Raw genomic sequence first — 110,880 nt, forward strand, 5'->3', positions numbered from 1 at the left:
CGTGACTCGTCGGAGAGGTCGGCCGTGAGGCCCGCGCCCCACACGAACACGATCTCGTTGGCGAACGCCTTGCGCCGGAAGATCGGCCCCAACTGCCGGGCGTGGCGCAGGGAGTCCTGCAAGGGCTTGGTCCTGCTGGCGCCGAGCACGTCGCCGAGCAGCGGGAGCCGGCGCGGGGGATGCGGAATGCGGTGCAGCTGAGGCCAGCCCTGCTCGGCGCTGCGGAACCCCTTCGGCACCGCGGCCCTGGTCGTCTCCGCCATGACGCGATCTCCCTTGGTCCAGCGGTGAGTTGAGCGTGTTGTACGCGGGTTCAACAACGCGCTCCAGTCTGGTCCCGTTATTGAATCGACGTCAAGTAAAGTTCGGGCATGACCGCGAACCAGGGCGGGCCGATACGCCGCCGGCTCAGTACCGAGGAGCGCCGCGAGCAACTCCTCGGCGTCGGGGCGCGGTTGTTCTCGGAGAGTCCGTACGACGACGTGTGGATCGAGCAGGTCGCCGAGATCGCCGGAGTCTCGCGCGGACTGCTTTATCACTACTTCCCGACGAAGCGTGACTTCTTCGCGGCGGTCGTGGCGCGGGAGAGCGAGCGGATGCTGCGGATGACCGCGGCGGCGCCGGGAGTCCCGGTGCGCGAGCAACTGGCGGCCAACCTCGACACGTACCTGGCCTATGTCGAGGCCCACGCGCACGGCTTCCGCGCCTTCCACCGGGCCGACGCGGCGGGGGACCAGGTCGTGCGCCGCATTTATCAGCGTGCCCTGGGGGCCCATGAGCAGCAGATCCTGGCAGTGCTGGCCGAGGACCCCGAGTTCGGCCCTGTCGCGCGGGAGCGCCCTGATGTCCAGCTCGCCGTGCGCGGTTGGCTGGCGTTCACGACGGCCGTCTGTCTGGAGTGGCTGCGGGGCTCGGACCTTTCGCGGGAGCAGGTACGCGACCTCTGTGCACGGGCCCTGCTGGGCGTGCTCGGGCCCTGAATTCTGACAACCGCCGCACAGGTTCGCGTGACCTGGTTGGCGTGCGCCCCGATCTTGGGTAAGTTAGGCAAGGCTTACCTAAGGAGGTTTTGGGATGGGTGACAGCCAACCCTGGACGGCCGCGCCTGCCGCGGCGGAGCGGGCCCGTTCGCTGCTCGCCACCGCGTGGTCCTGCGCGGTGACCGCGGACGGCGGCAGGGAGGAGTTCGTCGGCGCGCACTCCGTGGACGACGACGGACGGGTGCTCCTGAGCGTGCCCGAGGACAGCGCGCTGCTCGCGGCGGCGATCTGCGCGCCCCGCGGCGAGCCGTCCGCCGTCCTGGAGTTCGCCGACGTCGCGCCCGTCCCCGTACGCAGCCGGATCCGCGCCCGGCTCTGGCTCGCCGGCTGGTTCGCCCCCGAGGGCGACCTGCTCGCGTTCCACGCCACGCGCGTGGTGCTGCGGCAGCCCACCGGCGCCGTGGTCGTCGACCTCGACGAGTTCGCCGCCGCCGAACCGGACCCGCTGGCCACGGCGGAGTCCCGGCTGCTGACGCACCTCGCCGACTGCCACGCCGACGCCGTCGAGCGGCTCACCCGGCTCGTCGAGCCCGAGAGCCTGCACGGCGCGGTGAAGGTCCAGCCCCTCGCCGTCGACCGGCACGGACTGACGCTGCGCATCGAACGCACCCGCGCCCACGGCGACGTACGACTGGCCTTCCACCGGCCCGCCGACGACGTCGCGCAGCTCACTGAGCGCATGCACATCCTGATCTCGCAGGCCAGCGCCGCCTCCTGCCCCCGCGCCCTACAGCGGCAGCGCACAGACGGCGACGGGTGAGGCGAACGGGTCGCCCGCGAGCCGCAGTTCACCGCTTGCGGCGTCCACGTGGAACACGCTCACCGTGCTCGACCTCTGGTTCGCCGCGAACAGCAGGGTCCCGTCCGGCGCGAGGGCGATCTGCCGGGGGAAGTCACCGGACACCGGCACCGTGCCCAGCAGCCTGAGCCGGGCGCCGTCGGCCTCCACCGCGTAGCGGGCGAGGCTGTTGTGGCCCCGGTTGGCGAGATAGGCGTACGCGCCGTTCGGTGTCACCACGATCTGCGCCGGGTAGCTGGTGCCCTCGCCGGTGCCCGTGGACTGCGGCTCGCCGATCGTCAGGCGACCGGAGGCGCGGTCGTATCCGCACACCGAGACCGTGTCGTCCACCTCGTTGGCCAGGTAGGCGTACCGGCCGCCCGGGTGGAAGGTGAGGTGCCGGGGGCCCGCGCCGGCGCGCGTGTGGGCCTGGGAAACCTCGGTGAGGGTGCCCGCGCGGGTGTCGAGGCGGTAGGTGTAGACGGTGTCCGTGCCGAGGTCGACGGCGAGGACATGGCCGCCGTCGGGACTGGTGACGAACTGGTGGGCGTGCGGGCCCTCTTGACCCGGGCCCGGTGCCGGGCTGTTGTGCGTGACCAGGTCGGTGCGCTCGCCGAGTGCGCCGGAGGCGTCGATGGGGTGCACGGCCACACTGCCGGAAGCGTAGTTGGCGCTGAGCAGCCAGCGCCCGCTCGGATGCACCGACAGATGGCAGGGTGCGCCACCGCCGGTGCTCCGGCTGCCGAGAATGGCGCGGTCGGACAGCCGGACGGCGGTCACGGCACCGTCCTCGCGCTCGTTGACGGCGTACAGCGTGCGGCCGTTCGGATGGAGTGCCAGATACGACGGGTCGCCGACGTCCTCGATGGTTTCCTCGCCGGTGATCCGGCCGCTGGCGGTGTCATACGTCGCCAGGCCGATGCCCTTGCCGCCGCCGTCGACGGAGGTGTAGGTGCCGAGGTACAGGGGGCGGGGGCCGGAGGGCTTGGCGGCCTCGCGGGGTGCGCTCGCGGTCGTCTCGGGAGGTGTCGTGTCCGCGGCGGGCGCCGGGGCCTTGTCACACGCCGGGAGGGTCACCGCGGCGCCCGTTCCCGCGAGCGCGCCGACGAATCCGCGCCTGCTCAAGCCACCACTGCTCATGTCCACACCTCAGGTCGTCGGTCGCCCCGACAGCCACACTGGCGTGGATCACCCTGCGCATGCAAGAACGGCACCATGCGTTGCAGGGACCGCAACGGTCACCAGTCGCCGTCCTCCACCGGCTTGCCCGGCGCGTCCTTGAGAGGCTTCACCTGGCCCGGCGACGGCTCCTGCCAGGGTTCGTGGTCGTCACCGATCCAGTCGCCGACCGGCTTCACCCCTTCCAGGGTGTCGGTGGGAGCGAGGTCCTCCGCGTCCTGGTCGAAGTAGTCGAACCACGGCAGCCCCGCGCTCGTGTAGGCCGCCCGGTCCACGGGGGACGGCGGCGGGGCCTCGCCGGTGATACGGCGCCACTCCGGGGGCGTCACCAGATGGACGTAGACCCGCCCGGCGGGCTCCTCGGACCAGTCCGTCGCCGGCCGGTCGTCCTGGTAGACCTCCTGGCGCATGGAGCCTCCGACGCCCAGCCCCATCGCCGCGGCGGGTCGCGGCCGGCCGGCCGGAGCGGCGCCGGGTGCCGCGGGTGCCGACATCGGCAGCGCGGCGCCGAAGCCCCCGGCCGCCTTCAGGGACCGCACCTCGCGCTCGGCCCTCAGGCGCTGCTCCTCGCGCCACACGGCCAGCGCCCCCTCGTTCAGCGGGAACGACTGCAGCTGTACGCCGCCCCAGACCTCCTCGCCGGTGACCTGGCCCTCGACGGTCGCCCCCATCCCCAGCGGCACGGCCACGAACTGGCGGACCGTGCCCTTCCCGGAGTTGACGCCGTCCAGCCAGGGCTGGCGGGGGAGCACCACGTAGTTCTGGGGCCTCCGGGAGAGCCGGTCGCTCCACGGGCGGCCCGAGACGGCGCACACCTTTCCGACGCCGACCTGCAGGGCGGCCGGTTCGGTGGTGCCCGCGAAGCTCAGCCACATCGCCTCACGCAGATACACCGGCAGCATCACGCCGCCGCGCGAGCGCCACTGCTCGGGCACGGTGTCCGGATAGTCCGCCACACGCCGGACCGGGAACTCGCCGAGCCCCGGCGGCAACGCGTGCGTGCCCGTCTCGGGCAGCCGCAGCGTGCGGATGAACCGCACCGCCACCCCGCGCGGCGGCCGCAGCGTGTTCCCGTCGATCCGCACGGTCGTGTCGCCCATAAGCCCGCTCCTAGGTCCGGTCGTCAAATTACCGCCTGCCCCGCGACGCCTGGCACGCACTCCCCCACTGCCTCAAGGGCGTGGGGGGACCCCCAGCCGCGTTGCCGAACCGCATCCGCCCGGAGGGCGGGCCCCGCGGCGTCCCCTACCGAAAACGCTCGCCCATGCCGGTACGGTTCCGCCACAGCTGCTCCTGGACGCCCAGACGTTCACGCAGCCGGGTCAGACGCGGCATCCGCGCACGCTGCTCCTGGGACACGCGGTCCAGTTCCTCCAGCAGACGACGTGTGCGGTGCTCGGTGTCGAGTTCGTCGAGGATGCGGTTCACCTCGGTCAGAACGGCGCCGAACAGCTGCCAGTGCCGGGTCTCTCGCTCGGCCTCCTCGCGCAGCAGCTGGGCGAGCTTGTCGCGGGTGGCCGCCGCGGTGTGCAGCTCGGCGGCGAGCCGGGCCTCCGCCGACTCGGCGTTGGCGCTGACGCTGGTGGTGACCAGGACGGCGAAGCTGACCACGGCGTCGGCGATCTCGGCCAGCAGCTGTTCCACGGCGGCGCCCGTCGGCGGCGCGAACAGCGGCTCGGGGTCGCGTTCCTTGGCCAGGTCGGTGAAGCTGCGGGCGAGGACGCGCAGGACGACGGTGCAGATCTCCAGCGTGTCCAGGCCGGTGCGCAGCACGACCCGGTGCAACAGGCCCTCACGCACACGCGGATTGAGCCGCAGACTGTCCTCGGCCTGCCGCAGCGCCGCGTCCACTTCGACGATGTCGTGATCGAGCCGGCGCGCCTCGTGCAGCCGCGCGGTGGCCTGCTCGACCGGGGTACGACCGGCCGCCTCCTCACCCATGCTCAGCATCAGCTGCCGCAGCCGGCGGGCCAGCCCCTCGATGGACTCACCCGCCTGGCCGACCCACACCGGCGGCGCCAGCAGCAGATTGAAGCCGAGTCCGACGACCGCGCCGATGAGCGTCTCCACCACCCGCGCCCATGCCGTGTCCCCGACGGTGGTCACGCCGAGGACCAGCATCGCGCTGATCGCGACCTCGGGGACGTACTCGTCGACCCGCACCAGGTGCCCCACGGCCAGCGCGGCGAGGATCAGCAGGGCGAGGCTCCACCAGGTCAGCCCCACCAGCAGGCTGAAGGCGATGGCCACGAGGACACCGGCCACCACGGAGTTCACCCGGCGGATGCCGTTGGTGAGCGTGGCGTAGAGGGTGACCTGGACGACCAGCAGCGCGGTCAGGGGCGCGGTGAGCGGCAGCTGCTCGGGGCTCAGGCGCAGCGCGATGACGTAGGCGATCGTCGCGGCGGCGGCCGACCGCAGCGTCTGGACGACGACGGGGTCCCGGCGCCGCTTCTTCACCAGGCGCTCGAGGGACTCCGTCCGCTCACGCACATCTCGCATCGCTTGGGATCTTCCCTTCCTCAGGCGCATCGAACGTACTGAGGAAAACCCCCGCTGTCGCGCTCCGGATGTCCGCGCCCGAGGACGGTGGACCGCCGGATGGTGCCGGCCGGGCCGGGCGCGAAAGCATTGGATCATGACATGGCATCGGACCGGAACAGTCCTGACCCTGCTCATCACTCTCGGTACGGCGACGGCCGCCGTCCCGGCCACGGCCGCACCGACCAGCACCGTCGTCCAGGCCCTCGACCACGCCGCCCACCCTCCCCCACTCTCGGCTGCGCTCGAGCGGGGGGACCCCCATCGCACCGTCGAACCCGGCGGCAGCACCGGCGATCTGCGCCCCCTCGACCGCATGATCGGCGACGCGCAGGTGGTCGGCGTGGGGGAAGCCACCCATGGCTCGCACGACTTCTTCGCCCTCAAGGACCGCGTCCTCCGCCACCTCGTCGAGGAGAAGGGCTTCCGCACCTTCGCCCTGGAGGCCCCCTGGAGCACCGGCCTGCGTCTCGACGCCTACGTGCTGCACGGCAAGGGCGAACCGCGGCGCATCATGCGCGAGGAGTTCCAGCGCGACTACCTGTGGTGGAACAACACCGACCATCTGCGGCTCGTCGAGTGGATGCGGGCGTACAACGTCCGGCATCCCGGCGATCCCGTCCGCTTCATCGGCGACGACATCGCGTGGACCGGACCCGAGCTGTACGACGCGGTGACGGACCATGTGGCCGCCACCCGTCCGGAGCTCAGCCCCCGCTTCGCCGAGCTCTACCGCGGGCTACGGCCCACCGCGGCGACCAAGGCCTATATCGAGCAGTACATGAGCAAGCCGTACGCGGAACGCCGGGAGATGGCCGAGCGCACCGGCGAGGCGCTGGACCTGCTGCGCGGCCAGGGCCCCGGTGAGGGCCGGGCGGCGTACGACCGGGCCGTCCAGAACGCGACGGTGATCGACCAGACCGCCCGGCAGTACGCCTTCGACTTCGAGGACCCCGCCCAGATCGCCGAGGCCATGCGCTACCGGGACGGGGCGATGGCCGCCAACGTCGTGTGGTGGCAGCGGCACACCGGTACGAAGGTGCTGTTGTCGGCGCATGACGAGCACGTCGGCTATGTGGCGGTCGATCCCGCGTCCAGCCCGAAGATGCAGGGCGCGTTTCTGCGGGAGAGCCTCGGCGCCGGGTATGTGAGCGTCGGCGTGACCTTCGACCGGGGCTCGTTCAACGCCACCGGCCTGGACGAAGAGGCCGTCCGCCGCTGGACGCTGGGGCCGGCGGGCCCCGGCAGCAACGAACGGACCCTTGACCGGGTGCGGCACCGCGACTACGTCGTGGACCTGCGGTCGGTCGGATCGCCGGCCCGCGCGTGGCTGGCGAAGGCCCGGCCGACGCGCACCATCGGCACCGCGTATCCGGACGGCCCGCACGACATCGCGCTGAGCCGCTCGCACGACGTCCTGATCCACCTCCATGAGGTGGAGGCTTCGACGCTGCGGGACGCCTAGACGTGCAGCTTGTCGAGGAACGCGGACAGATTGCCCCTGGTGCGGGCGATCTGTTCGTCCACGGTCAGACTCTCCTCGATACGGATCCCGGACTGCGGGATCTTCTTGCCGCGTACGTAGAGGGAACAGGCGAGGTCGGTGCACATGTACACGCCGACCGAGTTGCCCTCGCGGCCCGCCGTGCCCGCTTTGCGGGCCGTCATCAGGGAGACGCCACCTCCCGGGTGGGTCGTCAGACACAGCGAGCACATGCTGCGGTGCAGGAAGCCGCGCCGCGAGGACGGGAACCGCAGCGTCACACCGACGAGCCGCTCCGCCCGCTCGGTGAGCAGATAGCTGCGATCGGGTGCTCCGGGATCACGCCAGCCGAGGAAGTCGAGGTCGCCCCACGGGCGTTCGTCGAGATCCCGGGGTATGGCCAGCCGCTTGGCCTCGCCCTTCGAGCAGTTGATAAATGAGTTGCGGATGTCCTGCTCGGTGAGTGATCTCATGGGGAGGTCTCCTGGGGCTGAGGATCGGATGTGATTCCTAGGGGCATTAGGTTTGAGCCTAGGGTAGGTAGCCCGGGGGAGGGGGAGCCAGTGGATTTCCGGGACGTCGGGTCACCGCGGGCGCGGGCGGCGCTGGGGCATGTGGCGGGCCGTTCTGCCGGTCCGGCCGTCGACCGGGACCTGCGCATCACGCTCAACTTCCACCCGGACCGGCTGGTCGGCGGGGTCCCCATCCTCGATGCGCTGGCCCGGGACGGCATGTACCACTCGCAGTTCGTCACGGGCGTGAGCAACGGCGGCCTCACCGCACATCCCGGCGGCGACCGCTGGCGCTGGGAGCGCCGGATCTTCGGCGGGGCGTACGACGACGCCGACCCGCGGGACCGGCCCGTGTACGGCGCTCTGAACTTCCGGCGCCAAGTGGTCGGCGCGGCCCCACGGTTCGGGTCCTCGCACTTCCGGCTGACCGGCGCGACGCTCGCCCGCGCCACCTTCTGCTACCCCGACAGCGCGGCCGAGCCCGCCGACTTCGGTGTGGCCGCCGGTATGTCCCTGATCGCCCTGGCGGAGGCGGACCGGCAAGACGCGCTCAACGACTACATCGAGGCGCAGGTCCACGGCGGCGTCGTCCTCGCCCGGGACGTGGAGGCGCTCGTCCTGGACGCGAGCTACCGGGGCACCGCGGTCGAGGCGGCGGCCCGCGCGCTGCCCTTCCCGCTCGAATGGCACCGCGGCTACCGGCTCACCGCGGCCGAGTTGCGCAGCCACGCGGACTACCGCGGCCCCGCCTACGCCGACCTGGGCGCCCGGATCGCCGAGGAGGGCCGCCTCGACCCGCGGATCATCGGAAACGCGGCCCGCACGGGACACCACGAACTCCAGCACCTGAAAATGGTGTGGCACACCCTCGCCCGCTTCGGCGCCCCGGAGGGAGCCGGTACAGCCTGTTCCGGCACGGCCGGCGCCGGCGGCCACACCCCGGGGGTGAGGACGCCCAGCGCATAGGCGCGGGCGACCAGTTCCGCGCGGTTCGCCGCGTTCATGTTCTCCCCGGCGCCGCTCACCGGGTCCGCCGCCGGCTCTTCGTACGAACCTCCTGCATCTTCACCCGGCAACAGGATGCGCCGACTGCGCGACATCGTGGACGGCTCGCAGGTGGGCGACCAGTCGGGGCGGGGCGTCCAGCCGCGCCAGCAGCTCGGCGGCCTCGTGGGGGAGCCCCATGAAGATGCGTACTCAAGCCCTCTTGCCCGTTCTTGACCGCGGCGACAGTTCGCGGACGGCGCCGGGCGTGCGGGGTGCGTTCCGTACTCTGTACCGGGAACGCGCACCGGACGCCGACGTGGTGGTTGCCGAGCGGTGGCTCAACGGGCCGATGGACGAGGGGCGTTACGTCGGGGACGCGTATGCCGCAGGGTGGTCGAAGGGGAGGGGTGGGCGCACGGTGGTGGACTCATGGGAGCGGGCGCGAAACGTCCTGGAGGCGGCGGAGATCCCGCCCGACCGCCTCGCTCGCCTCCGCCCGCTGCACGGCGGCACGTACAACACGGTCGAGGAACTCCGGCTCACCGACGGCACCCGTTACGTGCTGAAGATCCCACCCGCGGAGACCACGCCCGGCCTGCGGCACGAGCGTGAACTCCTCGTCTCCGAGGCGGAGTTCTACGACGGGGCCGCCAAGGCGGACGTATCGGCGCCGCGCGTCGTGGCGGTCGGCGGGGACGCGGGCGTACGTCATCTGCTGATGACCGCCTGCCCGGGCGACCCGTGGGACGATGCGCTCACCGACGCCGAACGGGTCGCCCTGCGCGCGGAGTTGGGCCGTCAGGTGGCCCGGCTCCACCGGGTGACGGGCTCCGGCTTCGGCTACCCGTCCGGCGCCCTGGGCCCCCTCGTCGGCGACTGGCGGACGGCCTTCACCGGCATGCTCGACGCCGTACTCGACGACGCCCGCGACTACCGCGCCCGGCTGCCCCGTCCCGCCGACGAGGTGGCCCGCACCCTCCGGGCCGCCTACCCCGCCCTCGACGAGGTCGCCGTCCCGTACCTCGTCCACTTCGACCTCTGGCAGGGCAACATCCTGGTGGACCGCTCGACGGGGGCGGCCCGTATCGGCGGCCTCATCGACGGGGAGCGGATGTTCTGGGGCGACCCGCTGGCCGACTTCGTCTCCCTGGCGCTGCTGGGTGACATCGAGAAGGACGAGGACTTCCTGGCGGGCTACCGGGAGGCCGGAGGCCGCGCCGTCTTCGACACTCCGGCCCGCCTACGTCTGGCCCTCTACCGCAGCTACCTCTACCTGATCATGATCACCGAGACGGTCCCACGGGCGACGGGCGAGGAGCGCGACGGCTGGGTCCAGACCGTGGTCGCGCCCGAACTCCTCCTCGCCCTCGACGAGATCCAGGAGCTGGCTCCTCGCTGACCCGGCGAGAATCCTCCTTAATTCAGTCCATGAACTAAGGGGTCGAAGAAGGGTGCGCCGAACCGGTCCGCGAAGGTATGTTGCAGGTCGGGCAGGGTTCGAAGGGAGCCACATGACGGCGCGGAACGGGCGCACGGTACGCGACCTCAGACGGGGCAACCGTACGGCCGTACTGCAACGGCTGTACTTCGACGGACCCCTCAGCCGCTTCGAACTCGGCCCGGCGACCGGGCTCAGCTCCGGCTCCGTCAGCAACGTCGTCGCCGACCTGGTCGCCGACGGCCTGCTGGAGGAGGCCGGCAGCGTCGACTCCGACGGTGGCCGCCCGCGCACCCTGCTGCGCGTGGCGCCCGGCAGCGGTCACATGATCGGTGTGGACGTCGGCGAAACCCGGGTCCGCATCGAGCTGTTCGACCTCACCCTCACCGAACTCGCCCGCACCGAACGCCCGTTGACCCATCAGGGCTACGACGTCGAGGTCATCGTCGGTCACATTCGCGACGGCATCACCGAGGTGCTCGCCACCGCCGAGATCGTGCCGGAACAGCTGCTGGGCGTCGGCATCGGCGTCCCCGGCATCGTCGAACACACCCCGGACCGCGGCGCCGTGGTCCACGGGCAGACCATCGGCTGGGACGCGGTCCCCCTCGAAGCGCTGCTCCGTGACGGCTCCCCCCTGCCCGACACCGTCCCGTACTTCATCGACAACGGCGCCAAGACCCTGGGCCAGGCCGAGATGTGGTTCGGCGCCGGACGCGGCGCCCGCAACGCGGTCGTCGTGCTCTTCGGCTCGGGCGTGGGCGCCTGCCTGGTCACGCCCGAGGCGGAGTACGGGCGGGCGGTGGAGTGGGGCCATCTGACGGTACGGGTCAGGGGGCGCCGCTGCCGGTGCGGTGCGCTCGGCTGCCTGGAGGCGTACGCCGGCGCGGAGTCGCTGCTCGAGCGGTGGGGTGAGCAGGGCGGGCGCCCGCCGGAGGACACCGATGAGGAGACAGCGCTGACGGCGATGCTGGCCGCCGCCTATCCCGCCGAGGGCGGTGCGGCCGACCCGGTGGCGCTCGCCGTCCTGGAGGAGACCGCCGAGTACCTGGGCGCCGGCCTGTCCGACCTGATCAACCTCTTCCAGCCCGAGCGCATCCTCATCGGCGGCTGGGCCGGGCTCCAGCTCGGCGCGCGGTTCCTGCCCGCCGTACGGCGCCATGCCGTGTCGTACGCGCTGCGCCACCCGGCCGAGCGGGTCACGATCGACCTCGGCAGGCTGGGCCCCGACGCGGTCACCGTCGGCGCCGCGATCCTGCCGCTCGCCGACTTCTTCGCCCGCGGCGGACGGCGCGCCGAGCCCGCACCCGAGGGCCCGGTGCCCGCCTGGCGTGCGGCGCTTCGGGAGCGGGCTCCCGACTTGAGGTTTCGCCGGTGACCGGCGGAGGTACTCGGGGGCGCTCGCACCACGCGAAGGGAGGACGCCATGGCCGACGACCGACGCGAAGGTCCCGTGCCGCGGGATCTGCAGGACCAGCAGGCCGACACGGGCGACGACCCGTGGGAGGTGCCGCCCGAGAACGCGACCGACGACTCCGACGAGGCCGAGGTCCCCGACACCGACGAGGCGGGCACCGGCCGCCAGGGCTCCCCGCAGTCGGCCGGCGTCCACCCCGAACAGCCGGTACCGGACGAGCCCTCCGGGTGACCGCAGCGCGCCGTGCGCACGTTCCGCGCGGGCACTGCGGGCGCCTGCCCTCGCGCCATACGCACTCGGCAATGCGACCGCTGATCCACAGGCGGACCCGCTGTCGCATTCGGCATGAGCCAGGCACAGGTGAGCGGTCGGCAGTCCGGCGGCGCGGCCTGGAGCCTGTCCGACTGGGGGCCCTACGCTGCGAGCGGGTTCACGCCGGTCAGCTTCACCGACAGTTCCCACAGCCGCGCCGCCTCCTCGGGGTCCCGTGCCCAGTCCTTGACGCCCGCGAACTCGCCGTCGGCCGGAGCGGGCTCGGCGATGTCGCAGTCCTCCAGATACACGCCGCCCATTCCGGCCAGCTGGGGCGAGGTCGCCGCCCACACCTGAGTGGCTGCGCCCTGCTCGGGCGTCTTGAAGCCCTCGGGGTTCAGCGGGTTGCCGTCCTCGTCGATCCAGCCGCGCTCGACCATCTCCTGCTTCGGCAGGTGGCGCTTGGGCGGTGTGAGGATGCCGCCCGGGTGCAGCGAGAAGGCCCGTACGCCGCGCTCCCGGCCGAGCCGGTCGAGGTGCGCCGGGAACAGGACGTTCGCCGTCTTGGCCTGCCCGTATGCCGGCCACTTGTCGTAGCCGTCGTGCCAGTGGGGGTCGTCCCAGCGGATCCCGGAGTAGTGGTGGCCGCGCGACGAGACCGAGACGACGCGGGCGCTCCCAGCACCGCTCGGCGAAGCCGCGCACGCTGTCCAGGTCGCCGAGGTCCATCTCGTCCACCTCGACGCCGTCGACACCGGTGAGGGCCTCCCGTGCGATGGCCGGACGGCGGGCGGGTACGACGACCCGGGCGCCGGCCTCGGTGAGCGCGCGGGTCGTCTCCAGGCCGAGGCCCGAGTAGCCGCCGGTGACGATCGCGAGCTTCCCGGTCAGGTCGATGCCCTGGAGAACGTCGTCCGCGGTGCTCGTGGCACCGAAACCCGAGCGCAATGCGGAACGAACCGGGCAAAAGGAAAGCCCCGACCGGACGGGGGAATCACGGTCGGGGCGGCCAAAGGGTGGGCACGGATGGCGGTCGCCTCTCGGCGAAAAGCTCCACAGGGCTTCAGCCGAACGATCGTCCCTGTGGGCAAAAGGTGAGGCCCGGGGACACTGTCCCATCCGCACCCACGGTCTGTTCAACGGGGAACCACCTTAGGGTGTTCCGGTGTCCGCGGTGATCTGGGTCACCGGGGAAGTCGGCGCTCCCCGGCCCAGGTCAGCAGGTCGTCCACCGGCCAGGTGGTGACCACCCGTTCCGCGGGCACCCCGCACTGCTCCGCCCGGGCGCAGCCGAGGATCTGCCAGTCCAGCTGGCCCGGTGCGTGCGCGTCGGTGTCGATCGAGAACAGCACGTCCGCCTCCACGGCCCGGCGCAGCAGCCGCCGCGGCGGGTCGAGCCGCTCCGGACGACTGTTGATCTCCAGCGCCGTACCCGTCTCGGCGCACGCGGCGAACACCTCGTCCGCATCGAACCGCGACTCCGGCCGCGGGTCGCTGTCACCCCGCCCGATGATCAGCCGTCCCGTGCAGTGCCCGAGAATGTCCGACAGCGGATTGCGTACGGCGGCCACCATGCGGCGCGTCATGGCGCGGGCGTCCATCCGGAGCTTGGAGTGCGCCGACACCACCACGACGTCGAGCCGGTCCAGCAGCTCCGGCTCCTGGTCCAGCGAGCCGTCCTCGAGGATGTCGCATTCGATGCCGGTGAGCAGCCGGAACGGCGCCCACTGCTCGTTCAGCTCCGCCACCACGTCCAACTGCGCACGCAACCGATCGGCGGACAGGCCACGAGCCACGGTCAGCCGGGGCGAGTGATCGGTCAGGACCGCCCACTCATGGCCGAGCCGTGCCGCGGTCCGGCCCATCTCCCTGATCGAACTGCCGCCGTCCGACCAGTCGGATTCTTAGATCGACTCCCAGCCTACTCCGAGGCCTGCAGCAGTAGGACCAGTACTTATCCCGTGTCCTGGGCTATCTGCGGCGATGCCGCAAGAGCCCGGCTGACCTGGGCAGATGAGTCACCGTTGGTTCAGGTCGATTCCGGTCGTTTCTGGGTGTCATGAGTCCCGGGCGTGTCCTTAGAGGGGCGGAGCGTCTTGCCCAGCAGGCAAACTCGCCAGCGGATTGCCCCCGATGCAAAACCACTCCCAAATTGCCTCAAGTCAAGGGTTGCGCGGGCCAGTTGGGACACTGGTCGAGGTGTAGATTGGGACATACAACCGCAAAGGAGGTGTGATCGCTATGCACACGCCCGCGAAAGGCCCGCAGCTGTACGACATCCGGCACGCCTTCGACACGCTGAAGGAGTACGGCGGGCTAGAACGCCTGCGCAATCACCTGGATGGAATGGCCGGTGCGGACGACTCCCCGGTCCTGCCGGACTACCTCGCCGACCAGTTCTATGAGTGGAGCGGAGCACGCCCGACCACTATCGCCGACGCTGCGAAGATCCTCCGCGACAGCTAAAAGGGGGCGCTCCTTCTCGACAGGGCTGTGATCACCATGGGGAGTGACAGACATGGGAATGAATTTCGACCACCTGGACGTCCATGTGACTCCGGAAGACATCGAGGCCGCCAAGGTCATGGGCGCTACCCCCAATGAGGTCATGGAGGCGGCGATCCATACCGCCTTGGACCGTGAAGGAATCCCGCGCGAAGGGCGCAGGGTCAAAGTGACAGGAAAGAACATCGAAATCTCCTACCAGGCAAGGTGAGCCGCACGGGGACGAAAGGCTGGTCCCAGAAACGACAACGTCTGCCCCCGCCACGACGGGCCTCTTTTTCGCGGTCAGCTCCACACGACGAAGCCGCACCGGCCGCACGTCCAGCGCACGAGCCTCCCGGCCCCGGTGCCGACCATGGTGCCGCCGCACCATCGACGGCAGGGAAGCGCGACCGGGCTACTCAACGGGCTCGGGCTCGGCCGGAGCCTGCATAGCCTCGGCCATCCGCTCGGCCACGTCTGCGCGGACCATGCCCAGGTGCACGTAGGCCGTGCCACTGTGGGTCACCATCGGGCGCACGCTGCCCCAGACGCTCTCAGGGAGCCCGAGACCGGCGAGGGCCTCCCGGATGGCCTCCGACGCGGCGGAGGCCGCCTTACGACCGTCTCGGTAGGTCTGCATGTCCATCGGCATCAGTGCACTCCCGAGGCGTGATCGCGGACCTCGGTGGCATGCCTGGCGGCCTGGGTGATGTCGCCCTTGCGCTTCGCGGCGTTGAGCTGTCTCCAGTTGGCCGCGCACACCTTGCAGCCGGGAACCGGTACGCAGTCCAGTAGCCACGCTTCGAAGCCCACGGGCAGCGCTACAGGCGGTTCCTGTGTCGTCTTGTGCTTCGTGGCCATGGCTGCTCCCCGACTTGGCTGTACTCCGTGTCCCGCACGCTAGGGACGTGGGACCTGACGCCTCAAGCGATGTTCACGAATGTTCAGGCCCGCATATTTGCCCTAGCCACTGGCTACTTGGTGGCCTTGACTTGACCTCCATGCCAGGCAAGAGTTGCGAACATTGGTGCACGACGGAGGAGTTGGAGGAAGCCATGGCTCTACAGTTCATCGGCATCGACCCGAACACGGGAGAAGGGGAGAGCCCCACCGTGTGGGCCGACCAGGAGCGAGGGGAACTCGTCTTCCAGGGCTGGAAGGCCGGGCCCGAACTTGAGGCTGAGTGCGCGGACTTCAAGGTCCCCGGTCACGCGAAGGGCATCCCGGAGCATGAGGCAGTGATCCGGATCCCGGCCAGGATGGTGCAGATCGTCAGGGAGGCATGCGATGCCATCGAGCGTCCCCACCTGGGATGAACTACTTGGCTCGGCGAGCCGGTCCGCTGTCCACTTGGAGATGCGCGATTCCTACGCGGTGGACTACGAGACGGGACCGTTCGCCGACTGGCGGGCCGGTGTCCACCTCGACCCTGAGGACCGCGAGTCATGGTGGCGGCCCTGGCACTCCCTGATCACGGACACGGTCGCCCGAGGCGTTGTTGTACGACGCGCCCGGATCGTGTCGGAGCCGGTGAGCGAGTACACCCGGTTCCTGTACGACGGCACGTTCAAGAACATCGTGGCCGGTGAGCAGGTCCGGTGGCTGCCCAGACGGCGGGCTTCCGACATCGCGTTGCCAGGGAACGATTACTGGCTGATCGACGACCGCCTGATCCGATGGAATCACTTCACAGGTGACGGCGCGTCGGCTGGCGGGGAGATCAGCGAGGACCCGGCCGCCGCGAAGCTCTGCGCCGACGCCTTCGAGGCGGTCTGGGAGCGAGCAGTCCCGCACGAGAACTACAAGATCAGCTAGCGCGAGGGTTGACCAGGCCAGCTCATGCCCATCTCCCCATCCTCCGCCGCCCAGGCCGCGCGAAACGGTGTCGCACAACGGCTGCGAGAACTGCGTGCCGAGGCGGGGCTCACGGGCACTGAGCTGGCCGCCCGCTGCGGCTGGACGCACCCCAAGACGTCCAGGATCGAGAACGCCCGCACCCCGCCGTCCCCCGACGACATCCGGCGATGGTGCCAGGTATGCGGCGCGGACGACCAGGCGGCCGACATCATCGCCCAGTCGCACAACGCCGAGTCGATGTACGTCGAGTGGCGCCGACAGCTCCGCTCCGGCCTGAAGCAGCTCCAGAACAGCTACGTGCCGCTGTTCCAGGCAACCAGCATCTTCCGCGTGTACTCCGCCACGCTCGTACCCGGCCTGTTGCAGACCGAGGGTTACGCCACGGGCCTGATGACGCTGATCGCGGGCTTCCGGGAGATCCCCAACGACGTCGCGGAAGCCGTCGCCGCCCGCCTCGAACGCTCTCGGGTCGTGCACGAGCAGGGGCGGCGGTTCGTCCTGGTCGTCGAGGAGTCCGCCCTGCACCACCAGGTCGCCGATGCTGACTCCATGGCCGCACAGCTCGGCTACCTGCTGACCGCTGGGGCGCTCCCCGCCGTGTCCCTGGGCGTGATCCCGAAGGCCACGCCTTCGCGGACGATCTGGCCCATGGAGACCTTCCACGCGTACGACGACACGCTCGTGTCCGTCGAGCTGATGTCGGCCCGCGTCACCGTCACGCAGCCCAGCGACATCGCCCTGTACCTGGGAGCCTTCGAGCAGCTTCGCGGCATGGCCGTGTACGGCGCCGACGCGCGCGCACTGATCGTCAAGGCCATCGACGCACTCGGCTAGGGAAATTTTCAAGCGGGGAGGGAAACGCGGGAGAGCCGGGGTCGACCGCCCGCTCAACCGTCACGTCGACACCCCGCCCCCCGGGGGGCACTGGCACAATGCCTCGCCATGGATGGGGAGATTGTGAGCGCGGTGGCCGGATTGGCGGGCGCTGCGCTGGGCATGGTCGGTGGGTACATCGGCGGTCGGGCTCAGGCGCGAGGCACGGTCGAGGGGGTGGAGCTACAGCTCGCTGGCCAGCAAGCAGAGGTGTCCCGGCAGGCCGAACTGGATGCTTGTGCTCTGTTCGTTGATACCTGCAATCGCGGGCTGCTCACGTTGGGTCACCTGCGGAGCATCGCCGAACTTGACGATGACCAAGTACAGACGCTGAGCACCTACGGCGTCGGCTCGCGCGACGAGCTTCTGCGGGAGCTGCGAGGCATACAGGACGAATGTCTCTTGCGGCAGACCACACTCTTTCTCCGAGTGCCAGCAACCTTCGCGGAAGAAGCCATAGCAGTTCGCCAAGCCTTTATGTCGGCTTCGGATGGAATGATGCGATGGTGCGCAGCGCTAATAGGCAGAACTGAGGACCAACAGGAATGGCGTCGAGAAGCTCTAACAAGGCTATCGATGTATGGACGATTGTTGACGAGGTTCAGCACTGATGCACAGAAGCGCTACTCGTCGAACCGTCGAGCTACTTGAGCAACGCCATGATTGCTACCAACAGGCTCAGGATTGCGGCGAGTTCTGCTGCCATCGTGAGCCACGCACGACGATCGACGCCATCGTCGCCGGTCTGCCCAGCCGTGGTGGCGCGAGCCCGTGCGTGACGGACGAGTAACCGGATTCCACGGAACAACGCAAAGCTGAAAGCAACGACGGCCACGACGAAGATCAAGCAGACAGCGATGATGACGAATTCCACACGCGCCCCTGGCTGAGACAGATCAAGACGAAGATCGTCGCGCGATATCGCAGCTCGATCCTCCGTGCATCGTTCCAGCTACGTGGTCCGGCGTGGCCCCCATTCGTCGCTGCGCACCCCTGAAGGGGTGAATCGCGGGCCTTGCGGGAACGAGTGCTCCTTCCACAGCGTTGCGTCGTGCCGTTGCCGTGGAAGGAGTCTCGGCGCGAGGGGGGCTTACAGGGCAAGCCCCAGGCGAAGAAGGAGCCCGCGCAGATACGTCGCCCGTTCGCCAGGAGTGAGACTCCCGAGGAGAGCAGACCGGACACCGACCGACGTGGACTCATAGGCGGGTGTCAGCACGGGCCCCGCCTCGAAGAGATCCACCGCCTGCAAGGTGCGCAGGACGTCCTCGCCCCGGTAGGCCATGTCGATGGCGCGGTCGACGTCGAGGGCACGGCCCTTGCTGTCCACCCACGATTCCCGACGGACCCGGAAGGCGAAGCTCATGCCGGAGATGGCCCCGGCGGCGACGGCTTCGCGGACGGCTTCGGCGGAGTCGGAGGTGAAGAGACGGGCCTCGACGTACAGCCCGTGCGTGTCCTCCCGAGTGACCGTCATAGCCCCGATCGGCAGGGTGCCCACCTTCGGATCCCGCCCATGGTTGTACTGGATCTTCGGAGTCCGACGGGTGAGGCTTTCGGCGAACGCCCCCGGTGCTACTTGCTCCCTGAACTGAACGCCCAACTCTCGTACGAGAGTTGGCGTGTTCCAGGTAGCGGCGTATCCCGCGAGGGTGCGCCCATCGCCGGCCGGGTCGGTGACCTGGTCGGCGAGGCGCTCCTCGACACCCCCCGTCTGAAACAGTTGTGTCGCTGTCATCCCGTCACCTCACGCCGTGGTGGCGACGTTGAGCAGACGGAACGCCTGGGGCACGACGACGTCGCTTCCGGTACGGAAGGTGAGGAACGCGTGTCGCTGTGCCGTCGGCCGCCGGTTTGCGCCGTAGGCGGGCAGGATCTCCAGTGTGGCCCCGATACGGTCGACGATGACGAACTGCTGGAAGTTGCCGTACAGGAGCGCGTAGTTGGTTGCGGTCGCGGCCGGGTTGATCGAGCCGTCCATGTTCGACAGTTCCGTCCAGCGCTTGCCGATGAACTGCGGCGGGTCGTTGCGCAGCTCCGGGAACTTCAGCGAGCCGTTCGCCGTCTCCATCTGCCGGAACGTGTTCGCCGTGGCGATGTGCGACACGAACTGAGCGTTGGCGGAGAAGCGCGGCCCCAGTGAGTTCACGAGGTTGTACGGGTCGGCGGAAGCCAGGGCTTCGGTGCCCGCTCCGGCGACGACACTGCCGGGCACGGCGGCGACGGCGGTGATGACACCCTTCGGCTGCCCCGTGCCCGTCCCCGTCGTGTAGGCGGTGGCCTGGAGCTGGTCAGCCGCGTCCATGATGACCATGCGGAGCTGGCCGAGGAAGTCGATGGCGTCCATGCCGACCTCGTACGAGTACAGGACATCGACGTCGCCCATGTGCACCGGAATGCTCGGGTCGTCGAGTTCGACCTCCGCGGCGGAGGCTTCGGCGTGCTCGGCCTTCCACTCGGCCGTGGTCCCAGCGCTGGTTACGCCCTGCCACGCATTCGTAGTTCGGGCTCGTCCAGATCTCATCGAAGGCCCCGGCCATAGCCTTCGTGATCGCCTCCACATATTTCAGCAGAAGCGGATTGATGTCGTTGTCCATGATGCTCTCGCTCGTCCTCTCTCATAGCTTGGAAGTGGTCGTGTTACGACTTCGCGGCGGACCACGGTTACGGTGTCTGCGACTACGCCCATAAGGCGAGTGGTCATCGGCGTCGGCGTCGGCGACGGTTTCGGTGTCAGTGAAGGTGTCGGTTTCGGTGAAGGTCGCCGCTCCTGGTGGCATGCAATCCCTTCGGTTGTCCCGGTTCTTGTCCCTGTCCCGCCGTTAAAGAACGGCGGGACGGGAGAGGCTGGGCGGAAGGATGAGGGACTAGCTGAGACTCGTGAGACTCGGCTTAGTTTCCCGGCCCTAGGGAATGGCGTATCGTGGTCGGTTTCGCGTTCCGAGGTTGGTGACTGCGCCCCGGCTGACCAGCGCATTGAGGCATCGGTAGAACGTGCTCTTAGGAACTTCGCTGGCTTCCAGCAACTGCGGGCCGGTGGCGCTGGTAGTCCCGAAGGAGTCCCGCAGGGTTTCGAGGATCGTCGTTTCTGATGCCGTGTTAGTCCCACGGCCCCGGGCCTCCAGAACGACCGATTCCCCGACCGGACGAAACCGCAAAAACATCGTTTCGAACGGTTCGGCGTCCTTCTGCTTCTCGCACTGGACGTCGACACATTGGCCGTCCTTGCTGATCTTGATGATGCTGGTCGCGGCCCCCTCGAAGGCAGACGCGCCGCGCAGGTCGAGCCCGCTCTTTCCGGAGTGGTGAACCATGAGCACGCAGGCACCGGATGCCTGACGGATCTGGTCGGCGGCCTGCACCACCTTGGACATCTCACCGTTCGAGTTCTCGTCGGCACCGACCGTTACGCGGGCCTGGGTGTCGAGCACTACCAGAGACGGTGCCAAGTCGACGACAAGCGCGAGGAACGCCTGTCGGTCGACACCGTTCAGCAGCTGTACGGCCATGGGCAGGAACATGACGCCCTCCATGGCCACGCCGAACGCCCTCTCCCATGCCCGAACCCGGCGGCGGACACCAGAGGCGCCCTCGGCCACGAGGTAGAGCACCGGGCCGCGGGAGACCTCCCTGACCTGCCAGGGCATCCCGTTGGCGACACAGCCGGCCCAGTCGAGTGCCACTAGAGACTTTGCCGCCCCCGGCTTCCCGTAGAGCCAGGCGAGCGAGTCGCGATAGAGGACACCGTCGATGAGCGCCACCGGGTCGGGGATGCCGTCGAGGGCGCCCGTGTCGACACATGCCGCCCGTAGTTCAGCGAGCCGTACCTGCGTCGGATTTTGCGGGTCGTTCCGAGCGATTTCCTCGTCAGCCGCATCGAAGCCGCCCGCAGGCGGAGGACATAGCTTGATGAGCTGGTCGCGCGGGCCCTGTTCGCCCAGTTTGGATGCCGGGAGCGCCGCGTAAACGGCGCCCCAAACACTAGGGTCTATCGTTGCGTGATTCATGATCTCTTTTGAGTTGTTTTGCTTGTGGGGTGGCCAGCGCATTCATCGCCGCATTCGCTGCTGGTCGTACAGGGGAACAGTGCCCTGCTGCGCCAGCAATCCCGGCTTGGTGAAGCTGGCCTTTTCGGCGGACTCGGCGCAGACGCGTACGGTCCATTCGAGAACGCCGCTGCGGACCATGCCGGGGTCGGTGCCGTAACGCTCGCTGCACATGTTCTCCACGATGATCGCGGCTTCCTTCATGGGCACACCGAGCTTGTGGAGTCCGGCTATGAGGAATTCCGCCTCGCCCCGGAAAGCGATGCCGGTGTCGGTGGGAGTGCCGCACACGATGCAGGTACCGCGGTAGTCGCCCTGGAGGCCGGGAGTTGGGCGGAAGGCAGAGGGGATCTTCATTGCGCGTCTTCTTTCTTGCGTGTCCTGGTGCCGAGTCTCAGTAGGGCGACGATGCGGCGAAGTTGACCGTCGTCGATTTCGAGTTTGCGCAGCGGGTTCGCCGCGTCGTCTTGCTTACGCGTCATCGCGGAAGAAGCGGCTCACGGGAACATCGAGGATGTCCGCGAGTTGGCAGAGCCGTGCCATCGTCGGCGTCGCCTGCCCGCGCTCGTAGGAGTGCACCGACGCCCAGGCTGTTTCGAGCTGGCGGGCTAGGGCTGATTTAGTGATACCACGCTCACAACGTGCATCGCGCAGGTCGTCGGGTGAGAAGCGGAGTGCCATTGCGTACTCCCTATGCAGTTATGTGTGTACGTGTCCTGCGAAATCTCGAAGACTCGTATGTTGATGCCTCTACGAGAATGGCACGGGTTCTGCTACTGACACCCCTAGGTCACACATCGCCGGGGCTCTATGAGCACCTTTAGACCCCCGTAGGCCCTCAGGAACGCCCAGAAATCGCGCCGGTGTGGCACCTGACCTCGCCGAACGTCAGGAGTCCGGGGCGTCGTCCTCGTGGAAGATGCTCGTCGCGCTCGTCGATCATTCTGTGCGGCGCGTGAACTCGTGGGGCTCGTCGCTCGCCTTGATGATGGGGGTGGCTTCCTGACCTGGTCGACGACGTTGCGTGGGCCATCTCTCTGGCGTTGTTGTCATCGAAGTGCTCGATCTCGGTCTAGCGGCCCACCATCGGGCAGGTGAGGCCGTTGCTTAGGTATGCGCGTGTTCCGCCACGGTCCGCTCCATTTCCGAGATGCCCTCGGAGAGGGTCTGCAACATGGCGGCCCGTGCCATGGCGTCGAAGTCCTCGCTCGCGGGCATACCCGACGCGGCGTCCTGGGCGTAGGTGAGTACGTCGCGGGGCGTGATCACGAAGGCTTCGTGATAGCCCTTGGGGTGGCCGAGCAGATAAATCCGCATTCCCAACTGCCGGAGGAATGGCCCTCGTTCCGTCCAGCCGTCCAGAGCTGCCCAATGCTCGGAGAACGTCTTGCCGGTCCCGACCTCCTCCCAGTGCGGAGGGATGACCGGCTCCTTGCGCAGCTCCTCGGCGTTCGCCGCGTACTGCTCCATGGTGGCGACCAGAGCGGCGCGTACCGCCGCCGACGATGTCTGGGCAACGGACTGCGCGAGGTGGTTGATGGCGGTCTCCAACTCGGCGAGGCGCTGCCGGTTGTCGGAGCCGGGTATGTAGCGGCGTTGCTGGACTTCTTCAGCCCCCAACTTGCCGAGGAAGACCTTCTCGACCATGGCCAGGGTCTCCTCGCGGGGCCAATACGCCTTGAACGGGCATTCCATGCCGCTCGATACCGACCCGCAGCGGAAGTGCGAGCGGCGGCCGGTGTCCCTGCGCCGCGGCGCCTCGTGCAGCTTGCGCCCGCAGCCGCAGTAGAGCACGCCGTTGATCGGCGACACGTCCCCCCGCCCGCCCGGGTGGCGTCGAGTGAGGACGTCCAGCGCTCCCTGAAGGCGGTCGAACTCCTCGTCGCTGAGCAGGGGCTCGGCCCAGCGCACCGGCAGACCGTCCCTGAGTAGTGGCTTGCCCCCGTGCATCGCAATGCCCTTCAAGGCCGGAGAGCGCAGGAACTTCGTCAACGCCGTACCCGCCCAACGGCGGCGCCTCTCGGGCACCCTGCCGGACGCGATGAGCTGATGGTCACGGGAGGTGGCGATGCCGCGCAGCTCCCAGTCCGCCGCGAGCATTCGCATCGACCAGCCCTCCTCCGCAATCCTCCGGTACGCCTCCCGCACCAGCGGAGCGGTGATCGGGTCGGGCGCCAGCCGGTAGCGGGTCTTGCCGTCACGGATGAACGCCTCAGCCCGGTATCCGAAGGGCCAGCTGCCTCCCGGCCAGAGGTCTTCCTGCCGGTAGTAGGCGCGCTGGTTCGTGCGCTTCTTGACCAGAGCCTGGCGGTACTCCATCGCCACGGTGGCCCGCACATAGGCGATCATGCGGCCGGTGGGGGTGTGGATGTCCAGTGCCGGGTCGTTCAGGCAGATGATCTCCTTGCCGCCCTGGTGGCACCGCTCGGCGAACAGCTCCCACGCGTGCTGGTCCCGGGTGAGCCGGTCCAGATCGGTGACCATGATCACCTTCCAGGACTCCCACAGGGGTGAACGCATCCAGGGCCCGAGCTTCGGCCGGTCAGCGGGATCGACGGCCCCGGACACGTCGGGGTCCTCAACGTTGCCCACCACCGTCACGGCCATGTTGGCGACGGCGTGAGTCAGATCCTCCTCTTGCCGCTCCAAGCTGGAGGATGCTTCGTTAGTCCGGGACAGTCGCCGTACGAGCAGCGTCGGGCTTCCCGGCTCGATGGTGCGCATGGCCGTTCACCTGCAATCGTGCCACGGTCGGAAAGTCGATCACTTTCTCCGACCAGTCGGAGTGCAGATGGCAGTCACCGCGCAGCAGCGCCCGCAGCCGTTCACCGCCCTCGCCCTGCGCACCTCCGGCCTCGTCCTCCAGCTTCTGCAGATATCCGGGCACGCCGCCGGCCAGCGCCTCCCGCACCACCTGCGCCGTCTTGGGGCCGACCCCCTTGAGCTTCTCCAGCGACCCGCCGTCCGCCCGCGCGCGCACGTCGTCCTCGGGAAGCTCGGACAGCACCTGGGCGGCGGTGCGGAAGGCGCGTACGCGGTACGTCGGCGCAAGGGACCGCTCCAGCAGGAAGGCGATCCGTTCCAGGGCCTCGACGGGATCCATCGCCACCTCCTCCTCCAGGGTTGCCCAGTGCCGGAGGGAGCGCGACCGGTCGTTTCGCCCCGTTTCAAGGGTGGCTCATATGGTTCGCGATGGCCGGATCCGCTCTACGCTCTATTGCATGACCGAAGCTGCGAGCCCCTATATCTCCCACCCGCGGATCATGGTGCTCAGGGTGCAGCCGGGCACGCCCCCGTTCCGCATCGTGGAGATCGACGGAGAGGTGGTCGGTGAGGCGAAGACCGTCACCGACGTGCTCCAGGCAGCCGCCGCCTGGGGCATCACGGTCCACGACCTGGACGATCCGGACGTGATCCGCTGGGTCGGCGGCGACAAGTTCACCTGGCGAATGCACTAGAAGCGCGACCTCGTGCGCGCCCGACGCGGTAGCTGGGGGTGGGGGGCACCTGTGCCACGCCTGTGTCGGTGCCTCCCTCTACGGTTTGCGCATAACTCCTGAGATGCGGGACCGGTTACGTCCCTTCCGTGACGAGGCGATCGCGCGGGGCATACCCGCTGGCGACGTAGAGCGATGGTTGGCCACCGCCCGCCCTTGCGCGACGCTGACACGGGACGGGGACAGGCCGGTCGTGGGCCACTTCGGCGGTCCGGCCACCTGCTGCTGATCGCCTTCCCCGAGACCGCCGACGATCCCGAAACCATGGGCAGTGTGGTGTACGTCCCCGTCGGCTCGGCCGTGGTGGAACGGGACAGGCACGCTTGGAACTCCCTCGACATCGAGGATGACGAGGCGATGTTCGAGGCGTTCCCGCAGGGCCCGCTGCGTGTGACGGCTCAGGTGTCGCTGCCCCACCACAGCGCGGTCGAACTCCTCGGCGAGCCGGGGAACGGGCCGCTTCCCGGGCATCCCCGCTCCGAGGAACTCGTCGCGGTCTGGAAGAGCCTCCGTGACGACATCGCCCGCGAGGGGCCGCTGCAGCTCGGGGGATACGCCGATGAGGAGGCCGTCTACACCGCCCCGGTCGCCGTTGCCGTGACCAGGGCCGTGAAAGCGGCGGAAGCGGGCCGGTGGGACGGACCGGTTTCGGGTGACGTCTCGGACTGGGTGCTCCTGGCCGACTGGCAGGCCGGTATGGACGTGCCGGGCTGGGAGAGCGCCACCGTCCACTGGGTGATCCAGCGCGAGGACCTGACCGCGCGGCGCTTCGACCGCGCGTTCACCTCGGTCTTCTGGAACCCCTGACCTGCCGAGGCCGGGACCTGTTCGTCAGGCCGAACGAGTAGTCGACGAACGAGACTTGTGCAGGGTCCGCGAGCGCCGTCAGAACCAGTGCAGGCAGTGCGGGGAGCGCTCGGCGCGGAAGAGTGCGTCAGCGAGGGTCGCTGCGCCTGGGCGGTGGGCCCGGATGTGACCGGCACGCACGAGCGTGCTCGGGGTGGTGCCGCCGAGGTAGACGGAGCCCAGGTCTCTGACGTCCAGGGACAGGTCGGGCTTCCGGTCCGCGGGGACGCAGCCGGCCTTGCCGTCCCGGACGGTCAGCAGGTAGCGGTCGTGTTCGCCGAGGAACGGGTCGTCGATGTCGAGGACGAGCTCGCCTGTCCATGAACCAGCCGCGCGCGGTCAGCGCACGCGGGACGTCCAGCAGTCGCACCCAGAGCCAGTCCATGTCGCCGCTCACCTCGCCGGCGCGAAGCGCCCGAACGCGGCATGGACTGTGTCGACGAAGATGTCGAGGTCCTTGTCGGTCGTGGGACGGCTCTCCATTGCTGCTGCCTCCCCGGGATACCGGCACCGCGACTCGTGATGTCTGGCCACAGTGCAGCGTTGACCCGTGGCAAGGGCAAGTGGATTGGCCGGCAGCCCGGATGGATCGAGGACCTCGGGGACATCACGCGCCCCCGCTGGGAAGCAGGAGCCGGCACCGTACGAGGAAGCTGCCCACGGCCTCGCCCGGTTCGCGCGGCACTCGCTCGTCTCGACCCGCCGAAACCGCCTAGTCGCCCGTGGTCACCGAGACGCGGTCCACCACCAACCGCTGTGGGAAGACCGTGGAGGCGTCCGGGGCGCCGGGCCAGTAGCCGCCGACCGCGAGGTTGAGGATCAGGAAGAACGGCTTGTTGAAGACCCAGGCGTTGCCGCCGAGGTCGGCGGGTGTGCGCCGCTGGTAGACGTTGCCGTCCACCGACCAGGTGATGGAGTCGGGTGCCCAGTCGACGGCGAAGGTGTGGAAGTCGTCGGCGAAGGCCTGACCGTCCGGCAGGGAGTAGGCCGCGCCTATGCCGCCCGAGCCGGAGTAGCCGGGGCCGTGGATCGTGCCGTGCACGGTCGAGGGCTCGAAGCCGACGTTCTCCATGACGTCGATCTCGCCCGAGGCGGGCCAGCCGACCTGCCCGAGATCGTTGCCGAGCATCCAGAACGCGGGCCACATGCCCTGCCCGCGCGGCACCTTGATCCGTGCCTCGACATGCCCGTACTGGGCCGTGAACTTGCCGGCGGTGTTGAGCCGCGCCGACGTGTACTCGCAGGTGCCGTACCAGCACTGGTAGTTGGCCGGGTTCTCACGGCGGGCGGTGATCACCAGATGGCCCTGGCCGTCCAGGGCCGCGTTGTCGGTGCCCGATGTGTAGTACTGCCGCTCGTGGTTGTTGACGTTGTCGCCGGTCTCGAGCTGCCACTTCGAGGAGTCGACGCCCGCGCCGGCGGGCCCGTCGAAGGTGTCGGAGAACGTCACGGCCCGGACGTCGGCGGGCTCCGCCCCTGCGGGGGCGACGGTGGCGGACGCGACCAGCCCGGCGGACAGGGCGGCGAGGAGACAGGTGCGGAGCGAACGTGGGGAGACCACGGCTCTCCCTTCCGTACGGCGTCCCGGCGTACGGGTGCGCCGACCGAGGTGGGGGGTAAGGGTGTCGCCTCTTGATTCAAGGAATGAGATAAGAGGGCGTCAATACCTTGGTACGGACCAGATGTGCCCGGCGCGGCACCGTGCTGTTCCGGTGCTGTTCGGGCGGCTAGGAGCGACGCTCCCGGGCATGCACCGCACGGCTCATCCGCCGCCCCAGGACGAGGTAACCGATCAGCGCGCCCGTGGTGTTGAGGATGACGTCGTCGATGTCGAAGGCGCGCCCGGCGACCATCAGGCCCTGTACCAGCTCCACCAGCAGCATCACGGTCGCGGTCAGCAGGAGGATGCGCAGCGGTCCCCGGGTGCGCGGGGCGACGACGGGGGCCAGGATGCCGAACGGGACGCCGAGCAGCAGGTTGCCGCCGATCTGCTTCACGGCGTCACGCAGCTCCGGCTGGTCGAGATAGGCCTTGAGGGAGCGGCCCGGCCGCAGGTTGGTGTGCGTCAGCGCCTCCGACGCGGGGGAGGGCTGCAGGGTCAGCTGGGCGAGCACGACCGCGAACGCCACCATGAGCACGAACGCGCACAGCACCGCGAGCAGCCGCGCGAGGAGGCGAAGAGGATCCCGCCCGCGACGGGCGGACCGCGGCGCAGGCTTGGTCTTCTGGGCCTGCTTGGTCTTCGCCGCCCCGGCCGCCTTGGGCGCCCGCTTGAGCTTGGTGACCCAGGCCGCCTTGGGGCCGCGCTTGGGATTGGACGGCTCCTCGGACTTCGGCTCCCGCTTCGACTTGGACGCCCGCTTCCCCTTGGGCAACCCCACGGACGCGGACGTGGCTGTGCGGAGCCGTAACCCGGCACGGGATCGTGAGGCTGTACGGGCCATGCGGTCCTCCAGTCTTCAACTTCCCTTTGTCGTAGGGTGGTTACCCGCGAACCGGCCGAAGATGCCGCCGCGCGATCCCGGCCCCCGGTTTCCCCGCGTGCCGTAGGGGCACTCCGGGCGGAGACCCGCGCGCCGTCACGCCACACGGCGAACACGGTGTTTGGATGGCGCGAAAGCGGCGTAACCGGATGTATCGCCGCGTCGGTCGGCGGTCGAGGCTCGGGAGGTGTGGCGCGTGAACCGGCGTACGACACTTCTCGCCACCGCCGAGATCCTGGCGTGGTGGGCGGCGCTCTCCGTGCTGTGGCTGGTCCTCGTCAGCACCGTGGACGCCCTGGAACTGGCGGTCGGCGCGGGCGCCGCGGCTGTGGCCGCCCTCGCCGCACGGGCCGCGCGCAGGGCGGTGGCCGGACGGTGAACGGCTGGATGCCGGCGGCGGCCGTCGTCCTCGCGGGCGGCGTCGGAGCCACCCTCTGGGGCGTCGCCACCGGACCGCCGCGGCGCGCAGTCGTGGCGCAGAACCTGGCCACCGCGTTCGCCTGCCCGGCCCTGCTCCTGCTCTCCCAGGCCTACGACCGCCCGTCCTACGTCGATGTCGCCCTGGTCCTCGCCCTGCTCGGGCCCGTCGGCACGCTGGTCTTCGCCCGGCTGCTCGCCGACGAGCTGACCGCTGATCCGCCGAGCGCCTGGGGCGTGACGTGGTTGGCCGCCGGCGTCGGCGCGGTGGTCGTGCTGGTGCTGTGCGTGGCCGTAGGACCGAGTCGCGCCATGGTCAAGCTGCTGGTGACCGGCGCGCTGCTGATCGGCGGGAACGTCGTCGCGTCCGGCGCGCTGTCCGGCGGATTCCGTGGAGTCCTCCGTGGCTGACGCAGTCATCGTCATCGCCCTGCTGCTGGTCGCCGCGACCGCGACCCTCGCGGTCGCCGTCCGCGACCCGGTGCGCCAGGCCCTCGTGCTGGCCGTCCTCGGTGTCGTCCTCGCCGTTCTGTTCATCGTGCTCCAGGCACCCGACGTGGCCCTGTCGCAGCTCGCCGTCGGATCCGCGCTCACGCCGCTGTTGCTGCTGCTCACCGTCCGCAAGGTCAAACGGCCCAAGGGACGCGACCGATGAGCCCCCGCACCCGACTGTGGCTCGTCCTCGCGGCCGGCGCCGGCCTCGCCGTCCTGCTGGTCGCCGCCTGTCTGGACCTGCCCGGCTTCGGCGGCGACCGGCATCCTTACGGCGACCGTGCCGTGCGCGAGGCCCTCGCCCGGGACGCCGCCAACACCGTGTCGTCGGTCAACTTCGACCAGCGCGCCTTCGACACCCTCGGCGAGATGAGCATCCTGTTCGCGGCCGTCCTGGGCTGCGTGGTGCTGTTGCGCCAGACCCGTGACGAGCACCGGGCCCGCCCCGAACCCGCCGAAGTCGCCCTCCCCGTACGCCGCTACGCCCTCGTGGTGCTGCCCGTCGCCCTGCTCACCGGCCTGTACGTCATCGCCCACGGGCAGCTCACCCCCGGCGGCGGCTTCCAGGGCGGCGTCGTCGCCGCGACCGCCCTGCACCTGCTGTACCTGGGCGCCGACTACCGCGCCCTGGAACGCGTCCGGCCGGTCGGCCTGTTCGAGGTCGGCGACGCGCTCGCCGCCTCCGCCTACGTCGTCACCGGCCTCGCGGGCCTGATCGGCGGCACGGCCTTCCTGGCGAACACGCTGCCGTACGGCACGTTCAGCACGCTGTCCTCCGGCGGCACCGTCTGGTTGCTGAACGCGGCCATCGGCATGGAGGTGGCCTGCGCGGTCGTCGTCCTGCTCGCCCGCTTCCTGGACCAGGCCGTCGAGATCGAGGAGGAGAGCGGGAAGTGATGGACGTACTGCCCTACCTGGTCGCCATGTGGGTCTTCCTGGCCGGCTGCTACGGCCTGGCCACCAGCCGCAATCTGATCCACGCCGTCGGCTGTCTGACCGTGTGTCAGTCCGCCACGTACGTCCTTCTGCTGGCCGTCGGCTACCGCGACGACGGCACCGCGCCTGTCTTCTCCGACGTACAGCCCGGTTCACGGCCGGTCGTCGACCCCGTCGTCCAGGCGCTGGCCCTGACCGACGTCGTGGTCGGCGCGACCGTCACCGCGCTGCTGCTCGCGCTCGTCGTGCAGATCTCCAAACGGCACGGCACGGTCGACCCCGACGAACTCTCCGAGCTGCGCGGCTGATGAACGACCTGCTGCCGCTGCTCGTCGCCGTACCCGTCCTCGGCGCCGCCCTGCTGGTCGCGGGCGGGCGCCGACTGCCCCGGGTCGCCGCCGAGTCCGTGGGCTGCGCCGTGTCGGCCGGCACGGCGGGCCTCGCGATCGTGCTGCTCCTCAACTCCTCGCCCCCGCACGTCGAGTGGGTCGGCGGCCGGCGGCCGAAGGACGGGGTGAGCGTCGGAATCGTGCTGACCGGGGACGGGCCCGGGCTCGGGATGGCCGCGCTCGCCTCGCTGCTGACGCTCGCGGCCCTGGCGTACTCCTGGCACTACTTCGACGAACCGCCGCGCCGCCACGCCGGGTCGTTTCCCGGCCTGATGCTGCTGTTCCAGGCGGGCATGTGCGGCTTCGCCGTCGCGGGCGACCTGTTCAACGCGTTCGTCTTCTTCGAGCTGATGAGCGTGGTCGCGTACGCGCTGACCGGGCACCGGGTCGAGGAGGCGAAGGCCGTGCAGGGCGCGCTGACCTTCGCGGTCGTCACCTCGCTCGGCGCGTACGCGATGCTGATGGGCATCGCGCTGCTGTACGGCCGTACCGGCGAGCTGGCCATGACGCAGATCGGGCGGGGGATCGACGCGCACGGCGGTCCCGACGCGCTGGTGCTCGCCGCGTTCGTCCTCGTGCTGACCGGTCTGCTCGTGAAGGCAGCCGCCGTGCCCTTCCACTTCTGGCTCCCGGACGCACACGCCGTCGCGCCCACCCCGGTGTGCATGCTGCTGTCGGGCGTCATGGTGGAGCTCGGCGCGTACGGCGTCTGGCGGGTGTACGGCACGGTCTTCGCCGGGCCCGGCGGGGTTCCCGCGGCCGACCTGCGGCAGGTCCTGGTGACGCTCGGGGCGGTGACGGCCGTGATCGGCGCCGTCATGTGCTGGTACCAGCGGCACATCAAGCGGCTGCTCGCCTACTCGACCGTCGCCCACATGGGGCTTTTCCTCATCGGCATCGGAGTCCTGACGCCCAAGGCGGACGACGGGGTCGCGCTGTACATGCTCGGCCACGCCGGTGTGAAGGCGGCGCTGTTCGCCTGCGCGGGCATCCTGCTCGACCGCTACGGCAGCGTCGACGAACACGCCCTGCACGGACGGGCCCGGCAACTGCGGGGCGTCGCCGTGCTGTTCGCGACCGGGGCCGTGGCCCTAGCCGGGCTGCCGCCGTTCGGTACGGCGCTCGGCAAGGCTGTTACGGAGGAGGCCGTGGGCGGCCCGCTGACCGTGCTCTATGTCGGGGCGACCGCCCTGACCGCCGGAGCGGTGCTGCGGGTCGGCGCGCGTGTGTTCCTCGGGCTGGGACCCAGGCCCGAGGACGGCGCCGAGTACGAGACGACCGGCTCCGGCGAGGAACCGGAGACCGGGCAGCGGCTGCGCCGGGTCCCCGACACGATGACGGCCGTGCCCGCGATGCTGCTCGCCGGAGCGCTGACCGTCGGCGTGGCCCCCGGATTCGGCGACGTCGTGGCGCACGCCGTGAACGAGGCCGGGTCCGGCGGTGCGCATGTCTCCGTGCACTGGACCCCGGTCGGTGTCCTGCTCGGTCTCCTCTCGACGGTTGTGGCGGCGGGCCTCGCGGCCGTCGCCGTCACCCGCCCCGGGCTGCTCGCCGCACCGGAGTGGGCGCTGCCGCTGCGGCGTCTGCAGTCCGGGCACGTCGGCGACTACGTGGCATGGATGCTGGTGGGCGCCGTACTGCTCGCCGCACTCGCCCTGCCGGGGATCCTCGCCTGATCAGGCGCCGTTCTTCGGCCCCGGCCCGTACGAGACGTCCACCTCCTTGAAGCCGAGGGAGTGCAGCAGGCCTTCGAGCATGTCGGTGGTGTTGGACTCGGCGCGCTTGGTCAGCCCGCTGCCCTTGGCGGCGTCGCCGATGTGCCGCGACGCGAGCTTCTGCACGGCCTGTTCGCTGTTGGGGTTGTCGGAGAAGAGGTCGCCGAGACGGTCGAGCAGACCGCGCTGCTTGGACACGGCGTAGGAGCGCTCGGGGTCGAGGGCCGGTTCGCCCAGTGCCGCGTGCGGCAGCCGGAGCGTGGCGGACGTACGGTCCTCGTTGACCGTCACGTCCTGCTTGCCGACCTGTCCGAGGTCGACGTAGGCGTCCACGGTGCCCGCGCCGACGTACAGCGTGCGGGTGCCGCGGATCGCGTCGGGAAGGTACTTGGCGTCCTTCTCCAGGTCCACGACGACCTGGAAGTTGCCGGAGGCGGCGTCGTAACGGCTGATGTCCTGAATGGACTCCAGCAGTGCGGGACCCGAGCGGTCGTGGGTCTCCGTACCGAAGAAGTCCTTCAGGCCCGGGAGCAGACTCAGCCGGATCCCGGCGAACATCACGGCGAGCACCAGTACGACGGCGGTCACCAGTTTCGCCCAGCCGGGCATGCGCCTGGGTAAGCGCTTGATGGAAGTCGTCATGGCGACGGTCCTCCCTTCCTCCCTGACCGGATGCCCCTCAAAATCCGTGTCAGACCGGGTTGTTGGGCAACCAGGACAGTTGACGGAGGCGCGCACCGGCGCGCGCGGTACCTAGGGGCGAGCTCGCAGTTCCCGGTCGCCGGACGGCCGTGACCACCACACGCCCTCGCCGCGCGTGAGCCCCGGCAGCCGCAGCTCCACCTCGCGCACCCCGCGCGGAGCAGCCGGACCGGATCAGGGCGACCCGGTAGTCCGTCACGGCCGCGCCGGCCAGCCCGGCGTGCAGCGTGTCCTCGATGGCCTGGTGGAAGGCGCGGGGGAGTGCGCCGAGTTCCGTCTCGTACGTGAACACCCCACCGGAGCGGAGAGGTCCCTGCTCGATGCGCGGTCCGATCGTCGCCCAGTAGCGCGTGTGATCGTGCCACGGCATCTTCGCGCAGGCCTCGCCCCTTCCCCTCGCCGTAGAGGAGCAGCGCGGTCGCGCCGGAGTCCGCGGGCCGGGCGTGGATCAATGGGTCCTGGTCGGCGAGGGCGAGCAGGGCGGAATTCGGCGGTGCGAACTGCGGGGCACGGTCGGTGAGTTCACCGAGCCGGTCGCCCAGGCGCAGACCCGCCGGGACGGTGAGCGCCGCGATGTTCCCTGCGGTGAGCGTGTCGCCCCCGCCGACCACGTCGAGGCGCGTCACCCGGGCGGAGACCTCGGTGGTCCGGCCGTCCGCCTCCCGCCGCAGATAGGTCAGCCGCCGGCGCCGGGTCACCTCACCGTCGTAGAGCCGCAGATACGCCGTCCGCTCCCCGCCGGGACCCGGTCGTACGGCGAAGACCGTGCCGCACGGCTCGATGCCCTCGGTCGCCGGGGCCGGTGGGATCAGCCGGAGCACGCTGGAAGAGGACCGGGTGGAGGGAGCCGTCGGCGGTGCGGGCGGCGAGGGCGGTGCGCAGGGTGTCCGGGGTCGGTTCGGGACCGTCGACGACGGCCGCCAGGATGTCCGGGTCGACCTCGGCGAGGGACTCGGGAAACCTTGTCGTCCGGGCGCCGGCGCGGTCGATCTTGTTGACGAAGATCACTGTGGGCAGCCGCAGCGTCCTCATCAGTACGCGGGTCTGCGTGTGGGGAATGCGGACGCCGTCATGACGGCCTGCCGTCCGATGCGGTCCGCAACCGAATTTCCGCGGTCAGTAGCATGAGGGCGGCAGCCCGGAATGATCATGCGAGGAGCGGACGTGCGAGACATAGCCGTGTTCAGCGGTAGCGCCCACCCCGAACTGGCGGCGGAGGTCTGCCGGCATCTCGGCGTGCCGCTCAACCCGATCCGGGTCAGCCGGTTCGCCAACGACTGTCTGGAGGTGCAGCTCCAGGCCAACTGCCGCGAGCGGGACGTCTTTCTCGTCCAGCCGCTGGTCGCCCCCGTCCAGGAGCACCTGGTCGAGCTGCTGATGATGTGCGACGCGGCCCGCGGCGCGTCCGCCCGCCGTATCACCGTCGTCATGCCGCACTACGCCTACGCCCGCTCCGACAAGAAGGACGCGCCCCGCATCTCCATGGGCGGCCGGCTCGTCGCGGACCTGATGGTCGCCGCCGGCGCCAGCCGGGTCCTCGCCATGACGCTGCACTCGCCGCAGGTCCACGGCTTCTTCTCGGTGCCCGTAGACCACCTCCACGCACTGCGCGAACTGGCCGCCCACTTCCGGCAGTACGACCTGACCCGCACCACCGTCGTCTCACCGGACCTCGGCAACGCCAAGGAGGCGGCTGCCTTCGCCCGGCTGATCGGCGCCCGGGTCGCGGCCGGCGCCAAGCAGCGGTACGCGGACGACCGGGTCAGCATCAGCTCCGTCATCGGCGATGTCGCCGGGCGCGATGTCATCGTGCTGGACGACGAGATCGCCAAGGGCAGCACCGTGCTCGAACTCCTGGACCGGCTGCGGGAGCTGGGGCCGCGGTCGATCAAGGTCGCCTGTACGCACGGCCTGTTCGCGGCCGGTGCGCTCAAGCGGCTCAGCGAGCAGCCCGACGTGGACGAGATCGTGTGCACCAACACCGTGCCGGTACCGGCGGAGGAGCACACGGACAAGCTGCGCATCCTGTCCATCGCCCCCGCCCTCGCCGAGGCCGTGCGCCGCATTCACAACGGTGAGTCCGTCAGCGCCCTGTTCGACGCGCCGCGGAGCGAATAGGGACCTGAACAGGGCACCAAGATCATCGAGTAGCCGCCGTCAGACCTGACCGGACGTGGCCTCGGGCTGGCCCAGGGCCGCGTCGAGCGTCGGCGCCGGAGGCAGCAGCCGCGCCAGTCCGGTCACCCGGAGGATGCGCAGCGTCAGCGGATGCGTGCACACGAGATGGAGCTGTCCGTCGCGGTCGAGCACCCTGCTCCTGGCCCGGTAGAGGAGACGCAGCCCGGAGCAGTCGAAGAACTCGACCCCGCTGAGGTCGAGCACGACCCGTGGGCCGGATCCGGTGGTCGCCCGGTCGAGGAGCGGGATGATCTCCACGGACGCCGCGATGTCGATCTCGCCGCGAAACTCGAGCACTGTGAAGCCGCGGTCCTGCCGGATGCGCAGATACCGGGGGAGAGGTGCGGGTTCCTGCGGCACGACGACGTCGCCTCCAACCGGTTCCCTGGGCGGCAATTCCTTTTCCCGCCCAGCAAGTTACCCCCGATCGAGCGAATCTGCGCAAGTTCGATTGACATATGTCTTCGTGTCGCACACAAGCGTTATGACAGTGCGTGCCAGGCCCGGGAGAGCGCCTGCCGGAACTGTTCGGTCTGGTGTGCCGTGAGATCGCGCACCATCCGCTCCTCCAGCTCCCGCACCGGCCCGGCATGGCGCTCGAGCAGCTCCCGGGCGGCGTCGGTCAGCAGGATCAGCAGCTCGCGCCGGTTGCGTGGGTTGCGCTCCCGGCGGACCAGGCCGCGGCCCTCCAGGGAGCGGACCAGGTCGGCGATGGACTGGGCGGTGACGAACGAATCGCGGGCCAGCTGCGCGGCCGACAGTCCGTCGTGTCGCTCCAGGACGGTGAGCGCGGTGTACTGGAGAGCGGTGATCCCGGACGGCCTGACCAGCTCGTCCAGGTGTGAGCGCACGACGAGCTCCACCTGCTTGACCATGTACAGCAGTGACGGGGGTGCCTTGGTTGCCTGGGTGCCGACCATGAGATCGAGCCTAGAGCATTGACAGGAAACCTGTCTGTAAAGAGACTGCGAACCAGACGATGTACCAACAGGAATCCTGTTGGTTGAAATCTTGGCAATGAGGCTGAGGAGTGGTGATGACCACCTTCGAGATCGAACCCGGACGGCTGTTCATCGGGGGACAGTGGCGAGAGGCCGCCGACGGAGCGCGCACCGAGGTGGTCGACCCGTCCCGGGGCACGGTCGTCACGACCGTCGCGGAGGCGGGCGCCACCGATGTGGACGCCGCCGTGCGCGCCGCCCGGGAGGCCTTCGACGACGGCTCCTGGTCCGGTCTCAGCGGCCGTGAGCGGGGCCGGATCCTGCACCGCGTCGCCGAGCTGATCCGTGAGAACGCCGACGAACTCGCCCGGCTGGAGAGCCTCGACGTCGGCAAGCCGATCACCCTGTGCCACGCCGTCGACATCACCAACGCGGCCAACGACTACGAGCACTACGCGGCCCTCGCCCACTCCCTGCACGGCGCCAACCGCGACACTCCCATGAACGCCCTTGCCTACACGCGGCGCGAGCCGGTCGGCGTGGTCGCGGCCATCACGCCCTTCAACTTCCCGCTGATCCTGGCCGGTTCGAAGCTCGGCCCCGCCCTCGCGGCGGGCAACACGGTGGTCCACAAGCCGGCCGACGAGACCCCGCTCAGTGCCCTGTACATGGCCAAGCTGCTCCAGGAGGCGGGCGTTCCGGACGGGGTGGTCAACGTCGTGACCGGCACGGGCCCGGTGGCCGGTGAGGCACTGCTGCGTCACCCCGGCGTGGACAAGGTCGCCTTCACGGGCTCCACGACCGTCGGCCGGCACGTGGCGAGCGCGGCGGGCGAGGCCCTCAAGCCGGTCACCATGGAACTCGGCGGCAACGCGGCCCACATCGTCTTCGAGGACGCCGACCTGGAGAAGGCGGTCGGCGCGGTCATCAAGGCCTTCGTCTTCAACACCGGCCAGTTCTGCATGGGCGGCCCGCGCCTGCTGGTGGCCCGCTCCGTCCACAGCACCCTCCTGGGCATCCTCGCCGAGGCCGTCCCCGGCGTCCCGGTGGGCGACCCCCGCGATCCCGAGACCGTCGTCGGACCGATGGCGGGGCCGAAACATCTGGCGAAGGTCGAGGAGTACGTCGACCTGGCCCGCAAGGAGGGCGGCCGCATCGTCTGCGGCGGCGAGCGGCTCGACCTGGACGGCGGCTTCTACTACAAGCCCACGGTGATCGCCGACCTGCCGAACGACTCCCGCGTCGTCCAGGAGGAGGTCTTCGGCCCCGTCCTCACCGTGCAGCCCTTCGACACCGAGGACGAAGCCGTCGAGCTCGCCAACTCCACGCCGTACGGCCTGGCTTCGGGCATCCAGACCGGCAACCTCGCCCGCGCGCACCGCGTCGCCGACCGGCTCCAGGCCGGCATCGTCTGGGTCAACGACTGGGCGATGCTCGACCCCGCGGTCCCCTTCGGCGGTGTCAAGGACTCCGGGTTCGGCCGCGAGTACGGCCCCGAGGCGCTCGCCGCCTACACCAAGGTCAAGTCCGTCGTCGTCTCGCTCGACTGAGCGCCGCCCTCAAGGAGTTCGTACGATGTCCATCACCACGCGCGCCGCGGTCGTCGAGTCCGGCGGCGCACCGTTCACCCTCTCCGACGTCGTCCTCGACGAGCCCGGCCCGCACGAGGCGCTCGTCCGCATGGTGGCGACCGGCCTGTGCCACACCGACCTCGGCGTCGCGAGCGGCGGACTGCCCTTCCCGCTCCCGGGAGTTCTGGGACACGAGGGGGCCGGCGTCGTCGAGGCCGTCGGTGCCGCCGTCACCGGCGTCGCCCCCGGCGACCACGTCCTGCTGTCCTTCACCTCGTGCGGTGGTTGCCGCAACTGCCGGGGCGGGCACCCCGCGTACTGCGCGACCTGGCTGCCGCTGAACCTCATCGGGGGCCGGCGGGCGGACGGCAGCAGCACCGTCAGCCGGGGCGGCGAACCGCTCGGCGGCCACTTCTTCGGCCAGTCCTCGTTCGCCGAGCGGGCCTTGGCCGACGAGCGCAGCCTCGTCAAGGTCGACGCGGACGTACCGCTGGACTCCATCGCACCCCTGGGCTGCGGTGTGCAGACCGGCGTCGGTGCCGTCTGGAACGTCCTGAAGCCGGTCACCGGCAGCACGGTCGTAGTCCTCGGCGCGGGAGCCGTCGGCCTGTCCGCGGTGATGGCCGCCGCCCTCACCCCGGCCACCACGATCATCGCGGTCGACAAGGTCGGCGAACGACTGTCCCTGGCCAAGGAGTTGGGCGCCACCCACACCGTCGACGCCGGTGAGGCCGACCTCGGCGAGGCGATCGCGTCGCTGACGGGCGGTCAGGGCGCCGACGGCATCGTCGAGACCACCGGCAGCGTCGCCGTGCTGCGCCAGGGCGTCGACGCGCTCGCCGCCCGCGGCACCCTGGTCCTCGTCGGCGCCCCGCCGTTCGGCACGGAGGTGTCCCTGGACGTCAACGGGCTGCTCGGGGGCAAGCAGATCGTCGGCCTCACCCTCGGCGACAGCGAGACACAGACCCTCATCCCCGCCCTGGTCCGCATGGTGAAGGAGGGCCGCCTCCCGCTGCACCGCCTGATCAGCACATACCCGTTCGCCGACATCGACCAGGCGGTGCGCGACATGAGGGCGGGCAAGACGATCAAGCCCGTGCTCACGTTCTGAGCGGCGTCAGTCGACCAGCAGGACCAGCTTCCCCGTGGTCCGGCCGGTGCCGCCGAGCCTGTGTGCCTCGGCGGCACCGGCCGGCGGGAAGGTACCGGCGATCGCGGGGCGCAGCTTCCCCGCCTCCACCAGCTCCGTGATCGCCTTCAGACCGCTGTGCGAGGCGTCCACGACCATGCGCAGCGACCGGACACCGAGCCGCTCGGCCTCCGACACGACGATCCCGCCCGGGCGCAGCACGCGCAGCGAGCGCGTCGAGGTGTCGCTGCCGATCATGTCCAGGACGACGTCGACGTCCTTGATGGCCTCGGCGAAGTCCGTCTCCCGGTGTTCGAGCGAGGCCGGCTTGTGGGCGAACCAGCGCGCCGGGGCGGCGACGTACTCGGCGTGCGAGCCGTGGCCGAACGGGTACGCCGGCATGCCGAAGCCCTGAGGACCTCAGGACCGCCGAGGACGTCCCGGCTGATGGCTCGCATCGTGTTCACCACGGATTTTCGCTCTGCAGTGCGTTGCGAGAACCAAGCCGACACGAGCACAACCTGGCTTTGCTGTAAGACCTTTCAGGTCGCCGACTTGCAGGACTTCCTGAGCTAGGAATCCCCCTACTTCACTGGGGGAGGGTTCAAAGTGCTCGTGGTGGTTCAGCCCGCTGGGTTGGGCGCCCCCCGCGGCCGCGCACTGGAACCTCGCCGACACCTTCCGGCGTCGACGTCTGCCTGCATCTCGTGCGCAAGGATCACGGCAGCGAACCGGCCAACACGGTCGCCCGCCGCTTCCACGACGAGGTCGGCCTCAGCCCCGGCCGCTGGCTGATCCAGCAGCGCGTCGCCGGGGCCCGGCATCTGCTGGAGGCCGGCGACCTGTCCGTGGACCAGATCGCCGGTCGCGTCGGCTTCGCGACCGGAGCCTCCCTGCGCCAGCACCTGCACGCCGCGATCGGCGTCTCGCCGCAGGCGTACCGGCGGACGTTCCAGGCGGCGCACTGATCCGTCACGGACGGAAGACCTTCACCGGCTGGCGTGCAGGGCCACCAGCAACTGCCAGACCTGGTCGGCGACTTGCTCGGAAGACCCGTCGAGGAGCCCGTGCAGCCAGTCGGCCAGGACCCCGGCGAAGGTCGCGGCGACCGCGGACGCGACCAGCGGAGCGTCCGCCGCGCCCGCGAGCCGGCGCTCGGCCAGACTGCGGGCCCGTAGATCCCGGTGCAGGACGCGGCCGAGCGGGCCGCCGCCGCCCGGGCTCAACAGGGCGCGGTACAGGGCCGCGTGCGGTGCGAGGCCCGCGAAGAACTCCAGCAGCGCGGCCGGCGCGTGCACCGGATCGGGCCGGCCCCGCCAGGCGTGCAGCGCATCGACGGCGTCCCGTACGACATCCGCGCAGGCGTCCACGGCCAGCGCCTCCAGGTCGGCGTAGTGGACGTAGAACGTGGCCCGGCCGACACCGGCCCGGCGCACCAGCGCGGCGACCCCGACCTCCGCCAAGGGCCGCTCGGCGCACTCCGCGAGCAGAGCCTCGCGCAGCCGCGCCCTGGTGCGGGCGGCCCGGGGATCCTCGGGCACGCCGCGGGTCACTGTGCGACGAGGACGGCGGCCAGGGCGAGCGCGCCGGGCAATGCCTGCGCGACCAGGATGCGGATGTTCGCGGTGACCGCGCCGAACACGCCCGCGACCACGACGCAGGACAGGAAGAACACCTGCGCCCTGAACCCGGTCGGATCCGCGGCGATCAGACCCCACACCAGACCCGCGGCGAGAAACCCGTTGTAGAGCCCCTGGTTGGCGGCCATCGGCGCGGTCGCCCGCGCCATCTCACGGTCGAAGCCATGGAACGACCTGCCCGGCTTCTTCTGCCACAGGAACATCTCCATCACCAGGATGTACGCGTGCAACGCGGCCACCAGTCCGACCAGCACGCTCGCGACAGTCTCCATGCCTCACCTCTATCTTCTGGACGCCTGTCCACTATAGCTGGACGCCTGTCCAGGAAGTGCCTGCTGTCGGAGAGTGACGGAACCCTCGCTTCCGGGAGGCCGTGAGGTCGATCCTTTCGGATTCGGACCCGATAAGCTCCCCATCGGCGCTGCGAGTTGACGCGGTCACGATCCGTCGTCTCGCGGTGCGTACTCATGAGTGCGGCGCCCCTGCACACCCCCCGTCGTTCGACGTGTTGCTTCGAAGGATGCAGATGGAACTCGCCACTCCGCCGCCGGCGGCGAGCCCCTGTCACCTGGTACAGCTGGTGGCTGATGCCGCTGTCCTGGGAGGCGGGACGGTTGCCGCCTCCAGGGTGCTCTCCAGGCCCCGGGCCGCCAGGTCGACCTCCTCGCAGTGCGCCACGAGGAACCGCCCCCAGGACGCGGCGAACCGGGTCCGCCAGGTCAGGGACATGCCATCCGAGAGGTGTTTCCAGACCTCCGCCCAGGCCAGGGTGATCGCGCAGACGACCCGGGGCCGGAAGCCCGCCGGCCGCAGCGGCGTGACGATGAGCTCGCGGGCGACCTCGGTTATTCGGTCGGCGCGGTCCGGCTGGTTCGCGTCGAACTGGTCGTCGAAGAGGAAGGCGAGCGAGAACCAGTTCATCAGGACGACCATGTCGTTCGCCGAGGCGTACGGATAGGTGCGCGCGGCGGCCTGCGGCAGGTCCCAGGACTTGTACTCCTCGAACCCGGCCTGGCTGCGCACCAGACCCATGTCCCAGATCCAGCGGAGGTGACGTGCCCGGGCGTACTCGAGGTGCTCGCTGACGGGAGTCTCGAAGGGCAGGTCGAACCGGACGTCCTGAGGCATGCGCTTCCTTTCGGAGGTCTAAACGCAGAGCCCCTCGCCCCTGCGAGCGGGCGGTCGCCGCGACCGCCCGCGCACTCGAACTCGGCTGCACGGTACGGAAGTTGAATCGGGAAGCGGTACGAGGCTGCCCCGAGCGTAAACGATCTGTACCGTAACCGGACGGTGCTCTGTGTTACTGCTCGCACTCACTGAGCTGCGTATACTCGCGCGCCCCCGACATAAGTGAGAGCTACACGAGTCTCCGCCAGCGCCTCCGTCGGCCCGTCGAACGGATCCCGGTCCAGCACCACGAGGTCCGCGAGCGCGCCCACGCTCACCCGGCCCGTGTCGTCGAGATGGTTCACATACGCCGAGCCCGCGGTGTACGCCGCCAACGCCTCGGCGAGAGCGAGGCGTTCGGCCGGCAGGAACACGGCGGTGTCGGCGCCCGGTGCCACGCGGTTCACCGCGACATGGATCCCCTCCAGCGGATCGGGGCTGCTGACGGGCCAGTCGCTGCCCGCGGCGAGCCGGGCCCCGGAGCGGAGCAGCGCGCCGAACGGGTACTGCCACGCGGCCCGTTCGGGTCCCAGGAACGGGATCGTCAGCTCGTCCATCTGAGGCTCGTGCGCGGCCCACAGCGGCTGGATGTTGGCGGTGGCGCCGAGCCGCGCGAAGCGCGCTATGTCGTCCGGCTGCACGACCTGAAGGTGTGCCAGGTGGGGGCGCGTGTCGCTCGGCCCGTTCCCGATGCGCGCGGCTTCGACGGCGTCCAGCGCGTCCCGTACGGCCCGGTCGCCGAGGGCATGGAAGTGGCACTGGAAGCCCAGCGCGTCCAACTCCGTCACGTACTTGGGCAGTTGGGCGGGGTCGATGAAGCTGGTGCCCCGGTTGGCGGTGGCGCAGCCGCAGCGGTCCAGATACGGCTCCAGCAGGGCGGCGGTGCCGGTCTCGGCGACCCCGTCCAGCATCAGCTTGACGGTGGAGGCGCGAAACCGCCCGTGCGTCGACGCCTCCCGCCTCTCGACGAGTTCGGGGATCTGCTCGGCCCCGCGCTCACGGTCCCACCACAGGGCGCCGACCACGCGCGCGGTGAGCGAGCCGTCGCGGGCGGCGGCAAGGTACGCCTCGGACGGATCGTCCATGCCGAGGAACTCCCCGACCAGCGCGTCCTGCCAGGCCGTGATACCGAGAGCGTGCAGATGACGCTGGGCGTGCAGCAGGGCCGCCTTCCGCTCGGCGGCTGTCGTGGGCGGGGTGAGCCGTCCCACGAGTTGCATCGCGCCTTCCTGCAGCGTCCCGCTGGGCTCACCGGAGGCGTTCCGCTCGATCCGCCCGTCGGCCGGGTCGGGCGTGTCGCGTGTGATCCCGGCGAGCGCGAGGGCGCGGCTGTTCACCCAGGCCCCGTGGTGGTCGCGGTTGGGCAGGTAGACCGGCCGGTCGGGTACGACCGCGTCCAGCAGCTCCTTCGTCGGCGTACCGCCCTCGAAGGCCTCCATCGACCAGCCGCCGCCGGTGATCCACTCCCGCTCGGGGTGCGCGTCGGCGTACGCGCGTACGGCGGCGACGCTCGCGTCCGCCGTACGGGTCCCGGTCAGATCGCACCGGGTGAGTTCGAGGCCCGCCGGCACCGGGTGGACGTGCGCGTCCTGGAAGCCGGGCAGCAGCAGCCGTCCGGCGAGGTCGACCACTTCGGTTCGGGGCCCGGCGAGGTCGTGCACCTCGTCGTGGCCCACGGCGGTGATCCGGTCGCCCGTGACGGCCACGGCGGTGGCGGTGCGGCCCTCGGGGGTGAGGACGGGGCCGCCGGTGAAGAGGAGGTCAGCGTGCATGATCCGTTTCCTGGTAGGTCTACTGCGGTGTGGCGAGCAATTGGGGCGCGTCGGCGTCACTGCCCTCGCCGGTGCGGAAGTACGGCGATCCGCGCACCCACTTGGCCCATGAAGCGGCCACGAAGCCCGACGCGATCATCGCCAGGGGAGTGAGCAACAGGAACCACCCGTTGTCCGCGCGGAGTTCGAGATGGTCGGTGGAGGTGTAGAACGACCAGCCGAGACAGCCGCCGAGGCTCAGCAGCGTGGCGGCGCTCAGCGTGGGCAGCACCACGGCCCGTCCGCCCTGCCGCCAGCCCTCGCGCAGCAGCGAGCGCAAGCGCACGGCGGCGGCCGGCGCGGTCAGCGCGTAGGACAGGGCGACCACGATGCCCACGGCGCTCACCGTCGCCATGATCATGTCCGCGAGCCGGGGGATCACCAGGGCGAGCGCCGCGACCGCCATGGCGAGCGCGCCGATGAGCAGTGTCCCGGCGGCCGGAGTCCCGTACTGAGGGCTGACCTTGGACCACACCGGACCGAGCGTACGGTCCCGGCTCATCGCGAACATCGCCCGGGCCGTCGGGATCACCCCTGCCTGCGGTGGGGCGACCGCCGAGAACATCAGCGCCACCAGCGGCAGCACGGCCAGCGGCTGCGATCTCGTGGCGGACATGCGGCAGAGCCACACTGCCCGCACGCTCCGCCAAGCAGCGCATGCAGGACACGCTGAACCGTCTGGAGAACGACGTCGACACCTGGGTCGCCACGGCCGACGGCGCCGGAGGAATCCCGTATCTCGTGCCGCTGTCCTTCCTCTGGACGGCACGACGGTCCTCCTCGCCACCCCGCCCACGAGCCCGACCGGCCGGAACCTGCGCGAGACGGGCAGAGCGCGGCTCGGGTTCGGGCCGACCCGGGACGTGGTGATCGTCGAGGGCACGGTGCAGCCGGTGGAGCACGCCGAACTGTGCAGGCCTGGCGGGAGGCCGGCGAACTCGTCGGACGCGACCTGATGCGGGACGGGGAGTGGCTCGTGGCCGACTGAATCCGCGGAACGGGGTTAACCGGGACGTGCGGGGAACCGTACGTCCCCGACCCTTACGGAGGAGACATGGCACTGGTGGAAGCGGGCCTCGTGGTGCTCGACTGTGCCGAGCCCGAGAAGCTCGCCGTGTTCTACAAGGAACTCCTGGAGGCGGAGGAGACGCACGCGACCGCCAACCGGGTGGAGATCAAGGGTGCGGGCGGGACGCGGCTGGCGTTCCGCCGCGATGTGAACGCCACGCCGCCGAGCTGGCCGCGTCCCGAGAACTCCCTCCAGGCCCACCTGGACTTCGTCGTGGCCGATCTCGACGAGGCCGAGCGCAGGGTCGTCGGACTCGGCGGGCGCCCGCTGGAGACCAAGGAGGCCTCGGGCCCGTTCGAGGAACGCGGCTACGCCGACCCGGCCGGCCACTCCTTCACCCTGCGCTGCGCCCCGCCCACGGCACCGAAGCAGGGCTAGGCGCTCCGCGGGACGGCCGGTGCGTCACGTGCGCGTCCGTCGTGGCTGGTCGCGCCCACGCGGCGGAGCCGCAGATCGATACAGCCCCGCGCCCCTTCGGGTCGCTGCCGAGCCGCATGGACTTCGCCCGACCCTGCTCAGGCCACATCGGCCTTCTTGTCGGCCTTCTTGCTCTTGTCCACGGCGGGCCACACGCCGGTGGAGCGCTCCACGGCCTTCGCGCCCGTGCGGTTCACGGCGCTGCGCACCACGGCGAAGATGGCGCCCTGGATCGCGGAGGCCAGCAGGATCTCGCCCCAGCCGCGCTCGCGGTCCAGCGGGTCGGGTGCGTCGTCCTCGTGCCGGATCGCCTTCCACGTCTTCTGGAAGGCGAGGCTCGCCAGCGCTCCGCCCGCCCAGCCGATCACGAACCCGAGGGGTTTGTAGGCGAGGGGGAGTTTGAGCTTCTGCTGCTTCTTGCCCACGTCTGCCTCCTGTGTGGTCAGGGCCGCCCTCGCGCCGGAACCTCCTCGGCCGTGGGCACCGGCCCGGGCGGTGTGCCCTCGCCGAACGGCCGGCCGCCCAGCCTCTCCCGGTGGTGCGGGGTCCGCCAGCCGGACAGATCCGGTCCGAGGGGCACGATGCCCGTCGGATTGATGCCGGTGTGCACCTGGTAGTAGTGCCGCTTGATGTGGTCGAAGTCGACGGTGTCGCCGAAGCCGGGTGTCTGGTAGAGGTCGCGGGCGTACGCCCACAGCACCGGATTCTCCGACAGCTTCCACAGATTGCACTTGAAGTGGCCGTGATAGACGGCGTCGAAGCGCACCAGGGTGGTGAACAGCCGGATGTCCGCCTCGGTGATCGTGTCGCCGATCAGATAGCGCCGCTCCTCCAGCCGCCGCGACAGCAGCTCCAGCCGCCGGAACAGGGCTGCGCAGGCCGCCTCGTAGGTCTCCTGGTCGGCGGCGAACCCGGCCCGGTACACACCGTTGTTGACGTCCTCGTAGACATCCGCCATGACCGTGTCGATCTCGTCGCGCAACGCCCGCGGATACAGATCGGGCGCCCCGTCCCGGTGCAGGGCAGTCCACTCCGTGGCGAGGTCCAGGGTGAGCTGCTGGTAGTCGTTGGTGACCAGCTTCCCGCTGGGTACGTCCACGATCGCGGGCACGCTCACCCCGCCCGGGTAGCCGGTCCCGCGCCGGTCGTACGCCTCACTGAGGAACCGGATGCCGAGGACCGGATCACGGCCGTCGGGGTCCAGGGTGAAACGCCAGCTGCGGTCGTCCTGGATCGGGTCGGCGACGGCCAGCGACAGGGCGTCCTCCAGGCCCAGCAGCCGCCGGGAGATCACCGCCCGGCTCGCCCATGGACAGGCACGGCTCGCCACCAGCCGGTAGCGGTCCGGCTCCACCGGCCAGCCGTCCCGGGCATCATCGGTGATCCGGTCCGTGAAGTGGGCCTTGGACCGCTTGAAGGGCTTCCTGCCGTAGGCGCTGTTGCCGTCATCGCCGCTCATCACCCAGCTCCTCACTGCCGACTACCTCCCCGGTTTCCCCGATTTCCGCAGACGAGACGGTGTGAGCCGGACCGAGAAGGGCAGTCGGCGAAGGTGAGTGGGAAACCCTCGAACGCGTCGAAACCCGCCAACCGGAAGGCCGACCGCAGAACCCGCGTCACCGTGCTGGTGGCGCTCGCCGCCAACCTGGTCATCGCGGCGGCCAAGGCGGTCGGCGGCCTCGCGGCGGGTTCGCCCGCGCTGCTGTCGGAGGCGGCGCACTCCGTGGCCGACAGCCTGAACGAGGTCTTCCTGCTCGCGGCGCTGCGCCGCAGCCGCCGCCCCGCCGACGAGCGCCACCCCTTCGGCTACGGCAAGGAGCGCTTCTTCTGGTCGCTGCTCGCGGCCGTCGGGATCTTTGTGATGGGCGGCTGCTTCTCCTTCTTCCAGGGCTTCGAGGCCCTCAGGAACGGCACCGAGGAGAAGCTCAGCGGCTATGTGGCGGGCCTGATCGTGCTGGGCGTCGCCTTCGCCGCCGAGGGTGTCTCGCTGGCGCGGGCGCTGTATCAGGCTCACCGTCAGGGCGGCCGGGACCGGCTGCGCGACCCGGCGCTGCGCACGGTGATCGCCGAGGACGGCACGGCGGTACTGGGCGTGAGCCTGGCCGCGGCCGGCATGCTGCTGCACATGGCCACCGGGCAGATCGTGTGGGAGGCGTCCGCCTCGTTCGCGATCGGCGCGCTGCTGGTGTACGTCGCCTACCGGCTCGGACGCGACGCGCGCGACCAGCTGATCGGGGAGGCCGCCGCCCCGGATGCGGCTGAGCGGATCCGGGCCCTGCTGCGGGAGCAGCCCGAGATCGACAGCGTGGAGGCGCTGTACACGATGAAGGTCGGGCTCGACGCGACCCTGGTCGCCGCCCGCGTCGACCTGGTGCCGGGCATGGACAGCGAACGGGTCGAGGAGGTCGCCGTCCGCATCAAGCGCACCCTCGCCCGTCGCGTGCCCGAGGCGGGTGAGATCTTCCTCGACGTGACCGACCGGCCCGCCCAGGAGGCACGCGAAAGCCCCGCCGCGACGGGGGAGCGCGGCGGGGCCTGATCCTCGGATGCCCGGTGGACACGGGTTCATGCGTCACGCCGGGCGAGATTTTTCGCGAGGTCACCCGCCGTCGGCCGGCTCCAGCACGAAGACGGGGATCTCCCGGTCGGTCTTCGTCTGGTAGTCGGCATACGGCGGATATGCCGCCACCGCACGCTCCCACCACTCGGCCTTCTCCGCGCCGGTCACCTCACGGGCCGTCATGTCCCGCTTGACCGGGCCGTCCTGGAGCTCCACATGGGGGTCGGACTTGACGTTGAAGTACCAGACGGGGTGCTTGGGAGCGCCGCCGAGCGAGGCGACGGCGGCATAACGTCCATCGTGCTCCACCCGCATCAGCGGCGTCTTGCGGATCTTGCCGCTCTTCGCGCCACGGGTCGTCAGCAGGATGACGGGCATTCCCGTGTCCATCAGGGTCGTTCCCTTGGTGCCGCCGGAGCTCTCGTACAGCTCCACCTGCTCGCGCACCCACTGCGTCGGGCTGGGTTCGTACTCACCCTCAAAAGGCATGGCATTCCGTTCCTCGGTCGGCCAACTCATGTGCAGCCCAGTCAACGCCGGTCCGCACGTGTTTCATCCACGCCCCTGCCCTGAACCCGCCCTGTCCATTACTTCGGCGGTAATCGCGCCGGATCGGCCGGCTCCGGCACAGTCGTGGCCCACGCCCGCCGGACGAGAGGCCACCATGACGAAGAGCACCGACACCACGACCCGCGCCGTGTTGGAGGAACTGCTGCTGCGGATCGGTCAGGGCGACGCGGAGCGCATCGCCGAGTTGTACGCCGAACGGTCCGACTGGAAGCTGAGCTGGCCCGAGGACGAGCACGGCCGCACCGCCACCCCGTGGATCCGACCCCGCTCGACGCGCGCCGACGCGGCCGCCCACTACCGGCAGCTCGCCGCACATCACGTCCCCGGCGAGGCCGCCACGGAGATCGAGCGCATCCTGGTGGACGGCGCCGACGCCGTGGTGCTCGGCGAGATCCGGCAGACCGCCAAAGCCACCGGGCGCCCCTATCGCGCCAGATTCGCCCTGCACCTCACCGTCGAGGACGGGCTGGTCGTCCGGCATCACGTCTACGAGGACAGTCTCGCCGTCGCCCGTGCCTTCGCACCGTGACGCCTGTGCCGTCACGCGGGCGTCGCCAGCATCCGTACGGCGAGCGCCAGCATCACCGCGCTCGACACCAGCGCCGTCGCCAGCCGGCCCCGCCGCCCGGTCAGCGCCCGGCCGAGCAGTGCGCCGCTCCCGGCGAGGAGCAACTGCCAGCTCGCGGACGCGAGGAAGGCGGCCAGCACGAACACCCCCTGCTCCAGAGGCGGTACGGGGTCCGCCGTCCGGGTGCCGAGCACGAGGGCGGCGAAGTAGATGACGGTGGTGGGGTTGAGCAGCGTGATGCCGAGCAGCGCGAGATACGCCCGCGTGGGGCTCGGGGGAGGCGACACGGCCCGGGTGGTGAGCCGGCGGCCCCGGTACTGGCGTACGGCCGTGACCGTGCCCCAGACCGCCAGCGCGATCAGCACCAGCACGGACGCCCAGCGCAGTGGCACCAGCGCCGGCTCCAGAGCGAGGGCGAGCGCGGAGCCCCCGACCATGGCCGCCAGCGCATAGAGCCCGTCGGCCGTCGCGACGCCGAGCGCGGCGCAGGAACCGGTGCGCAGCGAGGTGCGGGCGGTGAGAGAGACGAGATAGGCCCCGACGGCACCGACCGGCACGGCGATGCCGTAGCCCGCGACCAGCCCCGAGACGAGTGCGCCGGTCACGACGCGGGAAGCGTCGGCCTGCGGGGGCAGCCGGGCTGCTGCTGGTACCGCACCGGACGAACGGTGGCGGTCAACGGCAGAGAGGAATGGGTCATAGGCATGGCCGGATTCTGCGGGCGACGACCGCACACCGACAAGCGAATTTCCCGGCAGTGCCGCGTCGTGGTGCCGGGCTGACGGCGATCCCCGGCCATATCGCGCGGTCGTGTGATCTGGCCGAACTTGATGTGGCCGCAGTAGATGCCCAGGGCATCCAATGGCTCACGGAACGAGGCACTCCATCGTCTGCGAGGCCCCCATGACGCAAACGGAACCCGTCGCCTTCCCGCAGGACCGCACCTGCCCCTATCAACCGCCCACCGCCTACGACCCGCTGCGCGCCGCCCGCCCCCTCGCCCGGATCGCGCTCTACGACGGCCGCCCGGCCTGGCTGGTCACCGGCCACGCCCTCGCCCGCGACCTGCTCGCCGACCCACGTCTGTCGACCGACCGCACCCACCCCGACTTCCCGGCGCCCACCGCCCGCTTCGCGGGGGTCCGTGACCGCAGGACCGCACTGCTGGGCGTCGACGACCCCGAGCACCGCACCCAGCGGCGCATGGTGATCCCCGGATTCACCCTCAGGCGTGCCGCCGAACTCCGCCCGCGGATCCGGCAGATCGTGGACGAGCGGCTTGACGCCATGATCGCGCAGGGACCGCCCGTCGACCTGGTGACCGCCTTCGCGCTGCCGGTGCCCTCGATGGTGATCTGCGCACTGCTCGGCGTCCCCTACGCCGACCACGACTTCTTCGAAGAACAGTCACGACGGCTGCTGCGCGGCCCGACGGCCGCCGACACGCAGGACGCGCGCGCCCGACTGGAGGCGTACTTCGACGAGTTGATCGACCGCAAGCAGGCCGAGCCCGGCGACGGCCTCCTCGACGACCTCGTCCACCTGGGCGACGGGACACCGACCCGGCAGGAGCTGATCTCCCTGGCGGTCATCCTGCTGGTTGCGGGACACGAGACGACCGCCAACATGATCTCGCTCGGCACCTACACCCTTCTCCAACACCCCGAACGCCTGGCCGAGTTGCGTGCGGATCCGGCCCTGCTTCCCACCGCGGTCGAGGAACTGCTGCGCCTGCTGTCGATCGCGGACGGGCTGCTGCGCCGCGCTACCGAGGACATAGAAGTGGACGGCACCAAGATCCGCGAAGGCGACGGAGTCCTCTTCTCGACCTCCGTCATCAACCGCGACGAGAACGTCTACGCCGATCCCGACACCCTGGACTGGCACCGCCCGGCCCGCCACCACGTCGCGTTCGGCTTCGGCATCCACCAGTGCCTGGGTCAGAACCTGGCCCGCGCCGAGCTGGAGATCGCCCTGCACGCCCTGCTCGACCGCCTGCCCGAGCTGCGTCTCGCCGCCCCGGCGGACGAGATCCCCTGCAAACCCGGCGACACGGTCCAGGGGATGCTGGAACTCCCCGTGACCTGGTAAGAGGCTCCTCTCATGCACATCGACATCGACACGGACGTCTGCATCGGCGCGGGCATGTGTGCCCTGACCGCCCCGGACGTCTTCACCCAGGACGACGACGGATTCAGCACCCTGCTGCCGGGCAGGGAGGACGGCGACGGCGACCCCATGGTGCGGGAGGCGGCGCGGGCCTGCCCGGTGAGCGCCATCACGGTGTCCGACACAGGGAGTTGAACCCGGCCCGCCGTCACTTGCAGGACGCGAGCAACAGCCGTACCGCCTCCCGCGCCTGAGCCGCGGGCGCCGTGCTCCCGGTGATCCCCGCCGTGACCATGGCGCCCTCGGCCAGCAGATACACGGCCGAGGCGAACGCGGAGTCCCGCCCCGCGTCGGCCACCAGCCCTCCGACGTAGTCCTGGAACGCCTCCTTGTGCGCCCGGACCCGTTCCGCCACCCGGGTGGACGTCGCGCCCAGCTCGCCGTACGAGTTGATCCACGCGCAGCCGCGGAAGCCGGGCTCGCCGAACCACCGCTCCAGCCAGTCGAAGACGGCGAGGATCCGCTGCTCGGGATCCTCGTGCCCTGTCACGAATTCGGCCAGTAGCCGCCGCCAGCGCACGTCCCGGCGCTCCAGATACGCCTCGACCAGCTGCTCCTTCGCCGGGAAGAGCTGATAGAGCCGCTTGAGCGAGACGCCCGACGCACCGCGGATGTCGTCCATGCCGACGGACTGGATGCCGCGCCCGTAGAACAGCTCCTCCGCGGCGTCCAGCGCCTGCTCCCGGGCGACTGCGCTGTCCATGAGACGACCACTCCTTGACGCGAGAACGTGCGTTCTCCTACCGTAGCAGCCAGCTCGGAGAACGAACGTTCTCCGCCTGATCGAGGAGGCACCGTGACCGACCGCCCGCCCCTGCCGCCGTTCACCCGGGAGACCGCCGCGCAGAAGGTCCAGGCCGCCGAGGACGCCTGGAACACCCGCGACCCGCAGCGGGTCTCGCTCGCCTACTCGCCGGACTCGGTCTGGCGCAACCGCGACACCTTCGTCACCGGCCGCGCGCAGATCGTCGATTTCCTCACCGCAAAGTGGGAGCGCGAGCGCGACTATGCGCTGCGCAAGGACCTGTGGGCCTTCGACGGCGACCGCATCGCGGTCCGCTTCCAGTACGAGTGCCGGGACGCCGACGGCCAGTGGTGGCGCTCGTACGGCAACGAGCTCTGGGAGTTCGACACACACGGGCTGATGACCCGGCGGGAGGCCAGCATCAACGACGTACGGATCGAGGAGCAGGAGCGGCGCATCTTCGGCGCCCGGCCCGAAACCGAACGTGGGCGGTCCTTCCCGGTCGAGTAGGGTTCCCGGGTGACCGAACAGGACGGGAAGCCCTTCCTCTACGTCGTCGTCTGCGCGGCCGGGATCGCCGCGGAGGTCAGCAAGCTGATCACCGCCGCGCAGGAACGGGACTGGGAGGTCGGCGTCATCGCGACCCCCGTCGCCATGAACGGCTTCTTCGACACCGCCGCGGTCGAGGCGCAGACCGGGCGCCGGATCCGCTCCGCCTGGCGGACCCCGGGCGATCCCCGCCCCTTCCCGCCGCCCGACGCCGTCGTGGTCGCGCCCGCCACCTTCAACACCGTCAACAAGTGGGCGGCGGGCCTCGCCGACACCCTCGCCGTGGCCACCCTCTGCGAGGCGTACGGCCTCGGCGTCCCGATCGCCGCCCTGCCCTGCGTGTCCGACGCGCTGGCCGCCCACCCTGCCTACAACGACAGCCTCATCCGGCTGCGCGGCATGGGCGTCCGCTTCGGTGAGCCCTGCTCCGGGGAGCCGGACGAGCACGGGAGGCGGCCGGAGTTCCGCTGGGAACAGGCACTCGACCTCTTGGAGCACTGACCTACCGGCAGCCGACCGTCGGCCCCACGAGCATGCCGCCGGTGTACACGGCCTGGCCCTGCGGCATCCAGTAGCCCAGCTTGGAGACGACGGTGGAGCACGTGTCCGGCACCGCGACACGCACGACGACCTTGGCCGGACGGCCCGGCTGAAGGTCGGTGAGCGCGCAGTCGAGGGCGTGGAGCTGACGGGTCGTCGACGGGTGGCGGCCGACCAGCGGATTGACGCAGCGGGCGTCGGACGTGGTCAGCTCCACCCCGGAAGCCTCCTCACCGATGAGCCCGAAACGCGCGCTGCCGTCGCCGCGGTCACTGTCGCGCGAGACCGTGTACGTCAACGTGGTCACCGAGCCGGACCGCAGCGTGGTGCGGTCGACCCGGACGCTGTGCGTCGGCTCCGGCTTCGGCGCCGTGAGGGTGAGCGAGGCGCGGACGGTGCCGCGCAGGTCCACACCCGCGGGCGCGGACCGTACCCGGACGTCGGCCTCGATGTCGTAGGTCCCCGGGCCCGGGTAGGCGTGCGAACCGGGAAGCGGCCCGGACGCCACCGTCGCCCCGTCGCGGCGGGCCGTCCAGGTGCCCGAGGTGAGACAGGCGGAGCGGCGGCAGGTCGCGGGCGCCGAGACCGCCATCATCGGGGTGCCGCTGCCTGTGCACAGGCTGATCGAGGCCTGCTGTCCGCCCGGGCCGCGCAGGGTTCCCGCGGGCGCGCACAGGGTGGCCGGGGGATCGGCCGCCGGGACCTGCTCCGGGATCGGCCGCCCCCATGCCGGCGAGACGACGGCGAGCACCAGCACCGCGGCCCCGATCAGTGTCCTCAGCGTTGTCGGACGTGTTCGCACCCTGTGCCTCCCGCACGGCCGCGACCGGCCGGACGCCGGTCGTCTGCGCCGAGAATGCGGGACCTTGCGAACCGCCCGGGGCTCCCACGCCGGGCGGTCACCTGCAGGCAGCAACGGGTGTTCAGCGCGTCCGGCGGACGTAGCCCTCGCTGCCCGGAGTCGACACCATCACGTCCCGGCGCACGATGCTCAGCCGGTCACCGAAGCCCGAAAGGGCCTTCCGCAGGCCGCTGTCGGTGTACTCGATGTCGACCACCCGGTCGTCGAAGGCCTCGGCGTACTTGCCGCACTCGTCGTACTGACCGCACTCCTCCGCGACCGCGAAATCGAGCCCGGCCTTCTTCCGCTGCCCGGCCAGCTCCACGGTGTTCTTCTGGCCGATGGCGAGGTGCCGGGCATGGGCGTGCCGGGACAGCAGGGCGATGAAAGCGGTCGCGTCGTCCGCGGTGAGCAGGCCGTCCGAGCGGGTGTAGCTGTCGTAGTTGTCCGGCTCGACGGCGTCGAAGCCCTTGTTGGCGCAGCCGTCGATCCACTCGCCCACCCGTGCGGCGATCCGCTCGCGCTTGGCCGCGGTACCGATGTCGAGCAGCGCCTCGTCCCAGTCCTCGTCGACGACCACCTCGCCGTCCGCGTCGCGCAGCAGCAGGTCGGCGGGCCACGACCGCTCGGCGTCCGGCTGGGCCTGGAAGGCGTTGACGTAGCAGATGTTGTACAGGCCGGGTGCCGGGGACGCCGTACGGTCGCGGGCGACGATGCGGACGCCGGACGGTGGCTTGTAGGGGCCGCCGATCTGGTAGTCGAAGCCTGCTTGGCGTGGCGGGAGCCGCACCTGCGAGGACTTGGCCGCTTCGGAGGACCCACAGGCCGTCATGGCGAGGAGGCCCGCGACGGTGGCGAGAGCCGCGACGCGGGGGACAGCCATTCCGTTCTGCGGCACGTCGGTGATCAAATCGCCCGCGTGCCAGGGCCGTCAAGCGGGGATCACGCTGTCCGGAGGGGAACGGTGAAAGGAGGGGCGGGCGGGACGGACGACGTACGCTCCCCTCTGTAGCCAGCCACCCCCGAAGGCAGGAGCAGCAACGATGCAGTACGTGAAGCTCGGTTCGACGGGCCTGGACGTCTCGCGGATCTGTCTGGGCTGCATGACCTACGGCCTGCCGGACCGCGGCGTACACGAGTGGACCCTCGACGAGGAGGCGTCACGCCCGCTGATCCGGCAGGCACTGGACGCCGGGATCAACTTCTTCGACACCGCGAACGTCTACTCCGACGGCACGAGCGAGGAGATCGTCGGCAAGGCGCTGCGGGACTTCGCCCAGCGCGACGAGATCGTGCTGGCGACCAAGGTCAACGGCCGGATGCGGCCCGGCCCCAACGGCGGCGGCCTCTCCCGCAAGGCGATCATGGCGGAGATCGACCACAGCCTCAGCCGCCTCGGCACCGACTACGTCGACCTCTACCAGATCCACCGCTTCGATCGGCACACGCCGGTCGAGGAGACGATGGAGGCGCTGCACGACCTGGTGAAGGCGGGCAAGGTCCGCTACATCGGGGCGAGTTCGATGTACGCCTGGCAGTTCTCGAAGATGCAGTACACGGCCGAGCGGCACGGCTGGACCAAGTTCGTCTCCATGCAGAACCACTACAACCTCCTCTACCGCGAGGAGGAGCGCGAGATGCTGCCCCTCTGCGCCGACCAGGGCGCCGGCGTACTGCCCTGGAGCCCCCTCGCCCGCGGCCGGCTCACCCGCGACTGGGGCACGGTCACCGAGCGCAGCGCGGGCGACAACTTCGGCAGCCGCCTCTACCCCGACAGCGACCGCACGGTCGTCGAGGCGGTGACGCGCATCGCGAACGACCGCGGCGTCCCGCGCGCCCAGGTAGCCCTCGCCTGGCTGCTCCACCAGGACACCGTGGCGGCACCGATCGTCGGCGCGGCCAAGCCGCAGCACATCGAGGACGCGGCGGCGGCAGTCGAACTCCGGCTCAGCGACAAGGAGATCGAGGAGTTGGAGCAGCCGTACGCTCCGCATCCGATCGTCGGTCACTGAAGCGCGGCATACGGCCTAGTGGGGCCCGTGCGGTTCAGAAAACTCCGTACCGCACGGCCCCGCCCCCTCGCTCTCCGGCAACCGCACCCGCTCCCCGCTCATCGTCAGCGTGCGGTAGTGCTGCCCGATGCGCTCGGCCGACCGGCCGACATAGTGGGCGATGAAGGACCGCCGGAACCGATCGGCGGTGCGATTCGGCTGCGACCCATGCACCAGGCTGCCGTTGAAGAACAGGACGTCCCCCGGCTCCATGTCGACCGGTACGGGTGACAGACCGGGCGGCGGCGGCACGTACTCCCGTGCGAAGGACAGTTCCTCGTCCGCCTCCTCGGGACAGAAGATGTCCATCCGATGGGTGCCCGGCACGATCTCCAGCCCGCCGTTGTCCCGGTCGATCACATCGCAGGCGATCCACGCGGCCACGCAGGTACCCGGCTCGACCCGCAGATAGAAGTTGTCCTGGTGCAGCGCCTGCCCCCGCGCCCCCGGCGGCTTGAAGTAGAACATGCTCTGCGCGGCCAGCGCCTCCTCGCCCAGCAGCACCTCCAGCACCTCACGCAGCCGGACATCCAGCAGCACGCTCCGTGCCAGGCCGTTGATCACATGCGGGTGCATCACCCTCGGGTGGGTGAGCAGCGGGTCGGTGGACGGGCGCGGCTCGAAGTGCCCCGGCACCGGCCCGGCCGCGTGCAGCGCCGTGAACTCCGCGCACAACCGATCGATCTCGTCGTGGCCGAACAGCTTCCGTACGACCGTGAAGCCGTCCTCCCGGAAGCGATTCAGGCCTGCCTCGGTCAGGATGGGAGCGCCGGCGGCGCCGATGTCCGTGGCTGTCATGCGTCCACTCCTCGGTCGGGTGTCCTCGGTACAGCACGCTAGGCCGCAGGGTGCTTCAGGAGGATGCCCATGAGCACTGACGGATTGCCCGGGACTGCTGCGCCCGGCGCCCCCGCGCCGCCGCCGGGCCTGGTGGTGGTCGGCCGGTTCGACCAGCCCGAGGGCTACGCCGTCCAGCGCCCGCGCGGCGCCGACAGCTGGCTGTTCACCTGGACGACCGGCGGACGGGGACAGCTGCGCCAGGGGAGCGCGCGGGCGCGGGCGGCAGCCGGGGACCTCGTCGTGCTCGCGCCGGGTGTCCGGCACGGCTACGGGGTCGAACCGGGCGCAGGCCACTGGGAGTTCTGGTGGGTGCACTGCCAGGCGCGCCCGTCGTGGCCGTTCTGGCTGCGGCCGTACGACACCGGGGACGGGATGTACGTCGTCACGCCCACGCCGGCCGGGCTGCACGGCCGCCTCGGCGCAGCGTTCCGCCGGATGCTCGCCGACGCCCGCTGGACGGGCACCGGGACACCGCCGGCGACCGGGCCGGAGGACGACCGGGTGGCCGTGGCGCACGGCACCGTGGCCCGGGAGCTCGCCCTGTGCTCCCTGGAGGAGATCGTGCTGCTCACGGCGGCCACCGCACGGACGTCGTCGCCCCGGCCCGGCGTGGACACGAGGGTGCGTCGGGCGCAGGCGCTGATCGATGCCGATCCGGGGGCCCCGCACACCGTCCGCTCGCTCGCCGAGCAGGTCGCGCTGTCGCCCTCCCGCTTCGCGCACCTGTTCACGCGGACGCTCGGGCAGTCGCCGATGCGGGCCCTGCGCGAGACACGGCTGCGGCATGCGGCGCGGCTGCTGGAGAGCACCGATCTGACCGTGGAGCGGGTGGCCGCGGCTTCGGGATTCGCGAGCCCGTTCCATTTCAGTCGGGTGTTCCGGGAGCGGTACGGGGTGCCGCCCGGAGCGTACCGGGGCGGGCCCGTGGCCGGGTGAATGAAGGACGCTATTTCCATGTCGGAACGGTGTCAGCCGGAAATGGATCCCAATAGCAACCCTGGATTGACGTCCCGTCAAGTTTCTGTCAAGGGAAGGTAATCCACAAACCCACGAGATCCCTTGTTCCGCTTCGCTGAGCTGTGCAAAGGTGTGCCCTGTCGGCGTGCAGTCAGAACATGCAGCCCACATACCCATTGGTATGGACTTTACGCCGGATGTCCTTGAGAGGAAATGCAGCACGTGAAAGACGCAGGCCTGCCGAATTCCCCCACGCCCGCGCCCCTGTCCGAGGTGACGGACGAACAACTCAGCACCGAGTTGAGGAAATGGACGGGAACAGCACCCGCGCTGCACCCCGTCGGTGAACTCCTCGACCGGCACTGGGAAGCGGCCTTCGCCTACGCGCGGTTGTGCGCCGACGGCCCGCGGGCCGCGGGCATGCTCACCACGGCGGCCTTCACGAGGCTCTTCGGCGAGTCCCTGCGGCAGACCGGGCCGACGGCCGCCTGGCGGCCCCAACTGCTCGTCACGGTGCGCCGGATCGCCGCCGAGTGGGACGGCGACCACAGACGCGAACTGCTCCACCCCGAACTGAGATCCGAGGCCTGGGCCGGCGACCGTATCGCAGCGCGCCTGCTGCCGACGGCGGACCGGCGCCTGCTCTCCGGGGCATTCCAGCGGCTGCCCCAGTCGGCCCGCTGCCTCCTCTGGCACACCGAGGTCGAGGGCGAACCGCTGCGGACACCGGCCGCACTGCTCGGCCTCGACGAACAGGACGCAATCGTCGAACTGCAGCGCGCCCGGGAGCGGTTGCGCGAGGAGTGCCTCCAGGTGCACCGCGAACTCGCCCCCGAGCAGGAGTGCGGGCGCTTCCAGCGGATGCTCGACGTCACCTACCGGCGCGGCGGAGTCGATGTCGACCCCGATCTGCGCACGCACCTGGACGGCTGCCAGCACTGCCGCTATACCGCCGGCCAGCTCGACCACTTCAACGACGGGCTCGGCACGGCCCTCGCCGAAGCGGTCCTCGGCTGGGGCGCGCGGGCCTACCGCGAGTCCAGGGCGGAGGAGCCCGAGGCAGTCGAAGCGGTGACTCTCGGGGAGGAGCCCCAGGCACAACCGCCCTTCGCCGGCGAGGAGTTCGCTTCCGCGGTGCCTTCCCCTCGCGCGCTCTCCCCTCGCTCGGCCCACAAGGCCGCCCGCCGCGCCGCCCGCCGCCGGAACGTCACCATGGCTGTCGCGATCGTGAGCGGCCTGGTCGTCCTCCCTCTCGTCCTGTGGTCCGCGTTCGGCTCCGGGGACGACACCACCCCGTCCGACGGCGACCACTCCTCCGACGAACCCGTCACGGGCACGTCGCCCGGCAACCCCTCCTGGGCCGGGTCGGGCGAGGAGACGGACGGCACCCTGAGCGGCCGGCTGCACAACGTCGACTCCGGTCTCTGCATCGGCATCGAGGGCAAGAAGGCCGTCGACGGCGCGGAGGCCGAGGTCACCAAGTGCTCCGCCGCGGCCGGCCAGCAGTGGTCGTACGAGACCGACGGGCTGCTGCGCAACGTCGCCGACCCCGACTTCTGCCTCGACTCCCACCTCGGCTACTCGATCCGGCTCGCCCCCTGCACCGGGACGTCCCAGCCGGACACGAAGAACGTCCGCTACGACTTCACCCTCCAGGGCAGCCTGGTCCCCCGCTGGAACCAGGACCTCGCCCTGACCTCCGCCGAAGACGGGGCCGGTGTGCTGGTCCTCAAGAACCGCGACGACAGCGCGGGCCAGCGCTGGGTGATCGACACCGCCAAGACCGACCTCCAGATGGAGGTCGTCAAGTGGGACACCGCCGCAGACACCTCGAAGCCGCCCGTCCCGCCGACACCTTCGAAGACGCCCACGCCCACACCCACCGCCTCGCCCGAGCCGACGCCCACCACGACCCCGTCGACCGCGCAGCCGACGCCGACACCGACCTCGTATCCCTCCTGCTACGCGTACTACTGCTCCTGGAACAACCAGTACGGCTGGTACGGACACGGGTACGGCGGCCACGGGTACGACGGCTGGCGTCGCTGAGCGGCACGGCGGAGGGTCAGGCGCCGGTGCCGGGGCTGAAGACCGTCAGGAACACCGAGGACTCGTTGCCGCCCACCGGAACCTCACCGGCCGTCCACGCCACCTTGAGCGGGTCCCGCTCATCGGGCGGCGTCACGAGCAGGGAGTCCGGTGTGGCCGTACGGGCCCCGCTGATCTCGGGGCTGGAGTACGACAGCCCGGCCCAGGCGCTGCTGCCGGGCGTCAGCGTGACCGTCGTGGGAGAGCCGTCGGAGCGCTTCGGGTCCGGGCCCAGCTGCTTGCCGGAGGCGTCGACGAAGGCGGCGCCCGGGTAGCCGCGCACCGTGCAGGTGCTGGACGAGGTGTTGGTCAGCACGATCGGGTAGTTCCGCTGCCCGGCCCCGGGGTTGACGCGGCCGACGGACGCACGCAGCTCGGAGGTGTGGCAGCGGGTGCTGGTGGCGGGCCGGGTCTGCTCGGCGGGGGCGGACGAGGAGGGGGTCCCGGGTGTTTCGGGTGTGGCGCTCGGCTGTGTGGCCGTGGGGGAGGCCGAAGCGGGGGTGCTGGTGCCGGTCGCGGGACCTGCCGTGCCGGGCAGCGTGTCCGGAGTGCTCGTTGTGTTGCTGCTGCCGTTGCCGCAGCCGGTCAGCAGCCCCAGCACGGCGACGGCGCTCGCCAGCAGGGTCGCCCGGCGTACGGACCGGTGGGTGTCAGCCATGGTTCTCAACGCTCCTGAGGTGTCCCGCACCCGTCGTGACGCGTGCGTACGGCGCCTTGTGCCCCGTCACTGATGTCCGATGCGCGCGGAGCGGGAAAAGTTCGCGCCTTTCATCCCTTCGCTCCTACCGAGTCCAGGATGCGCTCTGACTGGGCGGGATCGCCGTTCTGGCGGATCTGCACATACACCTGAGGCTGCGCGTCGTCGCCTGCCGGAGTGAGCCCGGCCTCCGTGATCGACCCTCCGCCGCCCGGGCAGTCGGTCCAGGTGCGGACCCGGCCGTGCCACCGCTCTCCGGTGTAGGAACGGCCGCCGTCGTAGTGGCAGCCGGCGTGGGCGAGGGCGTTCACCCGCCCGGTGACGTCGCCGTGTTCGCTCAGGCCGACGAACACGCCGTTGACGTCCGACGTCAGGTCCTGCCACTTCGCCAGGTCGTCCGCGACGGCGAACCCCGGCTCGCGTCCCGGACGCAGGCCGATCGACGCGGGATCCCACCCCGAGTCGCGTACCTGCCGACCCCACTCGCCGGGCACTTCGGCCGACACCCGGCCGCTGGAGTCCTCGACGCGGATGCCGGGGACCGGCGTCTCACGGGTCACCAGCGCCAGGGGCACACCGACGGCCACCGCGAGCAGCAGCGCGGAGGCGGTCAGGACGATGGCCCTGCGGGGCCGCCGGGGGCGAGGCGCCCGGGACGCCAGCCGCTCGAGTTCCTCGGCGAAGGCCTGGGACGTGGGCCAGCGGCGCCCGCGGTCCGGTTCCAGTGCGCGCAGGAGGGCCCGCTGCACGCCGGGGGCGAGGCCGGGGCGCAGCCGCCTGGGCGGTACGACGTGTCCGGGCTCGCCCGGAACCGTGCCGGTGACGAGGTGGTAGCCGACCGCACCCAGGCTGTACACGTCGGCCCGCGCGTCGATACCCGCGCCGGGCCTGGCCTGCTCGGGCGGCCGGTATCCCGCCGAACCCGCCGCCAGGGTGAGACCGGACGCCTCCGCCAGGCTCTTGGCCAGCCCGAGGTCGGCGAGCAGCACCCGGGCGGCTCCGCCGGGGGAGGTGCGCAGCAGCACGTTGGACGGCTTGATGTCCCGGTGCACGATCCCCGCCTCGTGCAGCGCCGCCGCGCCCCGGGCGGCCGATGCCGTCAGCCGCAGCGCCTCCGGCACGGGGAGCGGGCCTTCGGTGAGCAGGTCGGCGAGGGTGCCGCCGTCGGCGTACTCCATCACGAAGTACGGCCTGCCGTCGGGCAGTTCGCCGATGTCGTAGACCTGGACGACCCGGTCGGAGCCGGCCCGGCGCAGCATCCGTGCCTCGGACAGGAAGCGCTCGCGGACGTCCAGCCGGTGCGCCCAGTTGTCGGCGAGCACCTTGACGGCCACGAGGGCGTCGAGTTCGTCGTCGTGGGCGAGCCAGACGGTGCCGAACGCCCCGGTGCCCAGGCGGCGTTCGAGGCGGTAGCGCCCGATCCGCTCGACGGAGTGCATACGACTATGATGCCTGGCCTCAGATCCACACCGAGGACCCGCGCCGAGGATCTGTCGACGCGAGACCGAGGGGAGCCCCCGTGTCCGACGCCGCGCCCACCGAGGACCTGGCCCGGCGCGCGGCCACGGGCGACGGTGCCGCCCTGGACGAGCTGCTGCACGCGATCCGGCCCGAGGTCGTCCGGCGCTGCGGGCGGTTCCTGCCCAACAGGGAGGACGCCGAGGAGGCCGCGCAGGACGTTCTGCTCCAGGTCGCGCGGAAGATCACCGGGTTCGAGGGCCGCAGCCGCTTCAGCACCTGGCTCTACACCGTCGTCGCCAACTGCGCCCGCCAGAAATACCGCGAGCTCAAGCGGCGGGCCGCCGAACAGCCCGCCCCGATCGACGCCGCGCAGTACGTCGACCCGCGGACGACGAGTGTCATCGCCGGCTCCCGCGTCGACCTGCTGGAGGCGCTGGACCGGCTGGAGCGCGAACACCCGCATCTGGTCGCGCCGTTGGTGTACCGCGACATCTGCCAGCTGGACTACGCCGAGGCCGCCGAACGCGCCGGCGTCCCGCTGGGCACACTGAAGTCCCGGCTGCACGAGGCGCGCAAGCAGGTCCGACCGTGGTTGGCCGACACGCCCTGAGGCCCCTAACCGGGTCCGGCGAAGTCCGGTGCGGGTCGGCAGCGCCCCAAAGGGGCGCGGGGCTGTGTCGATATGCGGCTCCGCCGCGGGGCGCGACCAGCCACGACGGCCTCGGGGCTGCCGGGATTGACCGACTGATGGGCCGCCCGGCGCAGCGTGACCGGCGCGGTCACCGGCCCGGTGGCAGGCTCGCGCGTGAGCCCGGGCGGGTCCAGGAGGTCGACGCTGACGAAGTCGGCGAGCGTGGGCACGCACACGTCCGCGAGTTCCTGTGCGGTCCGGGTGATGTCCAGGGTGGTACTGATGCGGACGCTCGCCTCGTTGACCAGCCGGAGCCGCTCGCGTGACGCGTACTGCTCGGTGAAGTCGTGCACGGCGACGCACACCCCGCGCGCCCGACCCGTGGCGTCGGTGATCGGTGCCATCCGGGCCGGCCAGGCGTTGACCCGGCCGTGCGCCGATCGGCACATAGGCCCGTACGTCGTCCCCCCGGCCGGTGGTGAGGGCCCGGTGCAGCTGCCGCTCGATCCTCTCGCCGTCGAGCCGACCGCTGAGCTCGGGCACGCGCAGTCCACGGATCCGCTCTTCGGGCAGTCCGATCACCTCGGCCATGGCATCGTTGATGCGGTGCAGCCGGAGCCGTTCGTCGTAGATCGCGACGGCGCAGGGGGACTGGATGAGGCCCGCCTGTGACGGCGAGCCAGTCGCCGGTGCCGCCGTTCTTGGGCTGCCGGTGGTGGACGAGCAGCCACACGGTCACCGTATGGCCGTCCCGGTGGCGCAAAGTGACCGTTCCGTTCCAGCGGGGCGGTCGGACGGTGGGCAGCGGGCCCTGGATCAGGTCGGCGGCCGGGCGCCCCACGACCTTCTCGGCCGTCCAGCCCAGCAGTCGCCGGGCCCCCTCGCTCCACTCGGTCACCGTGCCGTCGCCGTCGAGGACAGCCCGGGCCGTGGCGGCCTCGTCGAACGGATACACCGGGTTCATCGTCGTCGCTCCATCGCGCGTACGCACAGTGAACAGATGGGTCACTTCAGTTCCAGCCCAGTGCGCCGCGCTCCCGCGCGAACGGGAACCGTGAGCTGTCCGGCACCCCCGGTCAAGAGAGAGATCCGGCCGATGTGGCCCCTGGGACAGAAGCACCTCACGCGCCCCTTGACGGCCTTATGTGGCCCACCGTCAGAATCTGTTTGTTCACGATCAGTTGTGAGTACTTCTGGGCCCTGATGAGGGAGAGCCGCCATGACGGTCACTCGCAGATCGGTTTTGATCGCCTCTACGACCGCACCCGCCGCCGGGGTGCTCCTGACCACCCCGGTGGCACGGGCCGCCGAGGCGGTCGCGGGCGCATCCGGCCGCCGTACCGTCGCCCTGCGCGACGGCTGGCGCTTCGCGCTGGTCAACCCGGGCGGCATCACCGACCCGACCGGCGCCTACGTCGACGCCGCCGCACCCGCATACGACGACTCGGACTGGCGCGAGGTCGCCGTCCCCCATGACTGGAGCATCGAGCAGACCCCGACCACCGAGCACGGCACGACCAGCGGCACCGGTTTCCTCCCCGGCGGCCTCGGCTGGTACCGCCTCGCCTTCACCCTGCCGCCCGCCTTCACCGGCCGCCGGATCTCGGTGGAGTTCGACGGCGTCTACATGGACTCGTACGTCTACTGCAACGGCAAGGAAGTCGGCCGCCACCCCTACGGCTACTCCGGCTTCGCCTTCGACCTCACGGACCTCCTGCACACCGACGGCACCACCGAGAACGTCCTCGCGGTCAAGGTGCAGAACCAACTCCCCAGCAGCCGCTGGTACTCGGGCAGCGGCATCTACCGCGAGGCCCGGCTGGTCGTCACCGAGCCGGTGCACGTGGAGCGCTGGGGCACCTACGTCACCACGCCGGAGATCACCGAGCAGAGGGCCGTCGTACGGGTGCGCACGTCCGTGCTGAACGAGTCGGGCACCGCACAGGAGGTCGAGGTGAGATCGCGGGCCGTCGACGCCGACGGCCGTACGGTCGCCCGGACGTCCACCACCGTCACCGTCGACGACCGGACGACACAGACCCACGAACTCACCGTCGGCAGACCCAGGTTGTGGGACTTCACCGACCCGCACCGCTACACCCTCCACACCGAACTCCGTATCGACGGCAAGGCGGTCGACACCTACCGCACCCCCTTCGGCATCCGCACCTTCCGCATCGACCCGGACGAGGGCTTCCAGCTCAACGGAGTCCCCGCCAAGCTCAAGGGCGTCGACCTGCACCACGACCTGGGCGCGCTCGGCGCGGCGGTCAGCAAGGACGCGGTGCGCAGACAGATGGTGATCATGAAGTCGATGGGCGTCAACGCCCTGCGCACCGCGCACAACCCGCCCGCGCCGGAGGTCATCCAGGTCTGCGAGGAGCTGGGTGTGGTGATGCTGGTGGAGAACTTCGACTGCTGGCGGACCGGCAAGAACCGCTACGACTACGGCCGGTTCTTCGACGAGTGGTGCGAGAAGGACACCACCGAAATGGTCTGCGCCGCCCGCAACTCGCCCGCCGTCATCATGTGGTCCATCGGCAACGAGGTCCCCGACTCCACGACCACCGCCGGACTCGCCATGGCGGACCGCGTCATCGCCGCCATCAAGGCCGCCGACGACACCCGCCCCCTCGTCATCGGCTCCGACAAATACCGCCGCCTCCCGGCCAAGGGCTCGGCCGCCGACCTGATGCTGGCCAAGCTCGACGGACTCGGCCTGAACTACAACACCGCCAAATCCGTCGACCAACTCCACGCCGCCTACCCCCACTTGTTCCTGTTCGAGTCGGAGTCCTCGTCCGAGACCTCCACCCGCGGCACCTACCAGGAGCCCGAGCGCCTCAACACCGGCGAGAACTACACCCCCGGCAAGCGGGCGACCTCCTCCTACGACAACAACCTCGCCTCCTGGACGATGAGCGGCGAGTACGGCCACAAGAAGGACCGGGACCGGAAGTGGTTCACGGGCCAGTTCCTGTGGTCGGGCATCGACTACATCGGGGAGCCCACGCCGTACAACGTCTTCCCGGTGAAGGCGTCCTTCTTCGGCGCGGTCGACACGGCGGGCTTCCCGAAGGACATGTACTACCTGTTCCAGAGCCAGTGGATCAGCGAGCCGATGGTGCATCTGCTGCCCATGACCTGGAACCACGAACCGGGGGACGTCGTAGAGGTCTGGGCGTACGCCAACGTCGACACCGTCGAGCTGTTCCTCAACGGCAAGTCCCAGGGCGTACGGCGCTTCGACACGAAGAAGACCGTCGACGGCCGCGTCTACTTGGAGACCACCGAGGCCACCGGCGACGACAAGACCTTCACCGACGGCCCCTACCCCGGCAGTTACACCAGCCCGAACGGCAGCGCGGGCAAGCTCCATCTGACCTGGAAAGTGCCGTACGCACCCGGCGAGTTGAAGGCGGTGGCCCGCAGCGACGGCAAGGTGGTCGCCACGGATGTGCTGCGCACGGCCGGAAAGCCGTATGCCGTACGACTCACCCCTGACCGCAAGTCCCTTGCCGCCGACGGCCGTTCGCTGGTCTTCCTCACCGCGGAGGTGGTGGACGCCCGCGGCGTGGTCGTGCCCGACGCCGGGCATCTGATCACCTTCGACGTCAGGGGCGGCTCGCTCGCCGGGCTGGACAACGGCCGGCAGGAGAGCGCCGAGCGCTATCAGGCCAGTACCCGGACCGCCTTCCACGGCAAGGCGCTCGCGATCGTCCGGTCCGGCACGAAGGCGGGCACGCTGAAGGTGACGGCGCGGGTGCAAGGACTGCGGGCGGGCACGGCGGCTGTGCGCACCACTCCCGCCCACTCGGCGGCGACCACCCCCGCGGCGACATTCAAGCCCGACCATCCGGCGCCCCCGAACTACCCCTACGCGGACGCCAGTTACTCCGGCCGCCCCGACACCCTGCCCGCCGCCATGCTCGACGGCGACCCGGCCACCGGCTGGTCCAACGCCTTCTACAAGGCCGCCACGCCCCTGCTGCCCGCCTTCGACGGGGCCCGGGAGGAGGACTGGATCTCCGTCGACTGGGGGCGGTCCCGGACCCTGGACCGGGTGGAGGTCTCGTTCACCGTGGACGCGACACACTCGCTGCCCGCGTCGGTCGAGGTCGCGGTGTGGGACGGGCGCCGGTATGAGCCGGTGGACGGGGCGGCCGTCGACTGGGCCGTCGCCTCGGGCGAGCCGACCGTGATCACTTTTGACGCCGTACGGGGCTCCCGGCTGCGGCTCACCATGACGAGTGGTCATCCGGGCGAGGCGCGAGGGGCGGTACGCATCAGCAGGCTGGAGGCCCCGGTCGGCTGATCGGCCCGCGTGGTCCGGACGGGACGGTGTCCAGCCAGTCCCGTCCGGACCGTTGACGTGCCGTCAACTCTCCCACAAGCATGGTTCGCGCCCGCATCTGGGAGCGCTCCCACGCCGGTAGCGTCACCCGTACCTCTCCCGAGGAGCCCAGACGTGAAAAGACGCAGAACCGCCCTGTTGTCCCTGACGGCCCTGCTGGCGGCGGCGCTCACCGCGCTGCCCGCCGCAGCCGACGAGGTCGAGCAACTCAAGAACGGCACCTTCGACACCACCACCGATCCCTGGTGGACTACGAGCAACGTGACCGCCGGTCTGTCCGGCGGACAGCTCTGCGCGGACGTGCCGGGAGGCACCGCCAACCGCTGGGACGCGGCCGTCGGCCAGAACGACGTCACCCTGGTGAAGGGGGAGTCGTACCGGATCTCCTTCACCGCGAACGGCACACCCGAGGGCCATGTGGTGCGTGCGATCGTGGGGCTGTCGGTGGCTCCGTACGACACCTGGTTCGAGGTGAGCCCGCAGCTGAGCGTCTCCGGCAACTCGTATGCCTACACGTTCACTTCGCCCGTCGACACCACCCAGGGCCAGGTCGGCTTCCAGCTCGGCGGCCAGGCGGACGACTGGCGGTTCTGCATGGACGACGTGTCGCTGCTGGGCGGGGTGGAGCCGGAGCCGTACGAGCCGGACACCGGGCCGCGCGTGCGTGTCAACCAGGTCGCCTACCTGCCCGCAGGACCCAAGAACGCCACGCTGGTCACCGACGCCACCGGCAAGCTGCCCTGGCAGGTGAAGAACGCCGCCGGGACGACGGTCGCCCACGGCTGGACCGTGCCGCGCGGTACCGACGTGTCGTCCGCGCAGAACGTCCACTCGATCGACTTCGGCGCCTACCGCGGGCGCGGACAGGGCTTCACGCTGGTCGCCGACGGGGAGACGAGCCGCCCGTTCGACATCGACGCGCGCGCCTATGAGCAGCTACGTGTTGATGCGGTGAAGTACTACTACACGCAGCGCAGCGGCATCGCGATCCGCGACGACCTGCGGCCCGGCTACGGACGCCCCGCCGGCCATGTGAACGTCGCGCCCAACCAGGGCGACGCGAACGTCCCCTGCCAGCCCGGCGTCTGCGACTACACCCTCGACGTGACCGGCGGCTGGTACGACGCCGGCGACCACGGCAAGTACGTCGTCAACGGCGGCATCTCCACCTGGGAGGTGCTCAGCACCTACGAACGCTCCCTGCTGGCCCGCACCGGCCACCCGGCGAAGCTCGGCGACGGCTCGCTCGCCATACCGGAGAGCGGCAACAAGGTGCCGGACATCCTCGACGAGGCCCGCTGGGAGCTGGAGTTCCTGCTGAAGATGCAGGTGCCGGACGGGCAGCCGCTCGCGGGCATGGCCCACCACAAGATGCACGACGAGCAGTGGACCGGCCTGCCCCTGCTGCCCAGTGACGATCCGCAGAAGCGCGAACTGCACCCGCCGACGACCGAGGCGACCCTGAACCTGGCGGCGACGGCCGCGCAGGCGGCACGGCTGTACCGGCCGTACGACCGCCAGTTCGCGACCGAGGCACTGGCAGCCGCCCGCAAGGCCTGGTCCGCGGCGCTCGCGCACCCCGCGGTCCACCCCGACCCGAACGACGGCACCGGAGGCGGCGCCTACCCCGACACCGACGCGACCGACGAGTTCTACTGGGCCGCCGCCGAGCTGTATCTCACCACCGGGCAGAAGGAGTTCGAGAAGCACATCCTGAACTCGCCGGTCCACACGGCCGACATCTTCGGACCCCTCGGCTACGACTGGGCCAGGACGGCCGCCGCCGGACGACTGGACCTGGCGACCGTCCCGAGCAAGCTGCCCGGCCGGGACAAGGTGCGCCAGTCGGTGATCAAGGGCGCCGACACCTACCTGGCCACCCTGAAGTCACAGCCGTACGGCATGCCGTACGCCCCCGAAGGCAACCTCTACGACTGGGGCTCCAACCACCAGATCCTGCACAACGCGGTCGTCATCGCCACCGCCTACGACCTCACCGGCGCCTCGAAGTACCGGGACGGCGCGTTGCAGAGCATGGACTACATTCTCGGCCGCAACGCGCTGAACATCTCCTACGTCACCGGCTACGGCGAGGTCGACTCCCGCAACCAGCACAGCCGTTGGTACGCCCACCAGCTCGACCCGAATCTGCCGAACCCGCCGAAGGGCACGCTCGCCGGAGGCCCCAACTCAAGCATCCAGGACCCCTACGCACAGAGCAAACTCCAGGGCTGCGTCGGCCAGTTCTGCTACATCGACGACATCCAGTCCTGGTCGACGAACGAGCACACCATCAACTGGAACTCCGCCCTGACCCGGATGGCGTCCTTCGTGGCGGATCAGGGCTGAGGCTCGCCCGCTGCGCCTCCACCAGTTCCCCTGGCCGCTCATGGGCGGTCAGGGTGTGGAGCCGGGCCTGATCGAGCGGCTGGTGCACCTCGACGTACTCGCCGTGCGGCAGCCGCTTGATCACACCGGTCTCCCGGCCGTGCGCCACCAGCTCCTTGTCGCGGAGCTGGAGGCCCAGGCAGATGCGCCGGGTGACGACGAAGACGACCACCGGGACCACGAACACGGCGATCCTCACCGCCCACGTCACCGTGTTGATCGACAGATGCAGCCGGGTCGCCACGATGTCGTTGCCGCCGCCCGCCAGCAGGATCAGATAGAGGCTGATCCAGGCCGCGCCGATGCCCGTACGCACAGGACGGTTGCGCGGCCGGTCCAGGATGTGGTGTTCCCGCTTGTTGCCGGTGACCCGGGCCTCCACGAACGGATACACGCCGATGAAGAGCAGCAGGAGCGGGAAGACGACGACCGGGATCAGCACGCCCATGACCAGCGTGTGCCCCCACAGATCGATCTCCCAGCCCGGCATCACCCGGACCAGACCCTCGGCGAACCCCAGATACCAGTCCGGCTGGGCGCCCGTGGAGACCTGGTCGGCGCGGAAGGGGCCGTACTGCCAGACCGGGTTGATCGTCGCGACCGCCGCGATCAGGGTGAGGACGCCGAAGACCAGGAAGAAGAAGCCGCCCGCCTTCGCCATGTACACCGGCATGAAGGGCGAGCCGACGACATTGCGCTCGGTGCGGCCGGGGCCCGCGAACTGCGTGTGCTTGTGGTAGAAGACCAGCAGGATGTGCGCCACCACCAGCGCGGCCATGATGCCCGGGACCACCAGGATGTGCAGCGAGTAGAAGCGGGCCACGATGTCGTCGCCGGGGAACTCGCCGCCGAACAGGAACATCGTCAGATACGTCCCCACGATCGGCACCGACAGCAGCGCGCCCTCGACGAACCGCATCCCGGTCCCCGACAGCAGGTCGTCCGGCAGCGAGTAGCCCATCAGGCCCTCGAACAGGCCGAGGAACAGCAGGGACCAGCCGAACAGCCAGTTGATCTCACGCGGCTTGCGGAACGAACCCGTGAAGAAGTGCCGCATCATGTGCGTCAGCATCGCGGCCACGAAGATCAGTGCCGCCCAGTGGTGCAGCTGCCGGATCAGCAGCCCACCGCGCACATCGAAGCTGATCTCCAGGGTGGAGGCGTACGCCTCGGACATCCGGACGCCGTTCAGCGGCGCGTAACTGCCGTGGTACACCACCTCGTTCATCGACGGATGGAAGAAGAAGGTGAGCCACACGCCGGTGAGGATCAGCACGATGAAGCTGTACAGGCAGACCTCGCCGAGCAGGAACGACCAGTGGTCGGGAAAGACCTTCCGCAGGTACTTCTTGCCGAGCGTATGAGTGCCGAGGCGGCCGTCGAACCAGTCGGCGAGCCGCTCGCCCTTCCCGGGCCGCACGGTGGTGGTCACGCCTCCTCCTTGTGGACGTGCGTGAGCTTGTCGGGATTGCTGACGATGTAGACGCTGGACACCCGGTCGCCCTCGGGCGTGAGGTCCATGACCATCACCGCGTACGGCTCGCCGCCCTGGAACAGCACCATCGCCTCGTCGCCGTTGACGCGGCGGTAGCGCAGTTCGAAGCCCTGCGCGACACCCCGAGTGCGGTACGAGGTGAGGAGGCGGACCGCCTTGTCCCGGCCGTGCACCGGGCGCAGTCCCGCGCCCCTGCGCTTGCCGCCGCCGTCCGACCACACCGTCACGTCCGGTGCGAGGATCTCCATCAGCGCGGCGATGTCCCCGCCGAGGGCCGCCTGCACGAACCGCTCGGTCGCCTCCCGGCGCACCCGCGGATGCGCCTGGTACAGCGGCCGCCGCGCATGCACATGCGCCCGCGCCCGATGCGCCAGCTGCCGTACGGCCGCCGGGGTGCGGTCGATCAGCTCCGCGATCTCGGTGTGGGCGTACCCGAACACCTCGTTGAGCACGAACACCGCGCGCTCCAGCGGCGTGAGCGACTCCAGCACCACCAGCATCGCCAGCGACACGGACTCGGTGCGCAGCGCGGGATCGTCGGCACCGTCGTCGGCGACCAGCGGCTCCGGCAGCCAGGGACCGACGTAGGTCTCACGGGAGCGGTTGATCGCGGCGCGCCGTCCCAGCGCGTGGTTGACGGCGATACGGACCAGATACGCCCGGGGATTGTCGATCCCGTCGAGATCGCGGCCCCGGCCCCGGGCCGTCCAGGACAGCCAGGTCTCCTGGAGCACGTCCTCGGTGTCCGCGACACTGCCCAGGATGTTGTAGACGAGGCCGAACAGCAGCTCACGGTGGTCGACGAAGACTCCGGTCGCCTCGCTGAGTCGCTCGTCGGTGTCGGGCACAGGGAACTCGTACATGAACAGGCCTCCGCAGTGGTGCGCTCACTACTGCGAGGGCCGGAGGAGGCCGGATTGTGACGTCGACGGCCGGATTGTGACATACGTCTCACTGCTCGCCCATGCCGGAGTCAGGACGCGTCGTGGAAGACGAGCCCCAGCGAGTACCGGTGGCCGGAACGTACCGGGCTCACCCCGTGCCGCATCGCCCCGGCCGACCAGCCGCGCCGGGTGCGCACGGGCCGGTCCCGGGTCGTGAAGACCAGGCCGTGACCCTGCTCGAGCGCGGTGGCGGTGCCCCGCGACTGGGCCCTGGGCCGCTGCTCCACCATCAGGAACTCGCCGCCGGTGTAGTCGGTGCCGTACGCGTCGAGTCCGACGACCACCTGGAGCGGGAAGAGCATCTCGCCGAACACATCACGGTGCAGCGCGTTCCAGTCGCCCTCCCCATAGCGCAGCAGGATCTGCGCCGACCGGTCCTGTCCGGCCGCATGGCACCGCTCCAGCCACTCGTCGAGCGAGTCCGGCCAGGGCGCCGGGCGGTCGAGCCGGGCTGCCCAGTCACGGGCGATCGGCAGCAGGCGCGGATAGAGCGCGGCGCGCAGGGCGGCCACCGGGGCGGGCAGGTCATGGGTGAAGTAGCGGTACTCGCCGGAGCCGAAGCGGTGCCGTGTCATGTCGACGGTGGTCCGGAACAGCTCCGGCTTCTCGTACAGCGCCGCCAGGTCGCGGCACTCCGCCGGGGTCAGCAGCCGGCCCGTCCGCGCGCTGCCGTACGTGTCCAGCTCCTCGGCGAGGGCGGCCCAGTCCGTCCCCTCGACGCGGCGGCGGGCCCGGTCCGTGGTCAGCGTCATGAGATGGTCACCGTCCTGTGCGGTTCGTTCGTCGTGCTCTCGCTTCCGAGTCTGCCGCCCCGCCCGCGCCGCGTCCGGCGGGAATCGGACAGGGCGTTCCGGCCTGGTGGTACCGCGGTATTGACGCTGTGACCTGGTGGTATTTACGAGTAAGTACCCGCGCGGTACCCTGAAGTGCATGCCAGCCCTCAACGTGGAGTTCAGTGACCGCGAACTGGAGGACCTGCGGCAGATCGCCAAGGAGCGGGGTACGTCGATGAAGGCGCTCGTGCGTGAGGCCGCAGCCGCCGACATAGCCCGCCACCGTGCTCTCCAGGAGGGCGCGGAGGCCTTCCGCCGGTTCTTCGCGTCCCACGCCGACGAGTTCGCGGCCGCCTTCCCCGACGACGAACCAGCCATCAAGGGCGAGGGGCGGGTCGCCTGACCGATGGCTTCCGTCGTCCATATCGACGTCCCGTGGCTGCTCCAGCGCCACGAAGAGGTCCTGCCCGACCAGCCGACCATCAACGACTTCTCGGCCCTGGTCGCCGCCGTCGCCCGCCATCGCGTCGACCCGCCGCGCCTCGGCGTGGACTCCGACCCGGCCTGGCGGGCCGCCGCCCTGCTGCACACGCTCGCCCTGCTCAAGCCGCTGCCGGCGGCCAACGCCCGCTTCGCCTGCGCCACCGCCGTGGCCTATATGTTCGTCAGCGACGTCGGCATCGACCCGCCCTACGGCGCCCTCGTCGATCTGGCCCGCGACCTGATCTCCGGCAAGGCCGACGTATACGGCGCGGCCGACCGGCTGCGCTCCTGGCAGATCTGACCCGGCCGCCACCAGTGCACTACGCGGGGGCGTGCGCGAGGGAGCGTGCGCGGCGCACCGGCGAGTGCGCCCGATTCACACGGGGCGCATGGAAAAACGGGAAAACAGGTGCCCAGAGGCGAGTTGCCGCCGCCTCTTGCTCTCTTGCAATGAGGCGGATGTTGCCCGAGTGCCTTGTCGGTCATGAGTGTGTTGTGCAAGGGTGAACAGCGCATGTGGGGGGCATTGGCGGAGTCGCATTCGTCCTGAGGGGAACAGGTCCGGATCGGCACTCGTGAATTCATGCTCCCCGCGTCGTCGCCCCAAAAGGTACGCACCAACCCCTGAGTTCCTTTTCGGCGGCCAGAACATCTGAGAGTCACCTGCGCGTGGGAAGGAATCCGCTCAGTGCCCACCCCCCACCCCCCTCGCCCGCCCTACCCCCCGCCCGGCGGGGTTCCCGGAGAATCCGACGAGGACCTCGCCACCGGGCTGAGAGGCCGTACGGACGCCGAGGCCTCTCCTTCCGTCGCGCTGCTGATGGCGCGGCACTGGCGGCCCGCTCACGAATACGCGGTCATCTGCCTCGCCTCGAAGTCGGATGTCGCCTCCATGGTCACCGCCGCCGCATTTCACCAGGTTCTCGACCGGCTGGCGCTGGGCGAGCCTGCCGACGCGGTGCGCCCGCGGTTCCTCGTGGCCGTGCGGGACACCGTGGGGCAGTGGTCTGCCGAGGAGCGAATATCCGGTGTTCTGCCGGATTTGGTGAAACCCGCCGGGGGTCGCGGCATGCGTGCCGCGAAGTCCATGACGCCGGAAAATCGCAAGCTGGCCGAGCGTTCATTCCATGCCCTTCCCGGACTCGCCCGGTGTCTGCTGTGGCACACCGAGGTGGAGGCGGAGCCGATAACCGTTCCCGCCGGACTGCTGGGCATGGACATCGACACCGCGACGGCCGCTCTCGAACAGGCGCGTGAAAAATTCCGCGAGGGTTGTGTACATGCTCATCGGGAACTCGCACCGAGCAAGGATTGCCGCTTCTACAACCGACTCCTCGATGTCCCGATCCGCCGGGGCGGCGCACTGCTGCCGGATGTCCAGCAGCATCTCGGAGAGTGCCGCTACTGCCGTTTCGCCGCCGAACAACTGAGTCATTTCGAGGGCGGATTGGGTGTGCTGCTCGCCGAGGCCGTGCTCGGCTGGGGCGCGCGCCGCTATCTCGACTCCCGTCCCGGCCGCGCCGAGCAGGGCACGCGGGCACGAGGCTCCGGCCGGCACGGCAGGGCGCGCCAGCGGATCCTGTCCCGTATCCCCGCGCCGGCCCGTCGACGTGTCGCCGTGGCGCCGCGGCCCACCCGGGCGCTGCTCACGAGCGTGGGGATCGCCTCCGCCGGGCTCTTGGCGGGCGTGCTGGTCTCCAGTCTGTGGGCTCCGGACAGCGGAACCGACCCGACCGAGTCCGCCGCCGCGACCGGTGCCCCGGGAACGGCCACCGGGCCGGGCACCGCCCAACTCCCCACCGCACCACTGCAGTCCACGCTGCGCAACGAGGCCGCGAACCTGTGCCTGGACATCCGCGGCGAGGCCAAGGCCGGCGCCGGGACCGAACTGGCCGCCTGCTCGTCCGACGAGACCCAGCAGTGGTCGTACGAAGTCGACGGACTGCTGCGCAGCGTGGCGAATCCGAGCCTGTGCCTGGACTCGCATGTGGACGCCGGTGTCGTCATCCTCGGCACCTGTGCCCCCGAGGACTCCGAGCGCGGCGACGACGTCCGCTACGACCTGACCGTGCGGGGCGAGTTGCTGGCCCGCTGGCAGGAGGGGCTCGCGCTGACGTCCACCACCAAGGACGAGGGTGCCGACATCGTCGTCAAGGTCCGTGACGGTTCCGGCGAGCAGCGCTGGCTGACCGACCAGGCGACGGCCGACACCGGGTCGCTGTCGATCGCCGGGACCGACGCCCCGTCCGTGCCGCCCGCCCGGCTCTCCGGCCGGACGGCCTGAGGGGCGCGGTTCCCGGCTGACTCACCACGTCCCGTGGGGGGTTGTCCGCCAGGAACCCGGCCACGTTCTGGACGGCGGCCAGGGCGATACGGACCAGCGTCTCCCGGGTGACTCCCGCGGCGTGCGGGGAGAGCACCACGTTCGGGGCCCTGAGCGGACGCAGGGCGGGCGTGGGCGGTTCGGGGTCGAAGACGTCGATGCCCGCCCCGGCCAGGGCGCCCCGTTCCAGCGCGTCGGCGAGGGCGTCCTGGTCGATCAGGGCACCCCGGGCGGTGTTGATCACGAACGCGGTCGGTTTGAGGAGCGCGAGGCGTTCGGCGTTCAGCAACTGCCGGGTCTCCTCCGTGAGGGGCGTGTGCAGGCAGACGTAGTCGGCGGTGCGCAGCAGCTCGTCGAGCGGTACATGACGGGCGCCGCCGAGGCGGGCCTCCGTCTCCGGCGGTACGGGTCGCCGCGCGGCGTAGACGACGGTCATGTCGAACGCGACCGCGCGCCGGGCGACTTCCTGCCCGATCTGCCCCAGGCCCACGACGCCGAGGGTCTTGCCGGACAGCTCGGTGAGGGAGCGCTGTAGCCGGGGGAGTGCCCAGTCGGCCTCGACGAGGGCGGTGTGCGCGGGGATCAGCTGCTTGGCCAGGGCGAGCATGAGGGCGAAGGCCTGCTCGGCGACGTTCTGCGCCTCGGCGCCGCTGGAGCCGATCGTGCAGACGGGCACGGAGCGGGCGCGGGCGGCGGTCACGTCGACGTAGTCGAAGCCGTGGCTCGCGCACTGCGCCAGCTCCAACTCCGGTGCGGCAGCCAGGTGTTCGGCGGTCACCGGGGCGAGCGCCGTCACGATGACGTGCGCCGCGCGCAGGGCGGCGGGGTCCTCGTCGGCGGCCTCGACGACGGTGACGTGCGCCTCGCCTGGGAGCAGGGTGGCGAGTCCGGCTCCGGTCGCCCGGCCGCCGACGTGGGGTGCGACGACGGCGAGGACGTTCTTCTTCGCGTCGGTCATGCGGGGTCCTGGATGAGGTCGGCGGGGCCCAATGTGGCGGGCGTGGCGTGTCCGGACAGGGCGAGTGTCAGGTCGAACTCGGCGAGCAGACAGCGGATCACATGCTCGACGCCCGCCTGTCCGTCGAGGCCGAGCCCGTAGACGTACGGCCGTCCGACCAGCACCGCCCGCGCGCCGAGCGCGAGCGCCTTGAAGACGTCGTCTCCGGTGCGCACCCCGCTGTCGAAGAGGACGGTCAGCCGGTCGCCGACGGCCTCGGCGACCCGGGGCAGCGCGTCGGCCGCAGCGACGGAACCGGCGACTTGGCGCCCGCCGTGGTTGGACACCACCACCCCGTCCATCCCGGCGTCGGCGGCGAGCCGGGCGTCGTCGGGATGCAGGATGCCCTTGAGGACGATCGGGCCGTCCCAGTTCTCCCGCAGGAACGCCAGGTCCGGCCAGGTCTTGCCGGGATCCGCGAACATACCGACGAAGTGCATCACCGCGGCGTTCGGATCCTCGTGCGCCGGCTTGGCCAGGCCCGCCTGGAACGCCGGGTCCGAGAAGTAGTTGGCGGTGCCCACGCCGTGCAGGAACGGCAGATACGCCTGGTCGAGGTCGCGGGGCCGCCACGCCAGCATCGGCGTGTCCAGCGTGACGACCAGCGCCGAGAACCCGCTCGCCTTGGCCCGGTTCAGGAAACTCCGGGTCACCTCGCGGTCCTTGGCCCAGTACAGCTGGAACCAGCGCTCGGCGTCGCCCATCGCCTCGGCGACCTGCTCGATCGGCGTACTCGACGCGGACGACAGGATGTACGGCACGCCCTGCGCGGCGGCGGCACGGGCAGCGGCCGGCTCCGCGTCCGGGTGCATGATCGACAGCACGCCGACCGGCGCCAGCGCCACCGGGGCGGGCAGCGCGCGCCCCAGCACCTCGACCGACAGATCCCGCTCGTGCACGTCCCGCAGCATGCGCGGCACGATCCGGCGGCGCTCCAGGGCGGCACGGTTGGCACGGGCCGTGCTCCCGTCGCCGGCGCTGCCCGCCACATAGCCGACAGGGCCGGGGCCGAGCCGCTGCTCGGTCAGCTCCTCCAGCCGGGTCAGATCGGTGGGCAGCCGGGGTACGGCGCCCGACATGCCGTTGAGGTAGATCTCGTACTGGAAATCGGCCCACTGACCAGCCACTATGCCGCTTCCTCCAGCCCAGAGGGAACTATCGGGGCACTCTGTAAGAACCCTAGTCATGGACGGCTTGGTGTGCCCCAGCGCCCGCTGGACAACCTTCACGCTCTCCCCGTGGGCGATCAGCAGGCTGGCGTAGAAGTGCGGCACGCGTGTATCCCCGTCCGATCGGGAACCTTCAACCCCGCACCATCCTCGGCAAGTTGGGTGTTCGCCCGCTTCATAGTGTTGAGCCACAGGTCACGCCACGAACCGCGCCGGACCGGCTGGTTGTTCCCTGTGAGGAACACCAGGTTCGCCTTGCGCTCTACTGGCTTGCGTGGGTCGGAGTGGTCCCAGATGACCACAGGGGCCACCGGGAACGCTTCCAGGGGTCTCACCGATGTACGGCTTCCCGCTGTCCAGCTCCTACAGCTGCTGCCGGACGGGGCGATTTAACGACAACCGAGAGCTCGTCTGGACAGAAACTCCAGCTGGAGCCGTGCCTGAGCAGGAGGAAGAGGCGCATCATGGGGCCTTTTCCTCGTGGCTCCGGCGAGGCTTACAGGCACAGCGTCTTCTGGGGGTGGGTTCCTACTTCCCCGCGGTGGCAGCGAACCGTTTGAGACCGCGCCACAGTTCGGTGTCGGCGGCATCACGCCCTATGAGCACGACCTGCCAGGCCGCGGATGCCTCGGCTAGCGCTGATCGCGACAGCTGACCACCAAACCACCGCCGCAAGTCACGGGTGTGCATGTCCCGACCGATGGGAGCATCGAAGCGGCGGTCGCGGAACCAGGTGACGTCGTAGCCAGCCCTGACGCGTTTCCGGTGCCAGGTAAGGCGAGGGATGGCGGACTGCTCATAGAGGTGCACATCAGTGAAGGCTGAGTTGAGGCGGGGAAGGTCCTTGTCAGCGAGCAAAGCCCATACGGCCGGATGACGCCAGCGAACGGGAACGCCGTCGCCATCCCTCTCGTCCAGGCCAGTCTGTGCGACGAGGGTGACCATGCCGCAGCGGTTGATGGCGACAAGGAGATCGATGATCTCAGCGGGTCCGAGATCGAGGGCGCCGTCAGGATGACCCGGGTGGTAGTCGAGACGACCGGCAAGCCAATCGCCGGTGAGCCTTCCGAGATCAGCAAGGGAGAGTGCGGCTTGCCAGGGCGTATTGTCCGCGGACATGGTCACCCTTCGATCGCGGTGAGGACGACAGCAGCAGTCACTTCCATATCACCGACAACCTACCGACGCCCGACGGGACCGGTCCCGGCCCAGCGCCAATATTCTCCGTGACATGCCTTCAGGTGAGATGCACAGACCACCGGCGCCGATCATCGCAGCGGTTGCCCTCAACGGGTTGCTGGCCGCCTTCCCGCTCGTCGTGGCGATCTTGTTTGTCACAGGCGGAGAACCGGCCGGTGCCGTGGTTGCCCTCTTCGCTCTCCTACCTGGCCTGGCGGCCTACGGACTGTGGCAAGGCAACCGCGGCGCCCGGGTCGTGGCGATTGGCGAGGGCGTAGTGATTGGCTTGCTAGGGCTCCGCGCCGCTGACGTGGCTGGGCTGGGCGCGTTGCTGTTCGGGGCGGTGGTCATTGTGCTGCTTGCAGGAACGGACACATCTCGCGCGTGGTTTACCCCAGGCCCTTCCTCCGATGAAGAACTGATTTAGTCGGCGCGCTCCGGCTGCGCGGATACGGGGCGGGTCTCGGCGTAGCCGCGAATCCACGCGGTACGCAGCGTTGACGTGCTCGGGTACGGGCATGACTTCGGCGGGTCTCCCCGCTCGCCTGGCTGGGGATCCGGCGCGGATTCAACTGAGTAACGTACAGACCCGTACGGGGAAGTTGAGTGACGGGCGCCCAAGCGGAGGTATGGATAGATGGGGATATGGTGGAGATTCATTGGAAGACCTCTTCTTGAGCGTTGCCCAAGGTGCAAAAGAAGGAGGCAGATTGGCAGTTATCGGGAGCGGGTTGTCATCCGCGAGGAACGTCGTTCTGACGGCCTCTATCGGACCTCCAAGATGGTCACCTTCTACAGCTGTGGAAAGTGCGGGGAATCCTTCGACAAGTACGGCGATCCGAGGGAGAAGAGGCACTACTGGCTGGACAGCGCGGGAAATCCTATGCGGCATCCGTGGGGGAACGATGATGACCGGTAGTTGGTTGAACCGGCAGTACTCAGGTTGAATCCGCGTTGTCCGGTGTCTCGATCAGGCTATTGAGGCTTCAGGCCCGTGGGTGGCAGGCAGCCGGTGATCAGGCGGTACTGGATCTTCTTGAGCTTCCGCTTGATGACCTGGGTACGCCAGGTCGGCGGGGCGAAGTCGGCCAGGCCCGCTCGGGCTCCACATCTAACAACCGGGCACCAGCAGCGGCGAGATGAGCCGCTTCCTGGTCGGCGGCCCACTCTGCGATCGCCAGGAACGTAGTGGCGCCGGTCAGGACCGCACCCGCCGCGAGCACGAGGACGTACGGAAGCGGATGTCGTCTCCCGCGGCGTTCACGCGGGTCGCGGATCCGGGCGAACACCCGGTTTATGGGTAGAGCAACAGCACTACTCCACTGGAACGCCTCGGCCCCATAGCTCTTCGGCATGCTCGGCGAATCGGTCAGGGGAGTCGTGCCCGACGAGGCGAGCCAGGTGCGGTGTCACCAGCGCCTCAGAGTCGATCCGGAACACAGACAGACTCACGTGATTCACCGCGTCCCCTGAGGCGCTGTATCGGGCTTCCAGGCCGTCTAGCGGGCCAAGCTTGGCCAGTTCCCCCAGGGTGATGCGGATGCGTGTCGAGACAGTCAGGATCGCGTCCTCGATGACCTCCCGCTGGCGGGTGACCTCACCTTCGGGGTCCCCCAGGAGGAACCGGACCCTTACACCGGCCTCGGTCTTCCGGCGCACCGTGTCGGCGAACGCCGGTACCTGAGTCCACAGGAAGTAGTTGGTAAAACCGGCGAAGAACAGTTCGTCTGTGGCTCCGCTGATCAGGTCGGCCCACACGGTCGACGGGCAGGCGGACCGGTAGGGGTAGCTGTGGATGATCTCTCGGTCGTTGCCGGTCTTGATCCGGTCCCTGACTGTCTGCGGCCACAACATGTTCTCGTCCACTCCCAACGCGCGGGCAGCGTCCTGGCGGTCCCTGGCGTGCGGTGTCAGATCCGCAAGCTGCCGTGGGGTCAGTCCAGCGTCGTCCATGGCCGAACGGAGCCCTGCGTTCGAGTCAACCCCCTGCCATGGACGTTTGAGACTTCTTCGAGCCTAGCGGGCGGACGTCTCAACTGTCCCCCTCTGCTGGGGAGATACGTCCTTGAGGGCGGCTGAGGATCCCCGGTATGACGCCGCAGCAGAGATACCCCGACCCGATTCGTGTGGAGCTGCCGGTGGGGTTCGAGGCGTGGCTACTCGACTGCGTCCCCGTCCCCGGCTGCAAGATCTGCAAGGCGAACAAGTACATCGAACGACGGTGGTCCAGCTCCGGCCGACTGGTGGACTTCTGTGCAACTCTGCCAGTGCAGACCCCGTGATCTCGCATGATCACCGGTTATCTGTCTTTGCAGCTCACAGGGGGTGCGAGGGGCTGAGTCCCAGGTCAGAGCCACCCCGAGATCAGTAGATCTCGTACTGGAAGTCGGCCCAGTGCTCGGCCATCTCCTACATCCCGCCTCTCGTCGCTGAGAACGCGCGCAGTACGCAGACCATACCGACCGGTAGGCAGGACGGGACGATCAGGGCCGGGTCGCCGACTCGTGCAGGACGCGGGCGAGTTCGCGCGGCTGGGAGAGCATCGGCCAGTGGCCGGTGTCCATCCGCACCAGTTCCCAGCGGTTGCTCTTGAGCGCCTCGGCCACCGCGTCCATCGGTTCTTCGCCGTCGAGCAGGCATTTGATGTACGTCGCCGGCAGCTCGGCGATCGGGCGCTTCAGGACGGCCGGTTCGGTCAGGGTCGCGCCCGGGTGCGGGGTCTGGCCGGCCACTGTGCGGGCGATCTGCTCGTCCGTCAGGCCCTGGCCCGCGTAGTAGTCGGCACCCACCGACGGCCAGAAGCCGTCGTGCGCGGCGATCTCCTGGCGTATGTGCTCGCTCGGCCAGCCCGACAGGAAGCTCTCCCCGTCGACCGGGACATTGGAGTCGACGAACACCACACGGGCCAGCCGGTCGCCGATGCGCTCGGCGGCCTGCCCCACCGGGATTCCCGCGTAGCTGTGCCCGACCAGGACGACATCCCGCAGATCGAGGCGCTCGACCTCCGTGACGACGTCCTGGACGTGGGTCTGCTGCCCCGCTGGGACACCTTGCTTCTCCGCGAGGCCGGTCAGGGTCAGCGCATGCACCTCATGACCGGCCGCGCGCAGCTCGGCCGCCACCTCGTCCCACGCCCACGCTCCGAGCCGGGCTCCCGCCACCAACACGAATTGAGTCATGCCCGCAACGTAGTCGAGGGGTCTGACAACGGCGCGTCGCTGTGCGGAGCGTCCGGCCCGGTGATCGGCGGCACGGGCGTGTCGACCGTCCGCGCGAGCCGCGCACCCTCGGGCCCGTACACCGCGCGTGGCTCCGGGAACAGCCGCAGCAGCGTCAGGAACAGCACCGCGGCCACGACCAGGGCCAGCGGCAGGCTGATGTCGACGCCGTTCGCCAGATCGCCGAGCGGGCCGACGAACTGGCCCGGGATGTTGGTGAACAGCACGCCGAGCAGCGCGGAGACCCACCAGGCGGTCATGCCCCGCCAGTTCCAGCCGTGCGCGAACCAGTAACGGCCGCCGCGCTGGCGGCGGTTGAAGACCTGGAGCGCGTCCGGGTCGTACCAGCCGCGCCGGGTGTAGAAGCCCAGCATCATCACGACCATCCAGGGTGTGGTGCAGGTGACGATCACGGTGGCGAAGGTCGAGATGGACCGCACGAGGTCGAGCCCGAACCGGCCGATGAAGATGAAGGCGATCGACGACGCGCCGACCAGCAGCGTGGCCTGCACCCGGGACAGCCGTGGGAAGACGGAGGAGAAGTCCAGCCCGGTGCCGTACAGCGCCGTCGTGCCCGTCGACATGCCGCCGATCAGTGCCAGCAGACAGACCGGCAGGAAGAACCAGCCCGGCGAGATCGCCAGCAGCCCGCCCACGAAGTCGGGGGCGGCCGGATCGACGTACTCCGGCGCCTTCGTGGCGATGATGCTCGCGGTCGCCAGACCGAAGACGAACGGCAGCAGCGTCGCGATCTGCGACAGGAACGCCGCGCCGATCACCCTGCGGCGCGGTGTGCTCGCGGGGATGTAGCGCGACCAGTCGCCCAGGAACGCCCCGAACGACACCGGGTTGGACAGCACGATCAAGGCCGCGCCGATGAACGACGGCCAGAACAGCGACTGCGTCGCGGCGTCCGCGGAGTCCGTGAAGACACCGGCGTACGAGGGGTCGAAGTCACCGGCGAACGCGATCGCGCCGACCAGGAAGAGCGCGGTCGCCGAGGTCACGGCGACCTTGTTGATGAACAGCATGAACCGGAAGCCGTAGACGCAGACCGCGAGGATCAGTCCCGCGAACAGCGCGTACGCGACGACGTACGACGGCGTGGAGCGCTCCAGGCCGAACAGCCGGTGCGCACCGCCGACCAGGGCGTCGCCGGAGCTCCACACGGAGATCGAGAAGAAGGCGATGGCGGTGAGCAGGGACAGGAACGAGCCGACCACGCGTCCGTGCACGCCCAGGTGCGCGGAGGACGAGACAGCGTTGTTCGTGCCGTTGACCGGGCCGAACACGGCCATCGGGCACAGGATCAGCGCACCGACGACGACGCCGAGGAGCGTGGCGGCGAGCCCCTGCCAGAAGGACAGGCCGAACAGGATCGGGAACGCGCCGAGGACACAGGTGGAGAAGGTGTTGGCGCCGCCGAAGGCGAGCCGGAACAGGTCGAGCGGGGTCGCGGTGCGGTCCGCGTCGGGGATGCGGTCGACGCCGTGGGTCTCGACTTCGGTGAGGGACGGGGGCGTCGTGGGGGAGGGGGCGGGCTCGGGCTGCGGGGACAAGGGGGCTCCAGCGAGGGGACGGCGGTGGACCGCGTGGGGTGGCGCGGCGGCACGGGGGAGGGGCGGGTGGTCGCGATCGCTGGGGTGTGTGGCGCGAACGGATGCCGTCCTCTTGGGGTCAGCAGACGGTAAGGCGGTGTGCGTGACGTGCACCAGAGGACGGTTCATCCATCTTTCGGGCCATGACTGGACGGTTCCTCCATTGCCTCCCTACTCGCCGTCCGCCGGGGTGTCCTCGGGTTCCGTGTCGGGTCCCTGGGCGCGCACCCGCTGGACGTGTTCCAGGGAGTTGCGGAGTTCGGCGAGCCAGTCGTCGGTGTGGCGCTGGACCAGGCGTACGCACCAGGCGAGGGCGTCGCTGCGGCTGCGGGCGACGCCGCCGGCGATGAGCGTGTCCAGGACCTGACGTTCGGGCTGGCGCAGCCGGGTCATGACCGGCGCGGCGATATGCGTGAACAGAGTTCGCTCACCGCCGCACTCCACGCCCCAGGACACCTTCCGGCGGAACCGGTGCTCGGCGTCGCGGGCCACCGCGATCCGGGCCTCGCGGGTGCGCTCCCGGAACTCCTCGATCCGGCCCCGCACGGCCGCCTCCCGCTCGGCCGTCGGTGCGTCCGCCGCCAGGCGCGGTTCGGGGATCCGGCCGATCACGGTGATCTCCTCGCGGTCCACCGTCACCTCGACCAGCTCTTCGAAGAGGTCGTCGGGCAGTCGGCCGGCGAACCAGCCGCGCAGCTTCTCTCGTTGCTCTGTCGTAATCATGTAATGACGATTACTCCGTTCCGACGTGAAGGCAAGGGGCCACGGCGGAGTGCGCCCAGGGCTGAACCGGAATGTTTCAGGACGATTGACGAGCACCGGGAAACCGGCCACTCAAGCGCTTTCGGCGATCAAGAGTGGCTTGGTTATGGGCTTGGAACGTTCGAATTCCGTGACTTCACGCCACTGATTCAACACGCAAGGTTACTGAAACCCATGCGTCCGATGTGACCTCCGGCGGCGGACTCGGCAGACTCGCGCTCGCCGATCCGGCACCGATCGAGCCGGCTGAGGCACACCCTCTCTTTCGAGCGGAAGGATGCACACAATGCGGAACACCGCGCGCTGGGCAGCGACTCTCGGCCTCACGGCCACCGCCGTCTGCGGACCACTCACCGGGGCCGCGCTCGCCACCCCGGCCGCCCCCGCCTCGCTCTACGCCCCTTCGGCACTGGTGCTCACCGCCGGCCACGGCGACAGCGCAGCCACCGTCACCCCGGAACGCGCGGTCACCCTGACCTGCGCCCCGACGGCCTCCGGTACCCATCCGGTGGCCGCCGACGCCTGCGCCGAACTGCGCGGCACGGACGGTGACTTCGACGCGCTGAAGAGCAGAGACGGTGTGCTGTGCACCAGGCAGTACGACCCGGTGGTCGTCACCGTCGACGGCGTCTGGCAGGGCAAGCGCGTCTCCTATGAGCGCACCTTCTCCAACGAGTGCGTGAAGAACTCCTACGGGACGAGTGTCTTCACGTTCTGAGGGACCGGGATCGCACGGCCCCCGTGATCACCAGCAGGGCACGTAGCTGGGGAGTGCGGACCCTGTGACGGGGCCCCTGTGATCTCGCACAAGGCCGGCGGGCGGAGTGGGGCCGCCCGCCGGCCCTCGAGCTCACTCCCGTTCCTCCGGGATACCGGGAAGCGGAGGGAACCGGTCCAGCAGGCCCGATGCGCGCAGCAGCCGGCGCAGCCGTGGATCGTTCGCGACGATCCGCAGTCGGCCGCCGCGCGCCGCGGCGCGTTCCTCGGCCCGGCACAGCACACGCAAGCCGGAGCAGTCGAAGAAGTCCACGGTTCGCAGATCGGCCAGCACGTCCGGCTCCGACCCCGCGGTCGCCGCATCGAGATGCTCCGCGAGAAACCCCGCCGTCGCCAGATCGATGTCACCGGCCGCCTCGACCACGGTGAACGGGCCGTGCGGGCGGGTCCGGGCATGAGCGTTCGCCGCGGGCCGCGCCGTCCTGAAGGCGTCCACGACCGTGCCCTCGGCCGGCTCGCGGGCGCGGTCGTCTGCTTCCGGCGTCATGTCCGCTCCACCTCGACAGGGGGCGCATTCGATCTCGGTAGGTACCCCGGCGCGGTCTTGACCATCCCTGTGGAGCGGCCCCGCAAGATCTGGTTCACCCGACCCGGTGAATTTCCCTTCCGATCATTGACTTTCCGTCATTCCTCGGATGTACGCCGAATCCGCCTGCGGTGGCTCGTGTCGCACCAGGGGTAACGGCGGCTGCGCCGACAGGTGCACAGGGCGACCCGGAAGCGGTCGGAGGTGACGATGGTGCCGTCCTCCAGTTCCACCTCGACCGGTCCGTCCACGAGGAGTGGGCCCGGCTCGTGGAAGGTGAGGCGACGCGGTCGGTCAGCGGGGGCGTTCGGCACGGATGACCACCAGCTCTTCCTTGTCCTGGGCCGCGGTCAGCAGGCCGCGCTCACGCAGCCAGCCCTGCCGGGCGCGCAGCACCGGGCCGAACGCGATGCGCCGCCGCAGTGTCACGGTGGTCCTCAGGCCGGATCCACGCAGATGCGCGAGGGTGCGGCCGGGGCCGCTCAGCGCGGAGTGCACGACCAGCAGGACTCCGCCCGGGCGCAGCAGGGCGGGTGCGTCCCGGCAGAGCGGATCGAGGACGAACCGGCCGTCGCGGCCCGCGTCCCACGACCGGGCCCCGCCACGAGGCCGCGGGCGGGCGTCGGGTGCCGGTACGTACGGCGGGTTGGCGAGGATGAGGTCGAAGGTCCGCCCGCGCACCGGGGCGAAGAGGTCCCCGTGCCGGATACGGACCGGAAGTCCGGCCAGCCGGGCGTTCAGCCGTGCGGTCCACACCGCTCGCCATGACACGTCCACCGCGGTCACCCGGGTGCCCCGGCGTGCGGCCTGGAGCGCCAGCGCACCCGTCCCGGTGCCCACGTCGAGGACCTCCGCGTTCGGCGGGAGCCGTTCCTGGGCCAGGGCTCCGGCCAGCAGCGCGGTGTCGTCCTGCGGGGCGTACACGCCCGGTGGGGCGAGCGGAAGCGCCAGAGCGTTCATGCATCCCAGGTACCCCTCATGTCATGGAATACCGGATATGCCATGCCCCAGCGGCCTGCGGAGCGACGACCGGCCCGCGCGCCACTCCGTGAGCAGGGCCGTGGCGAGACGGTCCTCCAGGTGTCCGGTGACATCGACACCGAAGGCCACGTCCGCCGCGAGGTGCGGTTCCGCCTCCAGCAGCCCGCCGATCACCTCGTGGCGTACGACCTGCTCATGGACCGCGTCTGCCTCGACGTGCTCGTCGTAGAAGAACACGGCCGCGGGACCGGCTCCCGTGCGGCGCAGGGCATCGGCGAGTCGCCGGGAGCCGGGCGACGAGGTGATCTCGACCGCCGCGAAGTGGCCCACCAGGGCGCCCCGCAGGGACCGGTGCAGGCCGAGGAGGGTCATCAGGTTCACCGTGGCCAGGGTGTCGGCGCAGGCCGCGTCGAGGTAGTGGCCGTACGTCGGGTCCAGGCCGAGGTCCGTCATCAGGTCGGCGAACAGGCGCGCGTGCAGCCGCTCGGGGCGGCCCCCGCCGTACTCGTCGAACTCCACCGCCGCCATGGCCGACTTGGCCCGGCCCGACAGCCGCGGCAGCACCCAGGCGTGCGGGTCGGCCTCCTTGAGGTGGTACAGGGAACGCTGGGCCGCGTACTCGCGCAGCTGCCACAACTCGCCCTCGTCGCAGAGGTAATGGGTGACCCCCGAGCCGTCGACGGGCTCGACGAGGAGCTCCGCCAGCGAGCCCTCGACGGTGTCGTGGACCGGAGTGTCAGCGCGCAGGGCGGACAGGAAACGATGCTCCAGCGCCGCGCGGATGCGCAGCAGATCCGGGTCCCACTCACGGTCCGGGGACACGCCCGCGAAGCCTCGGTAGTGCAGTTCGTAGCACAGGTACAGGGCGAGCTGGAGGTCGTCGCCGTAGCCGGGCACGGCGGTGATGTCCTCGGCGCGCGGCAGCGGTCCCGCGCCCAGCAGGTACTCCTCTACGGCTGCGGAGATCCGGCCGCGGGCCGACGGCAGAGGCGGTTCCTGGAGGTGCTGCTCCATGCGGCTCGAGTACCCGGGCGCCGCGATGCGACCCGCCGGTTGGAGCCGGCCCGGAGGCGTACTGCGGACCGGCACGAAGGCACTCATGATCAACTGCGCCCTCAAGAGTCGCCGACCCCTCCCACACGACAGCCTGGACGTACTGGCACCCGGGGCCCGGCCCTGACTGCCTCGACGAGGAGCGCCGCCCGACTGACGCTCATGCCTGCGCCGGGCTCGGTCCGTCAGTCCGTCGCGGTCGCGACCCGCAGGGGCACCGGGTCCGGGGGAGGGGGTTCCTCGGCGCGCCGGATGATCTCCGCCCACCAGGCGGAGCCGTCCTCGAGATGCCGCAGCAGGACCCCCTCGCGCAGCGCCCAGGGGCAGAGGGTGACCACCTTGAGGCCGGTCAGCTTCATCGCGGTGTGCCCGACCACCGCGCCTGCCAGGCTCTGCTCGGCGCGCGGCGCGGAGATGCCGGGGAGCTCGGCGCGTTCGGCGGCGGGCAGCGCGGCCAGCCGGTCGATCGCCGCGCGCAGGTCCGAGCGGTGCAGCAGCCGTTCGGTGAACGGGCCCTTCCGGCCGGGCGGGGCTCCGCACAGCCGCCCCAACTGCTGGAACGTACGGGAGGTGGCGACCGCGCTACGCGGCCCCTCCCAACGGATCCGGGCCGCGACGTCCCGCAGCTGGTGGCGGACTCTGCGGCGCAGCGCCTTCACCTGCTCCGGCGGCGGGGGATCCTGACCGTCGAAGAACTCACGCGTCAGCCGTCCCGCACCGAGCGGCAGTGAGGCCACGAAGTCCGGCAACCGGCCGCGGCCGAAGGCCACTTCGAGGGAACCGCCGCCGATGTCGAGCAGCGCGAGCGGCCCCGACTGCCAGCCCGTCCAGCGCCGGGCGCCCAGGAACGTCAGCTCGGCCTCGACCTCGCCCGGCAGGGTGCACAGCTCCACCCCGGTGCGCGTCCGCACGGAGCGCAGGACGTCCTGCCGGTTCGCGGCGCCCCGCACCACCGCCGTGGCGAAGGCCAGCGGACCCGCGGCGCCCCACTTCGAGGCGGTCACGCTCGCCTCGGCGACCGCGTCGACGAGTCGTTCCACGGCCCCTTCGGGAATGCGGCCGCCGGGCCTGACCTCGTCGGACAACCTCAGGCGCCACTTGGCGGTGTGGACCGGCAGCGGCGCCCCACCCGACGCATCCGCCACCACCAGCCGGACCGTGTTCGACCCCACATCCACCACGCTGATTCGCATGGGCTGACGAGTACCCAGCCGGAGGACGGACGAACGGGATCACTTCGCGCGCCACGCCGTCAGCCGCGGCTCACCAGCCCGGGACGGCCCGTCGGTAGCGCTCGTGCTCGGCGCAGAACCGGCTTGCGAGGGCGGGCTCCTCGTACCATCGCGCGAACGCCCACATCCCGAGCCCGGCGAAGGTGAAACGGCAACGTCTCGCAGAGAGGGGAGCGTGTGACGTGCGCAACGGCAGCCCTGCATCCGGAGCCGATGGCGCTACATTCCTTGACGGGAATATAACCACAGAGGCATATTGGACTCATGTCCGACGCCGCCCTCTGGACCGCCCTCGCCGATCCCCATCGGCGGGCCATCGTCGCGCTGCTCCTGGAGCGGCCGCGGCCCGTCGGGGAGATCGTGGAGGCATGCGGGCTGAGCCAGCCGAGCACGTCGAAGCATCTGCGGGTGCTGCGTGATGCCGGTCTGGTGCGGGTCCGGCAGGACGCGCAGCGGCGGGTCTACGCCCTCGACCCGGCGCCGATCGAGGAACTCGACGCCTGGCTGGCCCCGTACCGCAAGCTGTGGAACCGCAGCCTGGACGCGCTGGGCCGCCGCCTGGACGAGACGTCGGACGACTCCACCGAGGACCCCTCTCCGAAGGACTGATCCACCATGTCCGTCGAACGCACCGGCACCCATCTGACCCTGGACGACGGCCGCCCCGCCGTCCGCTTCACCCGTACCTACGACCATCCCGTCGACCGCGTCTGGCAGTTCGTGACCGACGCCGACGAGCTCGTCCACTGGTTCCCGTCCCGCGCCGAGATCGAGCTGCGCCCCGGCGGCACGATCAAGTTCAGCGGCGACCCGGCCATGGAGGGCACCACGGGCACTGTGCTCGCCGTCGAAGCACCCCGCCACCTGTCCTTCGAGTGGGGCGGCGACGAACTCCACTTCGACCTCGAAGCCCTGGACGACAAGCGCACCCGCTTCACGCTCACCAACATCCTGGCCGCCGAGAACACCGCCGCCCGCAACGGCGCCGGCTGGGACGTCTGCCTCGCCGCCCTCGACGCCCGCGCCAGGGGCGAGCACTTCGAGGGCCCGCACGCCGGGACGACCGCACCCTGGGAGGAGGTCTACGCGAGCTGGGTCAAGGCCGGCGTCCCCTCCGGCGCCCCGATCCCCGGCACGAACTGACCGCGCCCCCAAGGGGCGCGGGGCTGTATCAATATGCGGCTCCGCCGCGTGGGCGCGACCAGCCACGACGCAGCCGCAGCCGACAGACGGCACAACGCGGCACCACCCAGCGGAGCGCTACGCCATCTGCCGCTTCACCAGCTCATGCAGCCGCCCGCCCGTGTCCGCCAGCAGTTGCGCGGGCGGGCCCTGCTGGGCGACCTTGCCGTCCTCCATCACGATGACGCGGTCGGCGTCCAGCACCGTCGAGAGGCGGTGCGCGATGACGATGCGGGTGGCGTTGAGGGCCTTGGTGCTCTCGATGACCGTGCGCTGGGTCTCGTTGTCGAGGGCGCTGGTCGCCTCGTCGAAGAAGAGGATGCGGGGCCGGCGGATCAGCGCCTGGGCGATCATCAGCCGCTGCCGCTGGCCGCCGGATATCGCTCCGTTGCCCGCGACGATCGTGTGCAGTCCCATCGGCATCCGCTGGATGTCCTCGGCGAGCCCCGCCATCGCGGCGGCGGCCATCGCCTCCTCGGGCGTGTAGGGCTCGGTGCCGCAGATGACGTCCAGGATGGAGCCGGTGAACGGCTGCGCATGCTGGAGCACCACCCCGCACTGCCTGCGTACGGCGGACTGGTCGAGCGCCGCCAGGTCTTGACCGTCGTACAGCACACTGCCCGAGACCGGCTTGTCGAAGCCGATGAGCAGCCGCAGCAGCGTCGACTTGCCGCAGCCGCTGGGGCCGACGATCGCCACGAACTCGCCCGGCTTCACCTCGAACGACACGTCGTCCAGGACCAGTGGGCCGTCGTCCGAGTACCGGAACGACAGCCGTCGTGTCTCGATCGCTCCGGTCAGCGGTCCCGGCCGGGTGCTTGCCGTGCGCACCTCGGGTGTCGCGTCGAGCACCGGCTTGATCTCCTCGAACAGCGGCAGCGCGGCCACCGCCGAGACGAAGGCGCCGGTGAGCTGGGTGACGGAGGTCAGCAGCATCGTCACCGACGTGTTGAAGGTGAGGAAGGCCGCCGCCGACATCTCGCCGCGCGCCGGACCGGCCAGCAGCATGAACATCAGCAGGGTGCACAGCGGCAGATACACGGCGCTCAGCACCGCGTTGAGGTTCTTGATGTGGCCCGCCTTCTGCTGCAACTCGCGGCTGCGGGCGAACTCGGACGCCCAGGCGGCGTACGCGTAGTTCTCGGCCGCCGCGACCCTGAGCTTCGGCAGGCCGCGCAGCGTCTGGAAGGCCTGGTTGTTCAGCTTGTTGCCGAGCACGACGAGCCGCCGCTGCCAGCGCACCTGCCACAGCCCGAGCCCCAGGAACACCGCCGCGATCACCACGAGCATGCCGATCGCGGCGAGGGCCATCGGCACGCTGTACCAGAACAGCAGCGCCAGGTTCATCACGCCGACGGTCAGCGACTGGGCGACCACCGGGCCGACTCCCGCCATGAGCCGGCGAATCGAGCTGATGCCCATGGCGGCGCTGGCCAGCTCGCCCGTCGACCGCTCGGTGAAGAACTTGGTCGGCAGTCGCAACAGGCGATCCCAGACGGCCGGTTGGAGGGTCGCCTCGATACGGCCCTCCAGGCGCAGGATCGTCAGGTTCTGCAGCAGCATGAACGCCGCCGCGACCACACTGCTGACCATCACCGCCAGACAGACCTGCACGATCAGCCCGGTCTGGGCCTTCGGCACGAACTCACCGAGCACCTTGCCGGTCGCGATCGGCACCAGCGCGCCGATGGCCACCGTGACCAGGCCGCTGATGATGAGGCTCGTCAGGTCGCCGCTCGTACCCCGCATGCTGAACCGCAGCAGCCGCAAAGGGCTGAGCCCGCGGTCCGGCAGCGGACGGTAGAACATCACCGCACGCGGCTCGAACTCCTCCGCGTTGGCCTTCTCGATCGGCGTCTCCCGGCCGGTCGCCGGATGGACGGCGACATAGCCGCCGCGCCGCCACAGCAGGGCGACCGGCGCTCCGGACAGCGCCCGGTGGCCTACCATCGGGCCGACGTTGTCCCGCCACCAGCGGCCGTCCAGGCGTACGGATCTGGTGCGGACGCGGGAGGCTACGGCGATCTGCTCGACGGGATCGAGCCGGTCACTTCCGGTGCCGGTCTGCGCGGGCTCCGCGAGAGCGATCCCGGAGGCCTGGGCGACCAGTTTGCACGCGGCGTAGCTCGCGTCCGCGTCAGCGGCCGTCGCACGCTTCGCCGACGACTTGCCGATCGACGCGAGCAGCGTCCGGTCGGCCTCGGCGCGGACCGCCTCACCGGCCTTGATACCGGCCGCCGTCCGTGTCTCGTGGGTGCGCTCCAGCTGCTCGATCCAGCGGTCCAGCGTCGACAGCAGCCGGTACTGCTGGTCGACCATGCCCTGCCAGACACCCGGGTCCATCAGCAGGTCGGCGGCGGCCTCCGCGCCGTACAGGGAGCCGTACTGCACGCTGCCCGGTGGCACCTGCATCCAGAACACGTCGTCGTCGGTGGGCGCTGCGGCGTTGTCACCGGCCATCGGCGCCTGGAAGAGGATCGACAGGCTGCGGCCGACGCCGAGCGCGAGGGCGTACTCCAGCGGGCTGGTCGTGGGCGGGACGTACTGGGGGTTGCCGTACTCGTCGTACGACCAGGTCTGGGTGTTCGCGGGCTGGTACAGCTCGCGCAGCCCGATGCGGTGGACGACGCAGTCGCGTGAGGGGCGGGCGACCAGGGTGTGCTGGGGACCCGGGACCGGGCCGAGCAGCAGCGAGCCGGTCTCCAGGCGGCCGAGGTGGTGCCAGTGGCCCTGCGCGCCGGCGTCGACCGCGAACAGGTCCATGGCGCCGGACGCGACCAGCCACAGCACCTGCGGGCCTTCGAGGTCGAGGCGGTTGAGCCCGGTGCAGTCGATCGGCGTCCCCATCTGACCGAGCGCGCCGAGGACCAGGTCGCCTTCGTGAACGGACGTCATCTCACCGCTCCTTGACCAGCGCGGCGTAGGCGCCGCCCGCTGCGACCAGAGCGTCGTGCCGCCCGCGTTCCACGATCGTGCCGTGCTGGAGTACGACGATCTCGTCGCTGTCGCGCACGGTGCTGAGCCGATGGGCGATGACCACGCAGGCGCAGCCGCGCTTGCGCAGGTTGTCCATCACCGTCAGCTCGGTCTCCGCGTCCAGGGCGCTGGTCACCTCGTCGAGGACGAGGATGCTCGGCCTGCGCACCAGCGCCCGGGCGATCTCCAGACGTTGCCGCTGCCCGCCGGAGAAGTTCCGGCCGTCCTGCTCGACCCGGCTCTGAATCCCGCCCGGCCTGCGCATGACGACGTCGTACAGCGCCGCGTCCCGCAGCGCGTCCACCACCGCCTCGTCCGGGATCGAGGGGTCCCACAGCGCCACGTTGTCCCGGACGGTGCCCTCGAAGAGGAAGACGTCCTGGTCGACGAAGGAGACGGAGGCGGCGAGCGCGCCGCGCGGGATGTCGTCGAGGCGCTGTCCGTCGATGCGGATCACGCCGTCCCAGGGGGTGTAGAGGCCCGAGATGAGGCGGGACACCGTGGACTTGCCGCTGCCGGAACCGCCGACCAGCGCGACCTGCTGGCCCGGGCCCACGGTCAGGTCGAAGCCGGTGAGCAGAGGCTTGTCGAGGGGGTTGTAGCCGAAGGTGATGTTCTGCAGCTCGACGTGTCCGTGCAGCCGGCGCGTCGAGTCGCCGGTGCCGGAGCGGCCGTAGAGCGGGTCGGCCTGGAAGTTCTCGACGTCCTTCAGGCGGGCCACGTCGGCGGCGAAGTCCTGGATGCGGCCCGCGACGCCGTTGAGGCGGGTGATCGGCGCGGTGAAGCGGGTGACCAGCGCCTGGAAGGCGACCAGCAGACCGACGGATATACCGCCCTCGACCGCCCGCATGCCGCCGATCCACAGGATGAGCGCGCTGTTGAGCGTCGCGAGCGTCGGAGCGACCACGCCCAGCCAGGCGCTCGGTACGCCGAGCCGCTGCTGCTCCTCCAGCGTGGTGGCGTGCTGCCCGGCCCACTTGCGGAAGTAGCCGTCCTCACCGCCGGTCGCCTTCATCGTCTCGATCAGCTGAAGGCCCGTGTACGCGGTGTTGGTGAGCCGGGCGCTGTCCGCGCGCAGCTTCGCCGTCCGGGTCGCGCGCAGCCGGATGACGACCCGCATCGCCACCACGTTCAGCAGCGCGACGCCGATGCCGACGAAGGTGAGCTGGGGGTCGTACGTGTAGAGGAGGATGGCGTAGAGGACCACGACCACCGCGTCCACGCCCGCCGCCGCGAGGTCGCGCGCCAGCGTCTCGGCCACCTGGTCGTTCGACTGGAGGCGCTGCACCAGGTCGGCCGGGCTGCGCTGGGAGAAGAACGTCACCGGCAGCCGCAGCAGATGGCGCAGGAAGCGGGCGCTGGAGAGGGTGGAGGAGATGATGCGGCCGCGCAGCAGGTTCGCCTGTTGCAGCCACGTCAGCACGAGCGTGAGCAGCACGCATGTCCCCATCGACGCGAACAGCACGCCGAGCAGGGATGTTTGGCCCCCGATGAGGAACATGTCGATGTACGTGCGGCTCAGCGCCGGCACCGACGCGCCGACCACCACCAGCAGCAGGCTCGCCAGCACCGCGGCGGGCATCGTGCCCGCGGTGCCGCGCAGCCGGGCGGGCATCGCACCGAGGACGCCCGGCTTCCGGCCGCCCTTCTCGAACTCCTCGCCCGGCTCCATGACCAGGACGACGCCCGTGAAGCTGGAGTCGAAGTCCTCCATCGGGACGAAGCGGCGGCCCTTGCCGGGGTCGTTGATGTACACCCCGCGGCGGCCGAAGCGGCGCCCCATGCCGTCGTAGACGACGTAGTGGTTGAACTCCCAGAACAGGATCGCGGGCGCCTTCACCTCGGCGAGGGCCGCGGTGTCCATCTGCATGCCCTTGGCCGTCAGGCCGTAACTGCGCGCCGCCTTCAGCAGGTTGCTGGCGCGCGAGCCGTCCCGGGACACGCCGCACGCGATGCGCAGCTCCTCCAGCGGGACATGCCGTCCGAAGTGGCCGAGCACCATGGCGAGCGAGGCGGCGCCGCACTCGACGGCCTCCATCTGGAGCACGGTGGGGGTACGGACGTTCTTGCCCCGCCCCTTGGGCACCGGCCGGCGCTTCGGCGGCGCGGCCCGGCGCCTGCTGCGGGTCTCCTGTGCGGCGCTCACGGCAGCAGCCAGTCGACGGGGCGCTGATCGGCCAGCCGGATCTGGCCTTCGGCCGCGGTCATGGAGGTGAGGGCGAACGGCGGACCGTCCGCGGACGACCACTTGTAGCCGCTCTTGGTGCTCTTCTTCTTGTCGAGCCTGACCAGCACGGCCACCGGCCTGCCGTCCTTGGTGAACTGCTCGCCCAGCTGGCTGTCCCCGAGGAAGGCGGCGATCTGCTGCGCCGACTGCGCGGAGCGGTCCACCGACTTCACATGGCCGCGCAGCACGCCGTACTCCTGGGTCGGCACGGACTGGACGGTGAGGTCGACGGCCGCGTTCGCGGGGATGGAGGTCGCGTTCTCGGCGGGCACGTACACCGTCGCGTACAGCGGGTCCTTGGCGCGGGCGACCTTCTCGACGGCGGCCACGTTCGCGCCGGTGGAGATGATCTGCCCGATGGTGGCGGCGAGCGCGGTGAGCCGGCCGGCGGCGATGGTGCGGACGACGGTGTCGCCCTGACTCGTACGGACCTTCAGCACCGGCGAGTTCGCGGGCAGCTGCTCGCCCTCCTCGGCGAGGATCGCGGTGACCTGGCCGGCGACCGGGCTCTGCAGGATGTAACTGCCCTGTCCGTGCGTGAGGATGGCGGGCGCGCTGACCGTGGAGGCCACCGAGCCGGTCACCGCCCACACCGAGGCGGCCGCCATGACGACCACCGTCACAGAGAGGACGAGCCAGCCCTGAGGGCGGGCGAAACGCACCGGAAGGTCGAGTTCCTCCGGTGATTGGAGCTTGGCGAGGGCCTGCTGGCGGAACTGCACGGAACTTTCCCTCACCTGCAAACGACAACGGACCGGTTCTCCCGAACCGGCTGAAGGATGGCATCCGAGAGTCCCGGAGCCGGTGTACGGCTCCGGGACTCTACGGCACAGGCTGCGATCAGAGACCGGCGACCAGGCTGGTGACCGGCGCGGTGTTCAGGCCGGTGGCGCCCTCGACGGTGCCAACGACGGAGTCGACCAGGCCGGAAACCGGAGCAATGCCGTCCACGATGCCGGTGGCGGTGCCAAGGGCGTTCACGGACAGACCGCCGGAGACGTTGTCCAGCTCGGCGTCCGAGATCTCGACGGTCTCAACCTGGGGGGTGGAGTTCATGATGGAACTTCCCTTCGTATGGATATTTCACAAGGGGGGAGCGGCCCCCTTCTGGGGACAGACCGAAGGCCGCGAACCGCAGGTGCCGGGCACCCGTTTCCGGGGTCCCTTCGCGGCCCCCGCGGTGCAACGGATCAAAGCACGCGGCCACCGTGGGCTTCCAATCAACCAACGGCCTCACCAGGGCACTTGAGTCACGCAGGCCACGTTCCGTGCAGGCGTGCGCACGGCTCGGTGGCGAGTTCTTCACATCCGGCACCGCATCGGCGTGCGCCGCCCCCTTCCGGTATCGAGGCAGAATCCGACACTCCGGCCACAAAGGCGTGCCGGGGGGTGCGGGCATGTGCAGAACCTTCGTCCCCGGTGACTTGGTTGCGTATTCAATGTGCAGATTCGCTGAAGCCAGGATTCCGATCGTGATTCCAAACAGGCCGTAATTGATCGAATACTGAACGTGCCGGTCGCGCCTGATGAACGGGTCAGCCCAGTAGGGCGTACACGGTGCTCGCGCGGGCCGCGAGCTCACCCGAACTCCCGTCGGTCATCGTGATGTCGGCGAACGCCATCCGACGGCCCAGCTTGGTCACCACCGATTCGATCAAGACATCCGCGCCGGTCACCGCGCGCTGGAACGACGTGGACTGCTGCACCGTCGTCATCGGCCCGTAGCCGCCCCGCGCCGCGGACACGGCGATCACGGTGGCCGTGTCGGCGGCGGCCATCAGAGCCTGCCCCGACAGCGCGCCGCCCTCCCGGGCCAGCCGCTGTGACCAGGGCAGTCGCAGGATCGCGCGGTGGTCGCCCAACGTCTGAACGGACAGGCCGAGTTCAAGGACCCAGGGGGCGAAGTTGTCGGCGAGGATCTTGTCGGCTTCGGCGGTGGTCATCGTCATATGGGGGATTGTTCCCGGCGCCGGAGCGCAGGACGCCGACCGTGGCCGAATCGGCGTACCCCGTAAGCGGAATTGAACGCCCCGAGCGCCCTCTGCGTACCCATGGCCATCCAGGCGCCCCAACAGTTGCCGCACGGCAGCACAGACCCCGTCCCCGGGAGGTCGAGAAGTTTGAGTCACAAGCGAATTCCGAAGCGCAAGGCCGCGATAGCGGCGGGCAGCGTCGTGGCGCTCGGCGCGGCCGCGATCCTGCTGCCCAACGCGAACGCGTCCCAGGACGGCGCGTCGGACGGCGCCGCGCCCAAGACTCTGAAGGCGGCGGACGCCTCGGATCTCGCCTCGCAGCTCGCCGGGCTGCCCGGCGACGCCTTCGCCGGCTCCTACTACGACGAAGCCGAGCAGCAGCTCGTCGTCAACGTGGTCGGCGACAACAGCCAGGTGGCCATGGAGGCCAAGAAGGCAGGCGCGAAGGTCCGCCAGGTCGACAACAGCATGGCCGAACTGGAGTCCGGCGCGGCGACGCTGAAGTCCGAGGCGACCATCCCCGGCACGGCCTGGGCCGTCGACCCGCGCACCAACAAGATCCAGGTCACCGCCGACTCCACGGTCACCGGCACCAATTGGGACAGACTGGAGTCGACCGTCCAGGGCCTGGGCGCAGACATGGCGACCATCAAGAAGTCCGCGGGCACCTTCAAGACGTTCGCGTCGGGCGGCGACGCCATCTTCGGCGGCGGAGCACGCTGCTCCCTCGGCTTCAACGTCACCGCGGGCGACGGTACCCCCGCCTTCCTCACCGCGGGCCACTGCGGGGTCGCGACCGAGGCGTGGTCGGACTCCGAGGCCGGGGCGCCGATCGCCACCGTCGACCAGGCCGTCTTCCCCGGTGAGGGCGACTTCGCGCTCGTCAAGTACGACGACCCGGCGACCGAGGCCCCGAGCGAGGTCAACCTCGGCGACCAGACCGTCCCGATCGCCCAGGCCGCGGAAGCCGCCGTAGGCCAGGAAGTCTTCCGGATGGGCAGCACCACCGGTCTCGCCGACGGCACCGTCACCGGCCTGAACGCCACGGTGAACTACCCGGAGGGCACCGTCACCGGGCTCATCCAGACCGACGTCTGCGCCGAGCCCGGCGACAGCGGCGGCTCGATGTTCACCCAGGACGGCAGCGCCATCGGCCTGACCTCCGGCGGCAGCGGTGATTGCACCGTCGGCGGCGAGACGTTCTTCCAGCCGGTCACCACCGCGCTGGAAGCGGTCGGCGCGACCCTCGGCGACGCGGCGGGCGGCGGCGCGGGCGCCGGCGACGAAGCGGGCGAGGACGCCGGCGACGAAGCGGGCGAGGGCGAGGACGCCGGAGCCGGCGAAGACGCCGGAGCGGGCGAGGAAGCGGGCGCCGGTGAGGAAGCCGGCGCTGGTGAAGAGGCCGGAGCCGGTGAGGAAGCCGGTGCCGGCAACGCCGATGGCACGGGCAACGGCCTCGGAGAGATCGTCGGCAACGGCGTCGGCGTGAACTGACACACCGATTCCGGCGCACGGCTCCGAGCCGATCCGCAGAAACGTGGTCCGGCCCTCCGGCGGGAGGGCCGGACCACCTGTGCGCAGGCCGGACCGCCTGTGCGCCGGGGGAGCGCACTGAAGCCCCTCACTCCCGCGCCCGCAACAGCAGCAATGCCATGTCGTCCAGCCGCTCCTCGGTCGCCGCGCTCCGCTCCACCAGCCGGTCCGCCAGCTCGTCCAGGGGCAGGTCCCCGGTCTCACCGAGCCGCTGCCCGAGATCGGCGAGCGCGTCCTCGATGTCGATGCCGGGCGATTCGATCAGCCCGTCGGTGTACAGGACGAGCACACAGCCGGGGGCGAGGTCGACCTCCGTCGTCGGATACGTGGCCGACGCGTCGATGCCCAGCAGCGGACCGCCCGCCAGGTCGAGCACCCGGACCCGGCCGTCCGCCCGGCGCGGCAACGGCGGCGGATGCCCCGCCCGCGCCATCACGGCCCGCCCGCGCGCGGGATCGAGCCGCAGATACAGACAGCCGGCGAACAGATCGGCACCCAGGTCGATCATCAGCCGGTTGGTGCTGCGCATGACCTCCCCGGGGGCCTGCCCGACGGCCGTGTACGCACGTACCGCCGTACGGAGCTGCCCCATCAGCCCCGCAGCCGTCACGTTGTGTCCCTGCACGTCCCCGATCACCGCGGCGGCAAGCGGCAGGCTGGGCACCAGGTCGTAGAAGTCGCCGCCGATCTCCATGCCCCGGGTCGCGGGCAGATAGCGCGCGGCGGCGTCGATGCCGGGCAGCCGCGGCAGCGAGTGCGGCAGCAGCGCCGCCTGCAGCCCGTGGGCGAGCTGATGCTTGGCGTCGTAGAGCAGGGCCCGCTCCAGCGCCTGCGCGATCAGCCCGCCCAGACTGTTGAGCACCGCCCGCTCGTCGGCGGGGAAGGGGTGCGGCTCGGCATACGCGAGCACACAGGTGCCCACCGGCCGGCTGGAGGCGATCAGCGGCAGATACGCCCAGGCAGCGAAGCCGTCCGGGGTCGCGTGCCGCAGCGGGTACAGGCGCTCCAGCTGCTCCCGGGACTCGAAGAACGCGGGCACCCCGCTGGTCAGGGCATGTGTGCCCGGCGTCCGCTCGGTCATCGGCAGTCCGTCGAACCGCTCCACGACGTGCGGGTCCGGGTAGCCGCGATGCCCCAGCACATGCAGCCGGCCGCCGCGCGAGCCGAGGACCACCAGGGCCTGGCTGCCCACGGCCGGCGCGATCTCGTCGGCGACCAGCTGCACCACGTCCTGCACACTCACCGCCTCGGTGAGCGCGCCGGCCAGGCTCAGCACCTGGGAGATGGTGACCAGCCGGGACGGCGCACCGCCCGGCTGCGGCCCGGCCCTGCTCATCTCGGCCACGGCCCGCGCCCGGCTGATGCGCACGCTCAGCCCGGTCGTACTCGGATACAGCCGGAACGACAGCCAGTCACCCGGCGGGCGCAGCGCCACGAACGACGTGGACTGCTGGCTGAACAGCGCGGCCCGGTAGCGGTCCTCGTACACCGGGTCGTTGAGCCAGGGCACCGCCGCCCACAGCTGGGTGCCCAGCAGCCCGCTCACCGGCTTTCCGATCAGCTCGGCGGCTGCCGTGATGGGGGTCCCCCCGCTCGAGCGAAGCCGAGAGTGGGGGAGAAGCAGATCCGGCCGTGCAGATCGAGCGAGCACAGGCCGTACGGCAGCCGCGCCACCATCCGCGCCGCCTCGACCGTGCCGAGCGTGCCGGCCGTCCCGCCGAGCAGCGGCGCCGCCAGCAGATCCGGCTCGGGGTGCGGCGGGCGGCTGTCCTGCACGGCACGCTCCAGCCGTACCGCGAGCCGGTCGCAGGCGGCCGTCAGGTGGTCACGCTCCCGGTCGGACAGCTCCGGCGCATGCGCCCCGGGCCAGGTCACGAACACGGCCCCGTACTCGGTGGTCGGTGTCGCCACCGGCAGCGCCGCAAGCGCGAACGGGTAGGGGAGCACCACGGCGATGCGCGGATAGCGGCGTGCCATGTCCTCCTCGCCGCCGACCCACACCAGCCGCCGCTCCCGCAGCGCGTCCGACACCGGGACGGGGGCGCTCAGGCCGACCCGCTCCCACGGGGCGGCGAAGGCCCGGGGCAGCCCCGCCATGACCGCCATCTCCAGCACCGGCTCGTCGGCGGCCAGCAGATACACCGCGCCTGAGTGCGCGTGCACCTCGTCCATCATCGAGGCCAGCGCGAGCGACAGCAGCGGTCGGCCGACCCGCGTCCTGGCGGCCGCCGGCGCCTGTGCGGGCGGCCGCTGCCCCTCGGACACGCCGACCACCTCCTCGCACGGCCGCGCGGACGGGGTTCCAGGGATCAAATCTCTCTCCTGCCGGGCCGTCGCGCACGGCGAGCGCACCACGAGCCGGGCGCGGCGCGCGTAGGTGAAGGCGCGCAGCCGCCGAACGGTCACAGGGGCTGCGCACGCGCCCCATACGCGCTGTAATGACGGACGTGGTCACTGAGGGCGATGCGGAACGCGGAACGCGAACCCTGCGTGCCGAAACCGCCCTCAAGACGCTGACGGCCGATGCCGAGTCCCCCGACCGGCTGCGCCGGATCCTGGAACAGGTCCTCGTCTTCGCGCGGGCCTCGTTCGCCGCCGTGTACACCCCGAGCGGGGACGGCGAAGCGCTGTGCCTGGTCGAGTCGGCAGGTGTGCCCAGGACGCTGTACGGACTGCGGGACAGCTATCCGGTGTCCGGACGGTCCCCGCTGGCCGACGCCCACCGCTCCGGGCAGGCCGTGTGGCTCGGCCCGCGGGAACTCGCCGAGGGAGCCGAGTCACGGCGCGTCCCCTCCCGGGAGTTCTTCCTGGCCGCCCTGCCCGTGCGCGGCGACGGCGGCGGCGCGCTCGTCGCCCTGAGTGACAACCCCGACGGCTACGACACCGACGACCGGGCCTGCCTCGAACTGATCGCCGACGCCGTCGTCTCGCCCGTGCCGACGCCCTCCGCCGAAGGCGGCGAACTGCCCTCGGGCGAGTTCAGCCTCGCCATGGACAGCGGCCGCGTCGAGGTCGGCGACGACATCCTGGAGCTGTTCGGTCTCGACCCGGCGGACTTCGACGGCCGAGTCGAGACCCTGCTCGGCCTGACCGTCCCCGAGGACCTGCCCTCCCTCATGTCCGTCGTCGAGGCCGACCACATGTCCATCGGCGAGCGTGAGCTGGAGTTCCGGGTCCTGCAGCCCGCCGGCCCGCCGAAGTGGCTGCGGCTGCGCGGCCGACTGGTGCCCGGCGGCGAGGGCCGCCCGGCCCGGCTCGTCGGCACCGTCGCCGACGCGTCCAAGCTGCGCTCCGACGTCACCGACGTGGCCCGCGTCCAGCGGCTGGCCGCCGCGCTGGCCATCGCCGGGACCGTACGCGACGTCGGCAAGGCCGTCGTGACGGCGCTGCGCGGGCCGCTGCGGGCCGACCGGATCGCGCTCGCCGAGCTGGAGGCGGACCGGCTCGTCGTCACCGTCCTCGACCCGCCCGAACCGGAGTCCTGGCCCGAGCTGTGGCGCACCGAGTGGCGCACGGAGTGGCCCGACGCGCCCGTGCGGGCGATGCCCACCCTCGCCGCCGCCCTGCGCGAGGGTCGCGCCCAGATCTGGCCCGCCGGCACCGCCCTGGAACCCGCGCTCGCCGAGGTCGGCCCGGGCGGCCTCGCCGTGCTGCCGCTGCCCGGCGCGGGCCGCATGGCCGGCGCCTGTCTGATCGGCTGGGACACCCCGCACGACTTCGGGCCCGACGAACGTGCCCTGCTCACCGCCTCCGCCGGCCTCGCCGGGCAGGCCCTGATGAGGGCCCGCGCCTTCGACGCCGAGCACGAACTCGTCGGCATGCTCCAGCGCCAGCTGCTGCCGCGCCGCCTGCCCCGGCTGCCGGGCGCGGAAGCCGTCGCCCGCTACCTGCCCAGCACCGCGGGACTGGAGCTCGGCGGCGACTGGTACGACGTGATCCCGCTGCCCGACAACCACGTCGCCCTCGTCATCGGCGACGTCCAGGGCCACAGCGCCGCAGCGGCCACCCTGATGGGCCAGATGCGCACGGCACTGCGCGCCTACGCCGCCGAAGGCCACCCGCCCGACGTGGTGGTCTCCCACTCCAACCGCCTCCTCATGGAGCTGGAGACCGACCTCTTCGCCACCTGCTGCTACGTCGACATCGACCTGGAGGAGGGCTCCGCCTGGTGCGTCCGCGCCGGCCATCTGCCGCCGGTGCTGCGCCACCCGGACGGCAGCACGGAGACCGCCGAGGCGGAGGGCGGCCCGCCGCTCGGCGTGGTGACGCAGGCCGACTTCCCGATGTACCCGCTGCGGCTCCAGCCCGGCACGCTGGTCGCCCTGACCACGGACGGCCTGGTCGAGTCCACCGAAGCCGACATCGACGAGGGCATGGACCGCTTCGCCCGCGAACTCGCCGTGTCCGACCCCGCCCACCTCGGCCTCGTCGCCGACGCCCTGCTCGGCAACGCCCGCCGCAGTGACGACGTCGCCCTGCTCCTGCTGCGCTACGACGGCATGGCCCTGCGCCCGCTGCGCGAGAGCTGGACGGTGTGGCGCCTCCCCGAGGCCGTCCGGCACGCCCGCCGCTTCACCCGGCGCACCCTGCGCGCCTGGGGCGTGACCGAGGAACAGGACGCCGTTCTGCTCGTGGTCTCCGAACTGGTCACCAACGCCCTGGTGCACACCGACGGCCGGGTCCGCCTCGACCTCACCCTCGTCAACCACCGGCTGCGCGTCGCGGTCGCCGACGCCTCACCCCGCAGCCCGATCAAGCCGACCAGCATCGGCTGGGAGGCCACCGGCGGTCGCGGCATCCTCCTCGTCGAGGCCATGTCGGTGTCCTGGGGGACCGTCCCGGTCAGCGGCGGCAAGCAGGTCTGGAGCGAGATCGCCCTCGTGAGGATCAAATAAAGGGTTAACATTCCCTTTCCGCCGAACGAGGCTATGGTGAACCAGATGAAGGCTCTCGTGCTGTCCGGGGGCGCCGGTACGCGATTGAGGCCGATCACCCACACATCGGCCAAACAACTCGTCCCGGTCGCCAACAAGGCTGTGTTGTTCTATGGGTTGGAGTCCATCGCCGCCGCAGGCATAACCGAAGTGGGCATGATCGTCGGTGACACCGCGGCCGAGATCCAGGACGCCGTCGGCGACGGATCGAAGTTCGGCCTGCAGGTCACCTACATCCCGCAGGAGCGGCCCCTTGGGCTGGCCCACGCGGTGCTGATCGCCCGTGACTATCTCGGCGACGACGACTTCGTGATGTACCTCGGCGACAACTTCATCGTGGGCGGCATCACCGACCTCGTCGACGGCTTCCGCAGAAACCGCCCCGACGCCCAGATCCTGCTCACCCGCGTCCCCGATCCGCGCGCCTTCGGCGTCGCCGAACTCGACGCGTCCGGGCAGGTGATCGGCCTGGAGGAGAAGCCGGAACACCCCAAGAGCGACCTCGCCCTCGTCGGCGTCTACCTCTTCACCCCGGTGATCCACGAGGCCGTGCGCGCCATCGAGCCGTCCTGGCGCGGCGAGTTGGAGATCACCCACGCCATCCAGCACCTCATCGACGCACACGCCAACGTCCGCTCCACGGTCATCCGGGGCTACTGGAAGGACACCGGGAACGTCGTCGACATGCTCGAGGTGAACCGGACCGTCCTGGAAGGCCTCGAACGCCGCATCGACGGCGAGGTGGACGAGCGGTCCGAGACCATCGGGCGGGTCGTGGTCGAGGAAGGCGCGCGCGTCACCGACTCACGCATCGTCGGCCCCTGCGTCATCGGCGCCGGAACCGTCGTCAGCGACTCCTACATCGGCCCGTTCACCTCCGTCGCGGAGAACTGCCGTATCACCGACAGCGAGTTGGAGTTCTCCATCGTCCTGAGGGACTCCTCGATCGACGGAGTGGGCCGCATCGAGAGCTCCCTCATCGGGCGGCACGTCCAGGTGACCCCGGCACCGAACGTGCCCAGTGCCCATCGACTCGTCCTCGGAGACCACAGCAAGGTGCAGATCCACACATGAACCTCCTCGTCACCGGCGCCGCCGGGTTCATCGGCTCGACGTACGTCCGTACGCTGCTCGCCGCCGACGGCCCCGACATCACGGTGCTCGACAAACTGACCTACGCCGGCACGCTCGACAACCTCGAACTCGACCATCCCCGGCTGGAGTTCGTGCAGGGCGACATCTGCGACGCGGAACTCGTGGACAAGTTGATGTCCTGGGCCGACCAGGTCGTGCACTTCGCGGCGGAGTCCCACGTGGACCGCTCGATCACCGGCGCCACTGATTTCGTACGCACCAACGTCCTGGGCACCCAGACCCTGCTGGACGCCGCCCTGCGGCATGGCGTCGGCCCGTTCGTGCACGTCTCCACCGATGAGGTCTACGGCTCCATCGACACCGGATCGTGGCCGGAGGACCACCCGCTGAGCCCCAACTCGCCCTACTCCGCCTCCAAGGCCTCCTCCGACCTGCTCGCCCTCGCCTACCACCGCACCCACGGCCTGGACGTCCGGGTCACCCGGTGCTCCAACAACTACGGCCCGCACCAGTTCCCCGAGAAGGTCATCCCGCTGTTCGTCACCAACCTCCTCGACGGCAAGAAGGTCCCGCTGTACGGCGAGGGCCTCAACGTCCGGGACTGGCTGCACGTGGACGACCACTGCCAGGGCGTCGAACTCGTCCGTACCCAGGGCCGCCCCGGCGAGGTCTACAACATCGGCGGCGGCACCGAGTTGAGCAACAAGGAGCTGACCGGGCTGCTCCTGGAGGCCTGTGGCGCGGACTGGGGCCGGGTGCAGCATGTCGAGGACCGCAAGGGCCACGACCTGCGCTACTCGGTGGACTGGAGCAAGGCCCGCACCGAACTCGGCTACCGGCCCCACCACGACTTCGCCACCGGCCTCGCCGACACCGTCGCCTGGTACCGGGAGAACCGGGCCTGGTGGGAGCCGCTCAAGCAGCGCGTCGGACAGGAGAGCGCATGAACTGGCTGGTCACCGGAGCGGGCGGCATGCTCGGCCGCGACCTGGTCGCGGAACTGCGCGGCCGGGGCGCACCCGTGGTCGCCCTGGACCACGCCGCCCTCGACATCACCCGGCCCGACGCCGTCTCGGCCGCCTTCGCCGAGCACCGCCCGGACGTGATCGTCAACTGCGCGGCGTACACGGCCGTCGACGACGCCGAGAGCGACGAGGAGCGGGCCCTGCGGATCAACGGCGACGGACCGCGACTGCTGGCCCGCGCCTGCGCGGCGGGCGGCGCCCGTCTGGTCCACGTCTCCACCGACTACGTCTTCGCCGGCGACGACCGTTCCGCCCCCTACCCGGAGGACCACCCCCCGGCCCCGCGCACCGCGTACGGCCGCACCAAGCTCGCCGGCGAGCGCGCCGTACTGGAGGAACTCCCGGCCGCGGGCGCCGTCGTGCGCACCGCCTGGCTCTACGGTGTCCACGGCCGCAGTTTCGTCCGTACGATGATCGAGCTCGAGGGACGCCGGGACACCCTGGACGTCGTCGACGACCAGCGCGGTCAGCCCACGTGGAGCGCCGACGTCGCCGCGCGCATCGCCGACCTCGGCCCCCGCGTCGGCCCCGGCGCGCACGGCGTGTTCCACGCCACGAGTTCCGGCGAGGCCACCTGGTACGAACTGGCCCGAGAAGTCTTCCGGCTCCTCGGCGCCGACCCGGACCGGGTGCGCCCCACCGGCAGCGAGGCCTTCCCCAGGCCCGCACCGCGCCCCGCCTACAGCGCCCTCGCGCACGGCCGGTGGCAGCAGATCGGCCTGCCGGCTCCGCGCGACTGGCGGGACGCCCTGAATGAAGCAATGCCCCATATCCGCAAGGAGATTACGTCGTGAAACGTCATGAGTTCCTGCGGGAACTCCACAAGGTCAGCGCGAACCGCAACTACCTGGAGATCGGTGTCAACGACGGCCGCAGCCTGACACTGTCGCGTGTGCCCAGCATCGCGATCGATCCCGCGTTCAAGGTGGTCACGGAAATCCGCTGCGACGTCCACCTGGCGAAGGCGACGAGCGACGACTTCTTCGCCCGCCAGAACCCGCTGGGGCATCTGAAGGGCGGCCGGCACCCGCTGCGCAATCTGGCCCGCAACCGCAGCCCGTTCGGCCACTGGCAGCGCACCACCCTCGACCTGTCGTTCATCGACGGCATGCACCTCTTCGAGTACACGCTGCGCGACTTCATCAACGTCGAGAAGCACTCCGACTGGGCGAGCGTCATCGTCTTCGACGACATGCTGCCGCGCAATGTCGACGAGGCGGCCCGGGACCGGCACACCGGCGCCTGGACCGGCGACGTCTACAAGATGGTCGAGGTGCTGAACCGCTTCCGCCCCGACCTGGTGACCGTCCTCGTCGACACCCAGCCCACCGGCCAGCTCGTCGTCTTCGGCGCCGACCCCGGCAACACCGTCCTGACGGACAAGTACGACGAGATCGTCGCCGAGTACGTCGTCCCCGACCCGCAGAAGGTGCCGGAGACGGTCCTGGAACGGACCTCGGCGGTGAAGCCCGAGACGCTGGTCGGGGCCGGCTTCTGGGCGCCGCTCGTGCGGGCCCGCAACCGCGGAACCAAGCGGTCCCGCGGCTGGGAGCCGCTGCGCCGCAGCCTGGAGCAGCTCAGCGTCAGTCGCTGAGCCCGCGCAGCCGCCGGTAGTGGGCGGAGCAGTCCTCGTACGACGGCAGCAGCCCGGACCGCTCCGCCTCGGCCAGCGAGGGCGCGGCCGCGTCCTTCTCCGACAGTACCGGCGGGATGTCCCGGGGCCACTCGATCCCCAGGTCCGCGTCCAGCGGCTGCACCCCGTGCTCGCGTCCGGGCGCGTACCCGGTCGAGCACAGGTAGACCACCGTCGCGTCGTCGGTGAGCGCCATGAAGGCGTGCCCGAGCCCCTCCGCGAGGAACACGGCGTGCCGGGTGTCGTCGTCGAGCCGCAGGGCCTCCCACTGCCCGAAGGTCGGTGACCCCACACGGATGTCGGCCACCACGTCGAGCACGGCCCCGCGCACACACGTGAGGTACTTGGCCTGGCCGGGCGGCACATCGGCGAAGTGCAGACCCCGCAGCACGCCCCGGCGGGAGACCGAGCAGTTGGCCTGGGCGAGCGTCAGGTCGTATCCGGTGGCCTCGCGGAACTCCTCGCCGCGGTACCACTCGTGGAAGCTGCCCCGCTCGTCCGGGAACACCTTGGGCTCCAGCACCCAGGCACCTTCGATCCCCAGTGGTCGCATCCGTTCACGCCCTCCGATTCCTGATGCGGGCCGCCGCCTTTCGTACGACCCTGCCCACCGTGCGTCGCAGCCGTCGCAGCACGCCGGGAGACTGCTTCCGCTTCCGCACCACGCGCACCCCGCCGACACCGGCCGTGAGTGTGAACGGCAGCGCAAGGAAGCGCGGTGCGGCGGTACGCGGACTGATGGCCACCTTCCAGGTCGCGCCCTTCAGACGGTCGGCGGGCAGGACGGCATCCAGCCGCGCCCCGGATCCGTCCGCGTACAGGGTGCCCGGCACGTCCACCTTCGCGTCACCGGAGCTGACACGCAGCAGGACCTCGGTGTCACCGGCGACGTACAGCGGCAGCGCGGCGCGGAGCCGGCCGCCGGAGACCGATACGGCATCCGGCGACAGCCCGCCGAGGCCGAGGCGGGTGCTCGCGCGGTCGATGTCCAGGGAGAGGTTGGCGTGCGGTTCGGTCCAGTACGGCAGCACCACACGGCCGCCCACCACACCGGCGCGCGGGGCCCGGCGGGCATCCCGAGGGGCCGGACCCAGCCGGCACTCCTTGGTCCAGCCGCCCAGCCGGACCCGGACGTACGCGTCCCACACACCGTCGCCCGCCACGGCCGTGGGATCCACGGTGGCCCCGGCGCGCAACTGGAGCCGTACGCCGTCCTCGTCCTCGATCCGCTCGCGGGTGAACTCCACCGGCTGGAAGTACTGGGCGGCGCTGGAGCGCTCGCGCAGCAGCAGATCGACCCGGGCCTCGCCGAACCGGGCGGCGGTGTCCGCGGTGACCCAGGCGACGGAGTCGGACACGTCCAGCGGCGTACGGACCCCGTCGGCGGGAAACAGCAAGGGTTTGCCGCGCGACACGTACTCGGCGGTGAAGTCGATCCGCAGCGTGCCGTCCTGCCAGGTGAGGCTCTCCGGCGCGGCCTTCGGGACGACGGAGCCCTCCCATTCGGCGAAGGCCTCGACATCGGCGTACCGGTCGGCGGCGATCAGCGCGGCGACGACCTGCTGGGTCGGCTGCAGCCCGGCCGCGACACCCGGGGCGAAGCGCTCGACGACGACGCCGCGCATCGCGTCGAACAGCTCCTGGCGGTAGTCGGCCGGCATCGCCAGCAGCCGGCGCCCACGCATCCGCTCGACGATCTCCACCCGCAGCCAGCGCCGGTGCAGCCGGTCCCGCAGCGGCCCCGGCTCGGTGTAGCGGTCGACGACGTCGAGGGCCTCGCAGAGGTTCTTGAAGTATCCGACGGGGTCGAAGCGCTGGAAGCCCGCGTTCGAGGCGTCGTCCCGCTTGACGTGGTAGTAGCAGACGTAGTCGCTGAGCACCGAGACGTTGTCCGCGCGCAGATACGCCTCGGCGATGAAGACGTGGTCCTCCAGCCGCCGCCGCCCCTCGGGGAAGCGCAGGCCGATCCGGTCGAGGAAGTCCCGGCGGATCATCTTGTGCGGGGTGAGGCTGTCGATCAGCGGGGCGTTCTCGACGGTGGCGTGCGGGTGGTTGCGGCGGAACAGCTCCACCGGAACGCCGCGGCCCTTGCCGGCCATCTTTCCTACGACGACGTCGGCGCCGTTGGCCACGCCGTAGTCGTACATCCGCTCCAGGGCCTCGTCGCCCAGGTAGTCGTCGTTGTCGACGAACATCACGAACTCGCCCTTGGCGGCGGCGATGCCGACGTTGCGGGGCTTGCCCGACCAGCCGGAGTTCTCCTGGTGGATGACCTGGACCAGACCGGGGTGGTCGGCGGCGAGCGCGTCGAGGCGGGCCGGGGTCTCGTCGGTGGAGCCGTCGTCGACGAAGATCACTTCGTAATCGTCGGGCGGCAAGGACTGCCTCAGCAGCGAGGCGATGCAGTCCTCGACATATGGCCCGGGGTTGTACACCGGGACGACCACGCTGACCTTGACCGGCATCCGGCTGAAGCCCCCTTAGTTCGCTTCCCGTTTCCACTGTGGCACGGTGGGCGTTGCCCGATGCTAACCCGTTTGCCTGGGTCGGCACGCGCAGGGTCCACCGTGTGGCGCCGATCACCGCGGCTTAGGCTGACGACGTGCGCCTGCTCCTGATGTCCGACACCCATCTCCCCAAGCGCGCCAAGGCGCTGCCGGCGCAGCTCCTCGCCGAACTCCCGCACGCCGACGTGGTGTTCCACGCGGGCGACTGGGTCGACACGGCCACGCTCGACCTGCTGGAGGCCCGCAGTCGCAGACTGATCGGCGTGTACGGAAACAACGACGGTTCCGAGCTGCGGGCCCGGCTCCCCGAAGTGGCGTACGCCGAACTCGGCGGCCTGCGGTTCGGGGCCGTCCACGAGACGGGCTCGGCCCAGGGCAGGGAGGCCCGCTGTGCCGCGCGCTTCCCCGGCCTGGACGTGCTGGTCTTCGGTCACAGCCACATCCCGTGGGACACCACCGCCCCGAACGGGCTGCGGCTGCTCAATCCCGGTTCCCCGACCGACCGGCGCCGTCAGCCGCACTGCACGTACATGACGGCGACGGTGGCCGACGCGCGTCTCACGGACGTGGAACTGCACCGGTTGCCGTCAGCTCGCTGAACCAGCGGACCACGTCGGCGGTGGCCGCCCGCTGGGAGCCCAGGTGCCGGGAGCCGCCGTAGTCTGGCCGCCGCTCTGCGGGTGGCCGACGGCGTGTGCACCGACTGGACGCCGCGGGTGCCGATACGGCCGGTCGGGTGCGCGAACAGTTTGCGAGCGCGGGCGTCAGCAGCTTGCCGAGGGTGCCCGGGGTGCCCGCCACGACCTCCTGACCGGTGTGGGTGCCGTCCAGCAGCCGCTCGCGCCGGCCCACTGACCGGACAGGGGACTACCCCACCGTCGAGCCGCGCCGCCCCAAGATCCGCCGCACCCCTACGACCACCAGCACCACCGCGGCCACCGCCCCGGCGATCCCGGCCGCCCGCTTGGCGACCGGCACCCCGATCAGGCGGAGGACGTCCAGTGGCTCGTCCGGGTACTCCTCGGTCTCGCCGGCGCCCACCGTCTCGCCCAGCCGCTCGGCGAGGCAGGCGGCGAACTGCCCGACCAGCCGGTCGCCGACCTCCGCCATCACCCCGCGCCCGAACTGCGCGGGACGTCCGGTCACCGTCAGATCGGTCCGCACCGACACGGCCGTACCGCCGTCGCGTTCGCTCAGCGTGCCGGTGACCGTGGCCCGTGCGGTGCCCTGACCGCGGGTCTCCCGGCCGCCGGCGATCAGGACCATGCGGTGTGCCGACTCGTCCTGCTCCTCGAAGACGGCCGTGCCCTTGTAGGTCACGGTGATCGGGCCGACCTTGACCTTCATCGACCCGGTCACGGTCTTGCCGTCGTACTCCTCGACGCTCGCGCCCGGCATGCAGGGTGCGACCCGCTCGATGTCGAGGAGCGTCCGCCAGGCGTCGTCGACCGGGGCGGGCACGGTGAACTCGTGGTGCAGTTCCATGACTTCCTCCTTCACGCTCCCTGCGGATGGATGGCTCCGGCCGTCGCCGTGAGCGGTGCCCCGGTCCCGTCCCGCTCCAGCGCAGCCGGGACAGCTCGCGTTCGGTGAGTCCGGCCTCGGTGAGCCGTTTCGTCCGGTCGTCGTGGGTACGGCGGCTGCCCATCGCCCCGATGTACGCGGCCGGCCGGCGCAGTGCTTCCTCCAACAGTGGCACGTCGAACTTCGGGTCGTGGGTGAGGACGCAGATCACCGTGCGCTCGTCGGTGTCGGTGGAGCGCAGATGGCGGTGCGGCCAGTCCACGACCACCTCCACGGCCGCCGGGAACCGCTTCGGCGTGGCGAAGACCGGGCGGGCGTCGCACACGGTGACCCGGTAGCCCAGGAAGTCACCGATGCGGGCGACCGCTGCCGCGTAGTCGATGGCGCCGAAGACCAGCATGCGCGGCGGTGGGGCGAAGGAGTGCAGGAAGACGGTGACGGCGTCCTCGCGGCGTTCTGGTGCAG

111 protein-coding genes and 12 pseudogenes (1 of these 123 only partly in view) are annotated in these 110,880 nt (G+C 70.5%); 53 read left to right on the plus strand and 70 right to left on the minus strand.

What is annotated here, in order from left to right:
- Positions 1–263, minus strand: partial view of a cytochrome P450 gene (locus tag QQY66_RS45560; protein WP_301986355.1) — the start only. Its footprint begins 1,234 nt before the window's first position; only the first 263 of its 1,497 coding nucleotides appear in the window; it begins with the start codon at positions 261–263; the stop codon falls past the left edge of the window.
- A 108-nt stretch (positions 264–371) separates the two neighbouring features.
- Between QQY66_RS45560 and QQY66_RS45565 the strand changes: the two genes are divergently transcribed.
- Positions 372–980: a TetR/AcrR family transcriptional regulator gene (locus tag QQY66_RS45565; protein ID WP_301986356.1), complete on the plus strand. Its 609-nt coding sequence runs from the start codon at positions 372–374 to the stop codon at positions 978–980.
- Between the two features lie 94 nt (positions 981–1,074).
- Positions 1,075–1,800 carry a DUF2470 domain-containing protein gene (locus QQY66_RS45570; protein WP_301986357.1) on the plus strand — a complete coding sequence of 242 codons (726 nt, stop codon included), beginning with the start codon at positions 1,075–1,077 and terminating at the stop codon, positions 1,798–1,800.
- Here QQY66_RS45570 and QQY66_RS45575 read toward each other — a convergent pair.
- From QQY66_RS45575 to QQY66_RS45585, 3 genes are all read right to left on the minus strand, one after another.
- Positions 1,768–2,958 carry a lactonase family protein gene (locus tag QQY66_RS45575; RefSeq protein WP_301986358.1) on the minus strand — a complete coding sequence of 397 codons (1,191 nt, stop codon included), beginning with the start codon at positions 2,956–2,958 and terminating at the stop codon, positions 1,768–1,770. The genes QQY66_RS45570 and QQY66_RS45575 overlap by 33 nt on opposite strands.
- A gap of 98 nt (positions 2,959–3,056) precedes the next feature.
- Positions 3,057–4,097 (minus strand): hypothetical protein, encoded by a 1,041-nt coding sequence (locus tag QQY66_RS45580; protein ID WP_301986359.1) that lies wholly within the window; start codon positions 4,095–4,097, stop codon positions 3,057–3,059.
- A 145-nt stretch (positions 4,098–4,242) separates the two neighbouring features.
- The gene (locus tag QQY66_RS45585) at positions 4,243–5,499 is read right to left on the minus strand and encodes an FUSC family protein (protein WP_301986360.1); all 1,257 of its coding nucleotides are present in this window, start codon (positions 5,497–5,499) and stop codon (positions 4,243–4,245) included.
- Between the two features lie 136 nt (positions 5,500–5,635).
- Here QQY66_RS45585 and QQY66_RS45590 point away from each other — a divergent pair, with 136 nt between their 5' ends.
- Positions 5,636–7,003 carry an erythromycin esterase family protein gene (locus QQY66_RS45590; protein ID WP_301986361.1) on the plus strand — a complete coding sequence of 456 codons (1,368 nt, stop codon included), beginning with the start codon at positions 5,636–5,638 and terminating at the stop codon, positions 7,001–7,003.
- Here QQY66_RS45590 and QQY66_RS45595 read toward each other — a convergent pair.
- The gene (locus QQY66_RS45595) at positions 7,000–7,494 is read right to left on the minus strand and encodes an FBP domain-containing protein (RefSeq protein WP_301986362.1); all 495 of its coding nucleotides are present in this window, start codon (positions 7,492–7,494) and stop codon (positions 7,000–7,002) included. The two genes, QQY66_RS45590 and QQY66_RS45595, sit on opposite strands and share 4 nt — an antisense overlap.
- A 90-nt stretch (positions 7,495–7,584) precedes the next feature.
- Between QQY66_RS45595 and QQY66_RS45600 the strand changes: the two genes are divergently transcribed.
- From QQY66_RS45600 to QQY66_RS45615, 4 genes are all read left to right on the plus strand, one after another.
- Entirely contained in the window at positions 7,585–8,499 is a 915-nt protein-coding gene (locus QQY66_RS45600) for a DUF3626 domain-containing protein (RefSeq protein ID WP_301986363.1), read from the plus strand.
- Between the two features lie 439 nt (positions 8,500–8,938).
- Positions 8,939–9,919 carry a phosphotransferase family protein gene (locus tag QQY66_RS45605; protein ID WP_301987715.1) on the plus strand — a complete coding sequence of 327 codons (981 nt, stop codon included), beginning with the start codon at positions 8,939–8,941 and terminating at the stop codon, positions 9,917–9,919.
- Between the two features lie 112 nt (positions 9,920–10,031).
- Complete coding sequence (locus tag QQY66_RS45610; protein ID WP_301986364.1) at positions 10,032–11,336, plus strand: ROK family protein; 1,305 nt, start codon at positions 10,032–10,034, stop codon at positions 11,334–11,336.
- 48 nt (positions 11,337–11,384) lie between these two features.
- A complete protein-coding gene (locus tag QQY66_RS45615; RefSeq protein WP_301986365.1) occupies positions 11,385–11,606 on the plus strand; it encodes a hypothetical protein in 222 nt (73 codons plus the stop codon).
- 182 nt (positions 11,607–11,788) lie between these two features.
- On the opposite strand, the pseudogene QQY66_RS45620 reads toward QQY66_RS45615, so the two are convergent.
- Positions 11,789–12,575, minus strand: a pseudogene (locus tag QQY66_RS45620) (SDR family NAD(P)-dependent oxidoreductase).
- A gap of 236 nt (positions 12,576–12,811) precedes the next feature.
- Positions 12,812–13,528 (minus strand): annotated as a pseudogene (locus QQY66_RS45625) (PHP domain-containing protein); the annotation flags it as partial.
- Between the two features lie 340 nt (positions 13,529–13,868).
- Here QQY66_RS45625 and QQY66_RS45630 point away from each other — a divergent pair.
- Together QQY66_RS45630 and QQY66_RS45635 are read left to right on the plus strand one after the other, a co-directional pair.
- Positions 13,869–14,093, plus strand: a complete 225-nt coding sequence (locus QQY66_RS45630) for a hypothetical protein (RefSeq protein WP_301986366.1) — start codon at positions 13,869–13,871, stop codon at positions 14,091–14,093.
- A 52-nt stretch (positions 14,094–14,145) separates the two neighbouring features.
- Complete coding sequence (locus QQY66_RS45635) at positions 14,146–14,343, plus strand: hypothetical protein (RefSeq protein WP_301986367.1); 198 nt, start codon at positions 14,146–14,148, stop codon at positions 14,341–14,343.
- A gap of 186 nt (positions 14,344–14,529) precedes the next feature.
- Here the strand turns inward: QQY66_RS45635 and QQY66_RS45640 are convergent, their stop codons facing one another.
- Both QQY66_RS45640 and QQY66_RS45645 read right to left on the minus strand, forming a co-directional pair.
- Positions 14,530–14,766, minus strand: a complete 237-nt coding sequence (locus QQY66_RS45640; RefSeq protein WP_301986368.1) for a hypothetical protein — start codon at positions 14,764–14,766, stop codon at positions 14,530–14,532.
- Entirely contained in the window at positions 14,766–14,975 is a 210-nt protein-coding gene (locus QQY66_RS45645) for a hypothetical protein (protein WP_301986369.1), read from the minus strand. The genes QQY66_RS45640 and QQY66_RS45645 overlap by 1 nt, the downstream gene beginning before the upstream one ends.
- 194 nt (positions 14,976–15,169) lie before the next feature.
- Between QQY66_RS45645 and QQY66_RS45650 the strand changes: the two genes are divergently transcribed.
- The 3 genes from QQY66_RS45650 to QQY66_RS45660 are packed head-to-tail and all read left to right on the plus strand — an operon-like array spanning position 15,170 to position 16,805.
- Positions 15,170–15,430: a hypothetical protein gene (locus QQY66_RS45650; RefSeq protein ID WP_301986370.1), complete on the plus strand. Its 261-nt coding sequence runs from the start codon at positions 15,170–15,172 to the stop codon at positions 15,428–15,430.
- Positions 15,402–15,929, plus strand: coding sequence for a DUF6879 family protein (locus QQY66_RS45655; protein ID WP_301986371.1), 528 nt, complete (start codon positions 15,402–15,404; stop codon positions 15,927–15,929). The genes QQY66_RS45650 and QQY66_RS45655 overlap by 29 nt, the downstream gene beginning before the upstream one ends.
- A 24-nt stretch (positions 15,930–15,953) precedes the next feature.
- Entirely contained in the window at positions 15,954–16,805 is an 852-nt protein-coding gene (locus QQY66_RS45660) for a helix-turn-helix transcriptional regulator (RefSeq protein ID WP_301986372.1), read from the plus strand.
- Between the two features lie 222 nt (positions 16,806–17,027).
- Here the strand turns inward: QQY66_RS45660 and QQY66_RS45665 are convergent, their stop codons facing one another.
- The 10 genes and pseudogenes from QQY66_RS45665 to QQY66_RS45710 form a co-directional block, all read right to left on the minus strand.
- On the minus strand, positions 17,028–17,315 hold the full coding sequence (locus QQY66_RS45665; protein ID WP_301986373.1) for a hypothetical protein: 288 nt from the start codon (positions 17,313–17,315) through the stop codon (positions 17,028–17,030).
- A 172-nt stretch (positions 17,316–17,487) separates the two neighbouring features.
- Complete coding sequence (locus QQY66_RS45670) at positions 17,488–17,718, minus strand: hypothetical protein (RefSeq protein ID WP_301986374.1); 231 nt, start codon at positions 17,716–17,718, stop codon at positions 17,488–17,490.
- 216 nt (positions 17,719–17,934) lie between these two features.
- A complete protein-coding gene (locus QQY66_RS45675) occupies positions 17,935–18,579 on the minus strand; it encodes an HK97 family phage prohead protease (protein WP_301986375.1) in 645 nt (214 codons plus the stop codon).
- Between the two features lie 9 nt (positions 18,580–18,588).
- Positions 18,589–19,365: a phage major capsid protein gene (locus QQY66_RS45680; protein ID WP_301986376.1), complete on the minus strand. Its 777-nt coding sequence runs from the start codon at positions 19,363–19,365 to the stop codon at positions 18,589–18,591.
- Positions 19,366–19,747: 382 nt separating this feature from the next.
- Positions 19,748–20,848: an AAA family ATPase gene (locus QQY66_RS45685; RefSeq protein WP_301986377.1), complete on the minus strand. Its 1,101-nt coding sequence runs from the start codon at positions 20,846–20,848 to the stop codon at positions 19,748–19,750.
- Between the two features lie 42 nt (positions 20,849–20,890).
- Positions 20,891–21,244 (minus strand): hypothetical protein, encoded by a 354-nt coding sequence (locus QQY66_RS45690; RefSeq protein ID WP_301986378.1) that lies wholly within the window; start codon positions 21,242–21,244, stop codon positions 20,891–20,893.
- Positions 21,241–21,369, minus strand: coding sequence for a hypothetical protein (locus QQY66_RS45695; protein WP_301986379.1), 129 nt, complete (start codon positions 21,367–21,369; stop codon positions 21,241–21,243). Before QQY66_RS45695 ends, QQY66_RS45690 begins: the two co-directional genes overlap by 4 nt.
- Positions 21,359–21,568: a helix-turn-helix domain-containing protein gene (locus QQY66_RS45700; RefSeq protein WP_301986380.1), complete on the minus strand. Its 210-nt coding sequence runs from the start codon at positions 21,566–21,568 to the stop codon at positions 21,359–21,361. Before QQY66_RS45700 ends, QQY66_RS45695 begins: the two co-directional genes overlap by 11 nt.
- 426 nt (positions 21,569–21,994) lie before the next feature.
- Positions 21,995–23,611 carry a recombinase family protein gene (locus QQY66_RS45705; protein ID WP_301986381.1) on the minus strand — a complete coding sequence of 539 codons (1,617 nt, stop codon included), beginning with the start codon at positions 23,609–23,611 and terminating at the stop codon, positions 21,995–21,997.
- A gap of 46 nt (positions 23,612–23,657) precedes the next feature.
- Positions 23,658–23,990: pseudogene (locus QQY66_RS45710) on the minus strand (histidinol phosphatase); the annotation flags it as partial.
- A 118-nt stretch (positions 23,991–24,108) separates the two neighbouring features.
- Between QQY66_RS45710 and QQY66_RS45715 the strand changes: the two are divergent.
- Complete coding sequence (locus tag QQY66_RS45715) at positions 24,109–24,345, plus strand: hypothetical protein (protein WP_301986382.1); 237 nt, start codon at positions 24,109–24,111, stop codon at positions 24,343–24,345.
- A 195-nt stretch (positions 24,346–24,540) separates the two neighbouring features.
- A complete protein-coding gene (locus QQY66_RS45720; RefSeq protein WP_301986383.1) occupies positions 24,541–25,191 on the plus strand; it encodes a hypothetical protein in 651 nt (216 codons plus the stop codon).
- A gap of 78 nt (positions 25,192–25,269) precedes the next feature.
- On the opposite strand, the pseudogene QQY66_RS45725 reads toward QQY66_RS45720, so the two are convergent.
- The 3 genes and pseudogenes from QQY66_RS45725 to QQY66_RS45735 all read right to left on the minus strand — a co-directional run.
- Positions 25,270–25,639, minus strand: a pseudogene (locus QQY66_RS45725) (sterol carrier protein domain-containing protein); the annotation flags it as partial.
- A 303-nt stretch (positions 25,640–25,942) separates the two neighbouring features.
- The gene (locus tag QQY66_RS45730) at positions 25,943–26,791 is read right to left on the minus strand and encodes a glycoside hydrolase family 16 protein (RefSeq protein WP_301986384.1); all 849 of its coding nucleotides are present in this window, start codon (positions 26,789–26,791) and stop codon (positions 25,943–25,945) included.
- Between the two features lie 166 nt (positions 26,792–26,957).
- Positions 26,958–27,611 (minus strand): VanZ family protein, encoded by a 654-nt coding sequence (locus QQY66_RS45735; RefSeq protein ID WP_301986385.1) that lies wholly within the window; start codon positions 27,609–27,611, stop codon positions 26,958–26,960.
- A 298-nt stretch (positions 27,612–27,909) separates the two neighbouring features.
- Here QQY66_RS45735 and QQY66_RS45740 point away from each other — a divergent pair, with 298 nt between their 5' ends.
- Genes QQY66_RS45740 through QQY66_RS45765 form a run of 6 tightly spaced genes read left to right on the plus strand, consistent with a single transcriptional unit; the run spans position 27,910 to position 31,623 of the window.
- Positions 27,910–28,092, plus strand: coding sequence for a hypothetical protein (locus tag QQY66_RS45740; protein WP_301986386.1), 183 nt, complete (start codon positions 27,910–27,912; stop codon positions 28,090–28,092).
- Positions 28,089–28,541, plus strand: coding sequence for an MrpF/PhaF family protein (locus QQY66_RS45745; protein WP_301986387.1), 453 nt, complete (start codon positions 28,089–28,091; stop codon positions 28,539–28,541). Before QQY66_RS45740 ends, QQY66_RS45745 begins: the two co-directional genes overlap by 4 nt.
- The gene (locus QQY66_RS45750) at positions 28,534–28,785 is read left to right on the plus strand and encodes a hydrogenase subunit MbhD domain-containing protein (RefSeq protein WP_301986388.1); all 252 of its coding nucleotides are present in this window, start codon (positions 28,534–28,536) and stop codon (positions 28,783–28,785) included. Before QQY66_RS45745 ends, QQY66_RS45750 begins: the two co-directional genes overlap by 8 nt.
- On the plus strand, positions 28,782–29,519 hold the full coding sequence (locus QQY66_RS45755) for an MnhB domain-containing protein (protein WP_301986389.1): 738 nt from the start codon (positions 28,782–28,784) through the stop codon (positions 29,517–29,519). Before QQY66_RS45750 ends, QQY66_RS45755 begins: the two co-directional genes overlap by 4 nt.
- Entirely contained in the window at positions 29,519–29,866 is a 348-nt protein-coding gene (locus tag QQY66_RS45760) for a sodium:proton antiporter (RefSeq protein WP_301986390.1), read from the plus strand. Before QQY66_RS45755 ends, QQY66_RS45760 begins: the two co-directional genes overlap by 1 nt.
- Positions 29,866–31,623 carry a complex I subunit 5 family protein gene (locus QQY66_RS45765; protein ID WP_301986391.1) on the plus strand — a complete coding sequence of 586 codons (1,758 nt, stop codon included), beginning with the start codon at positions 29,866–29,868 and terminating at the stop codon, positions 31,621–31,623. The genes QQY66_RS45760 and QQY66_RS45765 overlap by 1 nt, the downstream gene beginning before the upstream one ends.
- Here QQY66_RS45765 and QQY66_RS45770 read toward each other — a convergent pair whose 3' ends face one another.
- Positions 31,624–32,304 (minus strand): DUF4230 domain-containing protein, encoded by a 681-nt coding sequence (locus tag QQY66_RS45770; RefSeq protein WP_301986392.1) that lies wholly within the window; start codon positions 32,302–32,304, stop codon positions 31,624–31,626.
- Between the two features lie 111 nt (positions 32,305–32,415).
- Positions 32,416–33,435, minus strand: a pseudogene (locus tag QQY66_RS45775) (hypothetical protein); the annotation flags it as partial.
- A 93-nt stretch (positions 33,436–33,528) separates the two neighbouring features.
- Between QQY66_RS45775 and QQY66_RS45780 the strand changes: the two are divergent.
- Positions 33,529–34,482, plus strand: coding sequence for a ribose-phosphate pyrophosphokinase (locus QQY66_RS45780; RefSeq protein WP_301986393.1), 954 nt, complete (start codon positions 33,529–33,531; stop codon positions 34,480–34,482).
- A 39-nt stretch (positions 34,483–34,521) separates the two neighbouring features.
- On the opposite strand, the gene QQY66_RS45785 is transcribed toward QQY66_RS45780, so the two are convergent.
- Together QQY66_RS45785 and QQY66_RS45790 are read right to left on the minus strand one after the other, a co-directional pair.
- Positions 34,522–34,902 (minus strand): anti-sigma factor antagonist, encoded by a 381-nt coding sequence (locus QQY66_RS45785; protein ID WP_301986394.1) that lies wholly within the window; start codon positions 34,900–34,902, stop codon positions 34,522–34,524.
- 122 nt (positions 34,903–35,024) lie between these two features.
- A complete protein-coding gene (locus QQY66_RS45790; protein WP_301986395.1) occupies positions 35,025–35,462 on the minus strand; it encodes a MarR family winged helix-turn-helix transcriptional regulator in 438 nt (145 codons plus the stop codon).
- A 116-nt stretch (positions 35,463–35,578) separates the two neighbouring features.
- Here QQY66_RS45790 and QQY66_RS45795 point away from each other — a divergent pair, with 116 nt between their 5' ends.
- On the plus strand, positions 35,579–37,033 hold the full coding sequence (locus QQY66_RS45795) for an aldehyde dehydrogenase (RefSeq protein WP_301986396.1): 1,455 nt from the start codon (positions 35,579–35,581) through the stop codon (positions 37,031–37,033).
- Between the two features lie 25 nt (positions 37,034–37,058).
- On the plus strand, positions 37,059–38,165 hold the full coding sequence (locus QQY66_RS45800; protein WP_301986397.1) for an NAD(P)-dependent alcohol dehydrogenase: 1,107 nt from the start codon (positions 37,059–37,061) through the stop codon (positions 38,163–38,165).
- A 6-nt stretch (positions 38,166–38,171) separates the two neighbouring features.
- Here the strand turns inward: QQY66_RS45800 and QQY66_RS45805 are convergent.
- Positions 38,172–38,603, minus strand: a pseudogene (locus tag QQY66_RS45805) (zinc-binding dehydrogenase); the annotation flags it as partial.
- 260 nt (positions 38,604–38,863) lie between these two features.
- Between QQY66_RS45805 and QQY66_RS45810 the strand changes: the two are divergent.
- Positions 38,864–39,151, plus strand: a pseudogene (locus QQY66_RS45810) (helix-turn-helix domain-containing protein); the annotation flags it as partial.
- Positions 39,152–39,172: 21 nt separating this feature from the next.
- Here QQY66_RS45810 and QQY66_RS45815 read toward each other — a convergent pair.
- From QQY66_RS45815 to QQY66_RS45835, 5 genes are all read right to left on the minus strand, one after another.
- Positions 39,173–39,736, minus strand: coding sequence for a TetR/AcrR family transcriptional regulator (locus QQY66_RS45815; protein WP_301986398.1), 564 nt, complete (start codon positions 39,734–39,736; stop codon positions 39,173–39,175).
- A complete protein-coding gene (locus tag QQY66_RS45820; protein ID WP_301986399.1) occupies positions 39,733–40,095 on the minus strand; it encodes a DUF1304 domain-containing protein in 363 nt (120 codons plus the stop codon). The genes QQY66_RS45815 and QQY66_RS45820 overlap by 4 nt, the downstream gene beginning before the upstream one ends.
- A 292-nt stretch (positions 40,096–40,387) precedes the next feature.
- Positions 40,388–40,951, minus strand: coding sequence for a hypothetical protein (locus tag QQY66_RS45825; protein ID WP_301986400.1), 564 nt, complete (start codon positions 40,949–40,951; stop codon positions 40,388–40,390).
- A gap of 185 nt (positions 40,952–41,136) precedes the next feature.
- Positions 41,137–42,762, minus strand: coding sequence for an amidohydrolase (locus QQY66_RS45830; protein WP_301986401.1), 1,626 nt, complete (start codon positions 42,760–42,762; stop codon positions 41,137–41,139).
- 19 nt (positions 42,763–42,781) lie between these two features.
- Positions 42,782–43,417, minus strand: a complete 636-nt coding sequence (locus QQY66_RS45835) for an amino acid permease (protein WP_301986402.1) — start codon at positions 43,415–43,417, stop codon at positions 42,782–42,784.
- Positions 43,418–43,458: 41 nt separating this feature from the next.
- Between QQY66_RS45835 and QQY66_RS45840 the strand changes: the two are divergent.
- Both QQY66_RS45840 and QQY66_RS45845 read left to right on the plus strand, forming a co-directional pair.
- Positions 43,459–43,789: pseudogene (locus QQY66_RS45840) on the plus strand (pyridoxamine 5'-phosphate oxidase family protein).
- A 66-nt stretch (positions 43,790–43,855) separates the two neighbouring features.
- Complete coding sequence (locus QQY66_RS45845; RefSeq protein WP_301986403.1) at positions 43,856–44,248, plus strand: VOC family protein; 393 nt, start codon at positions 43,856–43,858, stop codon at positions 44,246–44,248.
- A 137-nt stretch (positions 44,249–44,385) separates the two neighbouring features.
- On the opposite strand, the gene QQY66_RS45850 is transcribed toward QQY66_RS45845, so the two are convergent.
- Both QQY66_RS45850 and QQY66_RS45855 read right to left on the minus strand, forming a co-directional pair.
- Complete coding sequence (locus QQY66_RS45850) at positions 44,386–44,712, minus strand: DUF4235 domain-containing protein (RefSeq protein WP_301986404.1); 327 nt, start codon at positions 44,710–44,712, stop codon at positions 44,386–44,388.
- 17 nt (positions 44,713–44,729) lie between these two features.
- Complete coding sequence (locus QQY66_RS45855; protein WP_301986405.1) at positions 44,730–45,746, minus strand: glutathione S-transferase family protein; 1,017 nt, start codon at positions 45,744–45,746, stop codon at positions 44,730–44,732.
- Positions 45,747–45,839: 93 nt separating this feature from the next.
- Between QQY66_RS45855 and QQY66_RS45860 the strand changes: the two genes are divergently transcribed.
- Entirely contained in the window at positions 45,840–46,826 is a 987-nt protein-coding gene (locus tag QQY66_RS45860; protein WP_301986406.1) for a cation diffusion facilitator family transporter, read from the plus strand.
- Between the two features lie 60 nt (positions 46,827–46,886).
- Here QQY66_RS45860 and QQY66_RS45865 read toward each other — a convergent pair whose 3' ends face one another.
- The gene (locus tag QQY66_RS45865; RefSeq protein WP_301986407.1) at positions 46,887–47,336 is read right to left on the minus strand and encodes a nitroreductase family deazaflavin-dependent oxidoreductase; all 450 of its coding nucleotides are present in this window, start codon (positions 47,334–47,336) and stop codon (positions 46,887–46,889) included.
- 175 nt (positions 47,337–47,511) lie between these two features.
- Between QQY66_RS45865 and QQY66_RS45870 the strand changes: the two genes are divergently transcribed.
- Complete coding sequence (locus QQY66_RS45870) at positions 47,512–47,946, plus strand: nuclear transport factor 2 family protein (protein ID WP_301986408.1); 435 nt, start codon at positions 47,512–47,514, stop codon at positions 47,944–47,946.
- Positions 47,947–47,957: 11 nt separating this feature from the next.
- On the opposite strand, the gene QQY66_RS45875 is transcribed toward QQY66_RS45870, so the two are convergent.
- Complete coding sequence (locus tag QQY66_RS45875) at positions 47,958–48,590, minus strand: LysE/ArgO family amino acid transporter (protein WP_301986409.1); 633 nt, start codon at positions 48,588–48,590, stop codon at positions 47,958–47,960.
- Between the two features lie 298 nt (positions 48,591–48,888).
- Between QQY66_RS45875 and QQY66_RS45880 the strand changes: the two genes are divergently transcribed.
- Both QQY66_RS45880 and QQY66_RS45885 read left to right on the plus strand, forming a co-directional pair.
- On the plus strand, positions 48,889–50,076 hold the full coding sequence (locus QQY66_RS45880; protein ID WP_301986410.1) for a cytochrome P450: 1,188 nt from the start codon (positions 48,889–48,891) through the stop codon (positions 50,074–50,076).
- Positions 50,077–50,088: 12 nt separating this feature from the next.
- Complete coding sequence (locus QQY66_RS45885) at positions 50,089–50,289, plus strand: ferredoxin (RefSeq protein ID WP_301986411.1); 201 nt, start codon at positions 50,089–50,091, stop codon at positions 50,287–50,289.
- A gap of 13 nt (positions 50,290–50,302) precedes the next feature.
- Here the strand turns inward: QQY66_RS45885 and QQY66_RS45890 are convergent, their stop codons facing one another.
- A complete protein-coding gene (locus QQY66_RS45890; protein ID WP_301986412.1) occupies positions 50,303–50,857 on the minus strand; it encodes a TetR/AcrR family transcriptional regulator in 555 nt (184 codons plus the stop codon).
- 93 nt (positions 50,858–50,950) lie between these two features.
- On the opposite strand from QQY66_RS45890, the gene QQY66_RS45895 reads away from it, so the two are divergent.
- Both QQY66_RS45895 and QQY66_RS45900 read left to right on the plus strand, forming a co-directional pair.
- Complete coding sequence (locus QQY66_RS45895) at positions 50,951–51,409, plus strand: nuclear transport factor 2 family protein (RefSeq protein WP_301986413.1); 459 nt, start codon at positions 50,951–50,953, stop codon at positions 51,407–51,409.
- 9 nt (positions 51,410–51,418) lie between these two features.
- Positions 51,419–51,949 carry a flavoprotein gene (locus QQY66_RS45900; RefSeq protein WP_301986414.1) on the plus strand — a complete coding sequence of 177 codons (531 nt, stop codon included), beginning with the start codon at positions 51,419–51,421 and terminating at the stop codon, positions 51,947–51,949.
- Position 51,950: 1 nt separating this feature from the next.
- On the opposite strand, the gene QQY66_RS45905 is transcribed toward QQY66_RS45900, so the two are convergent.
- Entirely contained in the window at positions 51,951–52,790 is an 840-nt protein-coding gene (locus QQY66_RS45905) for a hypothetical protein (protein WP_301986415.1), read from the minus strand.
- Between the two features lie 121 nt (positions 52,791–52,911).
- A complete protein-coding gene (locus QQY66_RS45910; protein WP_301987716.1) occupies positions 52,912–53,661 on the minus strand; it encodes an endo alpha-1,4 polygalactosaminidase in 750 nt (249 codons plus the stop codon).
- 211 nt (positions 53,662–53,872) lie between these two features.
- Here QQY66_RS45910 and QQY66_RS45915 point away from each other — a divergent pair, with 211 nt between their 5' ends.
- Positions 53,873–54,841 (plus strand): aldo/keto reductase, encoded by a 969-nt coding sequence (locus tag QQY66_RS45915; RefSeq protein WP_301986416.1) that lies wholly within the window; start codon positions 53,873–53,875, stop codon positions 54,839–54,841.
- Between the two features lie 15 nt (positions 54,842–54,856).
- Here QQY66_RS45915 and QQY66_RS45920 read toward each other — a convergent pair whose 3' ends face one another.
- A complete protein-coding gene (locus QQY66_RS45920; protein ID WP_301986417.1) occupies positions 54,857–55,678 on the minus strand; it encodes a phytanoyl-CoA dioxygenase family protein in 822 nt (273 codons plus the stop codon).
- Between the two features lie 69 nt (positions 55,679–55,747).
- On the opposite strand from QQY66_RS45920, the gene QQY66_RS45925 reads away from it, so the two are divergent.
- Complete coding sequence (locus tag QQY66_RS45925) at positions 55,748–56,656, plus strand: helix-turn-helix domain-containing protein (RefSeq protein WP_301986418.1); 909 nt, start codon at positions 55,748–55,750, stop codon at positions 56,654–56,656.
- A 243-nt stretch (positions 56,657–56,899) separates the two neighbouring features.
- Positions 56,900–58,726 (plus strand): ricin-type beta-trefoil lectin domain protein, encoded by a 1,827-nt coding sequence (locus QQY66_RS45930; protein ID WP_301986419.1) that lies wholly within the window; start codon positions 56,900–56,902, stop codon positions 58,724–58,726.
- 16 nt (positions 58,727–58,742) lie between these two features.
- On the opposite strand, the gene QQY66_RS45935 is transcribed toward QQY66_RS45930, so the two are convergent.
- Positions 58,743–59,423 (minus strand): DUF4232 domain-containing protein, encoded by a 681-nt coding sequence (locus QQY66_RS45935; RefSeq protein WP_301986421.1) that lies wholly within the window; start codon positions 59,421–59,423, stop codon positions 58,743–58,745.
- A 110-nt stretch (positions 59,424–59,533) separates the two neighbouring features.
- Positions 59,534–60,901, minus strand: coding sequence for a serine/threonine-protein kinase (locus QQY66_RS45940; RefSeq protein ID WP_301986422.1), 1,368 nt, complete (start codon positions 60,899–60,901; stop codon positions 59,534–59,536).
- A gap of 80 nt (positions 60,902–60,981) precedes the next feature.
- Here QQY66_RS45940 and QQY66_RS45945 point away from each other — a divergent pair, with 80 nt between their 5' ends.
- On the plus strand, positions 60,982–61,533 hold the full coding sequence (locus QQY66_RS45945; RefSeq protein WP_301986423.1) for an RNA polymerase sigma factor: 552 nt from the start codon (positions 60,982–60,984) through the stop codon (positions 61,531–61,533).
- A gap of 104 nt (positions 61,534–61,637) precedes the next feature.
- Here QQY66_RS45945 and QQY66_RS45950 read toward each other — a convergent pair.
- Positions 61,638–62,518: pseudogene (locus tag QQY66_RS45950) on the minus strand (PAS domain-containing protein); the annotation flags it as partial.
- Positions 62,519–62,773: 255 nt separating this feature from the next.
- On the opposite strand from QQY66_RS45950, the gene QQY66_RS45955 reads away from it, so the two are divergent.
- Both QQY66_RS45955 and QQY66_RS45960 read left to right on the plus strand, forming a co-directional pair.
- Complete coding sequence (locus QQY66_RS45955; protein ID WP_301986424.1) at positions 62,774–65,869, plus strand: glycoside hydrolase family 2 TIM barrel-domain containing protein; 3,096 nt, start codon at positions 62,774–62,776, stop codon at positions 65,867–65,869.
- A 153-nt stretch (positions 65,870–66,022) separates the two neighbouring features.
- Entirely contained in the window at positions 66,023–68,257 is a 2,235-nt protein-coding gene (locus QQY66_RS45960) for a glycoside hydrolase family 9 protein (protein WP_301986425.1), read from the plus strand.
- Here the strand turns inward: QQY66_RS45960 and QQY66_RS45965 are convergent.
- From QQY66_RS45965 to QQY66_RS45975, 3 genes are all read right to left on the minus strand, one after another.
- Positions 68,202–69,728 carry a cytochrome bc complex cytochrome b subunit gene (locus tag QQY66_RS45965; RefSeq protein ID WP_301986426.1) on the minus strand — a complete coding sequence of 509 codons (1,527 nt, stop codon included), beginning with the start codon at positions 69,726–69,728 and terminating at the stop codon, positions 68,202–68,204. The two genes, QQY66_RS45960 and QQY66_RS45965, sit on opposite strands and share 56 nt — an antisense overlap.
- Positions 69,725–70,654: a sigma-70 family RNA polymerase sigma factor gene (locus QQY66_RS45970; protein ID WP_301986427.1), complete on the minus strand. Its 930-nt coding sequence runs from the start codon at positions 70,652–70,654 to the stop codon at positions 69,725–69,727. Before QQY66_RS45970 ends, QQY66_RS45965 begins: the two co-directional genes overlap by 4 nt.
- 110 nt (positions 70,655–70,764) lie before the next feature.
- Positions 70,765–71,487: a 2OG-Fe(II) oxygenase gene (locus tag QQY66_RS45975; RefSeq protein ID WP_301986428.1), complete on the minus strand. Its 723-nt coding sequence runs from the start codon at positions 71,485–71,487 to the stop codon at positions 70,765–70,767.
- Positions 71,488–71,665: 178 nt separating this feature from the next.
- On the opposite strand from QQY66_RS45975, the gene QQY66_RS45980 reads away from it, so the two are divergent.
- The 3 genes from QQY66_RS45980 (at position 71,666) to QQY66_RS45990 (ending at position 74,275) form a co-directional block, all read left to right on the plus strand.
- Positions 71,666–71,911 carry a hypothetical protein gene (locus QQY66_RS45980; protein WP_301986429.1) on the plus strand — a complete coding sequence of 82 codons (246 nt, stop codon included), beginning with the start codon at positions 71,666–71,668 and terminating at the stop codon, positions 71,909–71,911.
- A gap of 3 nt (positions 71,912–71,914) precedes the next feature.
- Positions 71,915–72,292: a toxin Doc gene (locus QQY66_RS45985; RefSeq protein ID WP_301986430.1), complete on the plus strand. Its 378-nt coding sequence runs from the start codon at positions 71,915–71,917 to the stop codon at positions 72,290–72,292.
- A 387-nt stretch (positions 72,293–72,679) separates the two neighbouring features.
- Positions 72,680–74,275 (plus strand): RICIN domain-containing protein, encoded by a 1,596-nt coding sequence (locus tag QQY66_RS45990; protein WP_301986431.1) that lies wholly within the window; start codon positions 72,680–72,682, stop codon positions 74,273–74,275.
- A gap of 19 nt (positions 74,276–74,294) precedes the next feature.
- Here the strand turns inward: QQY66_RS45990 and QQY66_RS45995 are convergent.
- From QQY66_RS45995 to QQY66_RS46005, 3 genes and pseudogenes are all read right to left on the minus strand, one after another.
- Positions 74,295–75,272, minus strand: a pseudogene (locus tag QQY66_RS45995) (2-hydroxyacid dehydrogenase); the annotation flags it as partial.
- A complete protein-coding gene (locus QQY66_RS46000; protein WP_301986432.1) occupies positions 75,269–76,438 on the minus strand; it encodes a lactate 2-monooxygenase in 1,170 nt (389 codons plus the stop codon). The gene QQY66_RS46000 and the pseudogene QQY66_RS45995, both read right to left, overlap by 4 nt.
- Positions 76,439–77,008: 570 nt before the next feature.
- Complete coding sequence (locus QQY66_RS46005; RefSeq protein WP_301986433.1) at positions 77,009–77,599, minus strand: hypothetical protein; 591 nt, start codon at positions 77,597–77,599, stop codon at positions 77,009–77,011.
- Between the two features lie 112 nt (positions 77,600–77,711).
- On the opposite strand from QQY66_RS46005, the gene QQY66_RS46010 reads away from it, so the two are divergent.
- The gene (locus QQY66_RS46010) at positions 77,712–78,086 is read left to right on the plus strand and encodes a hypothetical protein (RefSeq protein WP_301986434.1); all 375 of its coding nucleotides are present in this window, start codon (positions 77,712–77,714) and stop codon (positions 78,084–78,086) included.
- On the opposite strand, the gene QQY66_RS46015 is transcribed toward QQY66_RS46010, so the two are convergent.
- The 3 genes from QQY66_RS46015 to QQY66_RS46025 form a co-directional block, all read right to left on the minus strand.
- Positions 78,083–78,319: an Rmf/CrpP fold protein gene (locus tag QQY66_RS46015; protein ID WP_301986435.1), complete on the minus strand. Its 237-nt coding sequence runs from the start codon at positions 78,317–78,319 to the stop codon at positions 78,083–78,085. The two genes, QQY66_RS46010 and QQY66_RS46015, sit on opposite strands and share 4 nt — an antisense overlap.
- 356 nt (positions 78,320–78,675) lie before the next feature.
- On the minus strand, positions 78,676–79,014 hold the full coding sequence (locus QQY66_RS46020; RefSeq protein WP_301986436.1) for a transposase family protein: 339 nt from the start codon (positions 79,012–79,014) through the stop codon (positions 78,676–78,678).
- Positions 78,974–79,513, minus strand: coding sequence for an XRE family transcriptional regulator (locus QQY66_RS46025; protein ID WP_301987717.1), 540 nt, complete (start codon positions 79,511–79,513; stop codon positions 78,974–78,976). Before QQY66_RS46025 ends, QQY66_RS46020 begins: the two co-directional genes overlap by 41 nt.
- Before the next feature lie 236 nt (positions 79,514–79,749).
- Between QQY66_RS46025 and QQY66_RS46030 the strand changes: the two genes are divergently transcribed.
- Positions 79,750–79,941, plus strand: coding sequence for a hypothetical protein (locus QQY66_RS46030; protein ID WP_301986437.1), 192 nt, complete (start codon positions 79,750–79,752; stop codon positions 79,939–79,941).
- A gap of 201 nt (positions 79,942–80,142) precedes the next feature.
- On the opposite strand, the gene QQY66_RS46035 is transcribed toward QQY66_RS46030, so the two are convergent.
- From QQY66_RS46035 to QQY66_RS46045, 3 genes are all read right to left on the minus strand, one after another.
- On the minus strand, positions 80,143–80,838 hold the full coding sequence (locus QQY66_RS46035) for an alpha/beta fold hydrolase (protein WP_301986438.1): 696 nt from the start codon (positions 80,836–80,838) through the stop codon (positions 80,143–80,145).
- Positions 80,835–82,436, minus strand: a complete 1,602-nt coding sequence (locus tag QQY66_RS46040; protein ID WP_301986439.1) for a cytosine permease — start codon at positions 82,434–82,436, stop codon at positions 80,835–80,837. Before QQY66_RS46040 ends, QQY66_RS46035 begins: the two co-directional genes overlap by 4 nt.
- 210 nt (positions 82,437–82,646) lie before the next feature.
- A complete protein-coding gene (locus QQY66_RS46045; RefSeq protein WP_301986440.1) occupies positions 82,647–83,198 on the minus strand; it encodes a hypothetical protein in 552 nt (183 codons plus the stop codon).
- A 325-nt stretch (positions 83,199–83,523) separates the two neighbouring features.
- Here QQY66_RS46045 and QQY66_RS46050 point away from each other — a divergent pair, with 325 nt between their 5' ends.
- Positions 83,524–83,955, plus strand: a complete 432-nt coding sequence (locus QQY66_RS46050; protein WP_301986441.1) for a protease inhibitor — start codon at positions 83,524–83,526, stop codon at positions 83,953–83,955.
- Positions 83,956–84,087: 132 nt separating this feature from the next.
- Here the strand turns inward: QQY66_RS46050 and QQY66_RS46055 are convergent, their stop codons facing one another.
- From QQY66_RS46055 to QQY66_RS46075, 5 genes are all read right to left on the minus strand, one after another.
- Positions 84,088–84,501, minus strand: coding sequence for an STAS domain-containing protein (locus QQY66_RS46055; protein ID WP_301986442.1), 414 nt, complete (start codon positions 84,499–84,501; stop codon positions 84,088–84,090).
- Positions 84,502–84,638: 137 nt separating this feature from the next.
- A complete protein-coding gene (locus QQY66_RS46060) occupies positions 84,639–84,854 on the minus strand; it encodes a CDGSH iron-sulfur domain-containing protein (RefSeq protein ID WP_301986443.1) in 216 nt (71 codons plus the stop codon).
- Positions 84,835–85,500, minus strand: coding sequence for a HemK2/MTQ2 family protein methyltransferase (locus QQY66_RS46065; RefSeq protein ID WP_301986444.1), 666 nt, complete (start codon positions 85,498–85,500; stop codon positions 84,835–84,837). Before QQY66_RS46065 ends, QQY66_RS46060 begins: the two co-directional genes overlap by 20 nt.
- Before the next feature lie 21 nt (positions 85,501–85,521).
- The gene (locus QQY66_RS46070; RefSeq protein WP_301986445.1) at positions 85,522–86,535 is read right to left on the minus strand and encodes an iron-containing redox enzyme family protein; all 1,014 of its coding nucleotides are present in this window, start codon (positions 86,533–86,535) and stop codon (positions 85,522–85,524) included.
- A 224-nt stretch (positions 86,536–86,759) separates the two neighbouring features.
- Entirely contained in the window at positions 86,760–87,767 is a 1,008-nt protein-coding gene (locus QQY66_RS46075; protein WP_301986446.1) for a Ppx/GppA family phosphatase, read from the minus strand.
- Between the two features lie 303 nt (positions 87,768–88,070).
- Here QQY66_RS46075 and QQY66_RS46080 point away from each other — a divergent pair, with 303 nt between their 5' ends.
- Both QQY66_RS46080 and QQY66_RS46085 read left to right on the plus strand, forming a co-directional pair.
- The gene (locus QQY66_RS46080; RefSeq protein WP_301986447.1) at positions 88,071–88,415 is read left to right on the plus strand and encodes a helix-turn-helix transcriptional regulator; all 345 of its coding nucleotides are present in this window, start codon (positions 88,071–88,073) and stop codon (positions 88,413–88,415) included.
- Between the two features lie 6 nt (positions 88,416–88,421).
- The gene (locus QQY66_RS46085) at positions 88,422–88,949 is read left to right on the plus strand and encodes an SRPBCC family protein (protein WP_301986448.1); all 528 of its coding nucleotides are present in this window, start codon (positions 88,422–88,424) and stop codon (positions 88,947–88,949) included.
- A 117-nt stretch (positions 88,950–89,066) separates the two neighbouring features.
- Here QQY66_RS46085 and QQY66_RS46090 read toward each other — a convergent pair whose 3' ends face one another.
- The 5 genes from QQY66_RS46090 to QQY66_RS46110 form a co-directional block, all read right to left on the minus strand.
- Entirely contained in the window at positions 89,067–91,883 is a 2,817-nt protein-coding gene (locus QQY66_RS46090; RefSeq protein WP_301986450.1) for an NHLP bacteriocin export ABC transporter permease/ATPase subunit, read from the minus strand.
- A gap of 1 nt (position 91,884) precedes the next feature.
- Positions 91,885–94,110 carry an NHLP family bacteriocin export ABC transporter peptidase/permease/ATPase subunit gene (locus QQY66_RS46095; protein ID WP_301986451.1) on the minus strand — a complete coding sequence of 742 codons (2,226 nt, stop codon included), beginning with the start codon at positions 94,108–94,110 and terminating at the stop codon, positions 91,885–91,887.
- Positions 94,107–94,913, minus strand: a complete 807-nt coding sequence (locus QQY66_RS46100; RefSeq protein ID WP_301986453.1) for an HlyD family efflux transporter periplasmic adaptor subunit — start codon at positions 94,911–94,913, stop codon at positions 94,107–94,109. Before QQY66_RS46100 ends, QQY66_RS46095 begins: the two co-directional genes overlap by 4 nt.
- A gap of 118 nt (positions 94,914–95,031) precedes the next feature.
- Entirely contained in the window at positions 95,032–95,247 is a 216-nt protein-coding gene (locus tag QQY66_RS46105; RefSeq protein ID WP_301986454.1) for a type A2 lantipeptide, read from the minus strand.
- A gap of 479 nt (positions 95,248–95,726) precedes the next feature.
- Positions 95,727–96,140, minus strand: a complete 414-nt coding sequence (locus QQY66_RS46110) for a PaaI family thioesterase (protein WP_301986455.1) — start codon at positions 96,138–96,140, stop codon at positions 95,727–95,729.
- Positions 96,141–96,311: 171 nt separating this feature from the next.
- On the opposite strand from QQY66_RS46110, the gene QQY66_RS46115 reads away from it, so the two are divergent.
- Positions 96,312–97,658 carry a S1 family peptidase gene (locus QQY66_RS46115; protein ID WP_301986456.1) on the plus strand — a complete coding sequence of 449 codons (1,347 nt, stop codon included), beginning with the start codon at positions 96,312–96,314 and terminating at the stop codon, positions 97,656–97,658.
- 127 nt (positions 97,659–97,785) lie between these two features.
- Here QQY66_RS46115 and QQY66_RS46120 read toward each other — a convergent pair.
- A pseudogene (locus QQY66_RS46120) lies at positions 97,786–99,971 on the minus strand (PP2C family protein-serine/threonine phosphatase).
- 164 nt (positions 99,972–100,135) lie between these two features.
- Between QQY66_RS46120 and QQY66_RS46125 the strand changes: the two are divergent.
- From QQY66_RS46125 to QQY66_RS46145, 5 genes are read left to right on the plus strand one after another with little or no spacing between them, the layout of a single operon-like run.
- Positions 100,136–102,592 (plus strand): SpoIIE family protein phosphatase, encoded by a 2,457-nt coding sequence (locus tag QQY66_RS46125; protein WP_301986457.1) that lies wholly within the window; start codon positions 100,136–100,138, stop codon positions 102,590–102,592.
- A 45-nt stretch (positions 102,593–102,637) separates the two neighbouring features.
- Entirely contained in the window at positions 102,638–103,705 is a 1,068-nt protein-coding gene (locus tag QQY66_RS46130) for a glucose-1-phosphate thymidylyltransferase (protein WP_301986458.1), read from the plus strand.
- Positions 103,702–104,673 (plus strand): dTDP-glucose 4,6-dehydratase, encoded by a 972-nt coding sequence (gene rfbB / locus QQY66_RS46135; protein ID WP_301986460.1) that lies wholly within the window; start codon positions 103,702–103,704, stop codon positions 104,671–104,673. Before QQY66_RS46130 ends, rfbB begins: the two co-directional genes overlap by 4 nt.
- Positions 104,670–105,545 carry a dTDP-4-dehydrorhamnose reductase gene (gene rfbD / locus QQY66_RS46140; RefSeq protein ID WP_301986461.1) on the plus strand — a complete coding sequence of 292 codons (876 nt, stop codon included), beginning with the start codon at positions 104,670–104,672 and terminating at the stop codon, positions 105,543–105,545. The genes rfbB and rfbD overlap by 4 nt, the downstream gene beginning before the upstream one ends.
- Entirely contained in the window at positions 105,542–106,345 is an 804-nt protein-coding gene (locus QQY66_RS46145; RefSeq protein ID WP_301986462.1) for a class I SAM-dependent methyltransferase, read from the plus strand. The genes rfbD and QQY66_RS46145 overlap by 4 nt, the downstream gene beginning before the upstream one ends.
- Here QQY66_RS46145 and rfbC read toward each other — a convergent pair.
- Together rfbC and QQY66_RS46155 are read right to left on the minus strand one after the other, a co-directional pair.
- Positions 106,335–106,937 carry a dTDP-4-dehydrorhamnose 3,5-epimerase gene (rfbC, locus tag QQY66_RS46150; RefSeq protein ID WP_301986463.1) on the minus strand — a complete coding sequence of 201 codons (603 nt, stop codon included), beginning with the start codon at positions 106,935–106,937 and terminating at the stop codon, positions 106,335–106,337. The two genes, QQY66_RS46145 and rfbC, sit on opposite strands and share 11 nt — an antisense overlap.
- 4 nt (positions 106,938–106,941) lie before the next feature.
- The gene (locus QQY66_RS46155; RefSeq protein WP_301986464.1) at positions 106,942–108,849 is read right to left on the minus strand and encodes a glycosyltransferase family A protein; all 1,908 of its coding nucleotides are present in this window, start codon (positions 108,847–108,849) and stop codon (positions 106,942–106,944) included.
- A 137-nt stretch (positions 108,850–108,986) separates the two neighbouring features.
- On the opposite strand from QQY66_RS46155, the gene QQY66_RS46160 reads away from it, so the two are divergent.
- A complete protein-coding gene (locus QQY66_RS46160) occupies positions 108,987–109,490 on the plus strand; it encodes a metallophosphoesterase (RefSeq protein ID WP_301986465.1) in 504 nt (167 codons plus the stop codon).
- A gap of 268 nt (positions 109,491–109,758) precedes the next feature.
- On the opposite strand, the gene QQY66_RS46165 is transcribed toward QQY66_RS46160, so the two are convergent.
- Both QQY66_RS46165 and QQY66_RS46170 read right to left on the minus strand, forming a co-directional pair.
- Entirely contained in the window at positions 109,759–110,376 is a 618-nt protein-coding gene (locus QQY66_RS46165; protein WP_301986466.1) for an SRPBCC family protein, read from the minus strand.
- Between the two features lie 11 nt (positions 110,377–110,387).
- Positions 110,388–110,872: pseudogene (locus QQY66_RS46170) on the minus strand (XdhC family protein); the annotation flags it as partial.
- Positions 110,873–110,880: the final 8 nt, after the last annotated feature.

Source organism: Streptomyces sp. DG2A-72, assembly GCF_030499575.1.
Lineage (GTDB): Bacteria > Actinomycetota > Actinomycetes > Streptomycetales > Streptomycetaceae > Streptomyces.

Bases quoted from the DNA above. Each gene is read 5' to 3' on its own strand.
- QQY66_RS46090 (WP_301986450.1), bottom strand. From the start codon at position 91,883: ATGACGTCCGTTCACGAAGGCGACCTGGTCCTCGGCGCGCTCGGTCAG.
- QQY66_RS45795 (WP_301986396.1), top strand. From the start codon at position 35,579: ATGACCACCTTCGAGATCGAACCCGGACGGCTGTTCATCGGGGGACAG.
- QQY66_RS46015 (WP_301986435.1), bottom strand. From the start codon at position 78,319: ATGAATCTCCACCATATCCCCATCTATCCATACCTCCGCTTGGGCGCC.
- QQY66_RS45705 (WP_301986381.1), bottom strand. From the start codon at position 23,611: ATGCGCACCATCGAGCCGGGAAGCCCGACGCTGCTCGTACGGCGACTG.
- QQY66_RS45650 (WP_301986370.1), top strand. From the start codon at position 15,170: ATGGCTCTACAGTTCATCGGCATCGACCCGAACACGGGAGAAGGGGAG.
- QQY66_RS46110 (WP_301986455.1), bottom strand. From the start codon at position 96,140: ATGACGATGACCACCGCCGAAGCCGACAAGATCCTCGCCGACAACTTC.
- QQY66_RS45935 (WP_301986421.1), bottom strand. From the start codon at position 59,423: ATGGCTGACACCCACCGGTCCGTACGCCGGGCGACCCTGCTGGCGAGC.
- QQY66_RS46065 (WP_301986444.1), bottom strand. From the start codon at position 85,500: ATGAACGCTCTGGCGCTTCCGCTCGCCCCACCGGGCGTGTACGCCCCG.
- QQY66_RS46025 (WP_301987717.1), bottom strand. From the start codon at position 79,513: ATGTTGTGGCCGCAGACAGTCAGGGACCGGATCAAGACCGGCAACGAC.
- QQY66_RS46075 (WP_301986446.1), bottom strand. From the start codon at position 87,767: ATGCGAATCAGCGTGGTGGATGTGGGGTCGAACACGGTCCGGCTGGTG.
- QQY66_RS45910 (WP_301987716.1), bottom strand. From the start codon at position 53,661: ATGACGGCCTGTGGGTCCTCCGAAGCGGCCAAGTCCTCGCAGGTGCGG.
- QQY66_RS45920 (WP_301986417.1), bottom strand. From the start codon at position 55,678: ATGACAGCCACGGACATCGGCGCCGCCGGCGCTCCCATCCTGACCGAG.
- QQY66_RS46045 (WP_301986440.1), bottom strand. From the start codon at position 83,198: ATGATTACGACAGAGCAACGAGAGAAGCTGCGCGGCTGGTTCGCCGGC.
- QQY66_RS45570 (WP_301986357.1), top strand. From the start codon at position 1,075: ATGGGTGACAGCCAACCCTGGACGGCCGCGCCTGCCGCGGCGGAGCGG.
- rfbC (WP_301986463.1), bottom strand. From the start codon at position 106,937: ATGCGACCACTGGGGATCGAAGGTGCCTGGGTGCTGGAGCCCAAGGTG.
- QQY66_RS45655 (WP_301986371.1), top strand. From the start codon at position 15,402: ATGCCATCGAGCGTCCCCACCTGGGATGAACTACTTGGCTCGGCGAGC.
- QQY66_RS45645 (WP_301986369.1), bottom strand. From the start codon at position 14,975: ATGGCCACGAAGCACAAGACGACACAGGAACCGCCTGTAGCGCTGCCC.
- QQY66_RS46155 (WP_301986464.1), bottom strand. From the start codon at position 108,849: ATGCCGGTCAAGGTCAGCGTGGTCGTCCCGGTGTACAACCCCGGGCCA.
- QQY66_RS45855 (WP_301986405.1), bottom strand. From the start codon at position 45,746: ATGAGCGGCGATGACGGCAACAGCGCCTACGGCAGGAAGCCCTTCAAG.
- QQY66_RS46030 (WP_301986437.1), top strand. From the start codon at position 79,750: ATGACGCCGCAGCAGAGATACCCCGACCCGATTCGTGTGGAGCTGCCG.
- QQY66_RS45800 (WP_301986397.1), top strand. From the start codon at position 37,059: ATGTCCATCACCACGCGCGCCGCGGTCGTCGAGTCCGGCGGCGCACCG.
- QQY66_RS46050 (WP_301986441.1), top strand. From the start codon at position 83,524: ATGCGGAACACCGCGCGCTGGGCAGCGACTCTCGGCCTCACGGCCACC.
- QQY66_RS45980 (WP_301986429.1), top strand. From the start codon at position 71,666: ATGCCAGCCCTCAACGTGGAGTTCAGTGACCGCGAACTGGAGGACCTG.
- QQY66_RS45715 (WP_301986382.1), top strand. From the start codon at position 24,109: ATGACCGAAGCTGCGAGCCCCTATATCTCCCACCCGCGGATCATGGTG.
- QQY66_RS46165 (WP_301986466.1), bottom strand. From the start codon at position 110,376: ATGGAACTGCACCACGAGTTCACCGTGCCCGCCCCGGTCGACGACGCC.
- QQY66_RS45700 (WP_301986380.1), bottom strand. From the start codon at position 21,568: ATGGCACTCCGCTTCTCACCCGACGACCTGCGCGATGCACGTTGTGAG.
- QQY66_RS45640 (WP_301986368.1), bottom strand. From the start codon at position 14,766: ATGCCGATGGACATGCAGACCTACCGAGACGGTCGTAAGGCGGCCTCC.
- QQY66_RS45680 (WP_301986376.1), bottom strand. From the start codon at position 19,365: ATGAGATCTGGACGAGCCCGAACTACGAATGCGTGGCAGGGCGTAACC.
- QQY66_RS45940 (WP_301986422.1), bottom strand. From the start codon at position 60,901: ATGCACTCCGTCGAGCGGATCGGGCGCTACCGCCTCGAACGCCGCCTG.
- QQY66_RS46080 (WP_301986447.1), top strand. From the start codon at position 88,071: ATGTCCGACGCCGCCCTCTGGACCGCCCTCGCCGATCCCCATCGGCGG.
- QQY66_RS45585 (WP_301986360.1), bottom strand. From the start codon at position 5,499: ATGCGAGATGTGCGTGAGCGGACGGAGTCCCTCGAGCGCCTGGTGAAG.
- QQY66_RS45890 (WP_301986412.1), bottom strand. From the start codon at position 50,857: ATGGACAGCGCAGTCGCCCGGGAGCAGGCGCTGGACGCCGCGGAGGAG.
- QQY66_RS45845 (WP_301986403.1), top strand. From the start codon at position 43,856: ATGGCACTGGTGGAAGCGGGCCTCGTGGTGCTCGACTGTGCCGAGCCC.
- QQY66_RS45790 (WP_301986395.1), bottom strand. From the start codon at position 35,462: ATGGTCGGCACCCAGGCAACCAAGGCACCCCCGTCACTGCTGTACATG.
- QQY66_RS45610 (WP_301986364.1), top strand. From the start codon at position 10,032: ATGACGGCGCGGAACGGGCGCACGGTACGCGACCTCAGACGGGGCAAC.
- QQY66_RS45630 (WP_301986366.1), top strand. From the start codon at position 13,869: ATGCACACGCCCGCGAAAGGCCCGCAGCTGTACGACATCCGGCACGCC.
- QQY66_RS45835 (WP_301986402.1), bottom strand. From the start codon at position 43,417: ATGTCCGCCACGAGATCGCAGCCGCTGGCCGTGCTGCCGCTGGTGGCG.
- QQY66_RS45830 (WP_301986401.1), bottom strand. From the start codon at position 42,762: ATGCACGCTGACCTCCTCTTCACCGGCGGCCCCGTCCTCACCCCCGAG.
- QQY66_RS45660 (WP_301986372.1), top strand. From the start codon at position 15,954: ATGCCCATCTCCCCATCCTCCGCCGCCCAGGCCGCGCGAAACGGTGTC.
- QQY66_RS45595 (WP_301986362.1), bottom strand. From the start codon at position 7,494: ATGAGATCACTCACCGAGCAGGACATCCGCAACTCATTTATCAACTGC.
- QQY66_RS46010 (WP_301986434.1), top strand. From the start codon at position 77,712: ATGCCTTCAGGTGAGATGCACAGACCACCGGCGCCGATCATCGCAGCG.
- QQY66_RS45985 (WP_301986430.1), top strand. From the start codon at position 71,915: ATGGCTTCCGTCGTCCATATCGACGTCCCGTGGCTGCTCCAGCGCCAC.
- QQY66_RS45885 (WP_301986411.1), top strand. From the start codon at position 50,089: ATGCACATCGACATCGACACGGACGTCTGCATCGGCGCGGGCATGTGT.
- QQY66_RS46055 (WP_301986442.1), bottom strand. From the start codon at position 84,501: ATGACGCCGGAAGCAGACGACCGCGCCCGCGAGCCGGCCGAGGGCACG.
- QQY66_RS46020 (WP_301986436.1), bottom strand. From the start codon at position 79,014: ATGCCGAAGAGCTATGGGGCCGAGGCGTTCCAGTGGAGTAGTGCTGTT.
- QQY66_RS46105 (WP_301986454.1), bottom strand. From the start codon at position 95,247: ATGAACTCCACCCCCCAGGTTGAGACCGTCGAGATCTCGGACGCCGAG.
- QQY66_RS45615 (WP_301986365.1), top strand. From the start codon at position 11,385: ATGGCCGACGACCGACGCGAAGGTCCCGTGCCGCGGGATCTGCAGGAC.
- QQY66_RS46035 (WP_301986438.1), bottom strand. From the start codon at position 80,838: ATGACTCAATTCGTGTTGGTGGCGGGAGCCCGGCTCGGAGCGTGGGCG.
- QQY66_RS45955 (WP_301986424.1), top strand. From the start codon at position 62,774: ATGACGGTCACTCGCAGATCGGTTTTGATCGCCTCTACGACCGCACCC.
- QQY66_RS45580 (WP_301986359.1), bottom strand. From the start codon at position 4,097: ATGGGCGACACGACCGTGCGGATCGACGGGAACACGCTGCGGCCGCCG.
- QQY66_RS45590 (WP_301986361.1), top strand. From the start codon at position 5,636: ATGACATGGCATCGGACCGGAACAGTCCTGACCCTGCTCATCACTCTC.
- QQY66_RS45870 (WP_301986408.1), top strand. From the start codon at position 47,512: ATGACGAAGAGCACCGACACCACGACCCGCGCCGTGTTGGAGGAACTG.
- QQY66_RS45865 (WP_301986407.1), bottom strand. From the start codon at position 47,336: ATGCCTTTTGAGGGTGAGTACGAACCCAGCCCGACGCAGTGGGTGCGC.
- QQY66_RS45975 (WP_301986428.1), bottom strand. From the start codon at position 71,487: ATGACGCTGACCACGGACCGGGCCCGCCGCCGCGTCGAGGGGACGGAC.
- QQY66_RS46085 (WP_301986448.1), top strand. From the start codon at position 88,422: ATGTCCGTCGAACGCACCGGCACCCATCTGACCCTGGACGACGGCCGC.
- QQY66_RS45880 (WP_301986410.1), top strand. From the start codon at position 48,889: ATGACGCAAACGGAACCCGTCGCCTTCCCGCAGGACCGCACCTGCCCC.
- QQY66_RS46125 (WP_301986457.1), top strand. From the start codon at position 100,136: ATGACGGACGTGGTCACTGAGGGCGATGCGGAACGCGGAACGCGAACC.
- QQY66_RS45970 (WP_301986427.1), bottom strand. From the start codon at position 70,654: ATGTACGAGTTCCCTGTGCCCGACACCGACGAGCGACTCAGCGAGGCG.
- QQY66_RS45755 (WP_301986389.1), top strand. From the start codon at position 28,782: ATGAGCCCCCGCACCCGACTGTGGCTCGTCCTCGCGGCCGGCGCCGGC.
- rfbB (WP_301986460.1), top strand. From the start codon at position 103,702: ATGAACCTCCTCGTCACCGGCGCCGCCGGGTTCATCGGCTCGACGTAC.
- QQY66_RS45675 (WP_301986375.1), bottom strand. From the start codon at position 18,579: ATGACAGCGACACAACTGTTTCAGACGGGGGGTGTCGAGGAGCGCCTC.
- QQY66_RS45575 (WP_301986358.1), bottom strand. From the start codon at position 2,958: ATGAGCAGTGGTGGCTTGAGCAGGCGCGGATTCGTCGGCGCGCTCGCG.
- QQY66_RS45685 (WP_301986377.1), bottom strand. From the start codon at position 20,848: ATGAATCACGCAACGATAGACCCTAGTGTTTGGGGCGCCGTTTACGCG.
- QQY66_RS46070 (WP_301986445.1), bottom strand. From the start codon at position 86,535: ATGGAGCAGCACCTCCAGGAACCGCCTCTGCCGTCGGCCCGCGGCCGG.
- QQY66_RS45825 (WP_301986400.1), bottom strand. From the start codon at position 40,951: ATGCCTCAGGACGTCCGGTTCGACCTGCCCTTCGAGACTCCCGTCAGC.
- QQY66_RS45925 (WP_301986418.1), top strand. From the start codon at position 55,748: ATGAGCACTGACGGATTGCCCGGGACTGCTGCGCCCGGCGCCCCCGCG.
- QQY66_RS45565 (WP_301986356.1), top strand. From the start codon at position 372: ATGACCGCGAACCAGGGCGGGCCGATACGCCGCCGGCTCAGTACCGAG.
- QQY66_RS45690 (WP_301986378.1), bottom strand. From the start codon at position 21,244: ATGAAGATCCCCTCTGCCTTCCGCCCAACTCCCGGCCTCCAGGGCGAC.
- QQY66_RS45760 (WP_301986390.1), top strand. From the start codon at position 29,519: ATGGACGTACTGCCCTACCTGGTCGCCATGTGGGTCTTCCTGGCCGGC.
- rfbD (WP_301986461.1), top strand. From the start codon at position 104,670: ATGAACTGGCTGGTCACCGGAGCGGGCGGCATGCTCGGCCGCGACCTG.
- QQY66_RS46130 (WP_301986458.1), top strand. From the start codon at position 102,638: ATGAAGGCTCTCGTGCTGTCCGGGGGCGCCGGTACGCGATTGAGGCCG.
- QQY66_RS45820 (WP_301986399.1), bottom strand. From the start codon at position 40,095: ATGGAGACTGTCGCGAGCGTGCTGGTCGGACTGGTGGCCGCGTTGCAC.
- QQY66_RS46005 (WP_301986433.1), bottom strand. From the start codon at position 77,599: ATGTCCGCGGACAATACGCCCTGGCAAGCCGCACTCTCCCTTGCTGAT.
- QQY66_RS45915 (WP_301986416.1), top strand. From the start codon at position 53,873: ATGCAGTACGTGAAGCTCGGTTCGACGGGCCTGGACGTCTCGCGGATC.
- QQY66_RS45635 (WP_301986367.1), top strand. From the start codon at position 14,146: ATGGGAATGAATTTCGACCACCTGGACGTCCATGTGACTCCGGAAGAC.
- QQY66_RS45695 (WP_301986379.1), bottom strand. From the start codon at position 21,369: ATGACGCGTAAGCAAGACGACGCGGCGAACCCGCTGCGCAAACTCGAA.
- QQY66_RS45765 (WP_301986391.1), top strand. From the start codon at position 29,866: ATGAACGACCTGCTGCCGCTGCTCGTCGCCGTACCCGTCCTCGGCGCC.
- QQY66_RS45770 (WP_301986392.1), bottom strand. From the start codon at position 32,304: ATGACGACTTCCATCAAGCGCTTACCCAGGCGCATGCCCGGCTGGGCG.